Origin of the sequence: Ekhidna sp., from assembly GCF_965221965.1 — a bacterium.
Taxonomy (GTDB): Bacteria; Bacteroidota; Bacteroidia; order Cytophagales; family Cyclobacteriaceae; genus Ekhidna.
This window is the reverse complement of record NZ_OZ244926.1, coordinates 2537391-2652733: the sequence shown is the minus strand read 5'-3', so window position 1 is coordinate 2652733 and position 115343 is coordinate 2537391. Positions and strand designations below refer to the sequence as shown.

Here is a 115343-nt window from a genome sequence, read left to right as displayed (position 1 = left end):
CTTTTTCAGCTTGTCGATACGTTGCATGTTGGACAGGATAAGCTCCTCACGCTTCAATCCTTTTTCCAGTAACTCACGATATCTGTTTGATCCTCCAACACCAGCAGATCTGATCTCATCCGGAATTGGCTCTACACCAAAAACCACTCGATAAATATCATCATCTCGCTCTTCCAGAACGGAGAGCATTTCGTTTGCCTCCTCAAGATCATTTTCAAGAAGTTCGTAATAGAGTTTTAGTTCTTCATTCTCTTTTCGCAGTGACGCCTTTGCTGGTGATTCAAAGTAGTGATCGGTCACAAAAAAGATTCCTAATCCAATAATTGAAGAAACTACAAGAAAACCTAACAGGTTGAGCACAATGTCCCATGAAGAGACTTTTATACGCTCGTACCGGCAGGATTCAGTGTCATAGTAGTACTTAATTTTAGCCATGGGTTGATAGGGTAATTGTCGTAATTTTGCAAAATAGTTTTAGCGGGTGGTTTACGAATTACGGCGGCAATTTACGGATAATTGAGATTTTTTCATAATTACAAGATATAACAGTAACATTCTAATTTTTTCTTCCTAAATGGATTCTAAGTCAATAAGGAGTACTTTCCTCGAATTTTTTGAAGTCAAAAAGCACAAAATAGTGCCCTCAGCGCCCATTGTGGTACAAAATGATCCAACCCTCATGTTTACAAATGCTGGGATGAATCAGTTTAAAGACTACTTTTTGGGTAATAAGGTTGCCGAAAATAAGCGAGTGGCCGATACACAAAAATGCTTGCGGGTATCTGGGAAGCATAATGACCTGGAAGAAGTCGGCATTGATACCTACCATCATACCATGTTCGAAATGCTTGGAAACTGGTCTTTTGGCGACTATTTCAAGGAAGAAGCGATTGATTGGGCATGGGAGTTACTTACTGATAAGTTCAAGTTGCCGAAAGAGCGATTTTACGCGACGATTTTCGAGGGGGACCAATCGGAAAACCTGGATCAGGATAGTGAAGCAAAGAAATTCTGGATGAAACACCTCCCGGAGGATCGTGTGCTGAATGGCAGCAAAAAGGATAATTTCTGGGAAATGGGTGATACCGGACCATGCGGACCATGTTCTGAGCTACATATCGATTTAAGACCTCAAAGCGAGGTTGATAAGGTTTCAGGGAAGGAATTAGTGAACCAGGACCATCCGCAAGTGGTGGAAATCTGGAACCTGGTTTTCATCCAATACAACCGACTGTCCAATGGCACTCTTGAAAACCTCCCGGAGAAGCATGTAGATACCGGAATGGGCTTTGAGCGTCTGGCGATGGCTATTCAGAAAAAGCAATCCAACTATGATACGGACGTTTTCCAGCCACTCATCCAATGGGTGGCAAAAAGAGCAGAAGTGGAGTATGGAAAAGACGAGAAAACAGACATTGCTATTCGTGTGATCTCAGACCACATTCGCGCCATTGCTTTTACAATCGCTGATGGTCAACTTCCAAGTAATAACAAAGCTGGTTATGTAATTCGAAGGATTCTTAGAAGGGCAGTCCGCTATGGGTATACCTTCCTCGGATTCAAAGAGCCATTTTTGTTTGAATTGCTAGGAGTATTAGTTCAACAATTTGAAGGGGTATTCCCCGAACTCACAGGCCAGAAGGATTTTATTGCTAAAGTGATCAGGGAAGAAGAACTTTCCTTCCTTCGAACGCTTGACAATGGATTGAAAAAACTGGATACGATCACTTCAGGAAACTCGAAAGTCATCGAAGGGTTAACAGCATTTGAGTTGTATGATACCTATGGCTTTCCATTGGATCTGACTGCTTTAATTGCTCGAGAGAATGATATGGAAGTGGATGAGGCTGGCTTTCAAAAGGAAATGGAAGTCCAGAAGAATCGGTCTAAAAGTGCGGGCAAGCAGACAACCGGTGACTGGACCGTAGTGAATGAAGGAGAGGACGTGACGTTTGTCGGCTATACCGAAATTCAATCTGCCACCAAAGCGCTTCGCTATCGGGAGGTTAAACAGAAAGACAAAACCCAGTATCAGATCGTATTAGAGACCACCCCGTTTTATGCGGAAAGCGGGGGCCAGGTTGGGGATACCGGTTACCTGCAGTTTGGTGAAGAGAAAATCGAGGTGGTGGACACCAGAAAAGAAAACGATCTGATTGTTCACTTTACGAAAAAACTACCGACTTCACTCGATGGTGAAGTGAAAGCAGTGGTCAATGAAAGCAAGCGAAGACTGACGGAGAACAACCACTCTGCGACGCATTTGCTGCATGCGGCTTTGAGAGAAGTGCTGGGAGATCATGTGCAGCAAAAGGGCTCTTTGGTAAATGATAAAATTCTGCGTTTTGACTTTTCTCATTTCGCAAAAATGACGGAAGAAGAGATTGCGGAAGTTGAACAAATCGTGAATCGTAAGATTCGGGAAAACATCCAACTGGATGAAAAGAAGAATGTACCAATCGGAGAGGCTCAGGAAATGGGGGCGATGGCACTCTTTGGGGAAAAATACGGTGATTTTGTTCGTGTGATCACCTTTGACCCTGAGTATTCGGTGGAATTGTGCGGAGGTACCCATGTGCCAAGAACCGGAAATATTGGGCTTTTCAAAATTGTAAGTGAGGGATCCAGTGCTGCAGGTGTTAGAAGGATAGAGGCAGTTACTTCTGTAGAAGCCGAGAAATTTTATCATCAGAAGCTTCAGCTCATTTCTGAGTTGGAGGAGATGCTGAAGAACCCCAAAGACCTGAAGAAAACCATTGAAAACCTGGTAAAGGAAAACCTGGCTAACCAGAAGAAAATCGATGAGATGAACCAGCAGCAGGCTGGTCAAATCAAGAATACACTGAAGAATGAGGCGAAAGAGATCAATGGAAAAAAATTGATCACTTATAAAGGTGAGTTTCCTTCAGCTGATAGCATGAAGCAAGTGGCCTTTGATCTGAAAAGAGAAGTGGACAACCTGGTGCTTTTGATTGCCGCAAACATCAACGACAAGCCAATGCTAACCGTGATGCTAGCTGATGACTTGGTAAAAAATGGCATGAATGCTAACGAGATCATTCGAAAGATGGCCTCAGCTATCAAAGGTGGTGGAGGTGGACAACCCTTCTATGCCACTGCAGGAGGTAAGGATCTTTCTGGACTGGATGAAGCGTTGAAGATTGGGAAAGATTTGGTTGAAGGTTCTTGATGAACGCTCATGAATCATACGACGTAGTTGTTGGGCTTGAAGTTCACATTCAGCTCTCAACTGAGAGTAAGCTCTTTGCTGCGGATTCTACCGCTTTTGGAAAAGAACCCAACTCCAATGTGAGTGTGATCGCCCTGGCTCACCCGGGAACTTTGCCAAAGCTTAATAAAAAAGCAGTAGAATATGCGATTCGGATGGGACTGGCCTGTAACAGCGAGATTTCACGATACTGCATTTTTGACCGGAAGAATTATTTCTATCCGGATTTACCCAAGGGTTTTCAGACCACCCAGGACCGAACGCCTATCTGCATAGGTGGAACTGTTCCAATTGAACTAAAAGATGGACGCGAGACTGTAGTACAATTAAATCGAATTCACCTTGAAGAAGATGCCGGCAAGTCCATTCATGATGATGAATCTGAGGATTCGCTAATAGATCTAAACCGCGCGGGGGTTCCATTGATTGAATTGGTTACAGAGCCTTGCATTTCTTCTGCTGAGGAAGCTATGACTTTTCTGACAGAAATTAGAAGCATGGTTCGTTACCTGGAGATTTGTGATGGAAACATGGAGCAAGGGTCGCTGAGGTGTGATGCCAATATTTCTGTAAAGAAGAAAGGAGACGCTGAGTTGGGCAGAAAAGTAGAGGTGAAAAACATGAACTCCATCCGGAATGTGGGTCGGGCGATCAAATACGAATTTGAACGACAGGTTAAGCTGCTGGAATCCGGTGAAGATATCATCTCAGAAACCCGATTGTTTGATGCTAATACCGGAACAACCTCCGGTATGCGTACCAAAGAGGAGCTGAATGACTATCGGTATTTTCCGGAACCGGATCTGAGTCCATTTACGGTTTATGAAGAATGGCTCAAGCAGATTGAAACCGAGATGCCGCTTACTCCCGGAAAGACACGAGAGAAGCTTATTCAGGATTATGGACTTACCAAGTACGATGCGGGAGTGTTGTCTGCTGAAAAGGATGTTTCCCGATTCTTCGAAGAAGTTTGTCAAGAAACCAACCACCACAAACAAGTAGCCAACTGGCTGATTGGTCCTGTGAAGTCGATCCTAAATGAAAAGGATTCGAATGATCTAAAGATGCCACTTTCCAGCCAGCAATTAGCTGACTTGGTCGACTCAATAGAAGAAGGCAAAGTCAATAAATTAGTAGCCAGCAAGGAGGTGTTTCCTTTCCTGATACAGAATCCTGAAAAGGGTGTTGATGACGCCATTAGAGAACTTGGATTGACCCAGGTGAGTAAGGACGATATTTCCGATGTAATTTTGAAGGTATTGGATCAGCATCCTGATAAAGTGAAAGCTTACCAGAACGGAAAGAAGAACCTGATCGGAATGTTTATGGGAGAGGTAATGAAAGAGACAGGAGGGGCAGCTGACCCAAAAGAAACGAACGAACTCTTACGAAAGACGTTGGAAGAAAAGAATTAAATGTGATGATGAAAAATATCTTGATTTTAGGATTGGTCATTGGACTATTTAGCTGTGGAGAGCAGCGAGGAGAAGGAGTGAAGTTGACCGGTAATCTGGAGCAATTTCCTGCTGGTGGATTTGCCTACATTGAGCGAGTGGGTGAGAATGGACTCGAGCCTTTTGATACGCTGGAGGTCGACGAGAACGGAAGTTTTACGGAGTACCTTACTATCGAGGAGCCAGCCTTTTTTCGAGCTAATTTCAACGGTCGCCAAATCATTACTTTGATCTTAACCGGTGAGGAAAATGAAGTCGTGTTAAATGCACATGGAGCTGATCCACGTGGGTTTAGTGAAGTTTCCGGTTCCTACGATACGGAATACAAGAATCAGATTGATGCGATGATGCAGGAATACCGGACTCAGATCCAGGGAATGCAGCAGGCACAAAGACAAGCCAGAGCCAACAACGATGCGCAGGCATTTCAGACAGCTCAACTTCAAATGATGGATCTGGCGAAAAGAACAGAAGCAGAATTGAAAGATTTGATCCGGGAAGCCAGCCCATCACTGGCAGCTTTCTATGGATTGCAGATGATTGACGCTTCACAAAACTTTGCTTTCATCGATTCCATTGCCACTGAGTTGCGGGCTGAGATGCCTGAAAATTTTCATGTAGAAAACTTAATGTCTCAGATTTCTACCACCAAGAGTCTGGCGATTGGTGAGGAAGCACCGGAAATTTCATTACAAAATCCGGAGGGAGAAACAATCACATTGAGCTCGCTCAGAGGTAAGTATGTCCTCATTGATTTTTGGGCAGCCTGGTGCCGACCATGTAGAGCTGAGAATCCTAATGTAGTGCGGGTGTACAATGAGTATTCTGACGAAAACTTTGAAATCCTCGGAGTATCCCTTGATCGGACAAGAGAGAAATGGTTGGGAGCCATCGAGCAGGACGGGCTACCGTGGTTGCATGTTTCTGACCTGAAATACTGGAGAAGCCAGGCCGCTATTGATTATCAGGTAAACGCGATCCCGGCTACTTTCCTTGTCGATCCGGAGGGAAAAATCATTGCCAAGAACCTTCGAGGAGCCAGCTTGGAGGCGAAGCTCAAAGAGATTTTCGGATAACCTGTGGACCTAAACAAAAGGTACTGGGAAAAACGATATGAAGAAGGGACTACCGGATGGGACACAGGTGGACCAACCAAACCTTTGACTGATTACATCGATCAGATTGAAAATAAAGATCTCAAAATTCTGATTCCTGGTGCAGGGAATGCTTACGAAGCAGAGTACCTTTTTCAAAAAGGCTTTAACAATGTTTACGTCATTGACCTGGCAAAGCAACCGTTGGAAAACCTAAAAGAGCGAGCTCTGGACTTTCCCGATGATCAGTTAATTCAGGAAGACTTCTTTAAACATCAGGGCTCCTATGACCTCATTCTTGAACAGACGTTTTTCTGCGCAATCGATCCTGCATCACGAACTTCCTATGTTAAAAAGGTAGAAGAAATATTGAATCCGGGAGGGAAGCTTGTTGGGGTGCTATGGTCTGTACCAATGAATGAAGAGCAGCCACCTTTTGGAGGCTCAATGGATGAGTACATGGCATTGTTTTCACCCCAATTTCATATAAACACCCTAGAGCCTTGCTACAACTCTATTAAACCAAGGATGGGCAGAGAGGTGTTTATCCATCTCACCAAAGTATAGCAACCATATTTAGGGGTTATTGAACCATTGTTTGACAAATAGGTATGAATCCTAATCTCACATACCTACTTTGCGCTCTGATATTGTCTTTTTGTCTTGAATTAAAAGGGCAACAGCCAGACACCACTCATCAGGAGACTATTGTTAAAATGGAAAACCCTTATGGGAAGGGACGGACGAAATGGTTGAAGCAGAATGGTTTTGATACGGATAGTTATCAATGGGATAATCCGGAGATTAATCTTTATCTGGATCAGACTTTCAAGAGTAGATCGGTCGGAAACATTGTAGGCTTTACAGGATTGGGAATTTTTGTCCTTGGTCTTGCGGCAAATGCAATGGGTAGGTTAGCCAAGGATATCGGATCATCTAAGCCTGACGAGCCATACCGTGTTTTTAAAGCACCTTATTATTTAGGTGGTGCGCTAATCGTTTCCTCAATTCCATTTCATATCAAGTCTAACAAGAAGTTAAAGTTGGCAATCAAGAGAGCCTCAGAGTGAGTCTTTCAATATCTCAACAGAAATTACTAACTATTTTTACTTAGTTGTCGTAAGCAAATGCTGTGAATACAATAGGTCTTTTTGGTGTGCTGGCTGGAAGTGCAGTGGCGGTGGCACTTTTTCTCTCTAGTTTTTTCCTTAGTGTTAAGCGAAAGGAAGATCCACAAAATTTGTGGTTAGGATTGATTTTGCTTGCCATTGCGCTACGTATAGGGAAGTCCATCTTTTACTTCCTGTTAAATGATATGGCTCCCTTTGGACTCGCACTTGGGTTTCTAGGCCTTGCCTCCATTGGTCCCTTGACATTGCTCATGATCAGACATTCATCTGGTTTCAAATGGAAGAACAGCTGGCATTTTATCATTCCTGTTGCTGGAGCAATAGCTTGCTTCATCGTTTCTCCAAGTCCATGGGAAACCTATTTATACATGTCTGCCACAGCAGTTCTTTTTGTCTACCTGGTTTTTTCGACCTTGCATTTGTTGAAATTAGAAAATGGGATGATCAAAAGCTGGAACAAAAAGGTATTGATCATGGTAGCTGGCGTGTGGGCGGCCCTTGTGTATCAGCATCTGGCATATTCCATGATGGACTATGCCTGGGGTGCGATCATAGCCTCTGTGTTTCTTTATTGGATATTCATTCAATCCTTCAGAACCGGGGTTTTTCCCAAAGGCATTTCTGCTACATTACCTGATCAGACCGTCAGCCAGGTACGAGATGCGTTTGAGAATCAACAACTTTTCAAGGAACAGGGCATGAACCTTCAGCAGTTTTCTGCCAGGCTTGAAGTGCCCTCTTATTTGGTGACGCGAAGTGTAAAGCAGTTGTATGATCGATCCTTTCCGGAGACCCTGAATCATTTCCGGGTAGAGGAAGTAAAACAGATGCTCCTCGACCCGAAAAAGGAGCATCTGAAAATTGAATCATTGGCTTATGATGTGGGGTTTGCCTCACCCTCTGCGTTCTATGCAGCCTTCAAAAAATGCACCGGTCAAACACCTACTGCTTATCAGAAAGAAGCTGAGCTACTCTCCGCATAATCAGAAACCATAGATCTGAGTGGCTTTCAGGTCTATGCCATTGTCAGTATCCGGCAGAGCATCCAGGCTCGTTCCCATTTGGAATCTGGTGGAGTGACCTCCGGTCCAGACATTTTCAAAGGAAAGTCCTAGTCGACCAAAATTCTCAAAATCCGTCTGTTTGAAATTGCCACCCGGGCGTTCAATGTCAATATCAAATCGGGTCTGATTAAAGGCAAAATAGCCCATTACTGCTTGCTCATTAAACTCACCGAAGGAGCGACCGAAATTGAATTGTAAAGCTGACTGAGGCTTGATGCGGTACCTGACCACTGTACCGTCCGGATTCTCCCTGTTTTCAAAAGAACCAAACGGCTGGTTAATCTGTGCTTCAATCGCAAATATGTTATCATTCGCAAAATGCCAGCGATAACCACCAACCAGACCGATGGCCCACCTATTCCCATCACCTATGGTTTCTTTTCCATCCACTTGTGCACCGCCGAAGAGGTAGTGAAAGTTGATGTCAAACCCGATATAAAAACCTTTTAACTCCTGTTGGGCCTGAAGAAAAAAGCTACCTGTCAGCAATAGGAATAATGAAATGGTTTTTTTCATGTTAACCCGGGATTTTATACGTACCGTTTTTAACTTCTGACATGATCTGATTAAGCCTCGGCTGAAAATTCTGAGGTGTTTCACTCTGTACAGCTTCTAATTCTTTCATTGCTTTCTTCGTGTCATCAAGGAAGTAGTACGTGATCGCACGGTTTAGCTTCAGGTACCAGGCATCCGGGTATTTATCTACTGCCGCATTCAGTACGTTGAGTGCAGGCTCTGGTTTATTGATGCGTAGTAAGAAAATCGTCAGCCAATTGGTCTCTCCCGGTCCCATATCCATCGTGGTAAGCTCAGCAATGGTCTCAGATAGTTCATCCTTTCTGTCCAGTCGACTCAAAAGTTGCGCCTTGGTGGTCATATTCGTCACGTTCTTATTGGCGGAAAAACCATTGTAGCCGCCATTGATGGATCGGTCGGCCCAGGCCAATGCTTCTTCCAGGTTGGTGTCATGATTCAGGCACCACTGAGCTGCATCATTCCATGCCTCCCAGCGATACGTATTGATACCCAATAATTCGTATCGAAAACTTTCTACCACTGTTTTGTTCAGGTCGACACCTACCGTAAAGGGAATACGCTTGTCTCCCCATTCCAGTGCGATCACGACGGTGCTATCAGTCCGGTTGATGAATTCATAGTCCAGCTGCTCGGAAAAGGGGCAGTCTTCGCTTTTTACGTTTACAGCCAGCGCTACATGTTTTTCCCGATCCAGGTAATAGCTGCCCCACTGATTGTCATGGTGGGCAAACATGAGCGTGTAAGTGTCTCCATCCACATCGATGTGAAAGCCATACGATCCGGCTTTAAGCGGATTGCCATTGATCGTCACATCGGTAGTGAAAGAAATGCGGGTGTTCATATTGGCACCTGCACGCCATGCCAGGTTCGGATCGCCATACCCGTTGATTACATTCGCCCAGACATCTCTGCCTCGGGTCGCAGGGGAAGAATAGTCTACGGTGATGTCCGTGATACCCAGTCGCTGTGTTTCCATCACCTTCGGACTGGGTTGTGGAATTTTCATCGTGTGAAATTGGGCCTGTGCGAAAAGTCCTGCACACAGGCAGACAAGAAATGAAAGTACGTGTTTGTGTGTCATTGTTATTTGAGTTTTTGACAAAACTCCTTCAAGAGATAGTCTCTTCTATCCTGATTTGGGAAATGAGGAGAAGGAAATAAGCTGTTTTAGAGGCACTCCGGGCTTATTCCAATGCACTGCGAGGATATTCCATCGCACTCCAGGCTTATTCCATTGCATTCCGAGGATGTTTCAAAACATCCCGTGGTTATTCCAATACACTCCGACCTTATTCCAGATCACTCTGGCCTTTGTTCATTGTATTTCGAGCTTGTTCCAAAGCAATTTGGGCTTATTTCGGAGCACTCCTGGGTTATTCTTCTGCATCCCGAGGATGTTCCATTGAATGGATAGGTACGCGTTGCAAACGCGCACTAGCATGGAATAGATTAACATATTTACAGTGAGTCAAACATTTAAAATGTTTAATCTCCTGTTTTTGGTAATCAGGATATTCGGTTTTAAGGACCTTATTCTATTTGTGAAAAAAGGAAAATGAAAAAGATAAAAGCTGTAATCTGTTTGACCTTGTGCTTCATCATCAGTTGCGGAGAAAAAGAGAAGGAGCCCTGGGTACTGACCGAGGCGGATAAGCAATCCATTGAAAAGGCCAAAAGGGATATACCACTAACCCTTGCGAATGAAGGGTGGGAGGCTTACACGAAAGCATTTACAAATGATTACCAAAACTGGCCGATGCTAAGTGATGGCATTCGGGAACGCGATGATTTCTTTCCGCTGGTAAAGGACTGGTACGAGGCTGGCAACCGAGCCATCGGTAGTCAGGTCGAGACGATTGGGTTTATTACCGTAGCACCAAGAAAGGTGCTCTACCTACACAAGCAGACGGAAGTGTTTAAATACGTAGATTGCTCGGATACCGTATCCAGGGATATTCGGTTTGTCACGCTGTTTGAAAAGGAAGGAGAAGATTGGAAGGTGCGATTTACGGCGTTTATGGATGAGCCGAGGTGATGGAATGGAGGTACGCGTTGCAAACGCGCACTAGCATGGCTAGCGAATGTTGTACTGCGTTATTTATTCTGATATTCTTTACTGTCTAATAAGAAGTCAACGAATGTCATAGTTGAATTCACAGCCAGTCTTGAATGGTGTTTAAGCGTTTTGAATTTGTTGGCATGTCTGTCTCCTGAGTTGTTGCTTAGTCCTGCCAAGCCACTTGTGATTGAATCTAATCCTGACAGTATTTGAATAACAGTTGGAGGTAGTACTTTAGGATCTACAGTGAGATTAAGAATCTTCTTCACTTGTTTATACAGGTTCTCAAGCTTGCCATCATTCTTTATTTCTTTTCCTTCATGCTGTTCAATTATTTCAATCATAACAGCTTCTGCTAAACTTCTAGCATTCGTAATTGCACCATTAAAATCTCCTTGATCAATCTTGCTATGACACTTATTGATTTGTTCTTGAATAAACTCATGGTTAAGTGCTTTAACTGTTTCTGGTTCTACAATTATGCCTTTAGAGTCATGAACCTTGTAGAATTCACCGACCTTTTTAAGCTCAAATCCTTCAAAGCGTAGATAATCATTAATTGGTTTTATGATTTCGTCAAGTTTGTCAGATGGAGCACCAGCTTCCATTAAATCTCGAGGGTCAACAGAGTTCTCTATTATCAGTTTTAATTCCTGCGTTCCATTGAACTGCCTTACTTTCTCTTCCGTATATCTCCATCTGCTCGGAAATCCCTCACCGTATTGATCGTCCGCTCCGAACTCAACAAAAAAGTCTACTAATTGAGGTCCTGTTTTGTAAGGTAGAATTTGATTGTCTCCACACAAGGTCTTACCTAGAAACTTAATTGTTCGTTCTGAAACTTTCATTTGGGAATATGCATGATTTAATGCAGTACAACGTCCAGCTAGTGTGCGTATGTCCACACGTAGCTCTTTGGGTTAAAACTAGCGAACCTGAACCACATGCACCAAGTGATCCATAAAATGCTGCGTTACACAGGACATAACGCCAGAAGCTGAGACGTTCAGCAAAGTTATGAGAAGACCAGAAGGGAAGGTGAGCGGGCCGTCCTGCGATAGTGGCTAGAAGCTAAGTAAACATATGCATCACTAGCGCGTGTTATGGGCTTTTCTTTTATTAGCCGCCTAGTGTTCTAGGTAGTTAGAAGGTTTCTTAGCTCGTAACCATGTTCACCGTGCCTGCCGCCAGCCCAACTTTCATATAGAATTCTGATTCCAGTTTTGCAGTTAGGACAATAGTAATCTAGGAAGGAGTTCGTGAGTTCAGGTGCAGAGTCTGAAGTTATGCGAGTTAGAAGTTCGTTGTGTTCGTCCGACAAGTTTGAGAATTGACTGTCCTGATGTTTTCGTAAGTTGGAAAAGTTGATATTCGTAGTTGTTCCGCAGTTAGGGCAGTTGACCTCAGCGACAGGATGCGTGTCAAAGTCATCGTGACTGTTAAAGCTCAACTTGTTGCTGTATTTCTTAATTCTGTGCTGCATGATTGCCCATAACATCCGAATATAGTGCACTTTTATGCACTATATCCGCTTATATCTTCCAAAGATACCGTTTTACAGTACAAACTTTTGAAGCGCTCCCCAGAGCCTGGCTTTCTCGTTTACGTCTGCGGCTAGTATGGATAGTGGTTTGGAGCAGAGGAACTCACTGCCTTTGTAAGGAATAGGGGTGTAGAAGGCTTTGGCTTCCGGCACGAATACCAGTGCTTTTTTGAATTTCACCGCCTGGTCAAAACCATTGCTGAAAATCTTATACTCGCTCTTCGGTATTTTGCAGGCATCTATGATTTTATGCAGGAGCTCATTTTCAGCCGGATCATGGCTGGTATGGAACACCGCAAATGGCAAAGGCCTGGAGTCCGGTAGGTCGTGATGAGGAATATGTGGAGAATCCTGATGATGTTCCTCTTCCGGTGCTTCTTTCGTCTCAGGAGCTGGTTGTTTTGCAACAGATTCCTCCTCCTTAGCTACAGGCTCAGGTTCCGGTTCAGCCACAGAAGTAGGTTCCTGTGCTTCTTCTTGCTTTTCTGCAGACTCTTCGTTTATGATTTCGTCTTGCGATAGCAAGTAAATCTCTTCGTGTATGAGTAAGTGCAGGTGTTCTTTTTCCATGCAGGAGTCAAATTTTTAGTGTCATTTCGAGTGAAGCGAGAAATCTCATCGTCAATAGTCAGCGAATCTTAAATTTAAAGATTCCTCACATGCGTTCGGAATGACACTCAAAAAAAATGGAAGACTTAATCTTCCATATCAAAGATAGACTTTAGTTCTTTTGCTTCACTCGGTTTCATGCGTTTTCCAAGCACCAGTCGTAATTGTCTTCTTCTGAGCGCTCCGTCATACAATTCTTTTTCAAACTCTGTCTCAGGCTCCAGTTGCGGGATGTCAATCGGCTTACCTGACTGATCCACTGCCACGAACGTGAAAAACGCCCGGTTAGTGTGCACCTTCTTATCTGCTGGAATATCCTCGGCCACCACTTCTAAGTATACCTCCATTGAGGAGCTGAATGCTCGTGTAACGAAAGCAGAGATGGTTACGGCATTCCCAATCCGGATGGGCTCTGAGAAGGAAATGTTATCTACGGAAGCGGTTACCACAATGCGGTTGGAATGCTTCTGTGCAGCTATCGCTGCGGCGATATCCATCCAGTGCATGAGACGGCCTCCCATGAGGTTGTTCAGTCCGTTGGTGTCGTTTGGCAGGACCAGTTCGGTCATGGTCACGTAAGAGTCCTTACAGTTTTTTACTTTTTTCATATGCAGTTTTTTAAAAAGTAGATGAGCTAACCCACCCCTAACCTCGAAACGTCGAACCGCTCCAAGGAGTTGAATATTTAGATTCTTGATTTACTTTTTGTCGCCCCAACCGCGTTCTCCACGCAAAGGTACGAAGCTAAAATGGTCGAATTGCTTCTTTTTTATTTTGTTTTCATCCACTTTCTGGATCAAAACCATAGATTGTATGTCATCGTTCCCTACCGGGATCACTAATCGTCCGCCTACCTTGAGTTGTTGGACAAGTTCTTCAGGTACGGTTGGAGCACCTGCTGTCACAATGATTCCATCATATGGTGCAAATCGGGGGAGCCCTTTCGATCCATCGCCCTGGTACATGTGCGGCTGGTAGCCCAGCTTTGGCAGGAATCGAATGGCTTTCTGATACAGCTTCTTTTGATACTCAATCGTATAGACATCTGCACCCATTTCATCCAGTACACAGGCCTGGTAGCCGGAACCGGTCCCTATTTCAAGAATTTTATCTCCCGGCTTTACCTGTAGTAGCTGTGTTTGGAAAGCCACCGTATAAGGCTGGCTGATGGTTTGTCCCGCATCGATAGGGAAGGCCTTATCTTCATAGGCATGCGAATCGAAAATCTTGTCAAAGAAAAAATGACGGGGGATTTTGTTGATGGCATTCAACACCTCCTTATCGCGGATGCCTTTTTTTGCGATCCCCAGAACCAACTGCTTGCGTAAGCCCTTATGCTTGTAGGTATCTTTCAATTGACTTATTTTGAGCCTTAAATTTAATCAGCGTGTTTACAGGAATAGTTGAAACAGTAGGGAAAGTAGAAGAAATCTCCGGGAAAGGGACGAACGTGGATTTTATTATCTCTTCGTCTATATCAGACGAGTTGAAAATTGACCAGAGTGTGTCTCATAATGGAGTGTGCCTGACGGTAACCAAGGTTGAGGACGGGAGGCACTGGGTAACGGCCATTGATGAGACGATGAAAAAATCGAGCCTTGGTTCGATTGAAGTCGGGGCTCAGGTAAACCTGGAGCGATGCATGAAGGCGGATGGACGTTTTGATGGGCACATCGTGCAAGGTCATGTGGATACCACGGCCAGAGTGAGTGACATCAAGGATGAAAATGGTAGCTGGGTGTTCACTTTTGAGCTGAAAGAGGAGGGTCTGGTGGTCGAGAAAGGGAGCATCTGTATTAACGGAACCAGCCTAACTTGCTTTAACGTGGAAAAAAAAATCTTTTCTGTGGCGATAATTCCATATACATTTGAACATACCAACTTCAATCAGCTAGCAGTTGGTAGCATTGTTAATATTGAATTTGATATTATCGGTAAGTATATTCACCAAATCCTAAATCGAAAATAATGGCTCTCAATTGCATGGTAGTAGATGACGACAAAATGTCGCGTCTCGTAATCAAGAAATTTATAGATAAGACTGATACCCTGGTCATGACGCACGACCTGGACAACACTCAGGAGGCGCATGATATTCTTTTAGGCGAAAGTGCCAACGACGTAGATATTGTATTTCTGGATATCGAGATGCCCGGAATGAGTGGGTTGGATCTTGTGAAGGATCTTCAGCATGCCTACAATGTGATTTTGGTAACTTCCAAAAAGGAGTATGCGATTGAGGCGTTTGAGGATTCTGTAGCGGATTACCTGGTGAAGCCGGTAGAATACGAGCGCTTCATGAAGGCGGTCAACAAAGTGAAGGAGAATCTGGAGAAAGAGAAAGCGATTGCCGAACAGGAAGATCATATCTATGTGAAAAGCGATGGCAAGCTTTACCGATTAAGCTATGACAACATCCTTTTTGTGGAGGCACTGGCAGATTATGTGATTTTTAATACAGCCGCAGGTAAAAAGCACATTGTGCATCATACGATGAAGGGAATCGAGAAAAGATTACCTGAAAGTATTTTCAGCCGAGTGCATAGAAGCTACATCATCAACCGGAATAAGATCGATAAGATCGAGGACTTGCAGGTGCATATCGGGGAGAAGACCTTTTCCATTGGTGCTTCTTATAAAGAGTCCTTGATGGATCGATTCAATTTGCTCTAATAAATACAACCAACCTAACCTAAAGGCATTGACCGGATTGCTTAGGCGATCCAGTTTATGCCTTTTTTTAATTGCTCCTGTGTCTCTAATTCCAGATTGCTTTTAGGCTGATAATCGTACTCCCAATTGGCTTCCGGAGGCATACTCATCAGAATGGATTCTGTTCGTCCATTAGTATCAAGCCCGAATTTGGTTCCCTTGTCGTGCACCAGGTTAAACTCAACATATCGTCCACGTCTGATTTTCTGCCAGTTTTTATCGGCATCCGACCAATTCTTATCCCGCAGACCCTCAATTGCATCCGTATATGCCGGAATGAATGTTTCTCCTACATCTTTTACAAACTGCCAATGATCCGCTTTTGATTTACCGTCTTTGACGGTCAATCGGTCAAAGAAAATACCGCCGATTCCACGTGTTTCATTTCGGTGTTTGACAAAAAAATAATCGTCGGCCCATTCCTTAAATCGCGGATAGAACTCAGAGTCGTGTTTATCACAGGTGTCTTTCAAATACTGGTGAAAGTTTTGTGCTTTTTCTTTTATCACATAATGAGGCGTAAGATCGATTCCTCCACCAAACCACCAAATCCCGTTACTCATTTCAAAGTAGCGAACATTCATATGAATGATTGGCACCCATGGATTTTGTGGGTGTAAAACGATTGAAACACCGGTTGCGAAGAAGTTTGCCTCGGGGAGGTTCAATGCGTTCAGTATTTTCTCAGGTGTGGGTCCGGAGACAGCAGAAAAATTCACACCTCCTTTTTCGATTAGATCACCACCTTTAATTACTCGTGACCTTCCGCCACCGCCTTCGGGCCGGTCCCATTGGTCTTCTTTGAATGTTGATTTACCATCAAGTTTTTCAAGCGAGTTGCAAATCGAGTCTTGCAATCCCTGAAACCACTTTGTTATTTCTTCTTTTGTTATTTCTGCCATTTAGAATGGGTATCCAATACCAATATTTATTTCTGAATTCCGATTGAAGTTGGAGAAGATTTCATCTCCTACAAATCGTTCACCTCGTTTTTGTGCAGGGTCTATAAGCTTCAGTCCCAGATCAACCCTGAAAACCAGGAATTGGAGGTCAAATCTTAAACCCACACCTGTGCCTACCGCCATTTCATCCATGAATTCATTGAAGTGAAATACGCCATCATCACCCTCAGCATCTGATTCTGCATCCACTAAGGAATTTCGTACCTGCCAAATATTTCCCGCATCAATAAATACAGCCCCTTCCAGAAAGCCCACCAGATCCTGTCGCAATTCAATACTTGATTCAATGATGAGTTCTCCTCGCTGCTCATTTCTATAGTCTACAGCATCAGTGGGGTTTCCATCTCCATCGGTTTCAAATACGCCAAATGCTCCCGGACCTAACCTTCGTGGTTTCCAGGCTCGAATGCTACTACTACCACCGGCAAAAAAGTACTTTTCATACGGCATGGATTCATTGGCTCCATAGGGATATGCAAGCCCCACATTTAATCTGGCTGCAAGATTGGTTTTTCTGGTCAACCGTTCAATTTTCCTCAAGTCGATCTGGGTTTTAGCATACTGATAGGTTGTCAGGCTGTCGCCAAAGAAGGATTTACCTACAATATCAACAAGGTTTCCCCCCAACTCGGCGTTGAGCCGTACAAATCCTCCATCCTGATTAAGGGCATAGTTGCCGAGGCTCAGATCCAGCTGAAACGCTGTGCTTGTAACCACAGCAGATTCAAAAGCCAGCGCGTATGGATTATTCTGGTCTCTTAATTCCTTCAGAAAATCTTCAAATTCCTGACCTGTAATGGTGGTATTTGTCAGGCTCAACTCAAGAGGTGTTAGCCGATACCTCACCTGGTCTCTTACCTGCCAGCTATACGTCCAGGTTCCTCTGTAAGTGGCTCGACGATATTCTGTCACCCGATCTTCAAATGAAAAACCCAGGGAAAGCCGTGTTTTTGGGTTGAATCGACCAATCTTGTTTTTGTAATAGGAGCCGAGTGGAAACAAAAACTGAGGGAAAGTGATTGCAGCTTCAGCTCCAAACTGACGGGAGGTGTAATTACCATCAAACTCAGATTCTTCCCGCACAGACCTTAGGTCTTCCAGTTTGGCATTCGCATCAAAACTGAGTATTTCCAATGTCCTGAATGTATTCCTGTTTTTCAGGTTTATGTTCACGAAAGGACCCGGTCTTCCTTGTGTTCTTGATAAACCAAACTCACTGGATGTTTGGTACTTGTCGAATGGGGACGTGAATATGTTTGCGACAAAATAGTTACCAGTTGTGTCGTAATTGATGTTGATGAACTTGAAGTTGTCCAGATAGGAGAGTTGACGCTGTGTTTCAATGGTAAGGTCTCTACTATAAGGGTCATCCTGCTCAAGGGGGACTCTCCATTCCAGTACCTTTTTAGAATACCTGTTTCTGGCAAAGCTGAAAGTGATGTCTCTGTATTTCTCTTCCGTTCGGTCAAATGTTTCGCTGACACTTGCGTCGGTAATAAAAACAATGGAGTCCAGGTAAAATATCTTGTGCTGTTCTTTTCCTGGAGGATTTTTAATGACCTCTCGAACGATGAGGGTATCACCACCCATCTGAATGGAATCTAATTCAAATCCAATAAACTGCTTGGAGAATTCATAGTAGCCATTATTTACAGCCAGATCGTAAATGAAGTCACGTTCCTGACTTAATATGTCCTGATCATAGTAGCCTTTTTGGAGCGGTGATTCTTTAATGTTTTCCATAACCAGGGCATGCAGTACCGTGTCTTTAATATCATACTGGATAGAATCGATTACATAGCGGTCTTTCAGCGCAATATCATATTCCAGGTTTATATATCGATCTTTTTTGCCAAACCAGCCACTTACCCAATTTCTGATGTCTCTGCCGGCTTTGCCAATGGGCCCGAGACTATCATAAGTTGTTGTATCTATCCGAATGGTAGCATCAAAATATCCTTTTGAGTTTAGGTATAGGTCAATTTTTTCTCTGGTCAGTCTTGTGCTGGCATGATTATAAATAGCGAGGGTTTCTCCCCACCTCATAAGCTGGTTTCCCTGCTTGACCTTTCTGTTCTTCTTATCGTACTTTTTGGCTTTTTTGTTTCGGAGCTTCTGTCTTCGTTTATCAGAGGTGGCGTCTGCTATTTTTCGATCAAATTTAGCTTCAAGTGAATCTCTTTTTGCAATGGCTTTTTGTTTATCGTATCCGGGAAAGATCCAGCCATTTTCTCCAAGTTTATATAAATGAGCCAGGTGAGTAAACGGGTAGTAGCCGAAAAGAATACGGCTGTTGGCTTCCTGTTCATAAAGTCCCTTTGCATCGTCTGCCAGTGCGCCGGATAAACCATTGATTTTTTGCTTAGCCAGGAGGTGCTGATCGTCTTTTAAAAACTTTGAGCCCAGGCATGATGTAAGAAAAATGCCTGCGAATAGTGATATTTGGCTTAGTCTAAAAAGTCGCTTCAAATCAAATGCTCTCTAGGAAGGAACAGAAATTTATAAAATCGCTCAAAGTTAAGAAGTACCGCATGCGTGAGAAATGCTTTTTGATTGAAGGTACAAAAAATGTGCAGGAGTTACTCAATTCTGATTTTGAGGTAGAAATGGTGATAGGAACAGAGCAGTTTTTCTCTCAAAATTTAAAAAGTGGAAATCATCGAAATGAAATTGTGATGCCGGACCTTCTAAGTCAGCTAGGTACTTTTAAGACCAATGAAGATGTGTTGGCGGTGGCAAGAATGCAGGATTTTAACCTCAAGACTCTATCATTTGATGATCATTTATTTGTTCTCGATGGAGTGGGGGATCCGGGAAACATGGGGACCATTATTCGTACGCTGGATTGGTTTGGGTTTGATCAGCTGGTTTGTTCATCAGATTGTGCTGAGTTTTATCACCCCAAAGTAATTAATAGTACGATGGGTTCTTTTACTCGAGTAAAAGTAGTTTCATGTGATCTGGAAGAATTCTATCAACAAAATAGGCTTCCGGTTTATGCAGCCGATATGGAAGGTATCCACCTTAGCCATTTAAATAGTAAAAGCCCGTCAGTGCTGGTTATGGGAAGTGAATCTCATGGGGTGGGTGAGATAACTAAAAAGAACATAAAAGAACGCATCACTATTCCGCGATATGGCCATGCAGAGTCATTGAATGTAGGCATAGCCACGGGAATAATTGCCGGTCATTTGCGCATGGCAAAAAAGTGATTCATAAGCGAGCTTGTTGAGGGATCATGTTGGTCCGTTTCACCCTTTTTGATTTCATTCAAAATGGGTTTAGAAAGCTGCTTTCCAAGTTCCACCCCCCATTGATCAAAACTAAAAATGTTCCATATCACGCCTTGCACAAAAACACGGTGCTCATAGTAGGCGATTAGCGAACCGAGGTTCTTCGGAGAAAGCTCCTTGATTAAAATGCTGGTAGAAGGCCTATTTCCCTCAAAAATTTTAGAGTTAATCAATATTTCATCTGCACCACCTACTTCTTCAATGACTTGCTCTTTCGTCTTCCCTGTGAGCAGGGCTTCAGATTGCGCGAAGAAATTAGCCAGAAGTTTTTCATGATGATCAGCATGTTTGTGAGCTGGCTTAGCGATACCAATAAATTCGCACGGTATGATCTTAGTTCCTTGATGAATCAATTGGTAAAATGCATGTTGTCCGTTGGTTCCGGGCTCTCCCCAGATGATGGGACCAGATTGGTAGTTGATCTTTTTTCCGGAACGGTCGATATACTTTCCATTGCTTTCCATATCTACTTGCTGCAGGTAGGAAGGGAGGTACCTTAACCGATGATCGTAAGGCAGGATAGCCATAGAGTCGTAGTTTCGGAAGTTATTATACCAAATGCCGATGAGGGCGGAAATCACGGGAAGATTGGCATCAAGATCAGTATTTTTAAAATGCTGGTCCATTTCATGTGCACCCTCAAGTAAGGATTCAAAGTGATCATATCCTACCGTGCAGGCGATTGAAAGGCCAATGACTGACCAAAGCGAGTATCTTCCACCAACCCAGTCCCAAAACTCAAACATGTTTTCACTTGAAATCCCGAATTCATTAACAGCTTCTTCGTTGGTACTCACAGCTACAAAATGCTGACTGATATATTCCTGGCTTCCTCCCTGTGATAAAAACCATTCTTTAGCTGATGTAGCATTAGTGATGGTTTCCTGCGTAGTAAAGGTCTTTGAGGCAATAATGAATAAGGTTGTTTCAGGATTGAGATTCTCCAGAAACTCTACCAGCTGAGCAGCATCCACATTGGAAATGAAATGTGGGGTGATGTTTTTCCAATAGGGCTTTAATGCATAGGTGACCATTTTTGGTCCCAGGTCAGAGCCCCCAATACCGATATTTACGATATCAGTAATGGACTTATCGGTGAACCCTTTCCAGTCGCCATCTAGCAACTTATTTGAGAATGATTTGACCTTAGATAATTCCTTTTTTACTTCTTCTTTTTCAGAGCTTCTCAAAGCAACATGCTGTACGGCTCGTTTCTCCGTTTCATTGATTTTTTCCCCTGCAAACATTGAATGAATGGCAGCTGAAAGCCCACATTCATTTGCCAGGGAAACGAGTTCATCCATTACTTCATCAGAGACTTCATTTTTGGAAAAGTCGAAATGAAAGTCATTGAAGTTGAAAGTAAACTTATCCAGGCGAGAAGGATCAAGTAGAAGATCTCTTATGCTGCTTTTTTTGTTAGCGTATTCACGAAGTTTTGCCCATGACTTGGTTGTCGTTGGGTCAATCTTTGGTAGCATGATGTATGGTTTTTAGAATAAACCCGGAAGGATATCTTCCCTGACAAAAAGGTAATAAGAATAGGCAATAAAGCCAATGAGGTACACCATTCCTTCGGCACGGTCCAGCTTATACTTATTTAGTGTAAACATGAATAAGAAAAGCATGAGTGTTCCCAGCATGACTATGAATAGGTCAGTATTGAGTGATGCGGTGTAAACCAAAGGAGCATGAATGATTGAGGTTGCACCTAATACAAGCAGAAGGTTAAAAATGTTCGATCCCACGATATTTCCAACTGCTATATCTGATTTTTTGTTGAAGGCTGCTACAGCAGAGGTAGCCAGTTCAGGTAGAGAGGTGCCAGCAGCCAGGATGGTCAGACCAATCATTTTGTCACTGACGTGGAAAAATTTGGCAATGGTCACTGCATTTTCAACAATCAGGTTACCACCAAAAACTAATCCAACAATACCCAGAACGATCATTACGGTGGTTTTCAAACTTCCGTGGATTTCTATGTCCTCTACTTCTGCTTCCGGGTTTCTGCTCAAATTCATAAAGATGTAGACGAGAAACAGGACAAACATGACAAGTAGAATAATTCCGTCCTGCACTTCCAGTCCATTTTTTTCAGCATCGAAGAAGAGAACATCATTGACCAGGATGAAGAAAATTATTGTGGCAAGAAGTGAATAGGGCACTTCTTTCCAAAGGGCATTTCTTTCCACAGTAAGTGGATAGATAACTGCGGAGACACCCAAAATAAGAAATATATTGAAAATATTTGAACCAATGATGTTACCAAAAACCACTTCATTGGCGCCTGAGTTACCGTCTTGAACCGAACCTGAAATAATATTCACCACCAACTCCGGGGCGGAAGTTCCCATTGCCACCACAGTAAGGCCAATTGCTATGTCTGATACATTGAAACGTTTGGCTAAAGATGAAGCTCCATTCACCAGATAATCTGCTCCTTTGATAAGTAGCACAAACCCCACAATTACCAGCAAAAAATTTAATGCTATAGTACTCAATTCAGTATCGGTTAGATTGGTGACTCACTATTTAGATGATTAGTTCGTATAATCTCTCTAATCTTCGCAAATTAACACTTTTGAAGTATTTAATCCAATTTCTAATGATTCGTTCACAAATTCAAGTCATTCAGTAAGTTATGGATTTTGTCCTTCAATTTTTCTTCTATTTCTACATAGCTCCCATTGTTAAATTCACTCTTAACCGAAAAATAAAATTTAATTTTCGGCTCGGTGCCTGATGGTCTAACACTTACTTTCGTACCATCTTCGGTAAGATATTGAAGCACATTTGATTTAGGAAAATTGACAGCTTCTTTTTTCCCGGATGAATCAATTTTTACTCCTTCCAAATAATCAATTAGGGTGGTTACCTGTGATCCTGCCAGCGTTTCAGGTGGAGCATTTCTAAAGTTTTCCATCATTCGCTTTATTTCCTCCGCTCCCTGAAGACCTTTTTTTGTGATCGATTTAAGCTCTTCATAATAAACACCATAGGTTTTATAAATCTGCAGGAGTAGTTCAAATACTGTCAGTCCCTGTGTTTTTGCCCAGGCGGCCATCTCTGCAATTATAACACTGCTCGCCACTGCATCTTTGTCTCTCACTTCTTCGCCAATCATATATCCGTAGCTTTCTTCACCTCCACCTATAAATACTTCGTCTCCCTCTTTGCGACGGATCATATCGGCAATCCACTTAAAGCCTGTCAGAGTATCATAGCATTTTGTATTGAAACTATTGGCAATGTCTCTAATCAACTCTGTTGTGACTATGGTTTTGCCGATGTACTCATTTCCCTTCAATCCTTTCTCTGTCCATTTTTTCATCAGGTAAAAAACCAGCAATGCTCCGGTCTGATTTCCATTGAGCAGCTGAAAGTTCTCTTCAGAATTTTTCACCGCTATCCCTACACGGTCAGCATCCGGGTCTGTAGCCATTACAATATCAGCGTCAATCTCCTTTGCTTTTTTGAGTGCCAGAGTCATAGCTTCTTCCTCTTCCGGATTTGGGTAAACCACGGTTGGGAAATTACCGTCGGGCGTTTTCTGCTCCTCAACAACATGGATATTCTTAAATCCTAATTCCTCAAGAGCTCTGGGTACTATGGTGATGCCTGTTCCATGAATGGAAGAAAAAACAATATTCATATCACGATGAGATGAAATGGCGTCTGGTGAGAGTGATAGATTCTTGATCATATCGAGATAGGCCCGATCCATGTCTTCACCGATTCTCTGTATTAAAGAGGGATTCGACTCAAAATTGATCTCATCGATTGAGTTAATCTTTTTCACTTCTTCAATTACATTTTTGTCATGCGGAGGAACAAGCTGTCCTCCATCATTCCAATAGGCTTTGTAACCATTATATTCCTTTGGGTTATGGGAGGCTGTAATTACCACACCACCCTGACAACCCAGGTTGCGGATGGCAAATGATAATTCAGGGGTGGGACGCAAATCCTCAAAGAGAAATACCTGGATTCCATTTGCTGAGAAAACATGGGCAGTGGTTTCTGCAAAAAGCTGACTGTTATTCCGGCTGTCAAAAGCGATAGCCACTTTAATTTCATTGGAAAATTGACTTTTTAGGTAATTGGCAAACCCCTGGGTAGCCATGCCAACCGTATACTTATTCATCCGATTGGTGCCGATCCCCATGATTCCTCTCAACCCTCCGGTTCCAAACTCCAGGTCGTTTAAAAATGCCTCGTCAAGTTCTTCCTGATTTAGTAAGAGTGCTTCTATTTCTTGCTTTGAAGAAGCGTCCATATTGGCTGCTTTAAGCCAATTAGTTGCTTTACTTTTTGCTTCCATTTCCGAATTAGGCATAGCCCAGTTTTTTCTTCACTCGCATTAAAACTTCATTTGCCACCTCTGCAGCTTTCACCTCACCTTTCTGTAGTTCTCCTTCTAACTCATCAAGGTTAGACATGTAATAATCAAATTTTTCTCTCTCCTCTTTAAACCGATCTACCAGTAGTTCAAAAAGCTCTTGTTTAGCATGGCCATAGCCATAATTGCCGCCCTCATAGTTGCCGCGCATTTGTTTGACTTGATCTTCTGAAGCCAAAAGTTTATAGATAGAAAAAACATTGCAGGTGTCCGGGTCTTTCGGTTCCTCCATCGGGGTGCTATCAGTAACAATTTGCATTACGTTCTTTCGAAGCTTTTTCTCCGGAAGAAAAACATCAATAATGTTACCGTAGCTTTTGCTCATTTTTTGACCATCAATTCCCGGTATGGTCATTACATTGTCATCAATCAATGCTTCAGGCAAAACGAATATCTCTCCAAATTGATGATTGAAAGTAGAAGCGATATCTCTGGTCATTTCCAGGTGCTGTTTCTGGTCTTTGCCTACTGGCACATAGTCGGCATCATAAAGCAAAATATCTGAAGCCATCAATACCGGGTAATCAAAAAGCCCGGCATTTACATCCGCTAAACGATCAGATTTGTCTTTGAATGAATGTGCGTTTGCCAGCATTGGGAATGGTGTGAAACAATTCAGATACCATGTGAGCTCGCAGCAGGCTGGGACCCGGGATTGACGATAAAAAGTATTGGCAGAGGTGTCGAAACCACAGGCCAACCATGCAGCTGCTACTGCGTTTACATTTTCTGTGCGAACTTGCGGATCTTTGATGGTAGTAAGAGAGTGCAAATCCGCGATGAAAAAGAAGGATTCATTATTCTTGTTCTTCGATAATTCGATAGCAGGTATAATTGCACCCAGAAGGTTGCCTAAGTGAGGCTTCCCGGAACTTTGGATACCTGTGAGTATTCGTGCCATTGGTTAAAAATTTGTGCAAACCTATATAATTTGAGGCTTTGAATATTGAGCCTGTTGAACTGAAAAATGAAATTAGAGATGAGAGCGATTTTTTCCATTTTAGCCCTTTTGTTTTTTGCTACTGTTTACAGCCAGTCAAAATTGGAATTCGAGAAAACGGATCATGACTTTGGTGACATAATGGAAGAAGCAGGACCTGCTGAGTTTACCTTCAGATTTGTGAATAAAGGAGATGAGCCTATTACAATCACTCGAGTGAAGGCTTCCTGCGGATGCACAACACCTGGCTGGACAAGGGAAGAAGTGATGCCTGGAGATTCCGGCTATGTAAAAGCAAAATACAACCCAAGAAACAGGCCCGGACGATTTAGAAAATCGCTTCGATTAACAACCAGCGATCCGTCCTCAAATCATACCTTATACATATCCGGTTTTGTGAAACCGAAACCAAAAACCCCGGAAGAGGAATTTCCGGTTTTAGTTGGTGATTTACGACTCAAATATCGGGGAATGAATATTGGAAAGATCACTACTGAAAAACCTGTAGAGAAGACGTTTGATGTGTTTAATTACTCTGATACAATAGCAGTTCTTAATGCTGATGAAATGATTCTTCCCGATCATATTCAGGTAGAATTAGTGCCGGATTTTTTGAATCCAAGAGAAGTGGGTCAGCTGAAAATTACCTACGATCCCATCAAAAAGGCTGACTATGGTTTTGTGAGCGATAATATTCAATTGAGTGAAGATTCTGAGGAAAACCTGTCAGTGATTGCGGTCATTGAGGAGTATTTCCCCGAAATGACGGCCGAGGAGTTGGATAATGCTGCTAAACTGGAGATTTCTGATCGGTCTTACGATTTTGGGCGAGTCACGGCGGGCTCTATTTTGGAAATGGAATTTGAGCTATCAAACACAGGTAAGGAAAAATTGGAACTGCGTGCAGTTAAGTCAAACTGTGGGTGCATTACCTATGACTTAAAAAAGAAAGGTATCAAAAAAGGGAAAAGCCAGACGCTTAAAGTCTCTTTTGATACCTCAGAAATGCGTGGTAATCAATATAAGTCTATAACTGTCTATTCCAACGACCCTGTCGCTCCCACACAGATAATTACCATTAAAGGGAAGGTTGAAAAAGGCGAAGAGTAGGAGAAGGTTAATCCTTCTCCCACATATTGTTTTCGCGGTTCACATCTGCCATATAACCAGTCTCATCAATCACAATTGAAGAGATTTCACTCATTGGCTTATCAATGGTAAACTGATAGGTGGAGTGTGTCCAGGGCCAGTCCGGCAGTACCACTCTTTCCAGATCTGTTTCATTTTCTTTTTCACCTCTCATTATCACAAGAGGGGCATAGTAGATTTTCTTGGATCCATCATTGAATGTCACATAAACATCCACAGGCATAGGCATATAACCCTTCTTTTCAAGGTTTACGGTGGTTTTATTATCTGACGCTGATACGGATTCTATTGCATAATCAATGGTGTGTGTATGATTTGTCCAAAAATCCAGGTACCAATCTAACTCAAGGCCCGATTCTTTTTCAAATACTCTTATCCAATCATTAGCATCCGGGTGTTTAAATTTCCACTGGTTATAAAACTTCTTTTGAGCTCTTAGAGCAGTCTCTTTTCCAACCAGGTAATTCATCTGTGCCAGCGTAATAGCTCCTTTGGTATAGGCTGATCGACCATAGGCATAATTGGTAGTGAAAAAGTCTGAATGTGTACTCATCGGCTCCTCTTTGCCAGTTTGAGTGAGTCGGACATAGCTGGCATAATTACCTTTTTGCGCATTTTCCTGGTCACCACGTAAATAAGCCAGTGTTTCGTCCTGCACATAGGATGTAAATCCTTCATCCATCCAGGAATAATAGCTTTCATTGAAAGCAAGAACTCCCTGGTACCAAGAATGCAATGCTTCGTGCACAGTCACACCCAACAAGCTTCCAAAATTTCTCTCTCCGGTAACAAGGGTTGCCATTGGGTATTCCATACCACCGTCTCCCCCTTGAATGACGGAATAATGTGTATATGGGTACTCGCCATAGTTTTCTTCAATGAATGCAAAGGCTTTTGCTGTGGCTTCAGGTAGTTTTTCCCATGCTTCAGTCTTGCCCCCCTTTTGGTAGAAAAAGTGAATTTCAGGACCACCTTCTACCATGGTTTTTGTATGTGTATAATCCGGGTCTGCGGCCCAAACAAAATCATGTACATTTTCAGCTTTGAATTTCCAGGTGAGTGTTTTTGCTTTCCGATTGACTTTAGTTCCTTCATCTTCATATCCATACCCGATCTCATTAGGATTTTGCAGCGTACCAGTTGCAGCTACAACATAATCCTTATTAATAGTGAGGTTTACTTCAAAGTCTCCCCATGGGGCATAAAACTCTCTTCCTACATACGGGTGGGTATGCCAACCTCTTCCATCATATTCAGCCATCTTCGGATACCATTGAGCCATGCTGTAGTCTATTCCTTCAGCATTGTTTCTCCCGCTTCTTCTGATTTGTACAGGGACCTGGCTCTCAAAGGTCATATCAAAAACTGTAGAGGTACCCGGAAGAATTGGGTCTGCTAAAACTACTTCCAACACAGTTCCTTCCACTTGAAATTTCAGGTCTTTACCATTTTGTGTTAACGATTGAACTTTGTGAAAGCCAATCTCCGAATCATCCAATTTTGAAATACGATCTCTGACACGACCATCAGGATCTTCAATGGTTCTGCTTCTGGTGTCCATCATACTTCCCGGCTGAAAAGCATTGAAATACAAATGATAAAACACTTTGTCCAACGTATCCGGGCTATTGTTGAAATATTTCAATGTTTGAGCACCCGTAAATTGATGATTTTCGACATTGAAATCGATATCCATCGTGTATTCTACTCGTTGTTGCCAGTAGTTTTGAGCTTGACCGAAGTACGCGTAACAACCAAATAAAAGAGTGAAAATTACTTTCTTAATAAAATTATATTTCATAGTGGAAAAATAGTTTAACATTTCATCATCTTCTTGGTTAATTAAATCGTATATTCAATAACTCAATTAACCTGAAGAGTATGGAAAAAATTTTAGACTTTGTTCTTCTGATCATTTTCGCTTTTGGGTCTGCAATCCTTTTTACGTTCGCTGTAATTTGGAAGTTTATCCAGGCAATGTATCAGATTATTTTATCTAAGTAAGTTATACGTCAACATTGGCGTATTTGGCATTTTTCTCAATAAACTCCCGACGTGGTGCCACTTCGTCACCCATTAGCATTGAGAATAAATGATCAGCTTCTGCAGCAGATTCGATTGTAACCCGCTTGAGACTTCTATGCTCAGGATCCATGGTTGTTGTCCATAACTGATCAGGGTTCATTTCTCCTAATCCCTTATATCGTTGTACACTTACTGAATCTTCTTTCCCATTTGGTGCGACCTCTTTTATAGTTTTTACCCGATCATCTTCAGACCATGCATACCTTTCTGTTTTACCCTTTTTGATGAGATAGAGTGGAGGTAGTGCAATGTAGAGATACCCTTTTTCAATAAGCGATCTCATGTATCTGAAGAAGAATGTAAGTATCAGCGTTCGAATGTGACTTCCGTCAATATCTGCATCCGTCATGATTATGATCTTATGGTAGCGTAGTTTTTCCATGTTCAGCGCCTTTTCATCGTCTTCCGTTCCAAATGACACACCGAGTGCTGTGATCATGTTTTTGATCTCATCATTGTCGTAGATTTTATGCTCTTGGGCCTTTTCCACGTTTAGGATTTTTCCTCTTAGAGGCAAAATGGCCTGAAACCTTCTATCTCTTCCCTGCTTAGCCGATCCTCCAGCTGAATCCCCCTCTACCAGATACAATTCACACACAGACGGATCCTTATCTGAACAATCCGATAGTTTACCTGGAAGACCGGTTCCTGAAAGTACATTTTTTCGCTGCACCATTTCACGTGCCTTTCTTGCGGCATGTCTTGCCTGTGCAGCAATAATTACCTTGGATACAATCTGTTTGGCTTCTTTAGGATTCTCCTCAAGGTATTCCAATAGAATCTCGCTAACGCAGGTGTCTACAGCGCCCATTGCATCAGAGTTGCCAAGCTTTGTTTTCGTCTGTCCTTCAAATTGAGGCTCTGCTATTTTCACGGAGATAACTGCTGTTAAACCTTCCCTGAAATCGTCTCCACTAATCTCAACTTTCACTTTGTCAAGTAGGCCGGATTTATCAGCGTATCCTTTCAGCGTACGTGTAAGTGCTCTTCTGAAACCGGAAACATGCGTACCTCCTTCGATGGTATTGATGTTGTTTACATAGGAAACTACATTTTCAGTAAAGGATGTATTGTAGCTTAGAGCGACTTGTACAGGAACCCCTCCTTTATCACCTTCTATGTAGATCGGATCTGGAATTAGCTTCTCACGCGTATTATCAAGGTAAGCTACAAATTCCGAGAGACCACCTTCAGAAAAGAACTCTTCTTCAAGTGCCTTTCCATCATCATCCAGCTCACGATGATCAATCATTTTGATTTTGATACCAGCATTGAGATACGAAAGTTCTCTTAACCTCGAAGCGATTGTCTCAGAGTTGTATTTCAGTACGGTAAAAATCTCCTCATCAGGTTTAAAATTGATGCGAGTTCCATTGATATCAGTCTTACCGATTTCTTTAACAGGAGCTTTAGGAACACCCCTGCTGTATTCTTGTTCCCATACTTTACCTGCCCTGTGTACGGTTGCTTTCAGGCTGGAGGAAAGAGCGTTCACACAGGAAACCCCAACACCGTGAAGTCCACCGGAAACCTTGTAGGTGTCTTTATCAAACTTACCCCCTGCGTGAAGTACTGTCATCACTACTTCAAGGGCACTTCTATTCTCTTTCTTGTGAATATCTACAGGGATTCCACGACCATTGTCAGTGACTGTAATCGAGTTGTCTTCATTGATCTCTACCGTGATTGTGTCGCAGTGTCCGGCCAGAGCCTCATCGATGGAGTTATCAACAACCTCCCATACCATGTGATGAAGTCCTTTCATCCCAATGTCTCCGATGTACATCGCTGGCCTTTTTCTTACGGCTTCCAGGCCTTCTAAAACCTGGATATTACTGGCAGAATAATCCCCTTTTTTGTTTTGCTTATTGTCTTCCATGTGCAGTGATTAAAAACAAGAATTAGAGCTTTAGATTGAATGATTTTCAAATCTTTTCAAAGTGCTCTTAAATGTTTAAAATGTAGTCTTTTTCAAGGTTCAAAAGTACTAAAATTATCTCGATTTGGCGAGGTTTTTGATGGTTAAAATCGACCTTTAAAATCATTCTTAAACCTAACCTGTAATGCAGCCAAAAAACCTCTTTCTATATCTATTTATTCTGATCTTCATTCTACCCGTTTTTTCACAAGAAACTAACCTGAGCACAGAAGACAGCACTGCAATAGAACGACGCAAACAGTATGAAGAGACGCTCAAGCGTATTGAGGAAATAAGAAGAAGGAGGGAGAAGGATCCTGAGAGATACATGGATTCAATCAGGAAGATCAAAGAAGAGGAAAGATACCAGGAGGCAGTAGACAGAATCAATCAATATAAGGCATCTGATCTTTCATCAGTAAAGGAGCTGGATCTTACTGGTGCAAGGCTGAGTCAAATTCCTGATTGGGTATATGATGCAGAGCGCCTTGAGATATTAATACTGGATTATAATCAGATACATGAGCTTCCAAAATCACTCAATAATCTTTCTGAATTGAAAAGAATCTATTGGAGGTATAATGAATTGGGAACGAACAGGCCAAAAATTAAGCGGCAGGAAGGGATTGAAAAATTAGATCTGACAGGAAATGGATTAAAAAAGCTACCTAAGGTCCATAGGCTGAAAGACATGGAGGAATTGGTACTGGAAAATAATGCCTTCACTAAAATCCCAACCTGGAAGGGTAGAAGATTAAAATCACTTAGAGAATTGGATCTGTCCAGGAATCCAGTTGTCATAAATAGAAGATGGTATTGGTTATTGAAGGATCTTGAGATTCTGCATCTAAACAAATGCGAGATTGAATATCTCCATCCCTCACTTTATAAAATGGCGGGATTAAAGGAGTTGTTGATTCAGGTAAATGAACTTTCTGAAATTTCCAAGGGTATTTCAGCGCTCCAAAACCTCTCGAAGATTTCTTTTTATAAAAATAATTTGCAGAACCTTCCTGCTGACCTTTTTGGTTTGGAGCAGTTGGAGGTTATTGACTTGTACTATAATGAACTGGAGAAAATTCCGTCCGACATAGCCAAACTGAGAAGCCTAAAGATTCTCTACCTTTCATTTAATTCTCTTTATGATATTCCGGATGAGATCGGTGATTTGAGCGGTCTGGAAGAATTATATATTCATCACAATAGGATAAGTGAGGTGCCGCAACAACTGGAGGAACTAGATAGCCTTAGAGTTTTTCATTTTCAGAATAATTACATTCCAACCTTTCCGGCGCAGGTTTTAGGAATGAGGAGTTTGGAAGATTTAGATATTTCAGATACCGATATCTCCCAAATCCCCGGACAGATTAATGAATTGAACCTGAAGACTTTTTTCTGGAGAAATCTTGATATTGACTTGAATGATCCGGAACAATTTGAAACACGTGAGGCGCTAAAGAAACTCATGGAACAAGGTGTCAATGTTGTGCCATCAATAGCTATTCATGAGTCATCTGCGGATTGATCATTTTTTATCTCAATTCTCAATAAAGGCCATTTCCAAGCATGACGAGGGTGCAGGCATTAATTGTTTCAATGTTGTTTTCAGATGCCTTGTGGGCCAGTGATGGATTTTCTGCTCCGGGATTGAAGATGATCCTTTTCGGATTCAGTGATATGATGTAGTCTTCCCATTCCCTCTGATTTTGTGGGCCAATATACATGGTCACGGTATCAATACCTGTGATGTCCGGCTTTTGTCTCAGGTCTAAAATCTCCTGACCAAATACAGTTCCTTTCTTAATTCCAATGGGAATAATTTCATGATTGTGAGCAGAGAGTCTCTCTGCTGCCAGGTAGGCATATCGTGCCGGATTAGTCGTGGCACCAAGAATGGCTGTTTTTTTACTCATTGGGTCTTGCTCTTACTTTTCGTTACTGCAAATCCGATATTCAGTCCAATGATGATTGGAAAGTGAACGGATGATTTGATGTCATCACTGAAATAGGGATCCAGACGTTCATCGAGCAGGCTTAATTGACTTGGTGCGTAATCTTCCTTATAGGATCTACTAGCTACACCAACTCCTAAAAAGGCATCAATTGTTAATCCGGACGATCCTACATCTTTCATCCATCTGTTCCCTATGAACAAGCCATAGCCGTAGCTGGTTTCAATGAGGTTTCCCTTCAATTGGGGAGGGGGATTTCGGAGGGTGTCAAGGTGATTTACTTTGTTGCTCAGGTATTTGAAATTGACTTCATGTCCAAAGTAAAACATGCCCAGCTTTGAATCAGCGTGGTAAAATTTTTGTCTGAAATGAATTTTAACTCCACGGCTGTAAACCTGATAATCTCCTATCTTCTCATCAGGCGTGAAGAAAGGAGATCGAATGATGTCAAATTGTAATTCATAACCCAAACGTTCCTGAATGTAATATTCAATGGCTATTGGTAGCTGCTCATCGAGGAGCCATACAGGATTTGATGCAATAATGAATCCCTTATATTCATTTACTCTGGGTAAAAAGTACCTCAACCCTCGCTTTTCAGGATGATAGTTTGGTTTATCCAGGGATTCTTTGTTTTCCGCATCTTGTGTAATTCTGGTCTTGAAAATTGGCTGGGTATTTTCATAGATAGGCCGGTAGGTTCCTGCGGTACTTCCATCAGGATTGTACAAGGTCCATTCTCCGACACGCTTGTCATCCTTCACCTGCCCTTTCATTTTTATGCTGCCATCAGGGTAGTAGCCGATGTATTCTCCTGCACCTTTTTTCAGGTCTGCTTCCCCTTCGAGCTGCCCTTTTTCACTATAGTAGTACCATTTACCTGTTTTCTCTCCGTCAATGATTTGGCCTTTTGATTTTTGATTTCCACTCGGGTAGTATTCATTAAACATTCCGTCCCCTTCGTCGAAAGTGACTTCACCCAACATTTCACCGGTAGGGTAGAAAAGTTTCCAGTACCCGTCTTTTTCATCTTCTGCTATTTTCCCTGACTGGCTAAGCTTTCCATTTTGGTGATAATATTCCCACTCTCCATTTCTCTGACCCTTATAAAAATTTCCGATTGCGGCCTTTTCTCCATTCTTGTGATAATAGGTCCATACCCCGGTTTTCAACCCATTGCTAAACTCTCCGATAGCCTCAAGTTCACCTGATTCGTAATAGTAAATCCATTCTCCTTCGCTTTTATCATTTCTGTTTGTGCCCTCCATTCTTCTTGCTCCTGAGGGATAGAATTCTGTATACTGACCTAAACCATTTTCTATGATTGATTGTGCCTTTAAAGATCCATCTTCATAGAAATAATTCCAGATTCCGGTTTTGGAGTTATTTGCATATTCACCGTTGCTCTTTTCTCCGTCGTTTTCGTAATAGAATTTCCAATGCCCCTCTTTTGAATTTCCTCTCAGAATACCTTCTGATTTAAGGTTACCATTTTCAAAATAATACCTCCAATAGCCGGAAGGTATTCCATTTTTAAATCTACCCTCAGCCTTTTTTCTACCATTTTCATAGAAGTACTTCCAAATACTGTCAGGTTGATTATTCTTATACCATCCATAGGTTTTTAGAGACCCATTAAGGTAAAAGGACTCATATTCTCCATTGAGCATAGAGTCCTGAATCGAATAATGATATACTTCACTGATATTGGTACTATCAGAATCATAATAGTTTTTTCCTTGCTTAATCTGTGCTTGAGCAAAGGCAATTGAAAATATGATAGTGATATAGCCACTAACTCTAAGCATGTGTACTGGTTAGCGCTTTTTTGAATTTCTGTCCCCATTCCCTGGTTTCTTCCTCGGTCCATAGCTCCGGATAGAAGATAATTCTTTGCCTACGAGGAGGGAGATATTTCTGCCAGTTAGTTCCACCCGATGCTTTGATTACATCAGGGTCACGTTGTAAATACCTTGTAGCTGATTTCAAGTGCTGCAGTGGCCAATCAACATTGGCTTTTTGATCAAGCTTTTTCAGTTCAGCAATTACCTCCTCATTTCCTTCATAATGATTATGGTACTTCCTAAGTAAATTGCAGTTCATCAGGTTTTCTCCCATTTCAATAAACTCTTTTCCATATTTAGCTTCAAACTGCCGGAGTGTCAGGGTTTTCTTGCCTGTAGCCAGTTCAGTGGCGCCTGCTTTCCAGTATAAGAACTCATAGAGCTTTGAAATATCTTTCTCGTTTTCTAATTCCTCTCTTTTGTCCAGGTTGATTAGGTGTATATAGTCTGTTGAGTGGATTTCAATCTTACGATATTGGGCGGACTGGAAACCACTGGCAGGAAGAAGTGCCATACGAAAGGCCAAAAACTGATCCTGATCCATTCCCTCTGTCATCACATCAAACGAATCAATGAGGTGATCGAGGTACCGGTTAATTCTCCTGAGTCTTTTGAGGAATGTTTTTTCACCTACAGGATCGGAGTAAGTGGCTTGCTCCATCTCATTCAGGATCATTCGAAAGTAGAGCTCTGTAACCTGGTGATAAAGAATAAATATTTTCTCGTCAGGAATAGCTGTTCGCGGATTTTGTAGACTTAGAAGAGTGTCTAGGTGGATATAATCCCAGTAAGTAAGGTAGTCCGAGTAAAGCAAGCCATCCAGGTAGCTGGATAAATCCTGCCCCATCGCCTCATATTTTTCTTCGAGTTTGGTGAGTTGCTGTAGAATATTTTCATCTATCTTCTTTTCCGCCATAGTAGTTGTCTTCGTTGCGTTTTATGGTTGTAAATTTGGCGGAAAATTTTAACAACAGACATAAAACCCATCCCCTGATGAGTGCAGAAAAGCGAAACTTTGTAGATGAATTTGAATCACCGGATTTTTACGCCCTTGACGACCTACTTACCGAAGAACATAAGTTGATACGATCGTCCGTTCGTGATTTTGTAAAAAAGGAAATCACTCCATTCATCGAAGGATGGGCAGAAAAAAATCACTTTCCTGAGGAGATAGTAAAGAAATTTGGAGAGGTTGGAGCATTTGGACCTACTGTTCCTGCTGAATACGGGGGAGGAGGCCTTGATTACATCTCCTATGGTCTGATTATGCAGGAAATAGAGCGTGGAGACTCGGGTATGCGGTCTACAGCTTCTGTTCAGGGGTCATTGGTTATGTATCCGATTTATGCGTATGGATCGGAAAATCAAAAGAAAAAATACCTACCAAAACTAGCGTCCGGTGAAATGCTTGGGTGCTTTGGACTCACAGAGCCCAATCATGGTTCGAATCCCAGTGGGATGGAGACCAACTTTAAGGATATGGGTGATTACTACTTGCTAAATGGTGCTAAAATGTGGATTTCCAATTCCCCAAAGGCAGATATTGCGGTGGTATGGGCCAAAAACGAGGAAGGACGAATCCATGGCTTGATTGTGGAACGAGGCATGGAAGGATTCAGTACACCGGAGACTCATGGAAAATGGTCATTGAGAGCATCATGCACCGGTGAGTTGGTGTTTAGTGATGTAAAAGTTCCTAAAGAAAATTTATTGCCTGGTAAAAATGGATTAGGAGCTCCGATGGGATGTTTGGATAAAGCGAGATATGGTATTGCCTGGGGTGCGATTGGTGCAGCAATGGATTGCTATGATTCAGCTAAGAGATACTCATTGGAACGCGAACAATTTGGAAAGCCGATTGGAGCTTTTCAGTTGGTTCAAAAGAAGCTGGCTGAGATGCTAACTGAAATTACTAAGGCTCAGTTGCTAAACTGGAAGCTTGGTAAGATGATGGACGAAGGAAAGGCCACCACATCTCAAATTTCAATGGCAAAAAGAAATAGCGTGGAAGTGGCATTAAATATTGCAAGAGAAGCAAGACAAATTCATGGAGGTATGGGCATAACTGGGGAATATCCAATGATGCGACACATGATGAACCTTGAGTCGGTAGTGACTTATGAAGGTACTCATGATATCCATTTGCTGATACTTGGTGCGGAAATCACAGGTATTCCTGCTTTTAAATAGGAAGAGAGTATTATAGTATGACATGAAGCTACCCTTTTTGGGTGGCTTTTTTTATTTTATCGAGTATCCGTCAGTTGAAAAAGCAAAGCCTTTATTGCCATACTGGCCAATCATAACCGCTTGGATGAGTGGCTTCACATCTTCATTTTTCGCACTTAGCTTCACAATAAAATTAGCACCAGATCCTCCGGTATCATCTTCTCGCTCAATCACATAATTGATGGTGGCCATGGGAGGAAGGCTGATTTGATTTTTTAAATACTTCCTTACCAGATTGCCGTCGGTACTGAAGTAGTCAATTTTCGATATAAAGATGGAATCGCTGTAGCTGGTATTTCGGATGCTCAAAGTAGCAGCGAGTAAGGTCTTTTGGTTGTTGGCATCCAAGTAAATATCTGAATAAATAGGTACATAAATAATGTCCTCATAGGTCATTTCCAGCTTGTTTATTGGATCCTCCAGTTCAAGGGAGGTCAGCTCATCTGTACCGGTTTCCTCATTCATGTTTGGGTCAGGCTTCATACATGAACAGATCATCAGTGCCATGATAGCAATCGGTAAGAGCTTCATTTTTCGCAGATTCATACTGAAAGATACCAATATGCTGATTTAAAAATCAATTCCATTGGCCATTAACTCTGCAAGCAGTGGAATGCAGGACATAATAATTAACTCTGCAATAATGAACTTTCTCATTTTCATAGCATTAGGCAAAGACACCTCTTCGGCAGAGTGCTTTTTAAGTAGCTTTTTTGCCCGAGCTATCATGACTGTCGGATAGATGGAGAGCAGTCCTACGATAATGAAAAGTGAGATTTTGATTAAGAAAAGCGTGTTGCTATTGTAATAAGTAGTTCCTTTTCCGAATACCATCCAGTTGAGTAAACCTGTGCCTAGTACAAGCAGAGCAGCTAAGCCATAAACACCATCAATGAGGCTTAGTTTTTTTATCGTTTTTCGTTGGACAGCCTTATCAATGAGTATCACTTCTGCTATTAAAGCGCAAAAAATAGTGATGATGAAAAGGAGGTGTGCGTAGGTGTTGAGTGACAGGTTGAGCATGCGAAAATAACGCATATTTATATTGATGGTTTCAAAAAAGGTCCGACCTGTACCTTATTAGAGTTTAGCGTCGGACCCAACCAACTATCCTTAGATAGCTCTTTGAAACGAGAGGTGAGTAGAACCTCTTGTCATCATATTTTAACCAATTAGGATTCGAGATTAATCACTTTGATTCATTTCTGAATCATGAATCGAAAAGATTTTTTGAAAAATACCCAAAAAAGGGTAGCGTTATTGGTGATTTATTATCATTTGATAAAGTTTTTAACAAATACCATTCGAACTTCTTGGCTTATTATCAGTAAAAACCAGAATCAATAAATACCATTTTTTAGGTATTTACTTTGGTAATGATCTGTCATACTTTAGCTATAGATAAATCCAGTTTTAATATCAGCGTATGAGGATCGTATTACTTGTCATGGCTCTATTTGTTTTTTGCAGCGCGCGAATCAAAACAGAGGGTAGGTCTGCTAAAAGAGAGATGCAGCAATTAAAAAGTGTTAAGACGACTCAGTATAATGAAATTGATATGGAGGAGCCCTGGCCTTTTACAGAAACACTGGACAAAACTGATCCGACTCTTGTAGAGTTGATCGTGCAAGAGAAAGCTGCTGATATAAAGGGTTGATTACTAAAGTCTTTGCATTAATTCTTTTAGTAAAACCACCAGATCTTTCTCGGCGCTCTTTGCAGTAGCAATAATATCTTCAATATCGATAGGTTCTAAGTTATCTGGATCACAATCGTCTGTTAAAACTGAGATGGCAGAAACGGGCAAACCCATTTGATTTGCCGCAATGACCTCCGGTACAGTACTCATTCCCACTACATCAGCTCCGATCATTCTCAAGAAACGATATTCGGCCCTTGTTTCCAGGCTTGGACCAACAACAGATACATAAACTCCTTTATTTAGCTTAACACCCTGCTCAGCGGCTATTTTTAAGAGCATTTCATTAACCTCTGCGTCATAAGGTTGACTCATGTCTGTAAAAATCTGCCCAAAAGCAGCAGCTTCATGCCCTCTCAAGGGGTTGTCAGGTTGGAGATTAATGTGATCTTCTATGAGCATCAACTCCCCTTTTTTCCAATCTAAATTCATACAACCACCTGCATTGGAAATAATCAATTTTTTTATACCCATCTTTTGCATGACCCGTACAGGAAAGACCACTTGATCCATACTGTGTCCTTCATAGTAGTGAAATCGTCCTTGCATCGCAACGACAGTTTTCCCTTCCAGTTTTCCATAAATCAACTTTCCTTTATGAAACTCAACAGTCGCTATTGGAAAGTGAGGGATGTTGGCATATACAAACTCCTTTTCTATTTCAATCTCATCAGTAAGTGCCCCAAGACCCGTACCGAGGATAATTCCTACCTCTGGATTTTCACATCCCTTTTCCTGAAGGAACTTGACGGCAGCACTTACTTTTTCTATCATTTGCATATCGTATATCTATTTTTTATGGTTCTATTTTGAATAATCTCTAAATTGACCTGAAATTAATTAGACTTCAATCACAATGAAAAAATTTCTTACTGCCTCGCTTTTCCTTGTTTCAATATCAATTCAGGCGCAAACACCGATTACATCTACGAAGATGCAGCTGTTTGGGGATCACTTGTTTATTCAGCTGAGTGTGGATGGCTCAGAGCCTTTAGATTTCATTTTTGATACTGGAGATGGATTGCCGGTTATTGATCTGGATGTAGCAAATGAGCTAGGGCTGGACCTGAACCATCAAGCCTCTAAAACTAGCGCACAGGGTGCTGTGAAAGGAGCTCTCATTGATCATAATACAATTGAGTTGAACGGGATAGAGTTAGAAAAGGATATCCAGCTTTATGCAACAAGTCTGAGGCATCTGGAGATGAGTATCGGAAAGAACATTGATGGAATAATAGGATATGATTTACTGCACCACTATGTAGTGAAGTTGGATTATGATAAGGGAATGTTTGAGCTATACGATCAGGGCACATATAAGCATGATGGGAGCGGAAAGGAATTTGAATTTAAGTTGGATAATTACATTCCCCACATTGAAGCTAGGGTGACTTTGAATGATGGGGAAACCCTAACTGGTGAATTTTTCATAAATACAGGTGCAGGAACAACAATGGATTTCAACACCAGATTTGCTGAGAAGAATGATATCATCAAAAGAACAGGGGATCATTTCTCATACCCGGTTGCAGGACTTAGTGAGGATGAGACTATGCATTATGAAGGTCGAGTTCGGAATTTTGGTTTTGGTGGATTTGATTTTTTAGAAATGCCAATTGGTATCAGTACTGCTCGCCATGGGATCCAACACAATAAAAAGGTAGCGGGAATTATGGGCAATAAGTTGTTGAAGAAGTTTAACATCACTTTCGATTATTCACAGAAAAAAATTTATTTCTCGAAGAACAAAGCCTTTGATGAAAAGATGACTGTAAATGCCAGCGGTATGTATCTTCAATTGAATAAAGATATGAGTAAGGTGCTTGTTCATAGGGTTTATGAGGATAGTCCAGCGAAAAAGGCTGGTATTTCGCCGGAGGCTGAAATCTTAAGGGTGAATGATAAAAGTGTTGACGATTATACACTTCCTCAACTCCGTGAGCTTTTGGAAAAAGCAAATGAACAAGTGAAATTGACCGTATTGCAAATGGGAGAGGAGAAGACCTTTACGCTCGATTTGAATCAACTGATTTGATCAGCTATTCCACCACATCATGAATGGCCTGCAGAATTATCTCGCAGGCTTTTTTTATTTCTTCTTCTGTAATGATAAGTGGCGGAGCTATTCGCATAGACCTGTCGTTAAATAAGAACCAATCCGTCACCACGCCCAATTCAATCGCTCGGTCTATGATTGGTTTCAGTACATCATAGGACTCAAATTCCACTGCCATCATAAGCCCTTTACTCCTCACTGCTTTGATTCTAGGATGCTTCAGATGGTCGTGAAAGATTTTTTCTTTGTTTGCAACATCTTGAAGTAGATTCTCTTTTTGAATGGTCTTTAGTGTTGCCAGTGAGGCCGCACTTGATACGGGATGTCCACCGAATGTAGATATGTGGCCCAGTACCGGGTTATTGGTAAATACACCCATGATTTCTTTGGACGAAATAAAGCATCCAATGGGCATGCCACCTCCCATTCCTTTGGCACTTACTAAAACGTCTGGTTTAATGTCGTAATGTTCAAATGCCCATAATTTCCCTGTTCTGCCAAAGCCACATTGTATTTCATCCAGAATCAACAATGCCCCGGTTTCATCACACTTCTCTCGTAAAGCTTTCCAGTAGGAACTATCCGCATGTCTTACACCAGCCTCTCCCTGCACGGTTTCTATTACGATTGCAGCGGTTTCGTCATCGATAAGACTTAATGATTCAGCATCACCAAAATGGATATGAGAAATACCGGGTAAAAGTGGACGGTAGTTTTGTTTGAAGTCTTCACTGCCGGTCAGTGAAAGCGCCCCATGAGACGATCCGTGATAGGCATCCTTACACGCGATGAGATTGGACCGTCCAGTATACCTTTTGGCGAGTTTCATAGCCCCTTCAATGGCTTCACTCCCTGAATTTACAAGGTAGACCGAATCTAAAGTGTTTGGTAGCGTTTTTATAAGCGCTTCAGCAAGCCTTACTTGAGGACTTTGCACAAATTCTCCATAAACCATCACATGAAGGTGCTTGTCTACCTGCTCTTTGATTGCCTTTACAACGTTAGGGTGGCGATGGCCTACGTTGGAGACCCCAATCCCTGATATTAAATCAAGGTATTTTTTTCCATCAATATCAGTCATGTAGACACCCTCAGCAGATACCATTTCCAGCATGAGAGGTGCGTCGGATGTTTGAGCCAGGTGGTTGAGAAAAAGCTGTCTGTTTGAAAGCATATCGCAAAGATGCACAATGCATGTTATTTCACTATTTGCTCATCTGATTTCATTTTAAGAAGAAATTGAGAGTGTGTCTTTTAGTTAGGTTTGATAATCTTTATATTACTATCTATACTCACTATTACCTAATCGAAAATGACCTTTTCACTACCTAAAGTGGGCCGTAGGAATGGTATTCTTTTTACGACTCTGTTGCTGATACTTGCTGCTTTTGCTTACTATTTTCTCGTTTATGTAAAAACCAGTGAATCGAGATTCATTGATCGTGCATACCGTGTATTAGACAGAAAGAGTGAGAATATTAAGAACAAATATTCCGGATATCAGAATTATCTCGCGTATATCTACAAAACGGTAAAGGGAGATATACAGTCCATTCTGGATGCGGGGCAAAAGCAACAATCCACAATTAATTGGTACCAGGATCAGGTCATCGCTCTTAATGATTCTTCCAGGATTTTACAAAGCAAACTCAGCTATTTCCGCAATCCGGCTGAAACTGATAGGTTGGTAAGAGCAATTAATAAAAGAATTGACCTCTATCAGGAGCAAATCAATAAACTACAATCAAGCTTTAGTGAAAGAGCCAATAACAGGATTATTGAAATTCTTCAATCTTCGGCTCCCAGAAACGTAACGTTTAACTATTACTATGATAAAAGCGATAATTATTACTCCAAGGACGAGTTGCTTTATCGTCAGAATGATTTTGCATGGAATATAAAGGGAGATGAAGGGGAGACCATATCCTTTAGTGAAGGTGCAAACACGTTTATCAAAGATGTTTTGGTGAATGGTTTTTTTGATGAATATGTGCTTCTAAAGGAGGATTATTCCGGAGTAAAGGAGTTGGGTGATCCCTTTAGTTATTCAATCATTTACCAAACTTTTAATAATCCTATCGATCTGGTTTCCATCAGTCCGACGCTCCAGACGAAAGGCACCAAAAATGGCAATGCGGATTCTCTGAATATCTCCATGGGCCCAAGAATGATTAAGCCTGTACATGTAGAACTCTTTAATGAAGGTTATAAACTGATGTTTCATCGAATGAAAATCAATGATGAGACCTATTTTCTCGGCGGTTTTGTCAAGTCATCTGTTTTCAAAAAAGAATCTCAAAAGGTAGAGGTGTTTTTATTGGTTCTGGCGATACTACTTGTGTTGCTCTTGGTTATTTCCATGCCAATGCTCAAGCTAGTGTTGATGAGTCCCATTGAGCGGCTTCATATCCGAAATGTTTTGATGGTCGGTGGTTCTTTGGTGCTGGGCATACCCATGGTCCTGCTTATTGTTTTCAATTTGTATGAATTTGTGATCAAGGGAAACCAAGAAATAGACCATAACCTTGAGGACTTATCAGAAAAGATAGAAGGCAGTTTTGTAAGGGAAATATATACCATAGTAAATCTGCTAAATGAACTGGATTTAGCCGTTTCAAAGAATACTGATTTACCAGATACCACTGTCCTTAAGAATTTTGATGTTTCTAATTACAATGAATTCAATCATATTTTTTGGATTGAAAAAGATGGAAACACATCTTATGATTTTCAGAGAACACTTTTAAATATGAAAGCATCAACAGTTGATGTAAGTGAGCGGGAGTACTTCAAGAATATTGTGGAAGACAAGATGTGGAAGCTTCGTTTTGATAGCCTGACTGCCGTTCAAAAGTATAATCTCGAAAAGGATACCAGCTTCAATTTCTACTTACAATCCATTGTTTCCTGGAGTGACTTTACTCGAGAAGCAGCAGTGTCCATTCCTTCTGAAATGGGAGAGGATATGCCTGTTTTGGCTATGACGAGTCAGTTAGGGTCAGTGATGGATGCCATCCTTCCTATTGGCTATGGTTTTGCAATCATTGATACTGAGGGGTTGGTGAAATTTCATAATCTTAAGGATCGGGTTTTACAGGAGAATTTTTTAGAAGAGACAAACAATGATGGAGATATCCGGGCAGCCATGTATACCAGGGTGGCATCCTGGGCAGATATTAAATACAGAAATGTCAATCATCGTTCATATATCCAGCCGATTAATTCAATGCCGTTGTACCTGGTGACTTTTTATGACAATGAATATCGAAATGCAGAAATACAGGGAGTTGTTAGTATCTCTATCATACTTCTTTTTGGCTCTTTTGCTGCGGTTTGCCTGATGATGATTATTCTAAACCTAATTCAAAAGCGAAGGTCTAAGCTTAGGATTGATACATTCTTACTTCACTGGATGAAGCCAGAGGAGGGGAAATCAAAGGAGTACCAATTCTTGTTTTTGTTGTTTCTTTTTATTGGAGCGTTACTATTGATCATGATAGCTATTCCGAGTGTTCATGAAGCAGATATTCTTTTCAATTTTGTAATAACTAACGCTTACCTGTTTTTGATTAGCTTTATTTGGTTGTCACCAAATAAAATCACTCGTTACACGGATAAAACGACCGAACGAAGAAATTTTAATATCGCTTTTCTGCTGTTTATTGTGGCAGCAGACTGGAGTTACATTTCGTTTTTTAGCATGTCCTGGTGGTGGATCGTTTATCAGTCACTATTGATTGTTTTTTTACTTTCTAATAAATTCATTGAGGAGGCTGTGAGTAACGGAAAAATAGGATTACCAAATTTCAAGTTTATCCAAAGTATACTTCAGCATCATTCCTATAATATTTTCCTCTTCAGTTGGCTGCTTATTAGTAGTGTGCTGCCGATCTTCTTCATCTTTATGGTTGCCCACAATGAGGAGGAGGTTATTTGGCATAAGTATAACCAATTGAAGATTGCTGAACATTACAAACAGAAAGTACGAGTCGTTGATGACCGATTGGATGCTTTGGTAAATATTAAGGATGTTCGGGAGTCATTTTTCAACTCCAAGCTGGATAGCGGCATGTATTTTTTAAACTCAGAACTAAATGTAAGTTCAGGTTCTGCCTATCAATTCTGCAATGACAACATTAGTAACTCTGATCATCTACTTTCTAAATTAAGACCACATTACAGTGATTTAATTATTGAAAGCAAGGGGCTTGCGTACGATCTATCACAAGAGAAAAACAGAAAATGGTGTTTTCCGAATGATTTGGATAAATCCCGAATGCAGCTTGTTTACATGGATAATTTTGGGCCAAAAACCAGACAGGATCATGAGCGGATAACCATCGTGAGCCGGCCCAGTTTACTGTCTTTTGGTCAGCGACAGGAATCAATTGAAAAAGGAGTAAGGCAATACAGTTCATTTTTCTTCTTTACTGTTTTACTTATTCTGGTTGGTGTTTATGTTCTAATAGATTATTGCGTAAATAAGATATATGGAAGAGAGTACAATAACTTCAAGAACACTCTGCCTCTCACCGTTGAGAACTTCAAGCGAATTTCTATAGGTGATGATAGTATAACTCACCACAAGCAACGACAGATTTTTTTATTGGGACTACCTAAGTCTAATAAGAGCAACCTAATTAAGACGCTGGAGGGGAATTTTTATGAAGCGGATATGATGCTTGCAAATAACGAGGAAGAATGGAATAAACTATCAGCAGTAAACTTTAAGCTTTTTGATGGAGTGATTATTGAAAATTTCGAATACGGAGTAAGCTCTCATAAGATCAATAAGTTAAGACTAAAGCTTTTGGAGAAACTCGCAAGTCATCATGGTCAGCAGCTCGTCATTTCATCCAATGTACACCCAAGCTTTATTACCAATTTTTATGAGAATAAGATTTCGAATTTTGATGGTGATGATGAAACCAGAGAAGAGCTTAATTGCGCACTGGAAACATGGAGGCATGTTTTGGGTGGATTTATAATCGTCCACAACCCAATCAAAGAAAACAGTAAAATCAACAGTTATCTAGATCCATCATGGATTAAAAGTGATATGTTCAAACAGCTTTTCCGAATGGAGTTAAATAAAGGTAGTTTTTTACCCAACCTTTTGCCCGGGGTTAAGGACTATTTTGTGAAGCTGAAAGAAAATGTTGGAAATGATGAAAGTAAAATAGATAAAGAGGATCTGATTTTACGCATTCAGCTACTTGCAGAAAGCTATTATTTAGGTCTTTGGAACACTTTATCCAAAGAAGAAAAATATATTATTTATGATCTGGCAAAGGACCGTTTCGTTAATATAAATAACAAGAATGGTATTAGGAGTTTGCTTGAAAAGGGGTTACTTATTTATGAGGATGAGCTACGAATCATGAATGAAAGCTTCACCAATTTCGTTCTTTCTATTATTAAAAAGGGAGAGGCCTTGAAAATGGAAAAAGAAGTTCGTGAAAAAGGAACGTGGAGCACCGTAAGTGCTGTGTTAGGTCTTTCACTCTTAGGTATTCTGGCATTCCTGTTCCTTGGCAACCCGGATTTCTTTCAGGACTTCAACGCAATGGTGAGTGTACTAATTGCAATCGCGAGTTTGGTGCCAAGACTAAGTGGCATTTCTTCGCTAAGCAAAATATCTTCCGGGTCGGAAAGTAGTTAGCCTTTTCGTTGGATAGCCTTCTTTGCTTTTTCCACAATGTCTTTCACTCCAAGACCATATTTGTCGAGTAAGTCTGCTGGCTTTCCACTCTCTCCAAAATGATCGTTGACAGCAACGAATTCCTGAGGAACGAGATCATTTCTTACGATTGTTTGAGCTATACTTTCCCCAAGACCTCCTGCTATTTGGTGTTCCTCAGCAGAAACGGCACAACGAGTTTTTGAAATAGACTGAAGAATAGCTTCTTTATCTAGCGGTTTGATCGTATGTATATTGATAACTTCTGCAGATATACCTTGTTCAGCAAGCTCAGCTTCTGCCTCAATTGCTCTCCACACCATATGACCTGTAGCGAAAATAGAAACATCGCTTCCTTCAATCAAGGTAATTGCTTTACCGATTTCAAATGGCTGATTCTCCATAAACATGGGCCAGCCAGGTCTGCCAAAACGTAAATACACCGGACCTTCATATTTGGATATTGCTATAGTAGCCGCCTTTGTTTGGTGGTAATCACACGGATTAATGACTGTGAAATTTGGAAGCATTTTAGTCATGCCAATATCTTCAAGCACCTGATGGGTGGCTCCATCCTCTCCCAAAGTCAATCCGGCATGCGAAGCACAGACTTTCACATTCTTTTCTGAATAAGCGATTGATTGTCTGAGTTGATCGTAAACTCTACTTGTTGAAAAATTAGCGAAAGTACCTGTGAAAGGAATTTTTCCTGCAGTAGCGAGTCCAGCTGCAATCCCCATCATATTTGCTTCTGCAATTCCCACTTGAAAAAACCGCTCAGGAAACTCCTTTTGAAAAGCATTCATTTTCAATGAGCCTGTAAGATCCGCACAAAGTCCTACGATGTTAGGGTTACTTTTTGCAGCTTCCAAGAGGCCATCACCAAACCCGGAACGTGTGTCTTTTTTATCAGTGTAAGTAAGCTTTGTCTTCATTCGTATTTGGTGGTTTTAGTAATCTCCTAACGTTTCTTCTAATTGGCTAAGGGCATCTGCGAGTTGTTCATCATTTGGTGCAACCCCGTGCCATTTGTGTGTTCCCTCCATAAAGTCAACACCTTTGCCCATTTCGGTGGTCATGAGGATCATGATCGGTTTGCCATTTCCCGACTTAGATCGAGCTTTTTCCAATGTTTCAATTAATTGTCCCAATTCATTGCCATTGCATTCCAGCACCTCCCACCCAAAGGCCTCATATTTAGCTTTCAGGTCACCAAGACTATTAACTTCTTCCAATGGACCATCAATTTGCTGACCATTGTAATCGATGGTAGCAATGAGGTTATCAACCTTATTATGAGCAGCGAACATTGCAGCTTCCCAAATCTGTCCTTCCTGTTGTTCGCCATCTCCCATCAATACAAACACATTTCGATCATCTCCATCTATTTTTTTAGCTAAGGCCACTCCAATGGCAGCTGAAAGCCCCTGACCAAGTGATCCTGAAGCGATTCTTACACCCGGAAGCCCTTCTTCTGTAGCAGGATGCCCTTGAAGTCTCGAGTCGAGTTTTCTAAATGTGGAAAGCTCTGAAATATCAAAAAAACCAGCTCTGGCAAGTGTGCTGTAAAACACTGGGGAAATATGACCATTAGAAAGGAAGAAAACATCTTCATTTCTACCCTCCATATTAAAAGAAGGATCATATTTCATAATATGATTGTACAGTGCGACAAAATACTCAGTACATCCTAGCGATCCGCCCGGGTGTCCGGAGTTTACGGCATGCACCATTCGTACGATATCTCGTCGAACTTGCGAACAAATTTTTTTAAGGTTTTCCAGGTTAGGAGGGTTTGACATTGGGCTTATATTTTCAAGGTGGCAAATGTAATAATCCTGATTGATTGAGAGGGCCTTATTAAATAAAGAGTGCTTCTTAACATATTGTCTTTGGGTTTGTTTTAATTGGATGAAACAACCAAAACACCAGATAAGTGGTCATTTATTTATGATGTAAATTACATGTAGACATTTTTTAGTATTCAATTTTTAAACTAAACAAAGTAAAGTATGAAGAGGATTTTACTACTAATTACTTTGTTCTCTGTTGCTATCTCGTTTTCGATGGCACAGAGAACAGTTTCAGGTAAGGTCACCGATGATTCTGGCGAGTCATTACCTGGAGTGAATGTTGTGATTAAGGGCACAACAACGGGCACAACAACTGATTTGGAGGGTAATTACAGACTCTCTGTAGATGAGGGTGCGATCCTGGTTTTCTCTTATGTGGGTTTTGAGACCCAAGAGGTGAATGTAGGTTCACGAACAACAGTTGATATAACATTGGGAGGAGCAACTGAGTTGCAAGAAGTTGTAGTGGTTGGATATGGTACTCAATCCAAGCGATTGCTTACAGGTAATGTAGCAACTATCGGAGGGGAAGAGTTAAAGGAAATTCCTAATTCCAGCTTCCAAAACACATTAGTTGCTAAGGCCGCAGGAGTTGATATAACTCAGGATAATGGTAAAGTTGATGGAGGTATCAATATACGTATTAGAGGCCAGGCAAGCATAAGTGCTGGCACACAGCCTCTATATGTTCTAGATGGTATTCCTTTAATTAATAATGATGAGTCAAGTAATGGTGGAACATCAAATCCTTTATTAACACTCTCTCCAAATGAGATCGAGTCAATTGATATATTGAAAGATGCTTCCGCAGCGGCAATTTATGGAGCAAGAGGTTCGAATGGTGTTGTTGTGATTACTACCAAAAGAGGATCAGCCGGAAAGACAAACTTCAGCGTAAACTATTCCTATGGGGTCAGTGAGCCGACAAATAGAATTGAAATGCTCAATGGCCCGGAGTATATTGAGTTATTTACAGAGGCTTGGAATAATGAATTTGGTGAAGATGCAGATGGTGTGTTTTATGCTCCAAATGGTCAATCTGATATGATTGATATTCTTTCAGGAGAGGAAGACTTTTTTGGATTCTATGGTGGAAATGGTTTAAATGTCGATACTGATTGGCAGGATGTAATGTTTCAGGATGGTTCAGTTGAGGATTTTAGTTTTTCTGCTTCTGGCGGAGACCTTAAAACGCAATTTTTCCTATCTGGAGCGTATAACAAAACAGATGGTATTCTACGTGGCAACTCTTTGGAACGTTTTAATCTGAGGTCTAATGTCTCCCATAACTTTTCTGAAAAGTTTAGAGCGGGCATCAATCTTGGGTATTCTCGTACATTTATTGATCGAGTTGCAAATGATAATGCTTTTGTAACTCCAGTTCAATCGATTGCTCAATCACCATTGGTAAGAGCAGTAGATGCGAATGGCGAGCCAAATACGGAAACTACTTATGCCAATTTCTTACGACAGGATAAATATGGAAGCTATGAGACTACCGTAAGACGTGTTACTGGTAAAGCTTTTTTAGAGTACCAAATTCTTGATTTCTTAAGAATCAATTCTGATTTTGCATATGATATTTTTAGTCAGGAGGAAAATTCTTGGGATGGAAGTCGCGTTCCTTTTCAATCAACAAATGGTGAAGCTTTTTGGGATAATACCCGAACAGAGAATTACATTTTAAGTAATTATTTAACGTTCGAAAAAACGTTTGCAAATGATCACAATGTAAACGTTGTAGTAGGTACTGAACTTAACGAGTCGACACGTAGAGATCAAACGGTAACAGCTATTGAATTTCCTACGGATGATTTCCAAACTCCTTCTAGCGGAGCAGAGGTGACTGGAGGCACTGGATCTATAACTCGTTATTCATTCGCATCAATTTTTGCCCGTGCACAATATGACTTCATGGGTAAATACATTTTTAAAGCGTCTATTCGAAGGGATGGTTCTTCTCGATTTGGAGCGAATGAACGATATGGAGTTTTTCCTGCGGTATCTGTAGGATGGATAGTATCTGAAGAGAGTTTCTTAAATAACAATACAGTCGTTTCTTTCTTGAAACTAAGAGGAAGTTATGGGGTCACAGGAAATGCTGAAATAGGCAATTTTGCTTCAAGGGGATTATTTGGGTCAGCCTCATATAATCAGCGTTCAGGTATTTTGCTTACTCAGGCGCCAAACAATAGTCTTACATGGGAAGAAACTTCACAGTTGGATGTTGGTTTTGAAGTTGGAGTGCTTGATAATCGTGTTTCTATTGAGTTTGATTATTATAACAAGCGAACCGATGGTTTGATATTCGCTGTTCCTTTGGTTCCTAGTTCCGGACTGATTGATATCAATTCTAACATTGGAGAGATCGAGAATAAAGGAATTGAGATTGTTTTGAACACAACAAATATTGAAAGAGATGATTTTACATGGAGTACAAACTTCAATATAGCGAATAACAAAAGTGAAGTGCTTTCTTTACCAAATGACGGAGCTGATGTTATAACAGGACAAAATATAATCAGAGAGGGAGAAGTGGTGAGTGCATTCTATTTGTTAGAGTATGCAGGGGTTGACCCAGATAATGGTGATGCTCTGTACTATCTAAATACCGAAAACCCAGATGGAACGATAGATCGTTCGACAACAAATGATCCAAATGCAGCCGAAAGAACGGTAGTAGGAAATCCGTTCCCAGAGCTAATTGCAGGTCTTACAAACACTATTAACTATAAAAACTTTGATTTCTCATTCACCTTTCAGGGCGAGTGGGGTGCAAGTATTTATAATGGTGGTGGCCGATTTGCTTCAACAAATGCAGACTTTCTGGATAACCAGACAAGAGATCAGTTGAGAAGATGGCAGCAGCCTGGTGATATCACAGATGTTCCCCAGGCACGTTTTCTTGGAGGAAATGGAACTGCTAACTCTACGAGATATTTGAGAGAAGCGGATTTCATACGTTTGAGAAATGCGAGTATTGGTTACACTTTGCCATCAAACATTGCTGAACTCGCCAAGTTGGAGAGAGTTCGTTTTTATATTTCTGGTATAAACTTGCTGACTTTTACCAGCTACACTGACCGAGGAAAAGGATTTGACCCTGAGTCAACATCAGATGTTGGAGGTTCTAATCCGGGTAATGAATTTTATTCAGCACCTCCTGCGAGAACTATTTCTTTAGGTGTGAATGTTAACTTTTAATAGCAGAAGAAATGAAAAAATTTAAAATAATATTAATAGGTATAGCTGTCTTTACATTTAGTTGTGAAGATAGACTTGAGATTGAACCCGAACAGAGCATATCACTTGAGTCCGCGGTTTCATCTGAACAAAACTTGCTAGCGACACTTGTTGGAGCATACCAAGAAGCAGGAGATGGTGCTTCATACGGAGGAAACTTTCAAATTATGGCTGATCTTCTTGGAAGTGATGGGTCATTAAACTGGGGAGGTACCTTCCTTGGATATCGTCAAATTAGAAATAAACAAGTATTGGTTGACAATAACGATGTGGATCGTGGGTGGGTTAATACCTATCAGTATATCAATTTAGTAAATCTTGTCATAGATAATGTTAGTATAATTGAAGATCAAGCGGTAGCAGAAACTGCTGAAGGTGAAGCTAAGTTTTTGCGAGCGCTGGGTTATTTCGATCTAATACGATTCTTTGGTCAGAAATATAATCCGGGAGGGGGAAATACTCAGCTAGGTGTCCCGTTAAGAATAACCGGAATTACAGATTTTGGTCAGGATTTAACCGCTGATAGAGCAAGTGTTGAGGCAGTGTATACACAAATATTAAACGACCTTAATGATGCGTATACATTATTGCCAGAGTCAAATGGCTTCTTTGCCGATCGTTATGCGGCTCAGGCATTAAGAGCACGTGTTTATCTTCAGCAAGGTGATTATACGAATGCTAGAGATGCTGCTAATGATGTATTGCAAAATAGCGGGCATGATATAGTAGGATCTTATGCTGCTGCTTTTAACAATGATGCAGATAGTAATGAGGATATTTTTGCTTTTCAGGTAACTAGCCAGACGGGTGAAAATGAATTGATTACTTTTTACGCATCACAGGCAAACGGAGGTAGAGGGGGTGATATTACACCAACTGCTGCCTATTTTGCCCTGTTCGATGATCCAACGGATGATCGGGCCAACTTTACAGTTGGAGGACTAACTGCCAAGTACACTAACCAATTTGCAAATGTTCCTTTGATAAGAGCAGCAGAGATGTACTTAATAAGAGCAGAATGCAACCAACGCCTAGGAACAACCGTAGGTGATACTCCTTTGAATGACATCAATGCATTGAGAAACAGAGCGAATGCAAATACATTCGGAGCTGTTACACTAAATGACATTCTAAATGAGCGTAAACTGGAGTTAGGTATGGAGGGTGTTTTCTATCATGATGTGAAAAGGTTGGAAGGATCATCAGATGGATTTGCATGGGATGATGATGAAATGCTGATGCCAATTCCTCAGAGAGAAACAAATACCAATCCTGTGGATCAAAACCCGGGATATACAAGTTAATCTCAATAAGTTATTTTAAAAAGCGTTCTCTATGGAGCGCTTTTTTTATTTTAAAATCTAAACTATGAAAGATAAATTAACCTTTTTATTTATAGTTATTGTTTCATACGCTTCCTCTCAAACTCCTTATGAAATAATAGAGGAGGTCAACCCTGATCGAATTGAAGCTGATATTCAGAAACTAGTTTCGTTCGGAACCAGACATACCATGTCTGAAACAGAATCTGAAACTCGTGGAATTGGTGCTGCAAGAAGATGGATCAAATCAGAGTTTGAAAAAATATCCAAAGAGTGTGGAGGATGCTACGAAGTTTCGATGCAGCGTACACTGGAGAAAGGCAATGCAAAGACTCGAATAACCAAGGACACAGAGATTGTAAATGTACTGGCCGTCAAGCGAGGTACTACTTATCCCAATAGGTACATTATCATGGCAGGAGACATTGATAGCCGCGTTTCAGACCCACTCAATTACACAGATGACTCCCCCGGCGCAAACGATAATGCATCCGGAATGGCCGGGGTGATTGAAGCAGCTCGGATACTATCTAAGTATGATTTTGAAAGCTCAATCTTATTAGTAGGTCTTTCTGGTGAAGAGCAGGGACTTTATGGTGGTAAGCACCTGGCGGCTAAGGCTATAGAAGAAGGGTGGGAGATAGTTGGTGTGCTTAACAACGATATGATTGGTAACATCAAGGGTGTTGATGGCGTGATCGATAATCGTACTTTTCGTATTTTTTCTGAACCGACTAACCCAACAGATTCTGACTTTCAACAGCGTATGAGAAGGTATTATGGTGGTGAAGTAGACGGCATATCACGACAGCTTGCTCGCTATGTCTATACAATGACGAAGACTTACATGCCTGAAATGAATCCCATGATGATTTACCGTTTAGATCGTTTTGGAAGAGGTGGACACCACCGTCCATTTTGTGATGCAGGATTTGCCGGGGTGAGGATCATGGAGGCGCATGAAAATTATACCCAACAGCACCAAGACATTCGAGTAGAAAATGGAATTAAATATGGAGATGTGATCGAACATGTCAACTTTGAATATGCAGCAAAACTTACTGCGGTGAATGCAATCACACTAGCTGCATTAGCATCTGCACCTCCTGAACCTGAAAATGTTGCTATTAGTGGAGCTGTAGAGCCTTCAACAACACTTTATTGGGATGCAGTGGATCATGCAAACCTGGCTGGTTATAAGGTGTATTTTAGAGAGACAACCTCCCCAACATGGGATATGTTTTACAATGTAGATAAGGATAAAACGGAGTTTACCTTAAAAGGCATTGTGATCGATAACTACTTTTTCGGAGTATCTGCCGTTGGAAAAGATGGAAACGAAAGTTTGGTAGTATTTCCAGCAGAAGTGAAGAGATAAAAACTTAGTCGTCCTACCACTTTTAGTGGTAGGACGACTTAATTCTATTTCAAAATCTGAGCAGTATGATCCTTTGTTTTTACTTTTTCTATCACTTCCTCAATCTTTCCTTCTTCGTCAATAATAAACGTAGTTCTCAGTGTGCCCATGTATTCTTTACCCATAAACTTCTTTAAGTCCCAAGTGCCATAAGCTTCATGAACAGACTTGTCTTCATCCGCAATCAGCTTAAAAGGGAGTTCATGTTTGGCTATGAATTTCTGATGTGATTTTTCTCCATCACTACTTACTCCCAGCACCTCATATCCTTGTTTTTGAAGTTCTTCGTAATTGTCTCTGAGATTACATGACTCAGCGGTACACCCAGGGGTGTTGTCTTTTGGGTAGAAGTAGAATACTACCTTTTTTCCTTTATAATCGGATAGTTTTATTGGATTCCCATCCTGATCCTTACTTTCGAAATCTGGTGCTTTGTCGCCTGGCTTTAATGTGATCATAGTGTTTTAGTATAAATGGTTCCGTTGTTTGAATTATCTATTACTTCTAGTACAAACCTTCCTTTAAAAGGAATGTTTTCATTCAATTTTTGTGACCAAATAAGTTTTCTTTTCGGTTCGTAGTGCATCAACACAAACTCGCCGTTGATAGTTGCCTCGAAGCTCTTAATGCCAGAGAGTTCATCATCAATTCTAAATTTCAGGTAATCAGCGTTAGCCATCTTTAATTCAATGGATGGAGGAATACTATCCTCCAAAATCGTATATGTAACCAAATCCCTTGTTGAGAAGCTGATGTGTCCATTTTCCCACTCGCCACCCATAAAATTGAATCGATTCCCGAAAACGGAATAGACCATTGCCTTTTCCTGATTATAATTTTTTTCCGGGTTTAGTGCAATTTCAATATTTGAGCGAAAGGGATGTGTAGGGTTTTGAAAGTGAAAAAGCTCAAGATTTCTGGTAGAATCATATTCTTTTTCGAATGCCAGGTAAAGTGTATCAAAAAGTGAGCGCCTGCTTAAGTTTAAAGTAAATTCTTTTTGTAAATAGCTTATTTCCTGATTCGATGGCAGTAGTCCCACTAAACCGGTTTTGGTTGTCTCACCGTCTATAAAAAGATTTTTGGGAGTTCCCTTTCTTAAATCCCAGATATAATATTGATCCTCACCATTTTGGGTATAAGGTTTTAACGGCACCCAATCTTCCAGCATTACCGATGCTTGCTGGTTGGATTTGAAATGGAGATAATTTCCTATTTGTTCTGGTGCATGAATTTTAGGAGCATTCGCCCCATACTCTTTGCTAAGAGTTATTCTGGTTGCGGATACGTTGTTATAGCTGTCTGCAGTTTCAATTAAAATTTCGCTTTGATCAGAAAAGTGTACTCCCCGATTCACCACATTATAAATGTTGTGCTCGTTTCCATCTGCCAGGTAAAGTTTGTTGAAACGCCTGCTTCCATTTTTGTATGCAGGGTAGTTGTAGTGTACTAAAACATTCCGTTGCTTGCTGAAATTGAATGCTTCTTTGTACTCTGAGAATAAGGTATCACCATCAAGCTGAAAGGTAGTTTTCACGATTCCATTTCGATTGGGAATGCCGTCCATTGGATCGTATGAATAGATTTCAACTCCTATTTTTCCTTTTAAGCTGATGGGTTCTATAGTCTCATAGCCATTCTTGGTTTTAATTAGGTCAAATTCATATCTCCCAAATAAACCATTTACTCGTGCGTCTTCTTCGAGGGTGACGAAAGCAACCTCTTGTACAACAGGAGGGATGTTATCTCTGATCTCATCAAAACCAAGACTGAGCACATCAATTGGTTGGTGATTGGCATCCCTGATTTCAAAGTGGAGGTGAGGGCCACTGGATGAGCCCGTATTACCAGAATAACCAATGATATCTCCTCGCTTAAAAGGAAACTGACCCGCCTCAGGAAACAGGTCAACCTCAAATGATTCCTTCCTGTATTGCTCTTTCAAAGCCCATGCAGCAATCTTTGGATCAAATGCCTCCAGGTGAGCATACACCGAAAACGTTCCATTGGGATGCTTCATATACAGCGCGTATCCATAGCCGGAAGCCGAAACTTTGATTCTGGAAATATGCCCATCAGCCACGGCATATATGGGAAGACCGGTTCGACCACCGGTTTTTACATCAATACCAGTATGAAAATGTGAGCTGCGAATTTCACCTACTGTGCCTGCCAGATAATTCTGCTGACCGGGATTGATAGGAAACTGATAGTCGATCGCTTCAAAATCCTGCGCAAATCCTTTAAATAATGAAAATATTAAAATGTATGTACCAATAAGTTTCATCAACTACTTAACCTCAAAATCAAACATCTGTTTGTCTTCCAAAAATCCTACCAATCGGTCTCCGATTTGAACAGGTCCTACACCTTTCGGAGTACCTGTGAAGATAATGTCTCCGGTTTTGAGTAAAATGAACTGAGAGACGTACGAAATGATTTCATCAATCGGCCAGAGCATGAGACTGGTATTTCCATTTTGCACCTCTTCTCCATTTTTTTCTAATCGGAAGTTTACATCGGTCATATCTCTGTCTCCTTTAGGGATGAATTTCGAGATGGGTGCTGAGCCATTAAAGGCTTTGGCAATCTCCCAGGGATGTCCTTTTTCTTTTACCTTGGTTTGCCAGTCCCTGGCAGTGAAATCAATACCTAGACCTATTTCATCATAATATTGATGTGCATACTCTTTCTCCACTGACTTTCCCTCTTTCTTGATCTTAACCAAAATTTCAACTTCGTGATGAATGTCCTTGGAAAAGTCCGGATAATAAAAAGGGTCATTATTCTTAATCAGTGCCGTATCCGGCTTCATGAAAATAATCGGATGTTCCGGTCGCTCATTCCCAAGTTCTTCGATGTGTTCGGCATAATTTCTTCCAATGCAGATAATCTTCATGCATCAAAAATAATGAGCAAACACAGGGAAAGAAAGCAGATTTGATTAATGGTGAATCAGTGCTTCTTCTGGTTCTTCTACTTCCACATGGCCATCAGCGTTGATGGACTTTAATGTCACACTTTTAATTTCATTAATAAGTATAGGGTCATACTTAGCTGCGACGCGAACATAATTTTCAGTAAACCCATGCATGATACCCTCCTGCACATCTTCTTCAAAAAGAACCTCAAACGTATTGCCGAGTTGATGCTCGTAGAAATAACGTCTTTTCTTTTCAGAAAGTCCCCGAAGCATTTTTGACCGCTCATTTCGTTCACCCTGATCTACCACACCTTCCATGTCAACAGCTTTGGTATTCGGGCGCTCAGAATAGGTGAAAACATGCAGATATGAAATGTCCAGCTCATTCAGAAAGTTGTAGGTTTTAAGAAACTCATCCTCCGTTTCACCGGGAAACCCGACAATCACATCCACACCGATGCAGCAACCCGGCATGATTGTTTTTATTTTTTCTACTCTGCTTTGATAGAGGTCACTCAGGTAGCGACGGTTCATTCTCTTCAAAATCGTGTCGCTACCAGATTGTAGTGGAATATGAAAGTGAGGTACAAATCGCTTGCTTTGAGCTACGAATTCAATCACTTCATTGGAAAGTAGATTAGGCTCAATGGAGGAAATCCTGAACCGATCAATGCCTTCTATTTGATCCAGTTCTCTGATAAGGTCAATGAATTTCTCTTTTCTTCTTCCATCCTGAATACCAAAATCCCCAATGTTTACTCCGGTGAGCACAACTTCTTTTACATCTGTCCGAGCAATTTCTTTGGCCTGAGCAACGATGTTTTCTATACTATCGCTACGACTTTTGCCACGAGCTAGAGGAATAGTACAAAAGGCACATCCATAATTGCAACCGTCCTGAACTTTTAGGAACGTCCGCGTACGATCTGCAATGGAGTAGGAGGCATTGTAAGTTTTTGCTTCTTTAATCTCAGATGCATAAACACCTCCTTTTGTGAAATCATCCAGGTAATCAAATAAACGGAATTTTTCAGCAGCACCCAGCACTGCATCAACACCGTTTATTTCAGAGATTTCTTTGGGCTTTAACTGGGCATAGCATCCTATGATTGTAACAAAGCTGCTCGGAGATATTTTCTTAGCCTCTTTTACAATTTTTTTACATTTCTTATCCGCATTTTCAGTAACTGAGCATGTGTTGATGATAAAAATATCCGGTTGATCAGTAAAATCTACTTTTATGTATCCACGATCTTCAAACATCCTCGAAATAGAAGACGTCTCGGAGTAGTTCAGCTTACATCCAAGCGTATAAAATGCGACCTTTTTCATAGCGGATCGCAAATTTAAGATTAATAAACATTTTAGTAGTTATATAAATGATTATTAGGGATTTAGTAAATTAATGACACCATCCGCCCTATTTACTCAATGAAGCGATTAATACATATTGCCGCTGTGTGCTTCTGCCTATCCTCCCTCGGACAGACAAAGGAAATAGACAGCTTGCGTCTTGAGCTCAAAACAGCGAAACATGACACCACCAAGGCATTAATCTTATTGAAGATTGGTTTTTTGCATTACCAGATTTCATCAGATTCTTTGATAAAGTATACTGATCTGGGAAGGGAAATGGCTCTGAAAGTAGGATTCGAAAAGGGGGTTGCAAATGCCTATAACAACCTGGGAACACTCGAATATGCAAAATCTAATCTGGATGCAGCACTGGAATATTATGAGAAATTCCTGAAAGTCTCTGAACGAATTGGAGATCTGAGAGGGGTTAATCGGGCATTAAATAATATTGGAATTATCATGCGAATCAAAGGAAACTTTACCGAGGCTCTTCGTTCATATGAGCGATCCCTTGACGTGAAAGATCAGATTGGAGACATGGAAGGAAAAGGAGGGACCTACAATAATATGGGCATGGTTTATCAGGATTTAGGCGACTATTCCAAAGCACTGGAATGCTATTTTAAGTCCATTGAGATAAAGGAGGAAATAGGTAAAGAGGACGCCTTTTCCAGTACATTCTCAAATATTGGAGATATCTACAAAGAAAGTGGGGAGTATGAGTTGGCAATGGAGTATCATACTCGGGCACATGACTTGCATGCGAAGTACAACGAGATGCTTGGTGTGGGCACCTCCTTAAGGAATATAGGAACCATCCACCTTTTGATAGGTGACGAACAAAAGGCGTTGGAATATTTCACCAAATCACTTGACATATCGAATTCGGTAGGAAATAAAATCTTAGAAGCTAACCTTAAAAATGATATCGGCAATGTGCATTTCAATGAGGGGAAGTATGATGAAGCTTTAGCGTCCTACCGCGAGGCCTATGAAATTTTTAGTAAGATCGGGTATCATGTAGGGGTAATTGAGAATCTCCTGTCTGTTGCGAAATATTACGATCACTTTAATCTATTTGATGAAGCAATTGAACATGCTAAGGAGGCGTTGGAGGTCAGTCGGATTTTGGAATACAGAAAAGGCATGAGCGATGCGAGTAAATTGCTTTATGAAACCTATTCCTCAAAGAGGAATTATGTACTGGCCTTTGAATATTCGCTTATGCATAAGGCCTATTATGACAGCCTGAATTCAGAAAGACAGAGTAGAGAGATTGCCATTTTCGAAAGTCGTTATCAGCTGGAAAAAATCTCTAATGAAAACGAAATGCTAGCTAATCAAAACAGATTGAATGAAGCCACTATTGAAAGAAATAAGCTTCAGATTCAGCGGCAAAACCTCATCATATACGGGGGCTCTTTTGTGTTTATTTTATCTCTAAGTGTTCTGTATATAGGCTATCGCTTCTATAAGTCCAGAAAAAGGCACATTGAACTTTTGGAAAGAAAGAACCAAGAGATTACCAGGCAATCGAAAGTGCTGGCAGAGCAGGCTGAAGAGTTGATCAATGTGAATGAGGAAATCAAGCAGATGAATGAATCGTTGGAAGAAAAAGTAAGGATGAGAACAGCACACATTCAGGCTCAGAATGAAAAGCTAAGAGAGTATGCGTTTTCAAACGCACACCATGTGCGAGCACCTCTCGCCCGTATTTTAGGTATCACGGACCAGCTCAAGTCCAATAGGGGCATTCCGGACACACAACGAAAGGAATTAAATAATAGCTTACTGGATTCTGCGGAAGAATTAGATCAGGTTATTCGAAAAGTAAGCCAGATATTGAGTGAGGAAGGTATTAATAAATAGGTGCCATCTATAACAAAGGCTTTAGATACTTCCATACCGTTTCTGCTACAATTTTATGGCCTTCCGGTGTAGGATGGATGCCGTCTCCAAGGTTCAATTCAGGATTACCTGCGACACCTTCCAGAAGGAATGGAATATAGATTGCATCATTTTCTTTAGCCAGTGAGGGAAAGAGGTTTTTAAATTCTGAGGTGTAATCTTCTCCAAGATTAGGTGGCACCATCATTCCTGCTATGATGATTTTCACCTCCGGGTTTTCCTTTTCTACCGCATCAATAATATCCTGTAGGTTTTTATAAGTTTCTTCTAGTGGCAGTCCTCGCAAACCATCATTGGCTCCAAGCTCAAGAAAGAAAATATCCGGAACCGTCCGTAGCACCCAATCAATTCGGCTTTTGCCACCTGCTGATGTTTCACCGCTGAGACCGGCATTGATGGTTTGGTAGTTAAGTCCCAAAGAGTCTATTCTTTTTTGAATAAGTGCAGGAAAAGCCTGGTCCATATCCAGTTGGTAACCAGCCGTGATGCTGTTTCCGTAAAAGAGAATAACCTTTTTATCTCCCTTACTTTTGACAGATTCAGCCGCCTCTTCTTTGCGATCATTACCTGTTTTTTGCTTCGATTCTTTGGATTGACCGCAACCAATAAATAGCAACGTCAGGAATATAATTTGAACTCTAAGAAACATTGTTAGTTGTATTATCGTGAGTGAAATGATCTTCTATCGAAGACATCAGGCTAAATTAACATGCAAATCCACTTTTCGTTTACCTTTTAAATTTTCTCCATGCCCAACGAATCATCCATTTTAGAGGTTTCGTCCCTCTCAAAAACATTTAAGTCCGGATCAAGAGAAGTACATGTATTAGAAGATATTAGTTTCTCAGTGGGTGAAGGTGCGTCTGTTGCTGTGGTAGGACCCTCGGGTAGCGGAAAGACAACTTTGCTGGGATTATGTGCAGGTTTGGATCGTCCAACAGAAGGCTCAATCACGCTTAATCATATTATTCTGGATCGATTGACTGAAGATGAAATGGCGCAAGTTCGCAACCAATATGTAGGGTTTGTATTTCAAAACTTCCAATTGATCCAAACACTTACCGCATTGGAAAACGTCATGATTCCACTGGAGCTTAGAGGTGTTAAAGATGCCAGAAATCGATCTTCAGATTTACTGGAACGAGTAGGACTGGCGGAGCGTATGCATCATTATCCATCGCAGCTGTCAGGAGGGGAGCAGCAACGTGTGGCGATAGCACGGGCTTTCTCCAATGAACCAAAAATCCTCTTCGCCGATGAGCCTACCGGAAACCTTGACGAAGAAACCGGTCAGTCTGTGGAGGACTTGCTATTCGAGATCAATCGGGAAAAAGGCACCACACTTATTCTGGTAACGCATGATCTGGAACTTGCTGAAAAAACAGAAAAGATCATTCAACTCAAGGGTGGACGAATCATTGATCAAAGGAAGGGCAAGAATATCATACTGAATAAAGCTGTTTCGTGAATAATAGGGTCACTCTGAACTTGTTTCAGAGTCTTCAATATAATGATATAGATGCTGAAACGAGTGCGGACGGCCAGTCTCAGCATGACTATAAAAGCTAAATGGATCGAAAAGTAACCATAGAACCCACTAAATACAGCAAATCCTGGCCATGGAAAATGGCATGGAGGGATAGCAGAAAGAGCAGAGGAAAACTCCTGTTGTTCATCGCATCTATTTCCTTAGGGATTGCCGCAATGGTGGGAATAACCTCATTCAGAGAAAACCTATTGCAGGAGATCGATAAGCAGGCGAAAGGCTTGGTCGGGTCGGATTTCAGGGTGCGGGGCAGGAGGGACTTACCGGATAGTCTGTTGCAGCAATTCAAATCAGCTACAGTAAAGCATTCGAAGGAGAATTATTTCGCTTCGATGGTGATGTTCACCGAGTCCAAAGGTACCCGACTTGTTCAGGTTCGAGCATTGGAAGGAGACTACCCCTATTACGGAGCGATTGAAACCAATCCGCAAGAAGCATCCCAGCGATTCAGAGAGGACAGGTATGCTTTGGTGGATGAAAAGATGATGATCCAGTATGATGCGCAGGTGGGAGACAGCCTGAATGTTGGTGCACTTACGTTTGAGATCATCGGTGCAATCACGCAGATTCCGGGACAAACAGATGTTTCATCTTCCGTGTCGCCGGTGGTCTATATCCCTTACCAGTATTTAGAGGAGACGGGCCTGATCCAGAAGGGGAGCCGCATCAACTATGTGCATTATTTCCAGTTTTCAGAGGAGGTAGATACCACAGGAAGGTGGGGCAAGATGGCGAAACTGGCAGAACAAAAAGGATATGACGTAGAAACGGTAGAGGAAGAGAAAAGAGAGACAGGTGAAGACTTTGAAAATCTGGCTAATTTCTTGGAATTGGTGGCCTTTACAGCATTGCTGCTGGGGTGCCTGGGAGTAGCCAGTGCTATATATGTCTATGCGAAAAGCAAAGTACAGGCAGTGGCGGTACTCAGATGTTTAGGCATGAAAGCCAAACAGGCTGTGAGGGTCTACCTGATTCAGGTCACCTTGTTTGGATTCATTGGATCGGTCATAGGTAGTTTGCTGGGGTTAGCTATTCACATGTATTTACCGGTGGTGGTCCAGGATTTTCTTCCCATCGATCTGGTGCCGGAACCCTACTGGCCGGCACTGTTTGTGGGTGTGCTGATCGGAATCGTTATATCCCTTTTGTTTGGGCTATTGTCTTTGATAGGTCTGCGAAAGATCAGTCCGCTCTCAGCCATTCGGCTGGGTTTTGGAGAGAGTAAGTTCAAACTCGATAAGGCCTTGATCCCAATCGCAGGAGGAATCATTCTTTTCATCTTTCTCTCTGTTTTCTGGCAGATACAGGAGCTGGACGAGTCACTGGCTTTTTCCGGAATTTTAATAGGTGCGATAGCATTACTTGGGGGAATTGGAAAAGGAGTAAGCTGGCTTACCCGAAAACTGGTGCCTCAATCGATGAAATATGTCTGGCGACAGGGATTTTCAAATCTCTATCGTCCAAACAACCAAACCGTCATCCTGATAACAGCGCTTGGTTTGGGAACAGCCTTTTTAGCTACCCTTTATTTCATGCAGGATTTGTTAGTGCAGCGGGTTTCTTTGTCAGCGGCGAATGATCGACCTAATACCGTGCTGTTTGACATCCAATCCGAACAACATGAGGATATAAAGAAATTGACGCGTGAGTATGATTTACCGATCACACAAGATGTTCCGGTAGTGACTATGCGGCTGCTGGAAGTGAAAGGATACACCAAAGATGAAGCCTTTAATGATACTACGGTTTCGATCTCTGACTGGGCGTACAGTCGGGAGTATCGGGTCACCTATCGGGATTCATTAATTGATTCGGAAAAAATTGTAGAGGGCGAATGGATCGGAGAGGTTCGAAACGACAGTGTGTATATCAGTATCTCAGAAGGATTTAAAGACAACCTTGACATTGAACTTGGGGATGAACTCACCTTTAACGTACAGGGAGCGATTCTGAAAACGTACGTAGGTAGCTTCCGGGAGATCGACTGGCGCAGGGTGCAAACGAACTTCCTGGTGCTGTTTCCAAAGGGTGCACTGGAACGTGCGCCTCAGTTTCATGTGCTCGTCACAAGAGTGGATGATATGATGAAATCAGTCAAATATCAGCAAGAGGTAGTAAGCAAGTTTCCAAATGTATCTATCATTGATCTGGAGCTGATCTTAAAGACGTTAGAAGATGTGTTGGGGAAGGTAGCTTTTGTGATCCAGTTCATGGCCTTTTTCAGTATTGGAACAGGGATCATTGTGATGATCAGTTCGATCATACTCAGCAAGTTTCAGCGGGTGCAGGAGAATGTTCTGCTCCGAACGCTGGGAGCATCCAAAAAACAACTCTGGACGATTACCATTGCTGAGTATTTCTTTTTGGGAGCGCTAGGCGCGCTTAGCGGAATACTCTTAGCAGGGCTATTTACCACATTGCTGGGGCAGTTTGTGTTCGAGTTTACGTTCATACCAAATGCTTCTCAAATCGGGATTGTCTTTGTGCTGGTAACCGGTATGAGCATCCTGATCGGTTTACTCAACAGCAGAAGCGTAGTTCGAGAGTCTCCGATGGAGGTGTTGAGGAGGGAGGGGTAACCAAATCATATAAGAACGTCATTCCGGCCTTGAGCCGGAATCTATTCAAACATTTTAAAATCAAAATGTTTTTGCATCAGTTTGAAATGCTTGTCTAATGAGAATAGATAAAGGTTCTGCTCAATAGTTTGTTGTAGTATGATTAAGTCAGGTATTCCTACTTTGTTTATTCCATTTTGCAGGTTAATGATTTGATACTCTCTAATCAGCTTCCAGTCAATGTTCAGCTCAACTAACTCAAGGCTCAATAAGCTTTCAATGACATCTTCTTGCTTTTGAAGCTTTAGCGCAGGGATTAACTCAGAAAGAATAATATCATTGGCAACAACTAAATCTTCCTCTATCAACTGATCTAAGAGGTCAGTTCCATTTCGGAAATAATCAATCCATACAGAACTATCTACAAGTACGGACATTACCGGTTTCTGAGGCTATCTAAGTCAAGATCAAGATCAATTTTGCCCTTAAAAGAGAGCAAACGCTTTCGTTTGATTCGCTTGATCTGAGCTTCGAGTGCTTCTTTAATGAGTGCACTTTTGGTTTTAGAACCAGTAATTTTCATTGCTTCTTTGATCAATTCTTCCGGAATATCTAATGTAGTTCGCATAATAAATGATGTTATTATGCATAAATATACGCATATTTTTGGTTTAGAGTTATCTCCTTCGTATTGGACAATCCACCTTTACTATCGCCAAAGCTTGTGTCCTCACAAACCAGTTTGTTTGTCGGTTCGTGGGGACACGAACCGAGGCTGAGGAAGAGTTTGCTACACACTGCTAATTATCCACCAAATAGTTGCTCCGAGAATTAGGGTAATTGCTATTGTGAGTAGTACAGTGCGGATGTTTTCCCTTTTACTTTTTTTTAAGTATTGAATTCGAAATTCTTCCAGTTCTTCAGGGCTAAGTTCATTGAAATTAAAATCGTAATCCGGGAATTTGTTCTTGTAAGTCCTTTGAAAGTTTCCTCGGTTTTTAGCATTTTTTCTGTTAAGTCTTGCAAGATCCTTAGCATGTTTAACTATTCCGTAACCAGCAGGCATATTTTAAAGATTTACTCAGTACAAGTTAAGTGTTTTTACGTTTAGTAGTGTGGTGCGTTCCGGCTAAAAAGTGCTGCTATCCTACGGAGCAGATATGATTTTTAGCCATTATGGGTATTCGTTTTTCTTTTAAAATCGATGAAAAATTCTTCCACTTCTATACTCATTGCGATTATGTAGTCCGCTACATCGAATAGATAAGGAATATCAATATTCTCTTTAGTTATTTTTAATCCAACTTTAGCTTTGGATGTCATTTTTTTCCTCGTTATTTCTTTAGTCTGCCAGTTTTCAATTATTGTAGAATGAATGATCTGATTTCTCATTTCTTCACATTTATTCAACGCTTTAAGAAGCTCCTTAAAATATTCGTCTTCAAAATTTGGTAATCCATTAAAATGGTAGTTAGCTTTTAAATTATGGTAGAGAGAACTGAAAAGATTAACTAAATTTTTGAAAGTCAATTCTGAAACTATTATGTGTCCCTTTACTTGATCCAATTCGAGCATTTGGATAATTCTTTCTTTCAATTCATTTTCTAGGTACTGAAAATTCATAGTGATGCGTCCAATTACCGCAGATAGCTCATCAGGCGGACCGACTCTTTCTTCAAACCCTGCTGTAGATTGGTTTTTCTCAAAACTGAAAACAGAATCAATATATTCTTGTAGCATTGTCATTTAATTAATGCCAATATTTTTTTTACGCAAAACGTCATTCACTTACAAATAACGCGAAAGCACTTCTTAATCCACAAACTAGCTGCTTGATAAGTCTTAACGCCTCCGCATCGGGTAATCCACTTTCTCCAGCTTACGCTCGATGAGTTTTTCAATGCGCTTCATTTTGTAATCGTCGGCCTTACTTACGAGCGTAATTGCTACTCCACTGGTTTTAGCCCGCGCTGTACGACCGATGCGGTGGACATAGTCCGCAGCATCATTGGGCACGTCATAGTTGACCACCAGATTGATGTCCTTAATATCAATGCCACGGGATAGTACATCTGTCGCAACCAGAATACGTAGCTTTTTCGCTCGGAATTTCAGTAGAATGCGCTCTCGTTCGTCCTGCTCCAGCATGGAAGAGATGCCTTTAGCTTCCAGCCCGGCTTTTTTCAGGCTCTGCACAATCTCGGAGACTTTCTTTTTGGTAGAGCTAAAGATCAAAATGCTTTCAAAAGCATCATATCGTCCGATGAGTTTGCTGATGAGTTCGGTTTTGTAGCCTTCTTCTACCCGGTATACTTCCTGGCTGATGTTTTCCGCAGGTTTGGCCAGTGCCAGTTCGATCTTTTTTGGATCTTTTAAAATCTCTCTCGCCAGCTTCTCTATTTTAGGTGCCATGGTAGCACTAAACATGGATGTTTGCTTCAGGTTTGGCAGGTAAGTAATGATCTTCTTGATGTCATCATAAAAATTCATGTCCAGCATCCTGTCTGCTTCGTCCAGAATCAAATGTGTCACTTGATCAAACTTTACATATCCCAGGTTTAAGTGTGAGATAAGTTTGCCGGGAGTTGCCACTACAATATTGCTGCCTTGCGTCAGTGCCTTTTTTTGCTGCGCGAAATCTGAACCATCTCCACCACCATATATGGCGATGGAATGAACAGACAGGTAATAGGAGAACCCTTCTATTTGCTGATCTATTTGAATTGCTAATTCTCGGGTTGGTACCACTACCAATACTTTTACATCGTCACTTGGGTTTTGTGCCAAATAGTTAAGTGTGGGGATAACAAAGGCTGCTGTTTTACCTGTTCCGGTTTGTGCGCAGGCAATCAGGTCTCTTCCTTCTAAAATAGCCGGGATGGCCTCCTCTTGAATGGGTGTGGCCTCCGAGAAGCCCATGTGATCGATCGCTTCTGTAAGCTGATCGTCTAGGTTAAAATCATTAAATGTCATGTGCGGCAAAGATGCATCAATCAAAGCAATTTTGATAAAACAAAAAGCGTCACCGGATAAGGTAACGCTTTTTACGAATTAGATTTTTATTGAATACTATTTCAGCCAGCCAGCAGATTTCCCCTTTTTGGCAATAAGAATCAATACGATTCCAAAAATCGGGATGAGCAAAGACATCACTACTTCTCCCGGACCGTAGCTTACCGGATTTTCGATCATGAACACTTCATAGATCATTTGTATGATTACCCCAGCCAGTGAAATAATGAAGATCATGTAGGCAAGACCTCTTCTTGCAAGAAGTAAGATACTACCCAAAAGTCCACCCCATGTTGCTATTGCAAAAGCTGCAGTGGCCCATGCAGGTCTGCCATCAATCATTTGTAGTTGGTCAGCCGGAATGGCTTCACGCATTTCATCAGTCATAAAAGCCTGCCCCAGGTAGGCACCCACGCCCGCCAGGTTCCAAAGGAGGGCAATCGCCGCTACTACCCAAAACCATACAGGTGGTTTTACAGATTCGTTTGTCATAATTAATTTAGGTTGGTTAATTGTTAAATATACTTATTTCATTCCAAGCTTAGAAGTTTATATCTTCCGATTTATGAAGCCAATACTCGCCTTAATACTCTTATCCTGTTCAATCCATGCAATCTCACAGCTTATTAAACCCGGCCAATGGAGGGGAGATATTCACTATACTAATGTGAAGGTGCCGTTGACATTCGAAATTGGGTACCCGAGTGGGGAAATTCCTGAAATCACTTTTATCAATGGAAGTGAACGCAATACTGTGACAAACGCGAGGATCGAAGGCGATAGCATCATCATTCCTCTTGATCCTTTCGACGTAGAGATCCGTGCTCGATATACCGCTATGGGGTTGAGTGGGGTCTACAAAAAATATTACCGTGACCTGACGCTTCCATTTACAGCTGAATTTGGAAAGCCGCGTCTGGCGAAAACCAGTGTAAGGTCTTCTGCGCCGGTTGAAAAAAAGTGGGATATCACATTTTCACCGGAATCACCGGGCATGTCTAAGGGAGTTGGACTCTTTACACAGAGAGGACATATCATCACCGGAACGATCATGACGCAGGTGAGTGATTATCGATTTTTTGAAGGCATTTTGGATGGCGACTCCCTCAAGCTCTCTTGTTTTGATGGAGCCCATGCGTTTGCATTTATAGGAAAAAGAACACCGGAGGGATGGGTAGGAGAGATGATTTATGACGATGGGTATAGTGAGCCGTGGACTGCAGTTTATAGCGAGGAAGTGGAATTGGAAGATCCATTTGAGATGGTTCAGGTTGATCCGGGAGTGGAAACTCCTTATTACGATTTGTTGGCTGCCGGGGAAGGAAAAGGGGCTATTGATCCTTCGAGATATGAAGGAAAAGTGCTGATTATTCAATTGTTTGGAACGTGGTGTCCGAATAGCCTGGATCAGACGAAGTATTTAGTGAAATGGTATCAACAGAATCAGGACAGGAAGGTGGCAATACTAGCTGCATCATTTGAGGCTAATTATTCACAGGAATATGGGCTTGAACGCCTGAAAGAATACAGGGAAATGAATAATATCCCTTACGACATGGTGCTTGGAGGACGACTGAGCAAAACAGGAGCTGCAATGCCTTTTCCATTCATGGAACGCATTGAGGCATTCCCTACTTTGGTTATTCTGGATAAATCCGGATACGTAAGGTATGTGCATAGCTATTTCAATGGCCCGGCAACAGGTGAATATTATCAGGCATTTGATCAACGATTTAATGAAATTATTGAATCGTTATTAGCTGAATAGCTTCATGTCTTGGACATTCAGGAAGTTTGAAGTTCAAATTCTTTTACCACCTGGTAATAATCATCAGACTTCAATATGGCAAATTCTGCATCACTGTTATTGGCTGAATTGTCATGGATGATCCACTGGCTCGTTTCTGCCAACACACGTCCCTTACCATAGTCACTTTCCACCATGTCACCGATTTTTACTCTCTTCATACTCAATCGATTACAGGATATTAGGACCAGTAAGGTGTGAAATAATTCTGATAGAATCCTGAAGTTTAGCTGCGAACTTGTTAAGAATTATGTTTTCTTACTCATTCTTCTTACAAAATATCTTCCAGGTCGGGTATGCAAATGTTTCAGCTTCATTTACCCATTCTCCCACCCAATCGTAACCTTCCTCTGAGATGTTTGAGAATGTTAAACGGTAATAACCGGGATTTCCGTTTGGTGCAGGCTGTTCACGGTAGAGTATAATATGACCATTCTCTTTTTTGCTTCCTTCCCAGCTGGGCAGCTTTGTTACTGCACTCGAGGATGAGTAGTAGTGAACGTACCATTTGCTGCTGTCTGAGTTGAATTGACGAATACTGCCAGAATGAGCCCCATCTTTTTTTAGGGTTTCATCCTGAACGGCCATTCCATTCATGATGTACTTGAAAGTCCAGGTCATCATCACAGTATCTGCCCAGGTGTTTTGGTCAATTCGTGACACAGATTTGCAGGTACATTGTCCAATTAATAGCTTCCAGTCATTCAATTCTTCTGGCCCATTGGGATTTGGACTTCCGAATGGGTTTTTTGAAGATGGCTCGTAATCATATTGAGCAAGCGCATGAATAGTGAAGAGAGAAAATAGGAGATAGGTGATTGTTTTCATGTGAGGATAACAACTACACCAGTTCAGACACTTACATCCCTACCAGAATAAAGGGAGCCCAGAAATAGGGCCTGGAGTATTCTTCAGAATTCAGGAGTGAGAGTTTTGCCTGACGTAAGGCAGTGTTATATCCATGATGTTCGTTGTTCAGGTTGTACCGATAAAACTCAATCATCATTTGTGCTGTGGAGGCATCTGCTACCTGCCAGAGTGAAACGATAATGTTATTAGCTCCCGCATACTGCAATGCTCGACTCAACCCAACAATACCCTCGCCTTTGGCTACCTTACCCATGCCGGTCTCGCATGCAGACAGTGTAACTAGGTCAGCATCAATATTTAGATTATATATTTCGCCGGTGTAAAGGCTTCCATCTTCAGTTTCATCCGGGCGCAAGAATATTCGTGAAAGGGCTGGCTCAGACTCGTTTACCAGGCCGTGTGTGGCGAAATGTAGGTAGCGATATTTACCCAGGTTCTCGCGTTTAAAATTGGTCTCGCTTGCATCTCTGTTGGTTTGCACTTTGGTTTCGCAATTGGCTCCCATGAATAAATACCTGATCTCATCAATCTCCTTTTCTGATCCGGGTAAGGCCGACATTTGGACATCATTTTGATCAAAGTTTACGGGAGCGATGAGCAAAATCTCAGGGTTTATTTGTTTATCATCCGCTTTTCTTTCATTGAAAAGTGTGGCAGAGTAATCGTACGAAACATGATAACTTCTTATAAGGAAGTCAGCATTGGTGAAGCTATCTGACTCACTATCCGGATGGATGAAAGCCTCATATGGTAGTGTGCCCAGCACCCCATCCGGTAGGATGACTAATTCAGAAATATCTGATTTTAATTTAGGGATGAGCAGTTCATACAAGCCTTTGGCTGATTTTAAAAAAGTGCTTTTGCTGTTGTATTTGATTCCGTTTCTTAACCCCGAAGTGAGCTTATTAAAATCCTCTCCCTTCTCTTTGCGTACCGCCTCTATCTTGTTTTGTGTGATTATAAAAATGTAGACATTATCATCCCCTAAAAAATAGGAGAGAAGTGCAGTGTTTTCACTCAGGTGCTTTTGTACGGAGGCGACCGTAGCGATGGATTGGTCATATTTTAATTTGTAGTATTCTGGGTATTGGCTTTCCAGATTGGATATGAAAGAACGGTAAGCATTTTGGTAACTGAACAGCAGGTCTTTCATTTCCTGATCATCTGCATTTTCCTGATGAGCAAGCTGCTGCTCCAGGAAGGATATTTCATCTTTCAGGCTGTCTTCCAGAAGGATTTGCTCTTCCGGGATACCGGCAAATTTCTTTGCTTTTGATTCTGTGATTGCCTCAAGCAGTACGGATGATTTACTTCGCTCGCAAAAATCAAAGGCAGTTTGAAGGTGCTTTTTTCTGTTAAAACTCTGCTCGCTCAGGATAAGTGAAAGCTGAATGCCATTTTCATAAACCTCCTTAGCTATTTGTCCCAATCTTAATTTGTCCTGTTCATTCAGACGTTTTCTTCTCACAATGGTGATGAGGTCATCACACTTTTTATAAGTATCAATGGCACCTACAATGTCTCTTACATTGAGTGATTTCTCAAAATGGAGAGCCCCCAAAGCAATGGCTTTTGCCTGAAGGGTTGTCAGAAGGATGTCGGCATTGAAATAGTTTCTCAGCTCTGGCAATTCATAAACATTCTCATAAACCTGCTCCGGCAGGTTGGCATAGATGGCGCGTTGATAAAACTCAACCGATGTTTTAAATTCAGACTTTGCCTTGTATATCTCGCCGATGAGGTAATACGTATTGGCTACTTCCGGATGCTTTTCGCCAAAAAGGCTGATATACATCTGAAGCGCTTCCTTTTGATTTAATAGTGCTTTTTCAAACTCGTCCTTTTCAAGATGTACTCGTCCAATGATTGATTGGATGTATGCTTTATTTGGATGATCGTCCTCATAGCTTGCATCGTAGATGAGTTTTACTTCATTCAGTCGTTCCAGAGCCTCGTCATAATTCTTTTGCTCCATGTTAGCAAAAGCTATGTTCAGGTTTGCTCTTAGCGAACGTCTACTGCTGTTTCCAAGCTTTTCCTCATAGATACCTTTGGCTCGGTTGAAATAGATCAATGCTTGCAGCGGATCGCTTTTGAGAAACACACGACCTAGATTGTTATAGGAATTGGCAACTTCAATTGACTGTGGACCAAATAGCTTTCGTCTTATCACGAAAGCCTGTTCATGATACTGTGAAGCCAGTTGCTTGTTTTCATTGTTGGTGTATACTAATCCTAATGCATCCAGGCAGTTGGCTTTTGCTTCGGTATCTTCTTTAGAAAAGAGTTGCTCTGCTTCAAGTAAGCTTTCCAGCGCCTCATCATTTCTACCAAGATTTAAATAACTCAAACCAAGAAAAGTGAGTGACCTTGCTTTTAGTGTCTTTTCTTCGGGTAATTCAAGGCTAAGAAAAGTAAGTGTGTTTTCAGAAAGGCTTTTTGCATGAAATGGATTCCCCGCATGAATCTGACAATCGATCATTTGGAGATGTGAATCCACATACTCAGCATACTTTTCATTCGAGAAATAAAGGTCACCGGCTTCCTTAAATTGTGTGTATGCATTTTCGTATTCACCTTCCAGGTAAAGCGATTGGGCTTGTTTCATCTCGGCCTCTTGTCCAAAAGCAATATGAGAGAACAATAGTAGGATTATCACTCGCTTCATTCTATCTAGAATTTGTATACGTAGCTGATACTCAATACATCATTTCGGGTTAATCCATCCGGATTAAAATCACGATCGGTTATTTTGATTCCCTGGATGATCTTAATACTGTTATTTACATCAAAATGATACCCAAAACTGGCAAGAACGGAAAGAGCCATACCTGTTGTTCCGTCAAGCTTTGCTCGTTCATTTGTTCCGGGGATAATGGATTCATCTTTTGTTATTCGCCAAATTGGTAGTGCACCTAGTGAAAAATTGAAGTTTGTAAAGCGCCAGTTACGTTCTACCCTCAACATTACATCAATGCCTCTCTTCAGTTCCGGCCCTCGATTGTATTTTTCTAAATACTCCTGATCAGGATAGTTTGGGAAGCCGCTCCATGCAAACTGATTATTGTTTTCTGTCAGGGCTATCTGTATTCCTGTAGCAAATAACCAATTGTTGCTGATCGCCGAGATACCAGCTATTGCATCATAGGAGCCAAGGCTTGTTTGATAATACATATGAATGGGGGAATCCATGCCACCGGTATTTTCATTATTTACCGTTGCATTAGCATCATTAGTTGGTATTTTGGCACCAAGTGTTCCATTGATGTTCCAGTCATCAGTGGCTTTCAACAACCTTGTATAACTCAGTGAAATATCTCCTAGTCCTGCATTATCTCCCAGATTTCCTTTGATCCATTGATAAGGGAGTTTAATTTGGAATGAGCTGTAATCATTGATTCCTAATGTAAAATCCACCGTCATTGCGTGAATTACCGGGGTTAACAGACTTGTCCCTTTGTAATAATTCAGTTCTACAGATCTCAATTTGATAGCAATACGCTTGCTGTAGTTCTGATCGGGCTTCATCGCTCCCATTGTACAAAAGCCAGCATCACTACAGCCTTGCGCATAGGTGAATTGAAATCCCACAAAAAGTAAAATTATTGTGATTAGGAATCGCATAGATTTTTGGTGGGTTTTATGCCATCTACAATATTAATGATTTACAATCCTAACAGCCTATTTACGCGATCATTTAATCCTGTTGTCTACCAATTGTACACGTTTTGAGACCGTATTAGAGGGATTTTTAATAGGTGATTAAACCAATGATGTTTCAGATTGTCAAAGCACAAAATCGATTCAAACAAAACGAAATATGAGAATTATGAAAAAGCTATTATTTATTACCGCCATTGCAGGGGTTACTCTTCTTTCATCCTGTAGTAATGATGAGGTAGGCTCTCAGGATATCATTGAAGAAATGGATATTGATTCGGAGGAAGCACTCGAATCTAGCTATGAAGACGTGGATATGATTGTTGAGGCGGGTATGGAGACACTGGAGATCAGTGGTAGAATTGAAGAGGATGATCTTTTGGAATGTGCTGACATCACAAAAGACGATGAAAACAAGATGATCACTATTGACTTTGGTGAGGGATGCGAAGGTCCTGGTGGGCGTATCAGAGCAGGTAAAATCATCATTTCATACAATGACCACCGACTTGTGCCGGGTGCCTTTCGAGAAGCTACTTTCGATGGATTTAGTGTAGATGGTGTTCTTGTAGAGGGAACGAGAAGAGTAGAGAATATCTCTGAAAGCTTGGATGATGATCCAACCTTCAGTATTACGCTTACAGGAGGTAAACTGACTTTTGAAGATGAGACCACTGTAACGCGACAAGCAGCAATAACCCGTACATGGTTGAGAGCCAACAATCCACTTGACGATGAAGCCGAGGTGGAAGGCAATGCAAGTGGGTCTCGAAGAGATGGAATCACCTATTCGATGGAAATCATTGAGCGATTGGTATACAAAAGAGCTTGCTGGGCCAGAGGTGTATTTGTACCTGTGTCAGGGGTGAAGCAGTTTACCTCGGGAGAGAATGTAGCAATACTTGATTATGGAAATGGAGAATGCGATTATCTGGCAACTGTCACCATTAATGGAGGAGAACCCTTCGAAATTACTCTGCGTCCACGAAGTAGATTTAATTAAGTCTAAGGTTGATCGTTTTCAGGTAGGTAATGGCCCCAGAATTCTTCGGATGACTGGGGCTTTCTTACTATAAAGCTGAGGTGAAAGCGTAGGAGATAATATTCGCCCCCATCTTCAGGGCCTCCAGCCTGACTTCCTGCGGATCATTGTATACTGATTGATCTTCCCAGCCATTTCCCAGATCTGATTCATAGGAGTAAAAACAAACCAGGCGACCTTCATATATAAGCCCATATCCTTTTGGCGGTTCTCCATCATGTTGATGGATTTTTGGTAAGCCATTATCAAAATCAAATTTTTGATGATAAATCGGGTGCTCGAAAGGTATTTCAATAAATTCAAGTTCCGGAAAAACCTTTTGCATTTCAATCTGCACAAACTGATCCAGCCCATAGTTGTCATCGATGTGCAGGAATCCCCCTGAGGTGAGGTAGCTCCTCAGGTTTTCAACCTGGGCATCATTGAAAACCACATTTCCATGACCGGTCATGTAGACATATGGGTATAGAAACAAATCAGGGCTTCCTACCTCTACTACATCTTCTGATAACGCGAGGTTGGTATTGATCTGATCATTGCAAAACTCGATGAGATTAGGAAGTGCTGTTTTGTTGGCATACCAGTCACCACCGCCATCATACTTCAGCTTAGCGATTTTGACCGGCTGTGCAAAGGCACAGGTTGAAATGATAGAAAAAGCAATCCAGAGATTTCTCATAAGTCAATTATACTCTTTCTTTGTTCAAATGGTTTTATTCGAACAATTCCTTTAAAGGTTCACCGGTTGCGGAGCTAGGAAGTGAAATATTTAATAGCATGGAGAGCGTTGGTGCAATATCAGTTATGGCTACTTGTCTTACGCTACTTCCTTTTTTGATCCCTGACCCGTAAAAGATAATCGGGATGTGTGTGTCATAAGTATATGGGGTTCTGTGATCGGTTCCTTGTCTTCCCCACGCGTCATTCAGGGTACTTGGCTTTAATATATAAAGTACGTCACCGGATCGCTTATTATCATAACCGTTTTGCAAAAGCACCAACATAGGATCTGTAAACATTCGCATAGCCACCACATCAGCGTCAAAAGCATCAACAACAAAATCTTCTGACATTAGAGCACGAATAACTTCTTTTTTAACCTCGGTTAGATCAAGCTGCTTTTCAGCAATTAACTCCTTATTGAGGTACACCTGTTCATTGATTAGATAGGTGATCCATTCTCCTTCACCAAATATCTTTGTGAGTCGCTCATCAAGCATCGATTTGATATATCCATTGTTATGATATCCTCCTGGCATTTTGTTTTTATACATGTAAGATGGCACATCGGTCGCACCATGATCGGCTGTTAGAAATACCATGTATGAATCCTTTCCAACCTTTTCATCCAGAAAGGATAAAACTTCACTAATTTCTCGATCTAATCTCAGATATGTATCCTGCACTTCCATAGATCTTGGGCCAAATCTATGGCCTATATCATCTGTAGCTGAAAAACTCATGGTTAGGAAATCTGGGATTGAATCCATGCCAAGCTCCTCAGCCACAACTGCTTTGAGTGACACTTCTTTGATCATGGTGTTTGTAAAAGGAGTATATTTCAAGAGAGAGGGGTCATTTTTGAATTTTGAAAGCTTGTGTGGGAAAGACACTCCCATACCTTTTCTGAGCTCCTCTTCAAACGGGTTCTCATCCGAAATACTCTCATTGTAAATAGACTTGTCCTTAAACAATTCCCAATTACCTGATAGAAATTCTTTCGGACGATTTTGGGCATTGTATTCTTTTATCCAGTTAGGTAAATCATTTCGGTAATAGGTGCTGGTTATCATCTTTCCACTTTGAAGATCATACCAATAGGCGCCGGTAGGATTGTGTCCGGCCGGAATTGACGCTCCCCGATCCTTCAGTGAGATTCCAATCACTTTTGAATTGAAATTGTAAAACAATCGCAACTCATCTGTAATGGTAGTAGCCTTTACATTTCTGGGAGAAACTTCTCCATTCGACACTCCTCCCACCACCGAAGTAGTACTGTCATATACACAGTTAATTTTTTTATCTATCGAGGTAGCATACCAGTCATTGCCGATGATTCCATGTCTTGCAGGAGTTGTTCCGGTAAAAATTGACGCATGACCGGGTCCGGTCTTGGTTGGCATATAGTCGTAATGTGCATTCCTGAATAGGAATCCCTCATCTATTAATCGTTTGAATCCGCCATCTTCAAAGTCATTGTAAAAACGGGAGATGTAGTCATATCGCATTTGATCCACTACAATCCCAACCACCAACTTTGGTTTCTCCTGGGATAAAGCCGAATTAACAAGAATTACTAAAAGCGTGACCAGTACTTTTCTCATAGCTGAAATTCTAACAAATCGTGAAGGTATTAAACCAAAATTATTCCAGAGTTAAATTGTTAGATCAATTATGTGAAATTTCGATAAAGAGAGAGTCTGCTCGAATGACCTTAAGCCTGTAATTTTGCGGCCATGCAAGATAAAATCCTGATTCTCGATTTTGGTTCCCAATACACACAGCTTATTGCACGAAGAGTGCGTGAACTCAATGTCTATTGTGAAATCCATCCATTTAGCAAGTTTGAGATCACACCGGATGTGAAAGGAGTGATCCTTTCTGGCGGACCGTGCTCAGTATTGGATCAGGGTTCTCCTGATATGAATATGGATGACCTGGGTGATTTACCTGTTTTAGGTATTTGCTACGGTGCACAGCTTCTGGTTCAGAAAAACGGTGGAAAAGTGGCTAAGTCGGATCATCGGGAATATGGAAGGGCCAACCTGAAGACCGTTGACTCACATTTTGACTTATTGAAAGAGGTGGAAAGAGGCACGCAGGTCTGGATGTCCCACGGAGATACAATTACTGATTTGCCAGACAATTTTCAGCTGATTTCTGCGACGGAATCCATACCGGTCGCCGCTTATAAAATTAAGGACAAGCCAGTCTATGGCATCCAATTTCACCCGGAAGTCACTCACAGTACACAAGGTAAGGTGGTTTTGAGAAATTTCGTCGTTCATATTTGTGAAGCTTCACAAGACTGGACACCAGATATATTTGTTGAAGAGACGGTTGCCTCACTTAAAAAGCAGTTAGGTGACGATAAAGTAGTTCTTGGACTCTCCGGAGGAGTAGATTCTTCCGTTGCTGCCATGCTAATTCATCAGGCGATAGGCAAAAATCTTTATTGCATTTTCGTAGATAATGGGCTCCTAAGAAAAAATGAATTTGATGATGTTTTAAAGTCGTATGAAGGTCTTGGATTGAATGTGAAAGGCGTGGATGCCAAATCCAGATTTTATAATGAACTTAAAAACGAAACTGACCCGGAGAAGAAACGCAAAATCATAGGACGAGTATTCATTGAAGTATTTGACGAGGAGGCGAAAAGCATCAAAGATGTGAAATGGCTTGGGCAGGGGACTATTTATCCTGATGTGATCGAATCTGTTTCTGTAAATGGACCATCTGTGACTATCAAATCTCACCATAATGTAGGTGGTCTGCCTGCTAAAATGAATTTGAAGGTCGTTGAGCCGCTCAATACCCTCTTCAAAGACGAAGTGCGAAATGTGGGGAGAAGTTTAGAAATCCCTGACTTTATCCTGGGTCGTCATCCGTTTCCGGGACCGGGCCTTGGAATAAGAATACTTGGAGATATTACCGCAGAGAAAGTGCGCATCCTGCAGGAAGTGGATGCTATTTTCATCAATGGCCTGAAAGACGAAGGTCTTTATGACGAGGTGTGGCAAGCAGGAGCAATGTTGCTTCCGGTGCAATCTGTTGGAGTGATGGGTGATGAACGTACTTATGAAAGTGTGGTGGCGCTTAGAGCGGTAACCAGTCTGGATGGCATGACCGCTGACTGGGTGCATTTGCCCTATGAGTTCCTTGGAAGAATTTCAAATAAGATCATCAATCAGGTAAAAGGGGTAAATCGAGTGGTTTATGACGTCAGCTCTAAACCACCTGCGACAATTGAGTGGGAATAATCATTAGCTTTGAAATAAAAACAACCAGTGAGGATAACCATATTCAGCTTACTCATTTCGGCTTTTCTGCTCGGATCTTCTCAATCTAAGCAAGGGGAATACCTTGAAGCCAAAAGACAGTTTTCATTAGGCAACTATCCCGTGGCAATGCAGGCTTTCCAGTCACTTACAGATGATGCCGTCTTTGGGGAGTATGCCTCATTTTATTACGCTTTATCCGCATTAAAGACCGGTAAACCGAAGGTTGCCGAGGACATGTGGAAACAAATTCAGGTCAAATATCCTGATTGGGATAAACAACAGGAAGTCGATTTTTGGCTCGCTTATGCCGCGTTTGATCAAGGCAATATGTGGCAGGCTTTTAAGAAGGCGGAAATTCTCCCTGAAAAGTGGAAAACTCATTTGATTGATTCGTTTCTAGGTAAAATGTCCCCCGAAAGCCTGGACTCTGCCTATGCTCTAAATCCAAATAATCGATATGTTGGTGAATATTATGCTGAAGCAATTAAGGCACAACCATACGATGAACGTGACCAGTTTATGCTCAGAGAACTGGCAGAGAAATTTGACATAGCAATGGTCGAGGAGGAGAGCCTGCCTTTGGTAAAGAAAGATGAATATGCCATAGCAGTGGCACTTCCCTTCATGTTTGAATCAATGGGAACCCCCCAAACGGTCATTCGAAACTCTATCATTTTCGATCTCTATCAGGGAATGGAATTGGCACAGGAAGAATTAAAAAAGGAAGGTATAAAACTCAATCTATTTCCATTTGACACGCAGAAAAAGGGATCTGTGACTTACGATCTAATAAAGTCAGGAAAACTGGATAACGCAGATGTAATTATTGGCCCATTATACTCCGGCCCAACCGAGTTTATTAGTCAATTCTCCAAAGAAAACAAGGTGACAATGGTTAATCCGGTTTCATCTAACGAAGCAATTGTGGGGGACAATCCATACTGTTACCTATTTAAATCGGCATACAGTACGCAAGGAAGGGAGGCAGCAAAATACGCCGCTAAGAAATTCACTGATAATAAAAAGCTTTTCATTTTTTATGAAACCGACCGTGACAGCATAGTAGCCAATTCGTATAGGGAAAGAATTGAGATGGACAGCTTTTTCGTTGTTCAATTTGCGCGATTGACCAATGAGGATGCTCAGCAAATCCAAAAGGACTTTACTGAGCAGTATGAGGTGAGGCTCGATACCATGTACTCGCAAGAAGAAATCGATTCGATCGCATTACTCCCGGGGCGGATTGTTCGCACTAGAAGTCTGAGAAATGAAAAAACAGGTCGCATCATTCGTGATGAAGAAGGTAATGATGTAATTGAGTCATACGAAGTAAAGTTCACGGTTCAGCCGGATAGCATAGGACACATCTTTGCAGCAACATCCAGTAATGTGCTGGCTAATAATTTCATTAGTATGGTAGAAGTAAGAAGTGATACTATCGGGATTATTGGCTATGAAGAATGGCTGGATTTTTCTCTGGTCTCATATTCTCAGCTGGAGCGATTACAGGTAGATTTTTTGAGTCCCTCATATTATGATGAGGAAGCTGAGAGTTTTGAAGATCTGAAGAATGTGTTTATTGACAGAATTGGAATGGAGCCAAGTGAATATCATCTTTACGGTTATGAGCTATTGAAGCACCTGGGGAACTTGATGCACAAACATGGCAAGTACTTTCAGAGAGGTTTAATCGATGGTGAATATTATCCTGGCTATATCATGGAAGGCATTCAATATGGCCCATACAAAGACAATCAGGTAGTGCCTATTACCACTTTGAGAGATTTGCGATTACGAAACCAAAACGTAAAACAGGAAGTTGAAGGATCAAATGAATATAACGACAAGTAAAGAACTTTTTGAGCGGGCGCAGGACTTTATACCGGGTGGAGTAAACTCACCGGTCAGGGCTTTTAAAGCAGTGGGGGGTGACCCCATTTTTTTTGCTAAAGCAGAGGGGGCTTATATGTGCGATGAGGATGGTAACTCCTACATCGACCTGATCAATAGCTGGGGACCAATGATTCTCGGTCATGCAAACAAAGAGATTGAGGAAGCCATATTTAAAGCAGTTATTGGGTCACCGTCATTTGGAGCACCCAGCCGCATGGAGGTGGAGCTGGCAGAGCTGATCACTGAGATGGTACCGTCTATAGAAAAAGTACGAATGGTCAACTCAGGTACGGAGGCCACCATGTCTGCGATTCGACTAGCCAGGGGCTTTACCAAACGAGATAAAGTTGTGAAGTTTGAGGGCTGCTACCATGGTCACGGTGATTCCTTCCTGATTGCAGCCGGCAGTGGTGCCGCAACGATGGGGACACCCAATAGTCCGGGAGTGACGGAAGGTACTGCTAAGGATACACTGACGGCTCCTTTCAACGATCTGGAAAAAGTAAAAGAATTAACATCCGCCAATAAAGATCAAATTGCAGCCATCATCATTGAGCCTGTGGCTGGAAATATGGGATGTGTGATGCCCGAACCGGGCTTTCTGGAAGGACTTAGATCTCTTTGTGACAAGGAAGGAATTATTCTGATTTTTGATGAGGTGATGACCGGATTTAGGCTCTCAAAAGGGGGAGCACAGGAAGTATATGGGGTAAAACCGGACCTGACCACTTTGGGAAAAATCATTGGAGCAGGGATGCCGGTAGGTGCATATGGTGGCAGGAAGGATATTATGGACTTTGTATCTCCTCAAGGTCCTGTTTATCAGGCCGGAACACTTTCAGGGAACCCCGTGGCGATGGCGGCTGGATATGCTCAGCTCAGCTATTTGAATGATCATCCGGAGGTCTATGAAAATATTGAAAAGACTACCAGGAAAATCATGGAGGGTTATCAGAAGGCATTGAAAAAACATAAGCTGAACTACACCATGAATCAGATCGGTAGCATGATCAGCTTGTTTTTCACCGATCAAAAAGTGATTGATTTTGAAACTGCAAAATCATGTGATACGGAGTTGTTTGGTAAATACTTCAGGTATAACCTCAATAATGGTGTTTATCTGCCACCATCTCAGTTTGAAACCTGGTTTATCTCGAACAGTATTGGAGAAGACGAGGTGAAAAAGATTATCAAGACGTTTGAGAACTTTTTAGATGAAAGCCAGGGATAGTAGCACTCCGACCGCCAAGGCAATCCCGATCAGGAATGTATAAAGAATACCAAGAAAAAACAGCCGGACAATTCCCCAGCGTATTCTTACTCCATAAACCTTTTTAATACTTATCAGGATGTAAACGGTCATGATGAGTAAGCTAATATTTATTCCAAAGTCTTCGAAACCTTCAAAAATGAGTTCAAATATCCAGACGATGGAAAGGAGGAAAAAGAAGAACGAATGGATGTGAATGGAATGGATCAGGTGTTTGATGTAAAGCCCCTTTCTCCAAAAGAATAGCTTAAGCAAAAAGGCATAAATTGGTAAAATAAAGAATACGATGATTGGTATCTGCCTCATCAGGTAGTTAGTGATAGAAGCATTGGTTTCCTGCTTTGTCCGCACAATCTTTTTAGTGATGAAGTCTGTGGTCCACTTACCAGTATTCATTTCTAAAGAATCCATGATTTCGTCAGCAGTAAAATCAGTTTCTTGAATCAGGTAATCTGCCATTTTGAATTTTGATCCGGATTGTGGCCATTTATTCAGATGAACAGAATCAGGCAGGTTTTGCAGACTGTCATACTCTGTTTGGGTTATTGGATCAGTGTTACTAAATCCCCGTTGTTTTTTGTCATGTACGGTAGGTTGAAAAACTTTTGAAAGCAAGAAAAAATGAAGGATGCTGATGACCAGGTACCACCGTATCGGGTTCGCATAGTACACCCTTCTTCCGGCAATGAATGCGTTGGTTATTTTTCCTGGATCAAAAAGGAAAGGCTTAAACGTGTGTGCAAAACGAGAGTCCAGTGAAAAAAAGTTGGAAGTGAACTCACGCATGAGCAAGCCAATGCTGACCTGATGATCGGTGTTCTCCTGCCCGCAGTTAGGGCAATAATTATGTTTTTGTTGAAGTAGCTCGCCGCAATTGAGGCAAGCTTTATGTTTCCTTCTCTTTTTCACCTGGTTTAAACTTGTTGAGCAAAAATGCCACCCCCCACATTCCCAGCGCGACTAAACTATAGATTAATTGGTTGGTTTCCGTTCGCAGTGAGAAGAAAAGAAATACAAACGCGAGGATCGTAAATGTCCAGATGAGTGTTGGGAATAGCTTCATTGGTCAATTTTTTTACTAATTGTCAATCTCTTTGACCTTTAAACTCGTCCCTTCATCGGAGACAACCACGACATCCACTCCCTCATCAATGAAATTCCCACGTGTGAATGCATCATAGATTTCTCCGTCTATTTCAATTCTGCCGCTGGGTCTCAGTCGGGTATAGGTTTTGCCTTGCTTGCCCACAAGCGATTTTTCCTTGTAAAAAGTAGACGTATAGCCCTGTGAGCCTTCCTGTACCTCCTGGAGTGCAATACGCTTGAATACATTGCTATTGAGCAGTCGTGCTCCTCCAAAAAACATGATGACAATGGAGCCGAGCATCCCTGCCAGAACTGTTGCTACAGAAATGAAAATTTGCTCTGCACCCACGAATGAAAAATCCAGCATATCATTGTTTAGCATCACAAGGATGAGTGAGCCGATCGTGCAGATGAGTCCCAGAATACCGGCTACACCGAATCCGGGGATCACAAAAACTTCTACCGCAATGAGAATAATGCCTATTACAAACATGATGATCTCCCAATTGGCAGCCAACCCGTTTAGGTAGTTCGGTACGAAATAAAGAATGACGGCTATCAGAGAAGCGATAATAGGGAATCCTACGCCTGGAGTCTGCAACTCAAAATAGATGCCGCCGATGATGATCAGAATGAGTATGCCACTAACAAATGGATTGAGAAAGATTGAAATAATCTTTTCAGTGGCACCCAATTTAAATTCCTGAAGCTCATAGTCCTCAACGCCTGATCGTTTCATGATTTCGTCAATGCTACTTGCTTCTGCCTCGCAGAACCCATACTTGATTGCTTCTGAAGTCGATAAAGTCAGGATTTTCCCTTCTGTTGCGATGCTATCCAAGTCAATGTCCTCATCCACCATCGCTTCTGCCATACGTGGGTTTCTGCCTTTCGCCTCAGCAGTGGATCGCATAATCGATCGCATATAAGATTGATATTTGTCAGGGGCTGCAGCTCCATCTTGCGTTACCACAGTGGCTGCACCGATGCTGGATCCTTTTGCCATGTAAATACTATCGCAGGCAATCGAAATTAACGCACCAGCTGATGCAGCATCTTTGTTTATGTAAGCATAGATGGGCCGGTCAAAGTTTAGAATTCGGGTGCGAATGTCATCTGCATCATTGAGTGCCCCTCCATAAGTGTCCAACTCCAAAATCACATAGTCTGCGTCGATCTCCACAGCCTTTTCCAAACCGAGCTCTGAGTAGCGGTTTGTACGTGGGTCAATGACATCATCAATAGTCAGATGCAGAACGAGTGGTCTTCCTTTCTCCTGTCCAAAGGAAATAACAGAAAATAGGACGGCAAATAGTGCAAATAGTTTTCTCATAATCAGATGCTAAAATCAGAACAAAGGGTCAACTTTGAAACTGATAATCTACGCTTAAAGTTATCCTAATTTAACGGACTGGCTAAGTCCTTTTTTGAAGATGCTTCCTAAATCAATCAAACAAATATCCGTTGATGGCCAGGTGTGGGGTGCTGCCCTGAGTGAAGAGCAAAAGTGCATGTATCTGGAAGTGAGGAAAGAGGAAAAGCAATCCATTACCATTGCTCGACTTGATCTTGAAAAACTCAAGATCAAGTCGGTAAAGGCGGATTTGGAATGGTGGGATCGACTTGTGGGTGCATGGGGAGAGGAACTGTATTTTGTGAAGTACCTGAATAAGAATGACCCTACACAGCGATCATTTTTTTGTTTCGACTTTAAAAGTAAAAGGAAATCTAATGTGGATATGCTACCTTCTTTTGATTCGGCAGCTACTCACCCGGATGTTTATGAACATGGATCCGATTTTTTTAAAACGGTATCCGATTTTTTATCGTTGGAGCTACCACTCTCTTGCGAGTATTTAGAATGGAGAGACAAAATCATAATCAGCTACTATCTTCGTTCAGGTAATGGGTTTGATCGATATTTACTTTTGATCAACCAGGGAGAGAAGGAATGGAAGGTGAAGCAGGATGAGCAGATGAAGGGTTTTTCTCCTGGCGCATTTTTTGTATTTGAACACCAATTAATATTCATAAAAGATAGAAATGAGGTTTGTGTTTACACTGGTTAGTCTATTGATGTTGGAAGTGGCATTAGCTACACCCCTCGATAGCATTCGGGCAGAGCGACGTGCCGAAGGACTTTTTATTGTCCATGAGGTAGAAGAAGAGGAGACCATCTACTCCATTGCCAAGCGATACGGAGGGTCTGTGATAGGAATCATCAAACACAATCAGATTGTAGATAACCGCATCGAAATCGGGCAAATTATCTACGTGCTGGTGGAAGAAGAGAAGCCTGTGCAAGCAGTAGTGGTAAAGGATATGCCTGCAAGTGATGATATTCATATTGTACAAATGGGTGAGACGCTGTACAGCATTTCGCGTCAGCATGATGTGAAACTAAAGGAACTGAGAAGGTGGAATAATCTACCTGATAATAATATTTCTCCCGGGATGCCCCTCAAACTCTCTCGTGATGCTGAGATTCCTAAAGCAACGGAGAAGCCAACAGAGAAAGATACCTATATAGAACAGCCGAAAGTGGTTGAAATAACAGAAGATAGCGCAGAGGTAGAGGAATCAGATCCGTTTGCTGATTTTGAAAAGTACTTGGTGCAAACCGGAGAAACACTTTCCACGATTGCTAAAAAAGTGGGAGTCAGCATCGATAGCCTGAAAATATGGAATGGGTTGGAAACAGACTACCTGAAGATCGGTCAACAACTTTTCTTCAAAGAAAAAGAAGAAGCAGTCGATACAAAACGAATAGAACCTAAGAAGCCGACCCGTACTCAAATAGATGAGAAGGGTTTTGAGCGGATCTATGAAGAAGGAGTGGCTTCCGTCATCCAATCGATGAACACCACCCGATTTCTGGCCTTGCACCGCACATTACCTATCGGGACCAATCTGGAGGTGAGAAACCTGATGAACAATCAGGTAGTCCATGTAAAAGTGGTGGGTAAGTTGCCTAATACCGGGCTCAATAAAAACCTGCTCTTGCGTCTTTCTCAGCCCGCATATGACCAATTGGGTATCCTCGATTCAAAATCGCGTGTGGAGGTCTCTTACAACAAACAGTGAACCGACAGGAACTAAAATCTTTTCTGGACGACAAGGTTGAAGCATACAATCAGCCGGGATTCATCCCAAATGATCCGGTTAGTATTCCACATGAATACACGAAGAAGCAGGACATAGAAATCGCCGGATTTCTGGCGGCTGTGTTTGCCTGGGGTCAGCGTAAAACGATCATCAACAAAAGCCGGGAGTTTTTAGCATTGATGGGGGATGCCCCGCATGAGTTTGTGCGTTATCACTCAGAAGAGGATCTGAAACCCTTCTTAAATTTCAAGCACCGAACGTTCAACAGCATCGATGCTTTGTATTTTCTTCATTTCTTTCGTTGGTTTTACGAACGACATGCGTCATTGGAAGAAGCATTCACAGGAAATCTGGGAGAAGACGCCCCTATGGAGGCGAGGCTGACACATTTTTTTGAACTGTTCTTTTCACTACCTGATCATCCAATCCGAACCTACAAACACATCCCTAATCCGGCCCGCAAATCAGCCTGCAAGCGTATCAATATGTTTCTTCGGTGGATGGTGAGGAAGGATGACAAAGGAGTGGATTTTGGAATCTGGAATACGATCAAACCGAACCAACTGATCTGTCCGTGCGACCTGCATGTAGACAGGGTAGCCCGAAAACTGGGATTGATCACCCGCAAGCAAACCGACTGGCAAACAGCCGTGGAGTTGACTGAAAATCTGAAGAAGCTCGATCCGTCCGATCCGGTCAAATATGATTTTGCTTTGTTTGGTCTGGGAGTGGAGGAGAAGTTTGGCTGACCTTCGGAGTAGACCTTTGATGTTCAAACATGCTCTATAGATGCTCAGAGATGATCATTTGAATCTTTTTCATTCACGGTTTACTCTAAAAGATGATCGTTTGACTCTAAAAGGTGCTTGCTTGACTCTAAAACATGCTCGTTTGACTCTCTGAGGTTCTCGCTCGCATCTTTGAGGTGCCCTCTTGATGCTTTTTGGCTCTCGGTTGCATCTCAGAGGTGATCCGTTGAGTAAAAAAGATGGTCGCTTGAATCTATGAGGTTCGACGTTGCATGTTTGAAGTGGGGAGGGGTACCTATACAGGTGGGAGGGGGTACCTATATAGGTGGGGGGTGGTACCTCGGTAGGTGGGGGTCGATCGATTATTACCTTCTATTTTTCCTTCTGCACTCAGATATGTAGTTTGCGACGATAACAATAGGTGATAGAGATGTTAGAAGAATTACTGGATCAGCATCAAATAAACCCTTCACAAGTCATTCAGTATGACAGATCCAAGGTCATTGAGCTTGACCTCAGCAAGGATAATGAGGTGTTGATGAATGTTGATCTGAATAACGAGGAAGAGTTTAACCGTTTCATATTTGACCAGCTGCCGGACGGTTACATCGGGTTAGGGGGCTATAAGGAAGTAAGAAGTTTCTACAGCAGAAGTGAACTCTTCACAGAAGGCGAACACCGCACCATTCATTTAGGAATAGACTTGTGGACCCATGCCGGCACCCCGGTCTACGTACCTCTAGATGCTACCATTCATTCGTTTGATGATCGTGCGTTCCATGGTGACTATGGACCCGTGATCATTCTGGAACATCAGCTGAGGGCACGGACACTATTTAGTCTGTACGGACACCTATCGAGGAAGTCATTGGAAGGCAAAGAAGTGGGACAAACGATCAGGCAGGGCGAACAGTTTGCGTGGATAGGGGATTATGCTGAAAATTTCCACTGGCCTCCGCATCTTCATTTTCAATTGATGTGGGATATGGAGGGGCATGTAGGGGACTATCCCGGAGTATGTAAGGCGAGTGAGAAAGAAAGGTATTTAGCAAATTGCCCCGATCCGAGTGTGATTTTGGGATAGTTGTATTATGACAGATGTGCGCTCAGGTAAAATGCTGTGTGGCCCGAGCTTTTTAAACTCAGATAAAATAGCGATTCTGGCATCAACTCAAAACGGTTCAGATACAGCACGTTCCACACGCATTTTTCCTATATGAGACAAGAAGAGTAGAAAGCACTGAACTTTCCAAAAGCCAGAAATCGCGGTTCAGTTGCACTGATAATGGCAGATAAGCAGTAGCCACATGCATTTTTACCGCTTGTTAGCATCTGTTAATTGCTTATAGAGATCAGCCGGATTTTGTCGGTTGTCCCATATCAATAGCAATCTAATGTGTTCAGGGTCGTTCAAATAGTATAGCGATACGGATTTGTGAATTCCAATTTACGAACCTCGCTATCTTGAAAAGACGGTGCAAGTTCCGGGTTTCTCCTAATTTGTTCTACACGAAAATTTAGTTGGTTTAGGAACTCAGTTTTCACCTGTTCGTTCCAAAGTTCAGATATGAAGTCAGAAGTTCGTCTGAGGGATCTCCTTGCAGTTGGAGCCCAGATTACTTGCTTCATTTTTCCTTCATATTTAGAATTTCTTGAGCTGAAGTGTGCTCAACACAATCTTCAATTGGTTCAGAGGCTGCAATGTTCAGTAGTTCGACGATTTCTTTAGGGAGTTCGCTTATCGAAGTTTTTCGGAAACCTTCAATCTGATTAATCACAGTCTCGTCATCCAAGTTGGTAATCCAGTTAATGAGTGATATTTTTTTCTGTTCAATCGTCATGATATAAAGATAACGAATTTTACGCTCTGAAGATATAGATCCTAACTTCATCTAGTCCTCGTTTGCAACGAGGATTCTTAAAGAACTAAGTTTTCAACTTATTAATTCAACTTTAACCATTCCTTTAATACCAGCGTAATCTCTTGCAGAGCTGAATAAATAATGCTCCGGCTCCTCTACAATCATAGCGTTTATTGGATTCTGATGGATATAGTTGAGTCTACCGTCTATCATATGACTTTCCAATTCAATCGCATGATTGTCGTCTTTCCAGAATTTGTACTTCTTAATCCTGTTTAGATTCCGACCAGCATATTTAAATTGATTGAGCATCCATTCTTTGCGACTTTCCGGTTCAGTCTCGATCATTTTAATAATCTTTTTAGCAGTAAACTTTTTGAAATCTCTAATGATGTCTGAAAGTCTGTAATCGTTTTTGGCCTTCGTTATCAGGTGGACATGATTGCTCATAATACACCAGGCATATACCGTTAGACCTTTTTCTTTAATGCAGTAGTTCAGCGAATTGACAATTTCAAGTTTGTACTCTTTTCGTGAGAATACATCTATCCATCCCACTATTGTGAAAGTCAGAAAATGAATTGCATTTTGATCGGATATAATGTAACGGTCCCCGGACATGTTGCAATTATAATGTATGCATTAAAAATGCTACAGTTTAGTCATCCTCGTTGCAAACGAGGACGAGTGGGGGCATGTTGGCATATGCAACTTTAGCGACTGTTGTACTCCGTTTTATCAGTCAAAGAATTCATTAAAAATATGAAATTTCATCTGTTTTCCGACTGTTTTTGGCTCGATGTATCTTTTCATATCATCGAAAATTCCATCTAGATTTTTCAAGTCGTTATCCGTGTATATCAAAGTGAAAATCCCGTGTTTCTTAAAGAAATCCTTATGCTTCTTCATTTCTTTATTGAAATTGTCTTGAGCCGCATCGTTAATTTCCTTTTGGGTCATTTGTTTGGTTTTTGAAATGTAACCATGCGTTGACCAGGGAGAAAGTTCGAATCCAATTTTATTTAATTCTGACGATTCGATAATTGAAAAGTCGAGCCGATATTTATGTTGGACATCAATTCCTTCATATCTGAATTCTGGAATTATCAAAGCAAGGTTTTCTGGATTATCGCTTGACCTGACATAATCGCAATATTTCTGAGCAATTTGATATTCATAAGTAGATCCAGAGTTTCTTACAATTACGTTAAGAAAGAAAGTCAAGTATTGTTCAATATCATTGAATACTATTTTATTAGGACTATTGGGTACGCAAAGCCCCGTTTTTATTACATGACCAATTGACCAGTATTTCGGTTCAAAATGCCGTATTTCGCTAGCATCGTTTTCCCAAGAACCATTCACAAATCTTGGTGTTATCAGAAGACCGTAGTTGGCGTTATTTTGACCAATCCATACTTCTGAATCCTCAATTGGAGGTTTCTTTTTGGAAAGAGAATCGGCATATCTTATGTAGGTTCTTTTCAAGAAAAGAAATAAGTACTCTTGAAATTCCTTATGAGCTTTTAGAAGTTGGTATGTTAGGTATTCACTTCTAGTAAACTGAGAATTTGCCTTATGTTCATCAACGATGGTTTTAAAACCATCAAGCCAAAGGGAAGCAAAGTGGTCAGGCGAATAAACTACAGCGTTACGAATATCTAAATAATGACGATGCTTTCCTCCAATTTTTGCGTTTAAGGAATGTATACTGGAAAACCCTGTTTTAGAAAGGACAGTTGGAAGCAGCTTGTTTAGTTGACTTGTTAACTGGCTGTCCAGTTCGGCTCTCGCCTTTATTTCCTTTGATTTTTCTATGTCCATGGAAGGTATGGAGTACAACATTAATGTAACGCGTACTGTGCGCGTTATCTACCTTTCAAATATAGCTGAATGCTTCATAAGTGAAATCAGGCTTGTTTTTGTATATATCATTACATTGTCTGCTCACTTAGAATAACCGTATTAATAAACGTTTATAAGCGTTTAATAATACGGTTATAAGTTATGACTTGAAATAAGTACTGGAATTTTTGGGATTATCGGGCTTTGGCATCCATTCGTAATGCCTATTTTCCAGTCTTCTAGTTTTCAAATCCTACCGCTTTGATCTGTCCGTTAGAAAGGCATGCACAAAATACTATCCCTGCTGATTCTGTTTATAGCTTGCTCACATGCAAAAACACAATACAGTCCTGCTGAGGTACAAGCGGATATTGAATATCTCCGGGAGCAGATAGAGACGTATCATCCAGGGCGTTATCGCTATACCTCTAAAGAAAATATGGAAGCTTTGTTTGAGGAAGCAAAGCAAAGTACTGGATTGAATGACATGGGCATTTATCGCCGGGTGAATTACCTGCTTAGTAAAGTTGGCTGTGGGCACACCAGAGCCCGAATGTCTGACAACATGCGGAATCGATTTGAACGAAAGCAGCGATTTATGCCCATAAGTGTAAAGTTCCTTGGGGATCGGGTGTATGTCAGGCAATCGTTGGATGATGAGATAAAGCCGGGATGGGAAATCACTTCCATCAACGATCAAACGATGGATGAAATCAAGCGACAAATCTTTAAACACCTGCCGGCGGATGGAAAAATTGAGACAGGTAAGGCGCGCATTACAGAGTTATTATTTGAAGCTTATTATCAGTTGTACATCGACAGCACGGCTACTAATTATTGCCTTGAGTTAAAAGATGCGGGTGGAAACATCGAAAAAGTGCGTGTGTCCGGTGTATTTCAGGAGGAGGTTAATAGTATTCGAGCTTCTTTCTCGGGAGATTTCCTGTCTCTCGAGCATACAGAAGACTATGCCTATATGCGCATCCGAACGTTCAGTTATCAAGCACTTCGTGACAATGGTTATGACTATGAACAATTTCTGGAAGACAGCTTCAAGGAGTTTATGAAAAAGGGAACAAAAAATCTGATTTTAGATCTTAGAGGGAATGGAGGAGGAAAGGACGATTACGGAGCATTGTTGGTCTCCTATCTTGCCCGTGAGTCATTTGGTTATTTTGATCGGATAGAAGTGACTCGCAAGTACCCCGGCAGATCCAAGCGGGTTGGAGATCAATATCGTGTAACCACGCATAATGGACTTGATATCTGGCAGCCCAAAGAAAATCGCTTTACAGGAGACGTCTATGTGCTGATAGATGGTTTCAGCTTTTCCACGTGTGCCGATGTAGCCACGGTGCTTCACCATCACGGATGGGCTACTTTCCTGGGAGAGGAGACCGGTGGAGGATACGATGGTAACACCAGCGGGCATACACGCACCATCACGTTACCTCATTCAGGGATCATTGTCAATATCCCAATGTGGAAGTACACCACAGCCAATATCGGTCATGACTATAAAGGAAGAGGTGTGATCCCAGATTTTCCGGTTATCCCCACCTGGGAAGCATACAGTGAGGGGGTCGATGTGGTGTTGGAAAATGCGAAGAAGTTGATTGAAGAGTAGCACCTGGATATTTGTATTGATACAACATATCCGGATGCTTTGTGTTAAAGTCAGTCTAATGCTTTCAGGAAGGTATTATTCACTGGTTTCAATTACGATTGGTTGATTAAAATACTTTACTATTTCGTCAAAGTAATATTTAATCCTCGCATATTCGCTCGGACTATAGGTTGCTTTCTTGAACTTGTAAACACCGTTCGAAACAACTATTCCATTTTCATATTTACAGTTGAGGTTTATTTCTGCAAGCTCATTATCAAGCTGGTAACCCTCAGGTAGAGAGGTAATCGAGTATCCTTCAGGTATCGTTAGTTTTGACTCGAATTCATCTTCCCATGCGTTGGTAAAATCGATCGGGTAGCTTCTTTCCTTCTGAGTTAGCTTGTTTTTGGATATTGGTAATTTGAGAAAGGGATAGATGACAACCGCATCGCCTATCTTGTCTGTCTCAAATTCTCCTTTGAAGTGGAGTGCGTAAGGACGTTCAAGCTTATCAAACCCATAAGTCAACGCCTTATTTATATTACCAATTTTGTCTTCATAGTATTCCTTGATTTTTGTCGTATCATCTTTAAATGCTACCCTTTTCGTGTATGATTCATAGGAAGTGCTTTGAATCGAAACCATCGTGTTAACATTAAGGGAAGTCGTATCAAGAGTCAGGTTTATGATTTTTTTCTCAAGTGAAGGAATGTTGTTTTTAAGACTTATCCATTGAGGGTTATCGGATTCATTTACGATCAGTCCTTTTTCATTTAAACATCGTGGTGGGATTCTGTTAAATGGAAGATAATCCTCAGTAGCGTCAGTAAGAAATGCCGATTCAGTATTCACCATTGCAATTACATAATTTGTGAAATGCATAAATGGATACTCTACAGGAATTATTCCATGATTTCTGGTACTCAGGATAACTGGCTGAGCGTCTACTTCAGCTTCAGTCAAAAGGGCGATAAGAAATAGATTGATGTCTGCTGAATTACCTATCTTTTTATCGATTAGATCATCAGGGGATTGGGAAGCATATTTTGAATAATTTCCATTCCATTCAAATTTTTCCTTGACGTAAGTAATTATTTTTTCAGCTTTTGCTGAGGACTCCAAACCCGTTAGATCAATTTCTCCATCGATTATGTTTCGAGCGGCACGTCCACTTTTTTTCAGATATCTCCCGAAATCTTCATGTTTCAAAAGATCATCATTTAGCTCGGGCCAGGTGGAAATAATATTGGATGTGCCACCTGTTGGTTTAAGAAACTTGGCGAGTTGAAAGTCCATTTTAATGATATAATCCTCGATAGAGGAAATGTAGGCTTCATCTCTAAACGCCGGGATGTCTTTCAATACATAGGTGTGTGTATAATCTTGAAATTCAACCCCACTACCCATGTTTCTTCCATACACCATGCTTACTTCACCCCAGGTTCTCTTATCTTTTGAAACGACAGAGTTCTTATAATCAAATTTTGATACGCCCTGAACCAGGAATGCATACTCATAGAATGGAATCATACTAACCTCATATTCACTATATATTGTTGGTATTCTATCCTGAAAGATCCAATCAGGAAGGTTAAAGTGAAAGGGTGTTTCCAGTATGTATTGAAACTCAAGAATTGAGCCATCCTGCAGGTCGGGAAAAGTAAACTTTTTTACCCGCCACCTTTCATTAATTTGTTCCTCATAAACATTTGAGGGATTGAGCGGACTTTGAGTCAGCTTCCCATCTTCATAATTATATGTTGAGGCACGAATAGATTTAACTTCCTCCGTTTTTCCATATCCGTCAACGTAAAAGGGTATTGAAACCTCAGCATGCTGGGACTCATTTTTATCAAAGATTTTTATTCTTTTATGCCTTGTAAATCGAATGTTATATCCATTTTCTACTTTGTAGAATATCGACTTTCCTTTGTCATAAAGAACAACTGCTTTGGCCTCTTCATCTTTTTCATAATGTTGCATTTTCAATTCTTCTTCCGTGAGTTTTCCAAACTCAATGTCTACGGTTTGGGCGAAAGATTGAAATACAATAGTTGTGCAGAGTATGGTTATTAGTTTTTTCATTTTATTATGATTGCGCATGTTTTCTTATACTCTATGATTGACTGGATAAATGAGTAGAACTTCTCATAGTCTTTAACAGGAATATGGTTTGCTTTTAGCAAAAACCGTTCTGTTATTAGAATATATTTGTTTTTTATTTCAAAGTGGCTGCTGTATTCGCCATATTCTGAATCTATTGATTGCCCTTCAGGCAATTGTATTTTTTTCTCATTTAGGTTTTTTAGCTCATATTTAACGCTATCAATTAGGTAGATGGGATAATTGATTTTGACATCAAAATCTCGTTTTTTAGGCTCTTCAAAATCCGGCAAACGAATCATGAGTGGAGTAATCACATTCATATGACCAATGTTGCGGGTTGGGTCTCCAATCTCACCGGATGTGGTGATTGTGACATTACTGCTATCTCTGTGATGGTTGGACTCCCAGTCTTTCATTTTGAAGTCACCCAAATCAACAACACGTTTTATTAATCCATTGAGCTCTTTATTGCTCCCATTTACGTTATAGTAACGAAAATCCTCAAAACTTTCCCCTCGAAGACGGATTTTAATGTCTGACTTCCAGTTATTCTCAGCGTCCGAAGAGAAAGAATAAATCCTCTCAATCAGAACATCTTCCGGTTTAAGCCTGGGGGTTTTGATTAGTTTACTGTTACTTGAGTCAACGGCTAGCGCATATCTATTTTGAGTGAATGTACCCAAATAGTTGAATGGAAGAGAATTAGAGGTGTTTTCCAGCCATACAGTGTCCTTTTGCAAAGGGACAGTCAGAATTACATGATTAAATTGTTGGCTTGGAATGGAGGTTTCAATGTTCTCAATATTCTTATTTGCGTCAATAATGGTATAATGAGATTCAATTCCTGCTACTTTAAGCAATCCTTTCATGTAGGTGGTTAATGCCTTGCAATCGCCATATTTATTTGTACAAACATAGCTTGCTGAATAGCTTTTAAGCCCCCCGACATCAATAGCGACGTTTATATATCGTGTATGATCCTGAAGGTAATGATACAACACCCTGATAATCTCTTTTTCATTATGAATTCCATCTATCATTTCTTGAACAATTTCTTTTTCACTGTAGGGTAGGTTGTCCGTTCCTCTATTGAGTTCACTAAGCCACGTGCCAAATGCGGACCATGAATCCGTATTGCCACCTACTCCATATGTGAAATTGTTTGGCACAATAACCACTCGAGGAATCAGTGAGTTGGATGGTGGCATAAAGATTTCATTTTCCGGTTGTTTTGAAGCAGATGCTTGCCACGAAAGCTTTCTTGTTTGGTCTATCTGTGTCTCCTCAAATAACACATCTCCGGATTTGTAAACCTGAATATTATATCCCTTTGGGATAATCACTTCCAGTGCTGCATTAGTAACAGGCACACTGTAATAAATAATTGGTGTCCACCAGGTTACGTATAAGAATTCTTCCTCGGTTACTTCGTAGGAGTATTCGATTTGATAAGGATAGGAGTTCCAATATAAGTCGAATTCGGTAATTAAATCATCCTGATGGAAGGCTTGATAGGGAAAGTCATTTCTTGTGATGAGTTCTTTTTTCTTTAGTTTTCTTACAACCTTTCCGTTTGAGTCAATAATCTGGGCATAATTAAATGAGAATGTTTGTTTCGGGTCATGTCTCACCTCGATATGGGATAACCAATTACTCTCCTTATTATTGATCCTAATCCTAACCTTCCTTTGAGTCGTTTTGACTCCCTCGTTATCGATTGTTATTCTCGTCTCATTCTTAAGCACCTGAGCATGTGCTTTTTGGAATGGACCTACAATGAGTAATAGTAGTACGATATAGCTAAGTCTTGTTATCACTGAAATCAAATCAGTTATAAAATCTATCATATCACCCCCAATTCCCAGGGTCTTCGCGCCACTCTTTCAGAGTTTTGAGTACCTCGTTTTCAAACATGCGTTCGTCCTGAGCATGATCCAGTAAATGATGGTAATCACTGAGTACAATCAGATTTACACCTTTTTCCTTAAAATTTTCCTCAGCTACCTGGAAACCATACGTGAAGATGGCGACCATACCTACCACTTCGGCACCTGCTTCTTGAAGTGCCTCAGCTGCTGCCAGTGAGCTACCTCCGGTTGATACCAGGTCTTCGACCAGCAATACTTTTTGACCTTCTTCAATCTTTCCTTCTATCATATTCTCGAGTCCGTGCCCTTTGGACTTAGAACGAACGTAGATGAATGGAAGTCCTAGCTCCTCAGCTACTAGTGCACCCTGTGGAATACCTGCTGTGGCCACTCCGGCAATCACATCAATCCCATCAAAAGAATTGGAAATAGCGAGTGAAAGTGCCGTTTTTATTTTGGAACGCACATCCGGGTAGGAGAGGCTCAGACGATTGTCGCAGTAGATCGGAGATTTCCATCCGGAAGCCCATGTAAAAGGCTTTTCAGGGCTGAGTTTGATCGCTCCAATTTTCAACAGGTCGGCGGCTACTTCGGCAGCCAGTTTAGGGTTGTAGATTTTAATGCTCATGGGGCTACAAAAATAAAGCGGTAGAATTACCGATCCATAATCTAATCTGCTTGTTTGGTTTTTATTTTATCATTTAATTGCTGTTTCAAATTTTCATATGAAGATTTTTATCAATGACATCCCGGTCTATATTCTTTCTGAGAAGAAAATCAATATGAAACGGGTCTACGGGCTGGTTGTCCGGGAGTTCGAGGATATTGTGCCGGAGGTGCTGGTAGATGATGTACTGATCATGAATGCTTCATTTGATCAGGTAGATGGGTTGCTAAAACTCATGACGGATAAAAAGCTTAAGAAGGTCCATTCCATTTTTATTTCCTCAAGAAACAAACGTGAACTGATTAATTATCTGAAAAGTAAGTTCAAGGTAATAGAGGCTGCCGGAGGAATCGTTGAAAAACAAGGAAAGCTACTGATGATTCATCGTCGCAAAGTCTGGGATATCCCGAAAGGAAAACTGGATAAAGGCGAGACGCTGGAAGAATGTGCCATTAGAGAAGTGGAGGAAGAAACAGGTGTAAAAGCGAAAATAGATAAGGAAATTGATGCAGTGTGGCATACGTACGTAACCAGGAAAAAATACGTATTAAAGAAAACACACTGGTTTGCGATGCACTGCGTCGACGACAGTAAAATGGCACCACAAAAAGGAGAAGGGATCAAACAGGTGGAGTGGATGACGCTGGAGGAAGTCAGAAAGGCATTGCACGGCTCATATCGTTCAATAAGGTACGTCATGCAGGAGTACACCAAGATGATGAAGGAGGCTTAAGTTTATCCTGAGAAAGTCATTCCCTGAAGGGAATCTATCAGAATCATGCTTTATCTATTCAAGGACTCCCTTCGGGAATAGCTTTATTGGATGTGGGACGAACTCATACCTCGTACGGCAAAAACGGATTAACGTCTCCACCATATCGATGCACTTCCCTGATAATACTTGAACTGATAGGAGCAAGCTCCGGTGAGGTAATTAAAAAGATTGTTTCCAGCTCATCATTTAGGTAGCGGTTGATTTGAGAAATGCTGTTTTCGTACTCGAAATCAGTAGTATTTCTCAATCCACGCACCATGAATTTAGCATCAAATTTTTTAGCTAATGAGGCAGTGAGTTCATCGTAAACCTCAACTTCCACCCGGCTCTCATTAGCAAAAGCCTCATTGATTTTATCCACCATCCATTCCAGCTCAAAGTAGCGCTTGTTCTTTTGCGTGTTGTGACCGATCGCAATGATCACCCGATCGAACAGGTCCAGGCTTCTCATCACAATATCAAAATGTCCTTTAGTGAATGGATCGAACGATCCCGGAAAGATAGCTGTCTTCATGTGCTTAATGTCTGTGAGCGATTTGGTGCAACTACAATCATTGGCTTAGCCGGTGCATCAGACACAAAGATACCCACTCAGCACGTCAAAGTACTGGTGATCCTCCACTTCATCATAGAGGTAGCTGAATTTAAGGAAGGAAGGCTTGGAGCCGAATGAGATATTTCGAATGTATCGTTTCAGTAGTGACATCTCTTCGGAGCTGGGTTTGATGAAGCCCCAGATGAAGACATGGCTTTCTTTTCCACTCATTCCAAGCTCATTGAATACCAGCATGATGTACTTGAGGTAATCCTCTTTTTTGCGTGCAGCAAACTGGTTGTAGTAGAGCAGTTTTTTACCTTCGGTTACGATCAAATGGAGTATGCCCCGATCTACGTATGCATACATACTTTTCTCATCAATATGATCCGCATGCTTGAATACTCCTTCGATTAAGGCACTACCCTGGTGAATGACGTGTACTTTCTTTCGCTTGTAGATGGACTCAATCCATCGGGCCAGCTTCGTTTCCGCGGCAAATACATTCACCGTATCTACAGCTATTTGCTTATAGTAATTAACCTCTTCGAAAGCGGTTTTGATTTCGCTGTTTAGTGCCAGGTAGTCGGCGGCTGATTCCTGCACAAACATATTTGCAGGGACAAGGGAAAACTTGTGCGACTTGAGACAAAGCTTCACATCCTTCCAAAAGCCGGCAGTAAGGTACTCGTGATTGTCTAATATTTCTTTGATTAGACGGAGACGGCCATTCACCGTTCGTATTCCCTGGAGGCGGTAATCCTCCAACCCCATCACTACATTATCCTGAGAGTCAACAACGGCAAACTGCAGGTCGTAAATCCCGACCTGCATGATAAGCGAGTAATGGTCAAGTTCATCAATTGTAAACTTGGTATCCTTTACTCGCTTTATCAGCTTGTATGTCGATGTTTCTTGTGCGATCAAAATATTTTACTCCCAGTTACCCGCTGTGGTCACACTGGTGCGTGAGCCAAATCGTAGCGGCTTCCTGGTATTGTATTCACTTTCTTCGTCTCTGCTAGGATCTACAGGCCGTGGGTTCTTCACCTCGATGGCATTTACGTAGAGCCCGGCTTTCAAAATTTTGTCTGCCCAAATATCAAACTTCACTGGTGGCTGACTACCTGGTACATAAGGTAGTGTAGCCAAGTCGAATTTAGGCCATCTATTGTTATTGAACAATGAATCCATTACAGGCTTGGTTCCAAGTGTGTCTATTTCCACATAGATGCTATCCTTACCGTAAGGTTGAGGGATAATCGTTTCAGTCTTTTCTGTCAGATAGAAACTTCCTGTATCTATGAAAGACAAGAGTTTGTCCCAATCGCTGGTATATTGTCCATTTACCTGCATGTAGGCAATCTCTGCTTCACGGATCATCTTTAGTTGCTCAATGATTCTAGCCTCCGCTCTTTCTATTCGCTTGGCTTCATCGATGGATGATTTGATACTGTATACTAAGAATACGGCCAATGACACCCATACCACGAGCATGACCACAGAAACAATTTTCGTTTTACTCATTGCTAAATTTCTTTTTCGCTAGGTTTTTGCAATTATAAATATTTAATGGTGATTCTTGAAGCACCGGAATACTATTAATGCTTAAAAGTAATCAAACCCCTAAGTTCTGCGATTTTATCTCTTGCATTAGCGGCATCAAACGCATTATGAATGGTGTTGCCTGGTAGCTTTTCCAGCTCGTTTGGTGAAAAAAACCGTGCTTCTGATAAAATCTGCTGTTCGAGACTTAATTCAGGGTCATTACCCAAGGCTAATTCGCCTGAAACCCGAACCACCTGAAAAAATAACTCAATTGCGTGATACTTGTTGCTAATAAATTCATTGGTGAAAAGATAATCTCCAACTTCAATGCTCAGATTGGTCTCTTCTTCAAACTCTTTTTTCAGTGTCTTTTCAATACTCTCTCCAAATTCAACCCCACCTCCGGGAGGCGACCATAGGTGACCGCCCGGACCAATGTTGTCATGTTTGAGTAAGAGGATTTGATCATTTTCAATCAATAACCCACATACACGTACCCTCACTTTTCCTTCAAATGGATTTTCGGCTTGATTTTGGTTTAACATTTGAAACAGATGTTCATTAACTTTGAATAAAGAATTACATTTTAACTAAAATACTATGAAATATCTAGCGTCATTGCTGTTGGTAGGATTTGCATTTTTTGCGACAGCACAGGAAGAAGAGGAGCCAATGACTGGCCCGAAGATTTCATTTGCAGAAAAGTCATTTGATTTTGGAGAGATCACACAAGGAGAGAAAGTGGAGCATGTCTTTGAATTTGAAAACATTGGCAATGAACCATTGATCCTTTCTGATGTGCGCACCACATGCGGTTGTACAGCTCCTGAGTGGCCAAGAGAACCAGTAGCTCCTGGTAAAACTGCTAAAATCAAAGTGGTCTTTAATAGTGCAGGAAAAATGGGCATGCAAAATAAAGTGATCACGGTGATGTCAAATGCGGTAAACAATCCTGAGCGTGTGAAAATTGTCACGAATGTGATGCCTCCGGATAATAAGTAATTTATATCAAGTTAGATGCTGAAATAAATTCAGCTTGACTTTTATGAGCGCGATCCAAAGATTGCGCTACCGATTCTGACCATATTACTACCTTCTTCCAGAGCGATTTCGTAATCTCCGCTCATTCCCATGGATAGGGTATTCATTTGAACATTAATGTGGTCAGAATTTTTTATTTCATCATAAAGAGATTTCAGGCTTTTGAATTCACGTCTAACCTGATCCAGGTCTTCTGTAAAGGTTGCCATTCCCATCAGTCCTAAAATCCTTACATTCTCCATTTCTTTCAGCTGTTCTCCATTAAGAATTTCATTCAGCTCCTCACTATCCAGGCCAAACTTGGTATCTTCTTCAGCGATATGCATCTGTAAAAGGCAATCGATGATTCGACCTGCTTTTCTCCCTTGTTTATTGATCTCTTTAAGAAGTTTGAGCGAGTCTACCCCATGAATGAGATGGACAAAATCAGCTATGTATTTCACCTTATTCCTTTGAAGGTGACCGATCATGTGCCAGCGAATATCTTTAGGTAGTTCTTCTGCCTTTTGGGTTAGCTCCTGTACTTTATTCTCTCCAAAATCCCTTTGTCCGGCCTCATAAGCCTCCAATACATCTGATGCGGGCTTGGTCTTGCTTACGGCCACCAGCGTGCAGTTATCGGGCAGACTTTCTTTTAAATCTCTTAGATGGCTTGATATTTCGGTCATTTTTATCTCTTTTACATCCCTTAAATTTGAAAACTCAAGAATAAGTTTCAATCAATTGAATGGCAATTTTAGGGACATTACTCAAGAAGGGGATCATGGTTCGGGAAAGTTTGGAGCAGTTGTATACTTCCCCACTTGATTTACAGAAGCAGGAACTCAGAAACTTACTCATCCATTGTCAGTCGACAAAGTTTGGTCAGGCCTATAAATTCGATCAGATACTCACATCATTCAAGGGAAACAGGGACCAGTTTTACGAGACCTTTAAGGAAAATATTCCCATTTTCGATTATGATAAAATCTACGATAAATGGTGGCATCTGGCCAAAGAAGGTCAGAGAGACGTTTGTTGGCCTGGAAAGATCAAATATTTCGCATTGAGTTCAGGAACCTCAGGAGCACCTTCAAAATATATTCCCATTACTCGTGAGATGGTGAAATCCATACGCAAAACCTCCATGCGTCAGATATTGACCATGAGTAAATATGATTTACCCGCCTTCCTTTTTTCTAAAGGGATTTTAATGCTGGGAGGAAGTACAGACCTGAAGAAAAGTGGTCATTATTTTGAAGGGGATCTTTCCGGAATTACCGCGGCACAGATCCCGTTTTGGTTTCAGCACTTTTATAAGCCAGGGAAGAGAATAGCGAAAACGAAAAATTGGAACGATAAGCTTGAGGAGATTGTAAAAAAAGCTCCGGATTGGGATATTGGAATCATCGTGGGGGTGCCTGCCTGGCTGCAGATCATGATGGAGAAAATCATAGAAAAATATCAGGTTGAGTCGATCCATGATATTTGGCCAAACCTGCAAATTTTTGTGCATGGTGGCGTGTCTTTTGAGCCGTATAAACGTGGGTTTGAGCGGTTGCTAAAACATCCGCTGTTTTATATGGAGACTTACCTGGCATCAGAAGGTTTCATTGCTTTTCAGGCTTACCCTAACCGCAAATCGATGAGACTGGTACTAAACAATGGTATTTTCTATGAGTTTGTCCCATTCACAGAAAGAAATTTTGACGAGGATGGAAAAATGAAACCCGATGCAAAGACACTCAAAATTGACGAAGTGGAGGAGAATAAAGAGTACGCTTTATTGATCACTACGAATGCGGGTGCCTGGAGGTATATGATAGGGGATGTGATTAAGTTCACCTCCATTGAAGAGAGCGAAATAGTGATCACTGGCAGAACGAAGTTATTTATGAGTATGTGCGGGGAGCATTTGAGTTTGGATAATATGAATAAAGCAATTGAATTGGTTGAAGAAGAGATGAAGATTGATATACGGGAATTTACGTTGTTGGGAGAACGGGCAGATAGCCTCTTTGCACACCATTGGTATATTGGAACGGATGATGAGGTAGATAAGAATCATTTAAGAGATCGGATAGATTATCATTTAATGGCTTTGAACGATGACTATAAGGTAGAGCGTAGTTCTGCCCTCAAGGAATTGAGAGTCAGTACTTTGTCTTCAAATATTTTTTATAAATGGATGGAGGAGCAGGGTAAAGTGGGGAGTCAAAATAAATTTCCCCGTGTACTTAAGAAAGAAAAAGCACAACTTTGGAAAAATTTTCTCGCTGAACAAAATCTCCCAACCAGCTAAATGCCTCCTATAATTAACGGACTGATTTTTGGCCTCATATTCATCTTTGCTTTGGGGCCTGCCTTCTTTGCGCTCATCCAAACCAGTATTCAGCAAGGGTTCAGGAAAGCGATCTTCCTGGCGGTTGGTATCTCTATTAGTGATGTGTTTTATGTGCTTATTGTCCTATTTGGGATGGCCAAGGCACTTGAAACAGATAATTTCAAGTTTTGGATCGGAATTTTTGGTGTAGTGATGTTAAGTGCTTACGGTATTTACTCATGGTTTAAAACACCAAAAGTTCATACGGAAGATAATTTAACGAGTGAGTCTAGCGGACTCAAGCAGTTTGCAAAGGGACTCCTCCTCAATGGACTGAATCCCTTTATAATCGTGACGTGGGCTACATGGGTGAGTGTGAGCGTAATCAATTTTGAGTATGGTTTTAATGAGCAAGTTCAATTTTTTGCCGGCATGCTGATTATGATATTTAGTATGGATTTGGGAAAAGCCTTTGTCGCTCACAGACTGAAGCACTTAATAACTGTCAAATTCGTAAGAAATATGAATCGCACAGTAGCCGTTATTCTTATTCTTTTTTCCCTGCAGATCGTTTATTTCCTGATAACGAATTATGCATAAAAAAAGCGCATCCCGGAGGAATGCGCTAACCTTTTAACAACCTAACTAACCTTGGTTTTACTGAATCGTAAAACCGAATATTTTTTCTTCAGAATTAGTATTTAGCACCAATGTATAAGTCCCTTCCTCTAATTCTGTTATTTCCGATAACTCTACTTTCTCGGAGTTAATCTCTTTCTCTTCTTCGTTCAAAAAGATTTTAATTTCTTCTTTTCGAGGATTAGACAACCAGATTTTGGTTCCTTTATTAAAAACGGGTTGACCGCTTTCAATTGCAATGGCAGAATCGCTGAATTCGATACCTACTTCCTGAGGTTGGTCTTCAGCCTTGGTGGTACTGTATGATACAACAAAGTTGAACGAGACCACCGAAACGAGAATTGATACAAACTTTATCATAACCTGCTTTCTTTTCTATTGTAACACAAACAACGCGAAAAACCCTCATTAAGTATGAGGGTTTTAGGCAAGTAGATGAAATGTATAGGTGAATCGACGAAATCTGTCGTTCAGGCTTTTAAGTCCTTTTTATTGAGTACCCAGGTGATAAAAGTCATGTAAATGAAGGCCCATACAACAGGGATAATCCATTCATACCATAGCGGTCCTTCTTTGATTTCCTGAAAGATGTACCTGGCGAAAGGACTCTCATAGAATTTTCCGCATAGCTTCTCTATTGAATAAATCGGGAAAAATTTGACGATTCCTTCTGTATACTCTTTTGTGAAGGGTGCAAACTCCAGGATACCGGTGATAATAGGCTCGAAAACGATGCTGTAGAGGAAGATAAGTACGATTGCAAATCCTGCTTTTTTTATTACCATAGCTACACTAAACGCAAAAAGCCCAAATACAACTAGCTGCATGAAGTAGGCAATAAGATGCTCTAAATCTGAAAAGATGTATTTCAAGTCTAACACATGCGAATATTGCAATCCGGCAATCAAACCGGATACAAAGAGTACAAGTGTACAAACTGTGGCGAGAAAGATGATGAGGGAGAGCTTTGAAAGCAAAAATTCTCTTTTACTGATTCCATCAATGATGTTCTGGCGTAGTGTATTGTAGGATAGTTCATTGTTTACGGAAACAATAATGATGAACGAAATCAGGATTTTGACAAACGATCCCAGCCAGGTGGAATTATGCCAGATGTCCGGAAAGTCATAGATAGGCAGAAGAGATGGCGAAATGCCTTCAATATCTGCTCCCTTGCTCTCTAACCACTCCAGGAAAAATACACCTCCATTGGTTATGATCAACTGCGCTAACAAATAGAGCCCAAACAGAATCCAAAAAACCCTGTAATGCTTCAGTTTAAGCCATTCTAGTGTAAATGCTCTAATCATTTTCTTTCAAGATTTTTAAGAATTCCTGTTCAAGTGATTTGGATTGAGGGACAAGTCTTTTCAACGCAATGCCCTGATCAAAACAGAATCGATTCAGATGATCGGACGTCTGTCCTTCTTTGAGGAATGCCATCAATGATCCATTTTCTCTTTCCAGCTTTTCCAGACCCTCAAATTTTTCTACTGCAGTTGTAAGCCTCTCATTATCTGTGGCGGATATTTCCACCACATTTGTTTCGCCGAGTATTTCGTGAACTGAACCTTCATGAAGTTTTACTCCTTTTCTGAGGATACAGAAGTCAGTACAAACCTTTTGTACTTCGTCCAGCAGATGGCTAGCCATAATAATGGTTTTTCCTTGTGCGGCTATGTCACGAATAAGCTGTCGAACTTCAGCAATTCCCTCAGGATCCAGGCCATTAGTGGGTTCATCGAGCATTAGCACAGGAGGATCGGATAGGAGGGCAGCAGCAAGAGAAAGTCGTTGCTTCATCCCCAAGCTATACGTTTTGAATTTATCGTTCCTGCGATCGTATAGGTTGACCTGCTTTAAGATTTGATCAATATTATCTGTCCCGCATTTTTTGATATGCGCCACAATTCTGAGGTTCTGAACGGCTGTCAGGTAGCTATAGAAACAAGGAGTTTCCAGGATAGAACCGATCTTTTGACGTGCTTCTACATTATTCATTCCCCCGAACCACTCAAAGCTTCCGCTGGTTGGTGCCACTACTTCGAGGATCATTCCAAGGGTTGTTGTTTTACCACTGCCATTTGGGCCTAGAATACCATACACCTGGCCTTCTTTGATTGTTAGATCCAGTTGATCTACGGCAGTGAGTCTACCAAATTTCTTAGTGAGTTTATTGATTTTTAAAACGCTCATTTAAATTGATCGGTTATCATTGGTAGTAAATCATTGCTTCGGAAGCTTTGTATTAATTCTGGGATTTTAGCGAAAGGAATGGATCCACGTAGGTAAAAACATAGTGCGTTACCTTCGGCCGCCATTACTCCGACATATTCATCATCTTTCCCAATTATTTTTAGGTGTTGTTTTCCGTACAGGGTGATATACTCCTCATACCCTTCACTTTCGTATTCATCTAAGAAATCACCATAGGTCTTGGTGGCAATGGTGGCTGAGTCCAATGTGTAAATCAATACTTTCTCAATATCATTAACCAGTTCATTGAAGGTGGGATCTTGTGAGACATTGACCATTCGCAATGTACTTGGATAGAGGCAGAGGGGATTCATCCATCGAGTGGGTCTGCGTGGTTCTGCAAAGTCTTTAATGATGGATTCCTGGGCATGTGTTTGGGCACATAGGGATAATAGCAGAATAAATAGTAGTGATAGTTTTTTCATGTAAGTGCAAAATAAAGGGCAGGATTGGAAAGTCCGCACCTGCCCCGTCAACTAACTGTCTTTAATCGATTGCTTTGTCAATATTTTCCAGATATTTAAGCTGGTTGACACGCATCAGGCTAGCCAACTTGGAGATTTGCTTGAGGTCTATTTCTCCATAAATGCTGACCATGGCGAATTTCTCTTTGCCTCCGGCTACAAGAATCAATTCTTCAATGATTCCACCTTTTTCACGAATGGAGATTTTCACATTTTCTTCAGCATCTTTCACAGTCATCAATTCTTCAAAGCCTGCTTTTTCTACATCAGAAACGGCTCCATCATACATTTCCTTCGGACTTGAAACCTTTTCACTGGCGATCACTTTCATGCCTTTTAGCTTACTGGTGATATCATAGAAAAGCTTTTCATCTTCTTCACTTCCTTCCATTTCGGAGAAAAGTGAAAACATTTTGCTGCTGACAGACACCTTGGTAAAGGTCTCGTCACTTTCATATTTATCCATGTATTTGCTTACCACTTGCTGACTGAATGCCAGGCTGGTGATGGATAAAATCATTACTGTTAATACAAACTTTTTCATTGGTATATTTTTTTTATGGTCTTAAATCGAAGGTTTTGGTTTTCTGACTTTTGAAAGTCCATCAGGAGTCTTCCTGAAGTTCTTCTTGTGCTTTGTTAAACTTGGAAAGCTCCAGGGTATGATTTTTTCCTTCTTTTAGCTCCCCGCTGATCATCATCAAAGCGTTTTTAGTCGCTTCAAATGCTTTCTCAGGATCCTCTATCGCAAATGGGTCTTTCTTGGCATCATTGAAAACCAAAGCTGCTGTGATAACTCCAATTGTGACAGTGGCTGCCGCAGAAATCCAGGCTCGCTTTCTGTTGATTCCCTTGGAACCTACGTACTTCACCTGTTTTTCTTTGGCGAGGTATCTGAAATAGTGACCTTCATTGGTGAGCGCAGGGTTTGATTTGAAGTGAGATTTAATCACTTTCTCTTCTTCCAGGCTGGTTTCACCGTTCCAGTACTTTTCCAGTAGTTTATCAATTTGCGATCCCATATGCGTCTATTTTTTGCATGGCTTCTTTCACTTTTTTTCGGGCTCGGTGAATGTTGACTTTTACATCACTTTCGGTGAGTCCGCACGTTTCAGCTATATCCTGATAGCTCATGTCTTCCACTTCACGAAGGTGGAAAACCTCCTGCTGCTTCTCCGGTAACTCTTTTAAAACCTCCTTCATCAGCGACATAAAGTCATTGGTGATGGCCTGGTTTTCTACCGGATCAGAATGTCTCATATTCACCACTTTCTCGTCCAGGTCTGCATATCTGTTTCTGCGCATGATCTCGATGCATCGGTTTCGGACGATACGAAAAGCCCACGCGTTGACTTTTTCTACTTTGTCCAGATCCTTGCGAATACTCCAGATTTTCGTGAGGCAGTCCTGCACGACATCCCTCGCCGTTTCCGGTTCACGTACAATCGATAACGCGTATCGGTACATGCCGTCACTGGCAGGAAGGATTTCTTTATGGTATAGATTGTGTGACATTCAGCAAGTAGATGTGGAAGCTAAATGAAAAGTTACAGGAAGGATGAAAAAAATAAAATTTCTTATTGAGCTAACTACTTCCTCTTTCTTCTTTTCCTCACCCAATATCCAACGAGAAGAAAAACTACCAGAATAGGAATCAAGTACCATCCCTTCCATTCGCTGGCATATTCAAGTGGTTCCGGATCTTCAAGGACGGAAATAAACAAATTCAACAAATACATTGAAATTAGCTTCATAACCATTGAATATAGGGAATTGGAGGCCCGATCCCAAATTACACTAGTCTGTCAGCACATTCGTCACAAATGTCGATTTGGACAGAAGCCATAGCAGGAAGAAAATAGCTGCCCATTTTAGGTAGACGTAATAGAAATCTGTCGTGTCTTTATAGCGTGTTTCTTTGATCTCTGCTTTCTCCAATCGGTCTATTTCATCAAATACCTGAACCAACGCTTCCTTATCTGAAACACGGTAAAACTTTCCATTACCAATTTTTGCGATTTCTCTTAGTGTAGTCTCATCAAAAGTATTTTCTACCATTCGTGGACGTCCAAAGAAGTCTGTGCCAAAGGGTACTTTTCCTTCACGACCAATGGCGATTACATACATTTTGATGTTGTAAGCATTCGCCAAATTGGCTGCAGTGATGGGGTCAACATTTCCGGCGGTGTTGTCTCCGTCGCTGAGGAGGATCATCACTTTAGACTCAGACTCGGATTCCCTGAGAAAATTTATTCCAGAGGTAATGGCATTTCCGATCGCCGTACCTCGGCTTTCGATTTTATCAAAATCAATATCCTCAATCAGTTCATATAACAATCCATAATCTGTAGTCAGCGGGCAGGAGGGAAGGGCATCCCCGGAAAAAATTACTAAACCTATTCGATCCTGAAACCGGCCGGACACAAAGTTTCTTGCCACCTCCTTAGCTGCCTCTAAACGATTGGGAAGGAAATCCATGATTTGCATGGATTCAGAGATATCTATATTCAGTACAATATCAATTCCTTCGCTCCATTGCTCTACCTGCTCATTTGTTGTCTGAGGTCTTGCCAGACTTGTCATGATCAGGAGTAAACTGATTACAAAGAAAATCGGTGGAATAAAACGTAGATAAGTGATAGGGTCACTCTTCAGGTCTTTTTTAGTAAGAGCTACCGGAAGCTTTTGGCTGAACTGATTGACGATCAGCCATCTGAGAATGAAAATGAAAGGAATAATCAGCATGGCATAAAACCACAATGGATTACCCCAATCAAAACTTTGAAGTTTTTCAGGAGTAAACCACTCCAAAGAGAACCAGTTTGCTACTTTACTTTCCATCTTTGATCTCCTCTACTTTCGTTGAATACCTGTCCTGAGTAAATTCATCAATTTGCTGAAAATCCTGAAAGACATTCTCCTGGACTCTTTTCCCATACACCACACGGTCAATGGACTTCAAAGGTTTGTCTAATTCCTTTGCAAAATCATAACTGAGAATTTCTTTGGTGGTCATCACAGAGAAAGGCACTTTGTCTAGTCGTTGCTGATAGTTTTTCCAAAAAACCAAAGCCCTTTCTGCCAGCTCTGGTTCAGGATCTACTTTCAGCTTTGTGATGTAACTATTGAAAACCTCTGAGAATTGCTCATACTGCATTCTCAGTCTCCTCAGTTTCAACCACTTCAAAATTCGCTTACCAAAAATCAGGAGAAGAATGATGATAAGAACCGCAAGCCCTCCCAGGATGTAGTACATCAACGGGTAATTGAACTGACGATCTACTGCCTGATAATCGAGGTTGGTTTTCAACTTTGTTGAATCAGTGACAACTGGGGCGAGCTCAGTAAGAAAAATGGAGTCAAGTGGTGTTTCCATTACTATAGAGTCGGTCCCATTGAGGATTATTGCCGGAAGTTTAAGGTATTGAACCTGATCAATTTCAAATGATTGGATGGTGTAAACCGTAGAATCGTATGCAAGCCCGCCCTTGATTTTTGTGGGAAAATAGGTCTTGTCACTGAACTCGAATGGACTGAATGTATACAGACTATCCGGGAATACCATCTCTAAATCCGGAGGGTAGGAGGAAGCTATCCAGAAATTAACATCCTGCCCGATGAGAAGACTATCTTCTATAAATCCTCCACGTACGGTTATTTCCTGTGCATTCAAATGAATGGTGCACACAAAGACAATGATTGCAAGCCAGCCTTTACCTTGTCCTTCTCGCATTGCTTCGGTTTCTGTGTCTGAAAAGTTTAATGAGTTTTGGTACATAATCATCTTCCGTACCGATAGAAATGTAGTTTACGTCATTTCTTTTGCAGAATTCTTCAAGTGATTCCTTATTCTTTCCATGTGTTTTTTCTACTGCGTTTTTGAATTCGCTGGAGGAGGTATTCAGCCATACGGTTTTGCCAGATTCTTTTTCGTAAAGCGGGACAATTCCAAGGTGAGGTATTGCTGACTCTCGTCGGTCTGAGATGTGAACCACAACCAGGTCATGCTTTCTGGCCAGCCCCCTCATGGAATGGGTAAAGTTCTCATCGATAAAATCCGAGATGATAAAGACAATTGTCTTCTTGTTAAGTAGGTTCAATGTGTATTTTATCCCTCCATCCAGATCGGTTTTACGGGATTTAGGTTTCAAAGAGAACATACGATTAATGATTTCATACGCATGCTTCATCGTTTTGCTAGGCTTTACATAATCTTCCACCTGGTCTGAGTATGCCAGCAAACCAACCTTACTTCCCTCACGAATGGCTGAAAGCGCCAGTAATCCAGCCATTTCTTTGGCAAGATCTATTTTTTGTCGATTGTCTTTCCCAATTTCCTGTGAGGCCGAAACATCTAACAGGAAAAAAACCGTTTGCTCTTTTTCCTCAATAAACGTTTTCATGAAAGTTCCATGACCTTTTGCGGTCACGCGCCAGTCAATGTTTCGTACATCATCACCCCACTGGTAAGGACGCACATCATCAAACTCCAAACCAGAGCCTTTGAAAATGGAATGGAAATCTCCCTGCATTTGCGAGTTGATCGCCTTGCGAATGCGGATTTCGTATCTCCTGAGTCGTTTTAGGATGTCCTTGTTCATTGAGTTCTTTGCTTTATCAAGTTTGGCATTAATATGGCATCATTGATAATTGCAACGTATTGTATGATCTTTGTATTTGATCAAACAATTCTTTGACCTTCAAAATTATATTTTCACGAATTCTTAGACTGTTTTGAGAAACATTTTTTTAACCGTTCTTGTAATACTTTGCTATTGTTCAGGTCCCGAAATACCAAAAGACCTGATCGGAAAGGAAAAAATGGTCCAGGTAATGATGGAAGTTCATTTGCTTGAAGCCAAAATAAACAATGTACCAATTGATCCCAAGGATAGCACGCAGGCTGTTTATGATCATTACGAAAAGCTCCTTTTCGAAGATTTGGGTATTACACAGGACCAATATGAGCGAAGCTTCAACTACTATGTGGATCACCCTGCCGATTTTGAAAAAATTTACATTACCGTAGTTGATTCATTGATGGCCCGAGAGAGTAAATTCAAATAAGTGAGAGTCTATCCGAAGGATATTGAGGAAAAGCTGGGTTTTGACCTAATAAGAGATCACCTGATTAGATTTTGCCAAAGTACTCGAGGAGAGGACCTGGCCAGGAAAGCTAAACCTACAGACAAGTATGAAGTGCTTGTTAAATGGCTAAGTCAGGCTAAAGAAATGATTCGTCTGAAGGGTAGCTCTGAGGAAAAAGTATCGTTTGAGTTTCCGGATATTGATGACTATCTAACGCAGGTGAAGGTTCCCGGGTCGTTTCTCAATCCCGAGGATTTTCACGATCTCAAGAGGGGCGTTAATACGCTTACTTCATGGATACGGTTCTTTCAAAAGAAAGGCAGTGAGTATCCGGAGCTTATGGCTTTGTCGAGTCATATCGAAATAGACCCGAATCTCTCCATTCATATTGATAAAACGATTGATGATCGTGGGGAGGTCAAAGACTCTGCTTCAAGCGAACTCGCTGAAATCCGATCTAAGATTTCCAGGTCAGAGCGAGCCGTTCGATCGGCCATTCAGAAAATATTAAAGAAAGCCAAAGATGATCAGTTTACTGAGGAGGATAGTACTCTTACAGTGCGTGATGGACGATTGGTGATTCCTGTAAAAGCAGAGCATAAAAAACGAATTCAGGGGTTTGTGCATGATGAATCTGCAACAGGTCAGACCGTCTACCTGGAGCCAGGTGAGGTGCTGGAGTTAAATAATCAGGTACAGGAGTTGAAATATGCAGAGAAGCGAGAGATCATCCGTATTCTGATTGCCTTGTCAGATCATGTGAGAGCCAACCTGAAGGATTTGAAGAATGGTTCGGCTTTACTTGAGAAGCTGGATTTCATCCATGCCAAATCAATATTGGCAGACTATATCAATGGAGTTGTCCCCGAGGTGAAGAAGTCCACGTCGTTTTCACTGGTTAATGCTGTTCATCCCTTGCTATACCTTTCACACAAAGGGAGTGGTAAGCCAGTGATTCCAATGAATCTTACCTTGGATCACGAGAAACGAATACTAATCATCTCCGGTCCGAATGCAGGAGGGAAGTCGGTTGCTTTAAAAACAGTGGGTTTGCTTCAATTTATGTTGCAAACAGGATTGCCAGTTTCTGTAGGTGAAGAAAGCAAAATGGGACTATTCTCTTCTGTTTTTATTGATATTGGAGACACGCAATCCATAGAGGACGACCTGAGTACCTACAGTTCGCATTTGACATCTATGAAGTATTTCCTTCAGCATACAGATAAGAGATCCATCTTTTTGATTGATGAGTTTGGGAAGGGGACAGAACCGCAATTTGGAGGTGCGATTGCAGAGTCGGTACTTCATGAGTTAAACAAGAAACGAGCTTTCGGAGTGATCACCACCCACTATCAGAACCTGAAGAAAATCGGTGACGAAACACCCGGTCTTGTTAATGGTGCGATGAAATATGATTTGGATGCTTTAGAGCCTCTCTTTGAACTGGAGGTAGGAAAGCCGGGAAGCTCATTTGCTTTTGAAATAGCCGGCAAAATCGGATTGCCTCAGAATATTATTGAATCTGCCAGGAAGAAAATAGGAAGTTCTCATGTGGCATACGATCAGCTTCTCAATCAGCTGGAAAAAGAAAAGTCCAAATATGAAAAGCTGACGAAGAAACTCGAGAAAGATCAGGGAGATATAATTAAGGTCCGAAAAGACTATGAGGATCTTAGGTCCATGTTGGATGAGGATAAAAAACGAATCATCAAAGAGGCCAAGCAAGAGGCCAAACAAATTCTGGAAAATGCAAATAAGGATGTGGAGCGTGTTATTCGTGAGATCAAAGAAAGCAAAGCCTCGAAGGAACGAACAAAAGCAGCGAGAGAAAAACTTGAACAAAAGAAGGGCCACTATGAGGAAAAGGTATCCAAAAAGTCTCCTGCCCTGAAAGAGGGAGATGTGGTAAAAGTGGTCGGGCAAGAAACCACCGGCACCATCCAAAAGCTGAAAGGGAAGCAAGCAGAGGTGCTTTTTGGATCACTTAAATCCATTATCTCAACGGATAAACTTCAAAAGGCAGATCAGGCACCTCAAGTCAGCTATCAGAAAAAGGTGAAAAAGCTGGGGATTGATATTTCCAATAAAATGGCCAATTTCAATCATGAAATAAGTATTCGAGGCATGCGTGCGGATGAAGCCATGAATAGGGTAGAATCTTTTATAGATGAGGCCCTCTTGGTGGGCGTTGATGAGATTAAAATTGTTCACGGAAAAGGTCATGGGGTTCTTAGAGAAATAGTTAGAAATGTGACGAAGGGTCATCCTGGCATTGCAAGTGTAGAGGACGAACATGCGGATCGGGGAGGAGCGGGAATTTCCATAATTAAACTGCAATAATGGATTTCACCCGGCATCAACTTGCACTCCGAAATGGGAATGACAGAGAGGAGATCTGGATTGCTTATCGGGGGATTATTTATGATGTTACACATTCCAAATTGTGGCGAAACGGGAAGCATTATGAGCACTGGGCCGGACAAGATTTAACCGATGAATTACAGGATGCACCGCACGATACAAAAGTTTTTGAGAAATTGCAGGTTGTAGGCCGACTGGTATGAAAATTATAGAATCAGGTATAAAGGATGTTAAAGCACACGAAAGTGTGAAAGTGGTGATGCCATCCAATTTGTATGGATGTGAACTGGCTGAGCATGTGTTTGTCGGGCCTTTTGTCGAAATACAGAAGAATGTAAAGATTGGCTCCCGCACTAAGGTTCAATCTCACTCTTTTATTTGTGAATTGGTAACCATTGGAGAAGATTGCTTCATCGGTCATGGAGTAATGTTCATTAACGATGTATTTGCTTCTGGTGGACCGGCAGGAGGAGATTCTTCCAAATGGAAGCCAACAACAATTGGAAATCATGTGTCTATCGGTTCCAATGCTACTATTATGCCGGTGGATATTTGTGAAAATGTAGTTATCGGCGCAGGGTCCGTTGTGACGAAAGACATCAACGAGCCTGGGATTTATGTGGGCAACCCAGCCAAAAAGCTAAGAGATTTATGAGTATTCCGTTTGTGGATTTAAAGGCTCAGTACGAGTCGATAAAAGAAGAGGTTGATGCGGCTATTGCTTCTGTCATAGAGCAGACTGCTTTCATTGGCGGAGAAGCAATAAAGCAATTTGAAGGAGATTTTGCTGAGTACATTGGGGCAAAACATTGCGTAGGGGTTGCAAATGGAACAGATGCCATCGAGATAGCTCTAAAAGCGATAGGTGTGGGAGCTGGCGATGAAGTGATCGTGCCGGCGTTAACCTGGATCAGTACGGCAGGAGCGGTGAATAACGTTGGTGCAGAGCCGGTATTTGTGGATGTTCTGGAAGATGAGCGCACAATCAATCCAGACCTGATCGAAGAAAGGATTACAGATAAAACAAAGGCCATAATCCCTGTTCATTTTTATGGACTTCCTGCACGGATGGATCAAATCATGACCATAGCAAAAAAGCACAATCTTAAAGTTCTTGAAGATAGTGCACAAGCCCATGGTGCTGAGATCAATGGCAGGAGAGTGGGTACGATAGGTGATATCGCAACCTTTTCTTTTTATCCCGGCAAAAACCTTGGAGCTTATGGAGATGCCGGGGCAATTCTGACAAAGGATGATAAACTTGCAGAAACGTGCCGAATGCTTTCCAACCATGGTCAACTTTCCAAACACGACCATCGGGTTATCGGAAGAAACAGTCGGTTGGACACCATTCAGGCTGCCATTTTAAAGGCTAAACTTCCTCACCTTGAAAGATGGACGGAGGCACGTATTCAGGTGGCAAAATGGTATAGTGATCGACTGGATAAAGTTACTACTCCGGTCACTCCAAAAAATATGAGACATGTCTTTCACCTCTATGTCATTCAGTCTGTGAAGCGGGATGAGTTGATGAACAAATTGAAGGAGGTGAATATCGGATGTGCGTTACATTATCCAACTCCATTGCCTCATTTGAAAAGTTACGAATATCAAAACCATCGGTTAGGCGCCTTCCCTGTAGCGGAAAAACTTTGTAATGAAATTCTATCCCTTCCAATATTTCCAGAGCTTAGTGAGGAGGAAGTAGATTGGGTGTGTGAGATTATTAATGAGATATAAATACTATTTTTTCGAGTTAACCTATAATATCTATTCGAAAATAGAATAGTATTCTCTCAGCCTTGCTGGATTAAAGTAATCAAGCAGGGCTTTTTTGTTGGACAGCCTTGTCTCTGATGTGTTTTTATTAAGCAGTCGGGGAATGTCGTTTAGCTGGTAGACTTTAACTCCAATGGAAGAAAGTACTTTTTCAAAGTGATTTTTAGGGTTGAGTATCAGGATCTTTCCCAGTAGAATTGCATTAAAAATTAGTCCCAGAGCCTGCATGCGATTGTGGTTGCAGATGATTATGTCAACTTCATTCATGGTTTGGAGATACTCATCAAATGGAACAAATTCTTTTATTGGTACATGAAGCGATCCCAGTTGCTGAATGGCG

General features: G+C 41.3%; 109 protein-coding genes (2 of these 109 cut by a window edge). 41 read left to right on the top strand and 68 right to left on the bottom strand.

Features of this window, described 5'->3' with window-relative positions:
* Positions 1-435, bottom strand: the start of a protein-coding gene (locus ACOQON_RS12490) for a M23 family metallopeptidase (RefSeq protein ID WP_420575753.1). The gene continues 549 nt to the left of window position 1, outside the view; only the first 435 of its 984 coding nucleotides appear in the window; the start codon lies at positions 433-435; its stop codon lies off the left edge, out of view.
* 139 nt (positions 436-574) lie between these two features.
* Here ACOQON_RS12490 and alaS point away from each other — a divergent pair, with 139 nt between their 5' ends.
* From alaS to ACOQON_RS12460, 6 genes are all read left to right on the top strand, one after another.
* Positions 575-3190, top strand: a complete 2616-nt coding sequence (alaS, locus tag ACOQON_RS12485) for an alanine--tRNA ligase (RefSeq protein ID WP_420575752.1) — start codon at positions 575-577, stop codon at positions 3188-3190.
* Complete coding sequence (gene gatB / locus ACOQON_RS12480; RefSeq protein ID WP_420575751.1) at positions 3190-4644, top strand: Asp-tRNA(Asn)/Glu-tRNA(Gln) amidotransferase subunit GatB; 1455 nt, start codon at positions 3190-3192, stop codon at positions 4642-4644. Before alaS ends, gatB begins: the two co-directional genes overlap by 1 nt.
* 5 nt (positions 4645-4649) lie before the next feature.
* Entirely contained in the window at positions 4650-5759 is a 1110-nt protein-coding gene (locus ACOQON_RS12475) for a peroxiredoxin family protein (protein ID WP_420575750.1), read from the top strand.
* Between the two features lie 3 nt (positions 5760-5762).
* Positions 5763-6344, top strand: coding sequence for a methyltransferase (locus ACOQON_RS12470; RefSeq protein ID WP_420575749.1), 582 nt, complete (start codon positions 5763-5765; stop codon positions 6342-6344).
* A 44-nt stretch (positions 6345-6388) separates the two neighbouring features.
* Complete coding sequence (locus tag ACOQON_RS12465; protein WP_420575748.1) at positions 6389-6847, top strand: hypothetical protein; 459 nt, start codon at positions 6389-6391, stop codon at positions 6845-6847.
* 62 nt (positions 6848-6909) lie between these two features.
* Positions 6910-7890 carry a helix-turn-helix domain-containing protein gene (locus tag ACOQON_RS12460; protein ID WP_420575747.1) on the top strand — a complete coding sequence of 327 codons (981 nt, stop codon included), beginning with the start codon at positions 6910-6912 and terminating at the stop codon, positions 7888-7890.
* Here ACOQON_RS12460 and ACOQON_RS12455 read toward each other — a convergent pair whose 3' ends face one another.
* Positions 7891-8487 (bottom strand): outer membrane beta-barrel protein, encoded by a 597-nt coding sequence (locus ACOQON_RS12455; RefSeq protein ID WP_420575746.1) that lies wholly within the window; start codon positions 8485-8487, stop codon positions 7891-7893.
* Position 8488: 1 nt separating this feature from the next.
* Entirely contained in the window at positions 8489-9589 is a 1101-nt protein-coding gene (locus ACOQON_RS12450) for a DUF2911 domain-containing protein (RefSeq protein ID WP_420575745.1), read from the bottom strand.
* A gap of 474 nt (positions 9590-10063) precedes the next feature.
* Here ACOQON_RS12450 and ACOQON_RS12445 point away from each other — a divergent pair, with 474 nt between their 5' ends.
* Positions 10064-10543 carry a hypothetical protein gene (locus ACOQON_RS12445; RefSeq protein WP_420575744.1) on the top strand — a complete coding sequence of 160 codons (480 nt, stop codon included), beginning with the start codon at positions 10064-10066 and terminating at the stop codon, positions 10541-10543.
* A 59-nt stretch (positions 10544-10602) separates the two neighbouring features.
* Here the strand turns inward: ACOQON_RS12445 and ACOQON_RS12440 are convergent, their stop codons facing one another.
* The 5 genes from ACOQON_RS12440 to ACOQON_RS12420 form a co-directional block, all read right to left on the bottom strand.
* Positions 10603-11415, bottom strand: a complete 813-nt coding sequence (locus ACOQON_RS12440; protein WP_420575743.1) for an abortive infection family protein — start codon at positions 11413-11415, stop codon at positions 10603-10605.
* Positions 11416-11702: 287 nt separating this feature from the next.
* On the bottom strand, positions 11703-12050 hold the full coding sequence (locus ACOQON_RS12435) for a hypothetical protein (protein ID WP_420575742.1): 348 nt from the start codon (positions 12048-12050) through the stop codon (positions 11703-11705).
* A 72-nt stretch (positions 12051-12122) separates the two neighbouring features.
* On the bottom strand, positions 12123-12680 hold the full coding sequence (locus tag ACOQON_RS12430; protein WP_420575741.1) for a hypothetical protein: 558 nt from the start codon (positions 12678-12680) through the stop codon (positions 12123-12125).
* Between the two features lie 125 nt (positions 12681-12805).
* Positions 12806-13327 (bottom strand): acyl-CoA thioesterase, encoded by a 522-nt coding sequence (locus ACOQON_RS12425; protein WP_420575740.1) that lies wholly within the window; start codon positions 13325-13327, stop codon positions 12806-12808.
* A 90-nt stretch (positions 13328-13417) separates the two neighbouring features.
* Complete coding sequence (locus tag ACOQON_RS12420) at positions 13418-14083, bottom strand: protein-L-isoaspartate(D-aspartate) O-methyltransferase (protein ID WP_420578690.1); 666 nt, start codon at positions 14081-14083, stop codon at positions 13418-13420.
* Positions 14084-14106: 23 nt separating this feature from the next.
* On the opposite strand from ACOQON_RS12420, the gene ACOQON_RS12415 reads away from it, so the two are divergent.
* Both ACOQON_RS12415 and ACOQON_RS12410 read left to right on the top strand, forming a co-directional pair.
* Positions 14107-14688 (top strand): riboflavin synthase, encoded by a 582-nt coding sequence (locus ACOQON_RS12415; protein WP_420575739.1) that lies wholly within the window; start codon positions 14107-14109, stop codon positions 14686-14688.
* Positions 14688-15392, top strand: coding sequence for a LytR/AlgR family response regulator transcription factor (locus ACOQON_RS12410; protein WP_420575738.1), 705 nt, complete (start codon positions 14688-14690; stop codon positions 15390-15392). The genes ACOQON_RS12415 and ACOQON_RS12410 overlap by 1 nt, the downstream gene beginning before the upstream one ends.
* 41 nt (positions 15393-15433) lie before the next feature.
* On the opposite strand, the gene hemF is transcribed toward ACOQON_RS12410, so the two are convergent.
* Complete coding sequence (gene hemF / locus ACOQON_RS12405) at positions 15434-16333, bottom strand: oxygen-dependent coproporphyrinogen oxidase (RefSeq protein ID WP_420575737.1); 900 nt, start codon at positions 16331-16333, stop codon at positions 15434-15436.
* On the bottom strand, positions 16334-18862 hold the full coding sequence (locus ACOQON_RS12400; protein WP_420575736.1) for a BamA/TamA family outer membrane protein: 2529 nt from the start codon (positions 18860-18862) through the stop codon (positions 16334-16336). It lies immediately after the preceding gene.
* A gap of 5 nt (positions 18863-18867) precedes the next feature.
* Between ACOQON_RS12400 and ACOQON_RS12395 the strand changes: the two genes are divergently transcribed.
* Positions 18868-19605, top strand: coding sequence for a TrmH family RNA methyltransferase (locus ACOQON_RS12395; protein ID WP_420575735.1), 738 nt, complete (start codon positions 18868-18870; stop codon positions 19603-19605).
* On the opposite strand, the gene pgi is transcribed toward ACOQON_RS12395, so the two are convergent.
* The 4 genes from pgi to trpS all read right to left on the bottom strand — a co-directional run bounded on the left by pgi (position 19581) and on the right by trpS (position 24986).
* The gene (pgi, locus tag ACOQON_RS12390; RefSeq protein WP_420575734.1) at positions 19581-21167 is read right to left on the bottom strand and encodes a glucose-6-phosphate isomerase; all 1587 of its coding nucleotides are present in this window, start codon (positions 21165-21167) and stop codon (positions 19581-19583) included. The genes ACOQON_RS12395 and pgi overlap by 25 nt on opposite strands.
* Before the next feature lie 12 nt (positions 21168-21179).
* Positions 21180-22187, bottom strand: coding sequence for a calcium/sodium antiporter (locus tag ACOQON_RS12385; RefSeq protein WP_420575733.1), 1008 nt, complete (start codon positions 22185-22187; stop codon positions 21180-21182).
* A 113-nt stretch (positions 22188-22300) separates the two neighbouring features.
* Positions 22301-24022, bottom strand: coding sequence for a phospho-sugar mutase (locus ACOQON_RS12380; protein WP_420575732.1), 1722 nt, complete (start codon positions 24020-24022; stop codon positions 22301-22303).
* Positions 24015-24986 (bottom strand): tryptophan--tRNA ligase, encoded by a 972-nt coding sequence (gene trpS / locus ACOQON_RS12375; RefSeq protein WP_420575731.1) that lies wholly within the window; start codon positions 24984-24986, stop codon positions 24015-24017. Before trpS ends, ACOQON_RS12380 begins: the two co-directional genes overlap by 8 nt.
* 78 nt (positions 24987-25064) lie before the next feature.
* On the opposite strand from trpS, the gene ACOQON_RS12370 reads away from it, so the two are divergent.
* Positions 25065-26135: a DUF1573 domain-containing protein gene (locus ACOQON_RS12370; protein ID WP_420575730.1), complete on the top strand. Its 1071-nt coding sequence runs from the start codon at positions 25065-25067 to the stop codon at positions 26133-26135.
* A 7-nt stretch (positions 26136-26142) separates the two neighbouring features.
* On the opposite strand, the gene ACOQON_RS12365 is transcribed toward ACOQON_RS12370, so the two are convergent.
* Together ACOQON_RS12365 and gyrB are read right to left on the bottom strand one after the other, a co-directional pair.
* Positions 26143-27975, bottom strand: coding sequence for a M1 family metallopeptidase (locus ACOQON_RS12365; RefSeq protein ID WP_420575729.1), 1833 nt, complete (start codon positions 27973-27975; stop codon positions 26143-26145).
* 204 nt (positions 27976-28179) lie between these two features.
* Positions 28180-30138 (bottom strand): DNA topoisomerase (ATP-hydrolyzing) subunit B, encoded by a 1959-nt coding sequence (gene gyrB, locus ACOQON_RS12360; protein WP_420575728.1) that lies wholly within the window; start codon positions 30136-30138, stop codon positions 28180-28182.
* Between the two features lie 184 nt (positions 30139-30322).
* Here gyrB and ACOQON_RS12355 point away from each other — a divergent pair, with 184 nt between their 5' ends.
* A complete protein-coding gene (locus ACOQON_RS12355; protein ID WP_420575727.1) occupies positions 30323-31702 on the top strand; it encodes a leucine-rich repeat domain-containing protein in 1380 nt (459 codons plus the stop codon).
* Between the two features lie 19 nt (positions 31703-31721).
* On the opposite strand, the gene ACOQON_RS12350 is transcribed toward ACOQON_RS12355, so the two are convergent.
* The 3 genes from ACOQON_RS12350 to ACOQON_RS12340 are packed head-to-tail and all read right to left on the bottom strand — an operon-like array spanning position 31722 to position 34889.
* Positions 31722-32090, bottom strand: coding sequence for a CoA-binding protein (locus ACOQON_RS12350; RefSeq protein WP_420575726.1), 369 nt, complete (start codon positions 32088-32090; stop codon positions 31722-31724).
* The gene (locus ACOQON_RS12345; RefSeq protein WP_420575725.1) at positions 32087-33937 is read right to left on the bottom strand and encodes a toxin-antitoxin system YwqK family antitoxin; all 1851 of its coding nucleotides are present in this window, start codon (positions 33935-33937) and stop codon (positions 32087-32089) included. The genes ACOQON_RS12350 and ACOQON_RS12345 overlap by 4 nt, the downstream gene beginning before the upstream one ends.
* The gene (locus ACOQON_RS12340; protein WP_420575724.1) at positions 33930-34889 is read right to left on the bottom strand and encodes a tryptophan 2,3-dioxygenase family protein; all 960 of its coding nucleotides are present in this window, start codon (positions 34887-34889) and stop codon (positions 33930-33932) included. Before ACOQON_RS12340 ends, ACOQON_RS12345 begins: the two co-directional genes overlap by 8 nt.
* Positions 34890-34966: 77 nt before the next feature.
* Between ACOQON_RS12340 and ACOQON_RS12335 the strand changes: the two genes are divergently transcribed.
* The gene (locus ACOQON_RS12335) at positions 34967-36163 is read left to right on the top strand and encodes an acyl-CoA dehydrogenase family protein (protein ID WP_420575723.1); all 1197 of its coding nucleotides are present in this window, start codon (positions 34967-34969) and stop codon (positions 36161-36163) included.
* Between the two features lie 51 nt (positions 36164-36214).
* Here the strand turns inward: ACOQON_RS12335 and ACOQON_RS12330 are convergent, their stop codons facing one another.
* Both ACOQON_RS12330 and ACOQON_RS12325 read right to left on the bottom strand, forming a co-directional pair.
* Positions 36215-36733 carry a DUF3124 domain-containing protein gene (locus ACOQON_RS12330; protein WP_420575722.1) on the bottom strand — a complete coding sequence of 173 codons (519 nt, stop codon included), beginning with the start codon at positions 36731-36733 and terminating at the stop codon, positions 36215-36217.
* Positions 36734-36772: 39 nt separating this feature from the next.
* Positions 36773-37240, bottom strand: coding sequence for a DUF2214 family protein (locus ACOQON_RS12325; RefSeq protein WP_420575721.1), 468 nt, complete (start codon positions 37238-37240; stop codon positions 36773-36775).
* A gap of 388 nt (positions 37241-37628) precedes the next feature.
* On the opposite strand from ACOQON_RS12325, the gene ACOQON_RS12320 reads away from it, so the two are divergent.
* Positions 37629-37859 (top strand): hypothetical protein, encoded by a 231-nt coding sequence (locus ACOQON_RS12320; RefSeq protein ID WP_420575720.1) that lies wholly within the window; start codon positions 37629-37631, stop codon positions 37857-37859.
* A 3-nt stretch (positions 37860-37862) separates the two neighbouring features.
* Here ACOQON_RS12320 and ACOQON_RS12315 read toward each other — a convergent pair whose 3' ends face one another.
* On the bottom strand, positions 37863-38681 hold the full coding sequence (locus ACOQON_RS12315; RefSeq protein ID WP_420575719.1) for a purine-nucleoside phosphorylase: 819 nt from the start codon (positions 38679-38681) through the stop codon (positions 37863-37865).
* 76 nt (positions 38682-38757) lie between these two features.
* Here ACOQON_RS12315 and ACOQON_RS12310 point away from each other — a divergent pair, with 76 nt between their 5' ends.
* On the top strand, positions 38758-39936 hold the full coding sequence (locus ACOQON_RS12310) for an aspartyl protease family protein (protein WP_420575718.1): 1179 nt from the start codon (positions 38758-38760) through the stop codon (positions 39934-39936).
* 4 nt (positions 39937-39940) lie between these two features.
* Here ACOQON_RS12310 and ACOQON_RS12305 read toward each other — a convergent pair whose 3' ends face one another.
* Positions 39941-41131 (bottom strand): aspartate aminotransferase family protein, encoded by a 1191-nt coding sequence (locus tag ACOQON_RS12305; protein WP_420575717.1) that lies wholly within the window; start codon positions 41129-41131, stop codon positions 39941-39943.
* A gap of 138 nt (positions 41132-41269) precedes the next feature.
* Between ACOQON_RS12305 and ACOQON_RS12300 the strand changes: the two genes are divergently transcribed.
* Complete coding sequence (locus ACOQON_RS12300) at positions 41270-45619, top strand: hypothetical protein (protein ID WP_420575716.1); 4350 nt, start codon at positions 41270-41272, stop codon at positions 45617-45619.
* Here ACOQON_RS12300 and ACOQON_RS12295 read toward each other — a convergent pair.
* Complete coding sequence (locus ACOQON_RS12295) at positions 45616-46572, bottom strand: transketolase family protein (RefSeq protein WP_420575715.1); 957 nt, start codon at positions 46570-46572, stop codon at positions 45616-45618. The two genes, ACOQON_RS12300 and ACOQON_RS12295, sit on opposite strands and share 4 nt — an antisense overlap.
* Before the next feature lie 15 nt (positions 46573-46587).
* Positions 46588-47439, bottom strand: coding sequence for a transketolase (locus ACOQON_RS12290; RefSeq protein WP_420575714.1), 852 nt, complete (start codon positions 47437-47439; stop codon positions 46588-46590).
* A 210-nt stretch (positions 47440-47649) separates the two neighbouring features.
* Between ACOQON_RS12290 and ACOQON_RS12285 the strand changes: the two genes are divergently transcribed.
* From ACOQON_RS12285 to ACOQON_RS12275, 3 genes are all read left to right on the top strand, one after another.
* Positions 47650-50694 (top strand): SusC/RagA family TonB-linked outer membrane protein, encoded by a 3045-nt coding sequence (locus ACOQON_RS12285; RefSeq protein WP_420575713.1) that lies wholly within the window; start codon positions 47650-47652, stop codon positions 50692-50694.
* Positions 50695-50705: 11 nt separating this feature from the next.
* Positions 50706-52037, top strand: coding sequence for a RagB/SusD family nutrient uptake outer membrane protein (locus ACOQON_RS12280; protein ID WP_420575712.1), 1332 nt, complete (start codon positions 50706-50708; stop codon positions 52035-52037).
* A gap of 64 nt (positions 52038-52101) precedes the next feature.
* Positions 52102-53433 carry a M28 family peptidase gene (locus ACOQON_RS12275; protein ID WP_420575711.1) on the top strand — a complete coding sequence of 444 codons (1332 nt, stop codon included), beginning with the start codon at positions 52102-52104 and terminating at the stop codon, positions 53431-53433.
* 44 nt (positions 53434-53477) lie between these two features.
* Here the strand turns inward: ACOQON_RS12275 and bcp are convergent, their stop codons facing one another.
* The 4 genes from bcp to mtaB are packed head-to-tail and all read right to left on the bottom strand — an operon-like array spanning position 53478 to position 57727.
* A complete protein-coding gene (gene bcp / locus ACOQON_RS12270) occupies positions 53478-53930 on the bottom strand; it encodes a thioredoxin-dependent thiol peroxidase (RefSeq protein ID WP_420575710.1) in 453 nt (150 codons plus the stop codon).
* The gene (locus ACOQON_RS12265; protein ID WP_420575709.1) at positions 53927-55759 is read right to left on the bottom strand and encodes a M23 family metallopeptidase; all 1833 of its coding nucleotides are present in this window, start codon (positions 55757-55759) and stop codon (positions 53927-53929) included. Before ACOQON_RS12265 ends, bcp begins: the two co-directional genes overlap by 4 nt.
* 3 nt (positions 55760-55762) lie before the next feature.
* On the bottom strand, positions 55763-56371 hold the full coding sequence (locus ACOQON_RS12260; protein WP_420575708.1) for a fumarylacetoacetate hydrolase family protein: 609 nt from the start codon (positions 56369-56371) through the stop codon (positions 55763-55765).
* Positions 56372-56416: 45 nt separating this feature from the next.
* Complete coding sequence (mtaB, locus tag ACOQON_RS12255; protein ID WP_420575707.1) at positions 56417-57727, bottom strand: tRNA (N(6)-L-threonylcarbamoyladenosine(37)-C(2))-methylthiotransferase MtaB; 1311 nt, start codon at positions 57725-57727, stop codon at positions 56417-56419.
* 99 nt (positions 57728-57826) lie between these two features.
* Between mtaB and ACOQON_RS12250 the strand changes: the two genes are divergently transcribed.
* Positions 57827-59620: a tetratricopeptide repeat protein gene (locus ACOQON_RS12250; RefSeq protein WP_420575706.1), complete on the top strand. Its 1794-nt coding sequence runs from the start codon at positions 57827-57829 to the stop codon at positions 59618-59620.
* A 7-nt stretch (positions 59621-59627) separates the two neighbouring features.
* On the opposite strand, the gene ACOQON_RS12245 is transcribed toward ACOQON_RS12250, so the two are convergent.
* The gene (locus ACOQON_RS12245; RefSeq protein ID WP_420575705.1) at positions 59628-60308 is read right to left on the bottom strand and encodes an arylesterase; all 681 of its coding nucleotides are present in this window, start codon (positions 60306-60308) and stop codon (positions 59628-59630) included.
* Positions 60309-60407: 99 nt separating this feature from the next.
* Between ACOQON_RS12245 and ACOQON_RS12240 the strand changes: the two genes are divergently transcribed.
* Complete coding sequence (locus ACOQON_RS12240; RefSeq protein WP_420575704.1) at positions 60408-61127, top strand: ABC transporter ATP-binding protein; 720 nt, start codon at positions 60408-60410, stop codon at positions 61125-61127.
* Between the two features lie 101 nt (positions 61128-61228).
* Positions 61229-63784: an ABC transporter permease gene (locus ACOQON_RS12235; RefSeq protein WP_420575703.1), complete on the top strand. Its 2556-nt coding sequence runs from the start codon at positions 61229-61231 to the stop codon at positions 63782-63784.
* Between the two features lie 41 nt (positions 63785-63825).
* Here the strand turns inward: ACOQON_RS12235 and ACOQON_RS12230 are convergent, their stop codons facing one another.
* The 5 genes from ACOQON_RS12230 to ACOQON_RS12210 form a co-directional block, all read right to left on the bottom strand.
* Positions 63826-64200, bottom strand: coding sequence for a PIN domain-containing protein (locus tag ACOQON_RS12230; protein WP_420575702.1), 375 nt, complete (start codon positions 64198-64200; stop codon positions 63826-63828).
* Positions 64200-64391, bottom strand: a complete 192-nt coding sequence (locus tag ACOQON_RS12225; RefSeq protein ID WP_420575701.1) for a type II toxin-antitoxin system VapB family antitoxin — start codon at positions 64389-64391, stop codon at positions 64200-64202. Before ACOQON_RS12225 ends, ACOQON_RS12230 begins: the two co-directional genes overlap by 1 nt.
* A 539-nt stretch (positions 64392-64930) precedes the next feature.
* Positions 64931-65503: a hypothetical protein gene (locus tag ACOQON_RS12220; protein WP_420575700.1), complete on the bottom strand. Its 573-nt coding sequence runs from the start codon at positions 65501-65503 to the stop codon at positions 64931-64933.
* 102 nt (positions 65504-65605) lie between these two features.
* Positions 65606-66760: a DEAD/DEAH box helicase gene (locus ACOQON_RS12215; protein WP_420575699.1), complete on the bottom strand. Its 1155-nt coding sequence runs from the start codon at positions 66758-66760 to the stop codon at positions 65606-65608.
* A gap of 72 nt (positions 66761-66832) precedes the next feature.
* The gene (locus ACOQON_RS12210; protein WP_420575698.1) at positions 66833-67267 is read right to left on the bottom strand and encodes a hypothetical protein; all 435 of its coding nucleotides are present in this window, start codon (positions 67265-67267) and stop codon (positions 66833-66835) included.
* A 73-nt stretch (positions 67268-67340) separates the two neighbouring features.
* On the opposite strand from ACOQON_RS12210, the gene ACOQON_RS12205 reads away from it, so the two are divergent.
* Positions 67341-68543, top strand: a complete 1203-nt coding sequence (locus tag ACOQON_RS12205) for a TlpA disulfide reductase family protein (protein ID WP_420575697.1) — start codon at positions 67341-67343, stop codon at positions 68541-68543.
* A 17-nt stretch (positions 68544-68560) separates the two neighbouring features.
* On the opposite strand, the gene ACOQON_RS12200 is transcribed toward ACOQON_RS12205, so the two are convergent.
* From ACOQON_RS12200 to ACOQON_RS12185, 4 genes are all read right to left on the bottom strand, one after another.
* Positions 68561-68743 (bottom strand): hypothetical protein, encoded by a 183-nt coding sequence (locus tag ACOQON_RS12200; RefSeq protein ID WP_420575696.1) that lies wholly within the window; start codon positions 68741-68743, stop codon positions 68561-68563.
* A 97-nt stretch (positions 68744-68840) separates the two neighbouring features.
* Positions 68841-69410, bottom strand: coding sequence for a hypothetical protein (locus tag ACOQON_RS12195; protein WP_420575695.1), 570 nt, complete (start codon positions 69408-69410; stop codon positions 68841-68843).
* A gap of 31 nt (positions 69411-69441) precedes the next feature.
* Positions 69442-72120 (bottom strand): CHAT domain-containing protein, encoded by a 2679-nt coding sequence (locus ACOQON_RS12190; RefSeq protein WP_420575694.1) that lies wholly within the window; start codon positions 72118-72120, stop codon positions 69442-69444.
* A gap of 5 nt (positions 72121-72125) precedes the next feature.
* Positions 72126-73076, bottom strand: a complete 951-nt coding sequence (locus ACOQON_RS12185; RefSeq protein WP_420575693.1) for a hypothetical protein — start codon at positions 73074-73076, stop codon at positions 72126-72128.
* A 205-nt stretch (positions 73077-73281) separates the two neighbouring features.
* Between ACOQON_RS12185 and ACOQON_RS12180 the strand changes: the two genes are divergently transcribed.
* Positions 73282-74115, top strand: coding sequence for a hypothetical protein (locus tag ACOQON_RS12180; RefSeq protein WP_420575692.1), 834 nt, complete (start codon positions 73282-73284; stop codon positions 74113-74115).
* 67 nt (positions 74116-74182) lie between these two features.
* On the opposite strand, the gene ACOQON_RS12175 is transcribed toward ACOQON_RS12180, so the two are convergent.
* Both ACOQON_RS12175 and pafA read right to left on the bottom strand, forming a co-directional pair.
* A complete protein-coding gene (locus ACOQON_RS12175) occupies positions 74183-74833 on the bottom strand; it encodes a DUF4159 domain-containing protein (RefSeq protein ID WP_420575691.1) in 651 nt (216 codons plus the stop codon).
* A 34-nt stretch (positions 74834-74867) separates the two neighbouring features.
* Positions 74868-76478, bottom strand: coding sequence for an alkaline phosphatase PafA (gene pafA / locus ACOQON_RS12170; protein ID WP_420575690.1), 1611 nt, complete (start codon positions 76476-76478; stop codon positions 74868-74870).
* Between the two features lie 132 nt (positions 76479-76610).
* Between pafA and guaA the strand changes: the two genes are divergently transcribed.
* Genes guaA through hemL form a run of 3 tightly spaced genes read left to right on the top strand, consistent with a single transcriptional unit; the run spans position 76611 to position 81279 of the window.
* Positions 76611-78134: a glutamine-hydrolyzing GMP synthase gene (gene guaA / locus ACOQON_RS12165; RefSeq protein WP_420575689.1), complete on the top strand. Its 1524-nt coding sequence runs from the start codon at positions 76611-76613 to the stop codon at positions 78132-78134.
* Positions 78135-78161: 27 nt separating this feature from the next.
* Positions 78162-80006 (top strand): hypothetical protein, encoded by a 1845-nt coding sequence (locus tag ACOQON_RS12160; RefSeq protein ID WP_420575688.1) that lies wholly within the window; start codon positions 78162-78164, stop codon positions 80004-80006.
* On the top strand, positions 79987-81279 hold the full coding sequence (hemL, locus tag ACOQON_RS12155; protein WP_420575687.1) for a glutamate-1-semialdehyde 2,1-aminomutase: 1293 nt from the start codon (positions 79987-79989) through the stop codon (positions 81277-81279). Before ACOQON_RS12160 ends, hemL begins: the two co-directional genes overlap by 20 nt.
* Here hemL and ACOQON_RS12150 read toward each other — a convergent pair.
* The 3 genes from ACOQON_RS12150 to ACOQON_RS12140 form a co-directional block, all read right to left on the bottom strand.
* Positions 81259-82104, bottom strand: a complete 846-nt coding sequence (locus ACOQON_RS12150) for a DUF3667 domain-containing protein (RefSeq protein ID WP_420575686.1) — start codon at positions 82102-82104, stop codon at positions 81259-81261. The genes hemL and ACOQON_RS12150 overlap by 21 nt on opposite strands.
* A 100-nt stretch (positions 82105-82204) precedes the next feature.
* Complete coding sequence (locus ACOQON_RS12145) at positions 82205-82381, bottom strand: hypothetical protein (RefSeq protein WP_349563233.1); 177 nt, start codon at positions 82379-82381, stop codon at positions 82205-82207.
* A 15-nt stretch (positions 82382-82396) separates the two neighbouring features.
* Entirely contained in the window at positions 82397-83737 is a 1341-nt protein-coding gene (locus ACOQON_RS12140; RefSeq protein WP_420575685.1) for an NfeD family protein, read from the bottom strand.
* Between the two features lie 100 nt (positions 83738-83837).
* On the opposite strand from ACOQON_RS12140, the gene ACOQON_RS12135 reads away from it, so the two are divergent.
* The 4 genes from ACOQON_RS12135 to ACOQON_RS12120 all read left to right on the top strand — a co-directional run bounded on the left by ACOQON_RS12135 (position 83838) and on the right by ACOQON_RS12120 (position 87342).
* On the top strand, positions 83838-84473 hold the full coding sequence (locus ACOQON_RS12135; protein ID WP_420575684.1) for a DUF4905 domain-containing protein: 636 nt from the start codon (positions 83838-83840) through the stop codon (positions 84471-84473).
* Complete coding sequence (locus ACOQON_RS12130) at positions 84448-85488, top strand: LysM peptidoglycan-binding domain-containing protein (RefSeq protein WP_420575683.1); 1041 nt, start codon at positions 84448-84450, stop codon at positions 85486-85488. Before ACOQON_RS12135 ends, ACOQON_RS12130 begins: the two co-directional genes overlap by 26 nt.
* A complete protein-coding gene (locus tag ACOQON_RS12125; RefSeq protein ID WP_420575682.1) occupies positions 85485-86258 on the top strand; it encodes a TIGR02757 family protein in 774 nt (257 codons plus the stop codon). The genes ACOQON_RS12130 and ACOQON_RS12125 overlap by 4 nt, the downstream gene beginning before the upstream one ends.
* A gap of 430 nt (positions 86259-86688) precedes the next feature.
* Positions 86689-87342 carry a peptidoglycan DD-metalloendopeptidase family protein gene (locus ACOQON_RS12120; RefSeq protein ID WP_420575681.1) on the top strand — a complete coding sequence of 218 codons (654 nt, stop codon included), beginning with the start codon at positions 86689-86691 and terminating at the stop codon, positions 87340-87342.
* Between the two features lie 326 nt (positions 87343-87668).
* Here the strand turns inward: ACOQON_RS12120 and ACOQON_RS12115 are convergent, their stop codons facing one another.
* The 4 genes from ACOQON_RS12115 to ACOQON_RS12100 form a co-directional block, all read right to left on the bottom strand.
* Complete coding sequence (locus ACOQON_RS12115; RefSeq protein WP_420575680.1) at positions 87669-87887, bottom strand: type II toxin-antitoxin system RelE/ParE family toxin; 219 nt, start codon at positions 87885-87887, stop codon at positions 87669-87671.
* Positions 87884-88150: a hypothetical protein gene (locus tag ACOQON_RS12110; protein ID WP_420575679.1), complete on the bottom strand. Its 267-nt coding sequence runs from the start codon at positions 88148-88150 to the stop codon at positions 87884-87886. The genes ACOQON_RS12115 and ACOQON_RS12110 overlap by 4 nt, the downstream gene beginning before the upstream one ends.
* 42 nt (positions 88151-88192) lie before the next feature.
* Complete coding sequence (locus ACOQON_RS12105; protein WP_420575678.1) at positions 88193-88741, bottom strand: transposase; 549 nt, start codon at positions 88739-88741, stop codon at positions 88193-88195.
* Between the two features lie 117 nt (positions 88742-88858).
* Entirely contained in the window at positions 88859-89944 is a 1086-nt protein-coding gene (locus ACOQON_RS12100; RefSeq protein ID WP_420575677.1) for a hypothetical protein, read from the bottom strand.
* Positions 89945-90248: 304 nt separating this feature from the next.
* Between ACOQON_RS12100 and ACOQON_RS12095 the strand changes: the two genes are divergently transcribed.
* Entirely contained in the window at positions 90249-91592 is a 1344-nt protein-coding gene (locus ACOQON_RS12095; protein WP_420575676.1) for a S41 family peptidase, read from the top strand.
* 75 nt (positions 91593-91667) lie between these two features.
* Here the strand turns inward: ACOQON_RS12095 and ACOQON_RS12090 are convergent, their stop codons facing one another.
* The 3 genes from ACOQON_RS12090 to pyrE are packed head-to-tail and all read right to left on the bottom strand — an operon-like array spanning position 91668 to position 96170.
* A complete protein-coding gene (locus ACOQON_RS12090) occupies positions 91668-93659 on the bottom strand; it encodes a DUF3857 domain-containing protein (RefSeq protein ID WP_420575675.1) in 1992 nt (663 codons plus the stop codon).
* Positions 93656-95527: a transglutaminase domain-containing protein gene (locus ACOQON_RS12085; RefSeq protein WP_420575674.1), complete on the bottom strand. Its 1872-nt coding sequence runs from the start codon at positions 95525-95527 to the stop codon at positions 93656-93658. Before ACOQON_RS12085 ends, ACOQON_RS12090 begins: the two co-directional genes overlap by 4 nt.
* Before the next feature lies 1 nt (position 95528).
* Positions 95529-96170: an orotate phosphoribosyltransferase gene (gene pyrE / locus ACOQON_RS12080; RefSeq protein ID WP_420578689.1), complete on the bottom strand. Its 642-nt coding sequence runs from the start codon at positions 96168-96170 to the stop codon at positions 95529-95531.
* Between the two features lie 103 nt (positions 96171-96273).
* Here pyrE and ACOQON_RS12075 point away from each other — a divergent pair, with 103 nt between their 5' ends.
* On the top strand, positions 96274-96948 hold the full coding sequence (locus tag ACOQON_RS12075; protein WP_420575673.1) for an NUDIX hydrolase: 675 nt from the start codon (positions 96274-96276) through the stop codon (positions 96946-96948).
* Positions 96949-97051: 103 nt separating this feature from the next.
* Here the strand turns inward: ACOQON_RS12075 and coaD are convergent, their stop codons facing one another.
* The 4 genes from coaD to ACOQON_RS12055 form a co-directional block, all read right to left on the bottom strand.
* Positions 97052-97504: a pantetheine-phosphate adenylyltransferase gene (gene coaD / locus ACOQON_RS12070; RefSeq protein WP_420575672.1), complete on the bottom strand. Its 453-nt coding sequence runs from the start codon at positions 97502-97504 to the stop codon at positions 97052-97054.
* 57 nt (positions 97505-97561) lie between these two features.
* Entirely contained in the window at positions 97562-98452 is an 891-nt protein-coding gene (locus ACOQON_RS12065) for a DUF3822 family protein (protein WP_420575671.1), read from the bottom strand.
* 6 nt (positions 98453-98458) lie between these two features.
* Positions 98459-99052, bottom strand: coding sequence for a hypothetical protein (locus tag ACOQON_RS12060; RefSeq protein ID WP_420575670.1), 594 nt, complete (start codon positions 99050-99052; stop codon positions 98459-98461).
* A 74-nt stretch (positions 99053-99126) separates the two neighbouring features.
* A complete protein-coding gene (locus ACOQON_RS12055) occupies positions 99127-99618 on the bottom strand; it encodes an NUDIX domain-containing protein (protein WP_420575669.1) in 492 nt (163 codons plus the stop codon).
* 55 nt (positions 99619-99673) lie between these two features.
* Between ACOQON_RS12055 and ACOQON_RS12050 the strand changes: the two genes are divergently transcribed.
* Complete coding sequence (locus ACOQON_RS12050) at positions 99674-100075, top strand: DUF1573 domain-containing protein (RefSeq protein WP_420575668.1); 402 nt, start codon at positions 99674-99676, stop codon at positions 100073-100075.
* 41 nt (positions 100076-100116) lie between these two features.
* On the opposite strand, the gene ACOQON_RS12045 is transcribed toward ACOQON_RS12050, so the two are convergent.
* Complete coding sequence (locus ACOQON_RS12045; RefSeq protein WP_420575667.1) at positions 100117-100782, bottom strand: YggS family pyridoxal phosphate-dependent enzyme; 666 nt, start codon at positions 100780-100782, stop codon at positions 100117-100119.
* A gap of 59 nt (positions 100783-100841) precedes the next feature.
* On the opposite strand from ACOQON_RS12045, the gene ACOQON_RS12040 reads away from it, so the two are divergent.
* Together ACOQON_RS12040 and ACOQON_RS12035 are read left to right on the top strand one after the other, a co-directional pair.
* Positions 100842-102395 carry a GH3 family domain-containing protein gene (locus ACOQON_RS12040; protein WP_420575666.1) on the top strand — a complete coding sequence of 518 codons (1554 nt, stop codon included), beginning with the start codon at positions 100842-100844 and terminating at the stop codon, positions 102393-102395.
* Positions 102396-103016 (top strand): LysE family translocator, encoded by a 621-nt coding sequence (locus ACOQON_RS12035; protein WP_420575665.1) that lies wholly within the window; start codon positions 102396-102398, stop codon positions 103014-103016. It begins immediately after the preceding gene.
* 57 nt (positions 103017-103073) lie between these two features.
* Here ACOQON_RS12035 and ACOQON_RS12030 read toward each other — a convergent pair whose 3' ends face one another.
* The 11 genes from ACOQON_RS12030 to ACOQON_RS11980 all read right to left on the bottom strand — a co-directional run bounded on the left by ACOQON_RS12030 (position 103074) and on the right by ACOQON_RS11980 (position 110376).
* Positions 103074-103415 (bottom strand): hypothetical protein, encoded by a 342-nt coding sequence (locus ACOQON_RS12030; protein ID WP_420575664.1) that lies wholly within the window; start codon positions 103413-103415, stop codon positions 103074-103076.
* 110 nt (positions 103416-103525) lie between these two features.
* On the bottom strand, positions 103526-104365 hold the full coding sequence (locus tag ACOQON_RS12025; RefSeq protein WP_420575663.1) for an ABC transporter permease: 840 nt from the start codon (positions 104363-104365) through the stop codon (positions 103526-103528).
* Positions 104358-105251, bottom strand: coding sequence for an ABC transporter ATP-binding protein (locus ACOQON_RS12020; RefSeq protein WP_420575662.1), 894 nt, complete (start codon positions 105249-105251; stop codon positions 104358-104360). The genes ACOQON_RS12025 and ACOQON_RS12020 overlap by 8 nt, the downstream gene beginning before the upstream one ends.
* Positions 105248-105736, bottom strand: a complete 489-nt coding sequence (locus tag ACOQON_RS12015; protein ID WP_420575661.1) for a hypothetical protein — start codon at positions 105734-105736, stop codon at positions 105248-105250. The genes ACOQON_RS12020 and ACOQON_RS12015 overlap by 4 nt, the downstream gene beginning before the upstream one ends.
* A gap of 61 nt (positions 105737-105797) precedes the next feature.
* Positions 105798-106319 carry a DUF4252 domain-containing protein gene (locus tag ACOQON_RS12010; RefSeq protein ID WP_420575660.1) on the bottom strand — a complete coding sequence of 174 codons (522 nt, stop codon included), beginning with the start codon at positions 106317-106319 and terminating at the stop codon, positions 105798-105800.
* A 61-nt stretch (positions 106320-106380) separates the two neighbouring features.
* On the bottom strand, positions 106381-106797 hold the full coding sequence (locus ACOQON_RS12005) for a hypothetical protein (protein WP_420575659.1): 417 nt from the start codon (positions 106795-106797) through the stop codon (positions 106381-106383).
* Positions 106781-107290 (bottom strand): RNA polymerase sigma factor, encoded by a 510-nt coding sequence (locus ACOQON_RS12000; protein WP_420575658.1) that lies wholly within the window; start codon positions 107288-107290, stop codon positions 106781-106783. Before ACOQON_RS12000 ends, ACOQON_RS12005 begins: the two co-directional genes overlap by 17 nt.
* Positions 107291-107364: 74 nt before the next feature.
* Entirely contained in the window at positions 107365-107529 is a 165-nt protein-coding gene (locus tag ACOQON_RS11995) for a hypothetical protein (protein WP_420575657.1), read from the bottom strand.
* Between the two features lie 43 nt (positions 107530-107572).
* A complete protein-coding gene (locus tag ACOQON_RS11990; protein WP_420575656.1) occupies positions 107573-108616 on the bottom strand; it encodes a VWA domain-containing protein in 1044 nt (347 codons plus the stop codon).
* On the bottom strand, positions 108606-109508 hold the full coding sequence (locus tag ACOQON_RS11985; protein ID WP_420575655.1) for a hypothetical protein: 903 nt from the start codon (positions 109506-109508) through the stop codon (positions 108606-108608). The genes ACOQON_RS11990 and ACOQON_RS11985 overlap by 11 nt, the downstream gene beginning before the upstream one ends.
* On the bottom strand, positions 109489-110376 hold the full coding sequence (locus ACOQON_RS11980) for a DUF58 domain-containing protein (protein ID WP_420575654.1): 888 nt from the start codon (positions 110374-110376) through the stop codon (positions 109489-109491). The genes ACOQON_RS11985 and ACOQON_RS11980 overlap by 20 nt, the downstream gene beginning before the upstream one ends.
* 133 nt (positions 110377-110509) lie before the next feature.
* Here ACOQON_RS11980 and ACOQON_RS11975 point away from each other — a divergent pair, with 133 nt between their 5' ends.
* Genes ACOQON_RS11975 through ACOQON_RS11955 form a run of 5 tightly spaced genes read left to right on the top strand, consistent with a single transcriptional unit; the run spans position 110510 to position 114964 of the window.
* Positions 110510-110842 carry a DUF4296 domain-containing protein gene (locus ACOQON_RS11975; RefSeq protein ID WP_420575653.1) on the top strand — a complete coding sequence of 111 codons (333 nt, stop codon included), beginning with the start codon at positions 110510-110512 and terminating at the stop codon, positions 110840-110842.
* Positions 110843-113203: an endonuclease MutS2 gene (locus ACOQON_RS11970; RefSeq protein ID WP_420575652.1), complete on the top strand. Its 2361-nt coding sequence runs from the start codon at positions 110843-110845 to the stop codon at positions 113201-113203.
* Positions 113203-113427 (top strand): cytochrome b5 domain-containing protein, encoded by a 225-nt coding sequence (locus tag ACOQON_RS11965; RefSeq protein WP_420575651.1) that lies wholly within the window; start codon positions 113203-113205, stop codon positions 113425-113427. Before ACOQON_RS11970 ends, ACOQON_RS11965 begins: the two co-directional genes overlap by 1 nt.
* Positions 113424-113879: an acyltransferase gene (locus ACOQON_RS11960; protein WP_420575650.1), complete on the top strand. Its 456-nt coding sequence runs from the start codon at positions 113424-113426 to the stop codon at positions 113877-113879. Before ACOQON_RS11965 ends, ACOQON_RS11960 begins: the two co-directional genes overlap by 4 nt.
* Entirely contained in the window at positions 113876-114964 is a 1089-nt protein-coding gene (locus tag ACOQON_RS11955; protein WP_420575649.1) for a DegT/DnrJ/EryC1/StrS family aminotransferase, read from the top strand. The genes ACOQON_RS11960 and ACOQON_RS11955 overlap by 4 nt, the downstream gene beginning before the upstream one ends.
* A gap of 30 nt (positions 114965-114994) precedes the next feature.
* Here ACOQON_RS11955 and ACOQON_RS11950 read toward each other — a convergent pair whose 3' ends face one another.
* On the bottom strand, positions 114995-115343 hold the 3' end of the coding sequence (locus ACOQON_RS11950; RefSeq protein ID WP_420575648.1) for a TDP-N-acetylfucosamine:lipid II N-acetylfucosaminyltransferase. Its footprint extends 719 nt past the window's final position; the window shows 349 of its 1068 coding nt (coding positions 720-1068); the start codon falls outside the window, past its right edge; it ends in the stop codon at positions 114995-114997.

Coding starts and splice junctions, on each gene's coding strand:
- ACOQON_RS12285 (WP_420575713.1), top strand. CDS start 47,650: ATGAAGAGGATTTTACTACTAATTACTTTGTTCTCTGTTGCTATCTCG.
- ACOQON_RS12475 (WP_420575750.1), top strand. CDS start 4,650: ATGATGAAAAATATCTTGATTTTAGGATTGGTCATTGGACTATTTAGC.
- ACOQON_RS12330 (WP_420575722.1), bottom strand. CDS start 36,733: ATGAAGCTCTTACCGATTGCTATCATGGCACTGATGATCTGTTCATGT.
- ACOQON_RS12190 (WP_420575694.1), bottom strand. CDS start 72,120: ATGAAGCGAGTGATAATCCTACTATTGTTCTCTCATATTGCTTTTGGA.
- ACOQON_RS12005 (WP_420575659.1), bottom strand. CDS start 106,797: ATGGGATCGCAAATTGATAAACTACTGGAAAAGTACTGGAACGGTGAA.
- ACOQON_RS12130 (WP_420575683.1), top strand. CDS start 84,448: ATGAGGTTTGTGTTTACACTGGTTAGTCTATTGATGTTGGAAGTGGCA.
- ACOQON_RS12340 (WP_420575724.1), bottom strand. CDS start 34,889: ATGGCGGAAAAGAAGATAGATGAAAATATTCTACAGCAACTCACCAAA.
- ACOQON_RS12180 (WP_420575692.1), top strand. CDS start 73,282: ATGAAAAAGCTATTATTTATTACCGCCATTGCAGGGGTTACTCTTCTT.
- ACOQON_RS12040 (WP_420575666.1), top strand. CDS start 100,842: ATGGCAATTTTAGGGACATTACTCAAGAAGGGGATCATGGTTCGGGAA.
- ACOQON_RS12225 (WP_420575701.1), bottom strand. CDS start 64,391: ATGCGAACTACATTAGATATTCCGGAAGAATTGATCAAAGAAGCAATG.
- ACOQON_RS12230 (WP_420575702.1), bottom strand. CDS start 64,200: ATGTCCGTACTTGTAGATAGTTCTGTATGGATTGATTATTTCCGAAAT.
- ACOQON_RS12300 (WP_420575716.1), top strand. CDS start 41,270: ATGACCTTTTCACTACCTAAAGTGGGCCGTAGGAATGGTATTCTTTTT.
- ACOQON_RS12455 (WP_420575746.1), bottom strand. CDS start 8,487: ATGAAAAAAACCATTTCATTATTCCTATTGCTGACAGGTAGCTTTTTT.
- ACOQON_RS12120 (WP_420575681.1), top strand. CDS start 86,689: ATGTTAGAAGAATTACTGGATCAGCATCAAATAAACCCTTCACAAGTC.
- ACOQON_RS12380 (WP_420575732.1), bottom strand. CDS start 24,022: ATGCCTAATTCGGAAATGGAAGCAAAAAGTAAAGCAACTAATTGGCTT.
- ACOQON_RS12210 (WP_420575698.1), bottom strand. CDS start 67,267: ATGACAAACGAATCTGTAAAACCACCTGTATGGTTTTGGGTAGTAGCG.
- coaD (WP_420575672.1), bottom strand. CDS start 97,504: ATGAAGACAGCTATCTTTCCGGGATCGTTCGATCCATTCACTAAAGGA.
- ACOQON_RS12240 (WP_420575704.1), top strand. CDS start 60,408: ATGCCCAACGAATCATCCATTTTAGAGGTTTCGTCCCTCTCAAAAACA.
- ACOQON_RS12020 (WP_420575662.1), bottom strand. CDS start 105,251: ATGAGCGTTTTAAAAATCAATAAACTCACTAAGAAATTTGGTAGACTC.
- ACOQON_RS12465 (WP_420575748.1), top strand. CDS start 6,389: ATGAATCCTAATCTCACATACCTACTTTGCGCTCTGATATTGTCTTTT.
- ACOQON_RS12000 (WP_420575658.1), bottom strand. CDS start 107,290: ATGTCACACAATCTATACCATAAAGAAATCCTTCCTGCCAGTGACGGC.
- ACOQON_RS12250 (WP_420575706.1), top strand. CDS start 57,827: ATGAAGCGATTAATACATATTGCCGCTGTGTGCTTCTGCCTATCCTCC.
- pafA (WP_420575690.1), bottom strand. CDS start 76,478: ATGAGAAAAGTACTGGTCACGCTTTTAGTAATTCTTGTTAATTCGGCT.
- ACOQON_RS12145 (WP_349563233.1), bottom strand. CDS start 82,381: ATGAAGCTATTCCCAACACTCATCTGGACATTTACGATCCTCGCGTTT.
- ACOQON_RS12260 (WP_420575708.1), bottom strand. CDS start 56,371: ATGAAGATTATCTGCATTGGAAGAAATTATGCCGAACACATCGAAGAA.
- ACOQON_RS12350 (WP_420575726.1), bottom strand. CDS start 32,090: ATGAGTAAAAAAACAGCCATTCTTGGTGCCACGACTAATCCGGCACGA.
- ACOQON_RS12245 (WP_420575705.1), bottom strand. CDS start 60,308: ATGTTTCTTAGAGTTCAAATTATATTCCTGACGTTGCTATTTATTGGT.
- ACOQON_RS12035 (WP_420575665.1), top strand. CDS start 102,396: ATGCCTCCTATAATTAACGGACTGATTTTTGGCCTCATATTCATCTTT.
- ACOQON_RS12015 (WP_420575661.1), bottom strand. CDS start 105,736: ATGAAAAAACTATCACTACTATTTATTCTGCTATTATCCCTATGTGCC.
- ACOQON_RS12045 (WP_420575667.1), bottom strand. CDS start 100,782: ATGACCGAAATATCAAGCCATCTAAGAGATTTAAAAGAAAGTCTGCCC.
- ACOQON_RS12440 (WP_420575743.1), bottom strand. CDS start 11,415: ATGAAAGTTTCAGAACGAACAATTAAGTTTCTAGGTAAGACCTTGTGT.
- ACOQON_RS12075 (WP_420575673.1), top strand. CDS start 96,274: ATGAAGATTTTTATCAATGACATCCCGGTCTATATTCTTTCTGAGAAG.
- ACOQON_RS12425 (WP_420575740.1), bottom strand. CDS start 13,327: ATGAAAAAAGTAAAAAACTGTAAGGACTCTTACGTGACCATGACCGAA.
- ACOQON_RS12345 (WP_420575725.1), bottom strand. CDS start 33,937: ATGCTTAGAGTTAGTGGCTATATCACTATCATATTTTCAATTGCCTTT.
- ACOQON_RS12325 (WP_420575721.1), bottom strand. CDS start 37,240: ATGCGTTATTTTCGCATGCTCAACCTGTCACTCAACACCTACGCACAC.
- hemF (WP_420575737.1), bottom strand. CDS start 16,333: ATGGCAGAAATAACAAAAGAAGAAATAACAAAGTGGTTTCAGGGATTG.
- ACOQON_RS12110 (WP_420575679.1), bottom strand. CDS start 88,150: ATGAAGTTAGGATCTATATCTTCAGAGCGTAAAATTCGTTATCTTTAT.
- ACOQON_RS12395 (WP_420575735.1), top strand. CDS start 18,868: ATGCTCTCTAGGAAGGAACAGAAATTTATAAAATCGCTCAAAGTTAAG.
- ACOQON_RS12115 (WP_420575680.1), bottom strand. CDS start 87,887: ATGAAGCAAGTAATCTGGGCTCCAACTGCAAGGAGATCCCTCAGACGA.
- ACOQON_RS11980 (WP_420575654.1), bottom strand. CDS start 110,376: ATGAACAAGGACATCCTAAAACGACTCAGGAGATACGAAATCCGCATT.
- ACOQON_RS12295 (WP_420575715.1), bottom strand. CDS start 46,572: ATGAAGACAAAGCTTACTTACACTGATAAAAAAGACACACGTTCCGGG.
- ACOQON_RS12220 (WP_420575700.1), bottom strand. CDS start 65,503: ATGCTACAAGAATATATTGATTCTGTTTTCAGTTTTGAGAAAAACCAA.
- ACOQON_RS12175 (WP_420575691.1), bottom strand. CDS start 74,833: ATGAGAAATCTCTGGATTGCTTTTTCTATCATTTCAACCTGTGCCTTT.
- ACOQON_RS11960 (WP_420575650.1), top strand. CDS start 113,424: ATGAAAATTATAGAATCAGGTATAAAGGATGTTAAAGCACACGAAAGT.
- ACOQON_RS12290 (WP_420575714.1), bottom strand. CDS start 47,439: ATGTCAAACCCTCCTAACCTGGAAAACCTTAAAAAAATTTGTTCGCAA.
- mtaB (WP_420575707.1), bottom strand. CDS start 57,727: ATGAAAAAGGTCGCATTTTATACGCTTGGATGTAAGCTGAACTACTCC.
- ACOQON_RS12105 (WP_420575678.1), bottom strand. CDS start 88,741: ATGTCCGGGGACCGTTACATTATATCCGATCAAAATGCAATTCATTTT.
- ACOQON_RS12150 (WP_420575686.1), bottom strand. CDS start 82,104: ATGCGTGAGTTCACTTCCAACTTTTTTTCACTGGACTCTCGTTTTGCA.
- ACOQON_RS12195 (WP_420575695.1), bottom strand. CDS start 69,410: ATGAAAACAATCACCTATCTCCTATTTTCTCTCTTCACTATTCATGCG.
- hemL (WP_420575687.1), top strand. CDS start 79,987: ATGAATATAACGACAAGTAAAGAACTTTTTGAGCGGGCGCAGGACTTT.
- ACOQON_RS12310 (WP_420575718.1), top strand. CDS start 38,758: ATGAAAAAATTTCTTACTGCCTCGCTTTTCCTTGTTTCAATATCAATT.
- ACOQON_RS12275 (WP_420575711.1), top strand. CDS start 52,102: ATGAAAGATAAATTAACCTTTTTATTTATAGTTATTGTTTCATACGCT.
- ACOQON_RS12010 (WP_420575660.1), bottom strand. CDS start 106,319: ATGAAAAAGTTTGTATTAACAGTAATGATTTTATCCATCACCAGCCTG.
- ACOQON_RS12280 (WP_420575712.1), top strand. CDS start 50,706: ATGAAAAAATTTAAAATAATATTAATAGGTATAGCTGTCTTTACATTT.
- ACOQON_RS12235 (WP_420575703.1), top strand. CDS start 61,229: ATGGATCGAAAAGTAACCATAGAACCCACTAAATACAGCAAATCCTGG.
- ACOQON_RS11990 (WP_420575656.1), bottom strand. CDS start 108,616: ATGGAAAGTAAAGTAGCAAACTGGTTCTCTTTGGAGTGGTTTACTCCT.
- ACOQON_RS12305 (WP_420575717.1), bottom strand. CDS start 41,131: ATGCTTTCAAACAGACAGCTTTTTCTCAACCACCTGGCTCAAACATCC.
- gatB (WP_420575751.1), top strand. CDS start 3,190: ATGAACGCTCATGAATCATACGACGTAGTTGTTGGGCTTGAAGTTCAC.
- ACOQON_RS11995 (WP_420575657.1), bottom strand. CDS start 107,529: ATGAAGCTAATTTCAATGTATTTGTTGAATTTGTTTATTTCCGTCCTT.
- ACOQON_RS12450 (WP_420575745.1), bottom strand. CDS start 9,589: ATGACACACAAACACGTACTTTCATTTCTTGTCTGCCTGTGTGCAGGA.
- ACOQON_RS12365 (WP_420575729.1), bottom strand. CDS start 27,975: ATGAAATATAATTTTATTAAGAAAGTAATTTTCACTCTTTTATTTGGT.
- ACOQON_RS12410 (WP_420575738.1), top strand. CDS start 14,688: ATGGCTCTCAATTGCATGGTAGTAGATGACGACAAAATGTCGCGTCTC.
- ACOQON_RS12185 (WP_420575693.1), bottom strand. CDS start 73,076: ATGCGATTCCTAATCACAATAATTTTACTTTTTGTGGGATTTCAATTC.
- ACOQON_RS12140 (WP_420575685.1), bottom strand. CDS start 83,737: ATGAGAAAACTATTTGCACTATTTGCCGTCCTATTTTCTGTTATTTCC.
- ACOQON_RS11965 (WP_420575651.1), top strand. CDS start 113,203: ATGGATTTCACCCGGCATCAACTTGCACTCCGAAATGGGAATGACAGA.
- ACOQON_RS12090 (WP_420575675.1), bottom strand. CDS start 93,659: ATGAAAAAACTAATAACCATACTCTGCACAACTATTGTATTTCAATCT.
- ACOQON_RS12060 (WP_420575670.1), bottom strand. CDS start 99,052: ATGAGTAAAACGAAAATTGTTTCTGTGGTCATGCTCGTGGTATGGGTG.
- trpS (WP_420575731.1), bottom strand. CDS start 24,986: ATGGCACGAATACTCACAGGTATCCAAAGTTCCGGGAAGCCTCACTTA.
- ACOQON_RS12050 (WP_420575668.1), top strand. CDS start 99,674: ATGAAATATCTAGCGTCATTGCTGTTGGTAGGATTTGCATTTTTTGCG.
- ACOQON_RS12355 (WP_420575727.1), top strand. CDS start 30,323: ATGCAGCCAAAAAACCTCTTTCTATATCTATTTATTCTGATCTTCATT.
- ACOQON_RS12025 (WP_420575663.1), bottom strand. CDS start 104,365: ATGATTAGAGCATTTACACTAGAATGGCTTAAACTGAAGCATTACAGG.
- guaA (WP_420575689.1), top strand. CDS start 76,611: ATGCAAGATAAAATCCTGATTCTCGATTTTGGTTCCCAATACACACAG.
- ACOQON_RS11985 (WP_420575655.1), bottom strand. CDS start 109,508: ATGCGAGAAGGACAAGGTAAAGGCTGGCTTGCAATCATTGTCTTTGTG.
- pgi (WP_420575734.1), bottom strand. CDS start 21,167: ATGCTACCAAAGATTGACCCAACGACAACCAAGTCATGGGCAAAACTT.
- ACOQON_RS12315 (WP_420575719.1), bottom strand. CDS start 38,681: ATGCAAATGATAGAAAAAGTAAGTGCTGCCGTCAAGTTCCTTCAGGAA.
- ACOQON_RS12200 (WP_420575696.1), bottom strand. CDS start 68,743: ATGAAGAGAGTAAAAATCGGTGACATGGTGGAAAGTGACTATGGTAAG.
- alaS (WP_420575752.1), top strand. CDS start 575: ATGGATTCTAAGTCAATAAGGAGTACTTTCCTCGAATTTTTTGAAGTC.
- ACOQON_RS12265 (WP_420575709.1), bottom strand. CDS start 55,759: ATGAAACTTATTGGTACATACATTTTAATATTTTCATTATTTAAAGGA.
- ACOQON_RS12085 (WP_420575674.1), bottom strand. CDS start 95,527: ATGATAGATTTTATAACTGATTTGATTTCAGTGATAACAAGACTTAGC.
- gyrB (WP_420575728.1), bottom strand. CDS start 30,138: ATGGAAGACAATAAGCAAAACAAAAAAGGGGATTATTCTGCCAGTAAT.
- ACOQON_RS12100 (WP_420575677.1), bottom strand. CDS start 89,944: ATGGACATAGAAAAATCAAAGGAAATAAAGGCGAGAGCCGAACTGGAC.
- ACOQON_RS12445 (WP_420575744.1), top strand. CDS start 10,064: ATGAAAAAGATAAAAGCTGTAATCTGTTTGACCTTGTGCTTCATCATC.
- bcp (WP_420575710.1), bottom strand. CDS start 53,930: ATGATCACATTAAAGCCAGGCGACAAAGCACCAGATTTCGAAAGTAAG.
- ACOQON_RS12095 (WP_420575676.1), top strand. CDS start 90,249: ATGCACAAAATACTATCCCTGCTGATTCTGTTTATAGCTTGCTCACAT.
- ACOQON_RS12435 (WP_420575742.1), bottom strand. CDS start 12,050: ATGCAGCACAGAATTAAGAAATACAGCAACAAGTTGAGCTTTAACAGT.
- ACOQON_RS12135 (WP_420575684.1), top strand. CDS start 83,838: ATGCTTCCTAAATCAATCAAACAAATATCCGTTGATGGCCAGGTGTGG.
- ACOQON_RS11955 (WP_420575649.1), top strand. CDS start 113,876: ATGAGTATTCCGTTTGTGGATTTAAAGGCTCAGTACGAGTCGATAAAA.
- ACOQON_RS12320 (WP_420575720.1), top strand. CDS start 37,629: ATGAGGATCGTATTACTTGTCATGGCTCTATTTGTTTTTTGCAGCGCG.
- ACOQON_RS12055 (WP_420575669.1), bottom strand. CDS start 99,618: ATGTTAAACCAAAATCAAGCCGAAAATCCATTTGAAGGAAAAGTGAGG.
- ACOQON_RS12335 (WP_420575723.1), top strand. CDS start 34,967: ATGAGTGCAGAAAAGCGAAACTTTGTAGATGAATTTGAATCACCGGAT.
- ACOQON_RS12205 (WP_420575697.1), top strand. CDS start 67,341: ATGAAGCCAATACTCGCCTTAATACTCTTATCCTGTTCAATCCATGCA.
- ACOQON_RS12030 (WP_420575664.1), bottom strand. CDS start 103,415: ATGATAAAGTTTGTATCAATTCTCGTTTCGGTGGTCTCGTTCAACTTT.
- ACOQON_RS12430 (WP_420575741.1), bottom strand. CDS start 12,680: ATGGAAAAAGAACACCTGCACTTACTCATACACGAAGAGATTTACTTG.
- ACOQON_RS12370 (WP_420575730.1), top strand. CDS start 25,065: ATGAGAGCGATTTTTTCCATTTTAGCCCTTTTGTTTTTTGCTACTGTT.